This is a genomic window from Halopseudomonas sp. MFKK-1 (assembly GCF_027474385.1).
GTDB classification, from domain to species: Bacteria; Pseudomonadota; Gammaproteobacteria; order Pseudomonadales; family Pseudomonadaceae; genus Halopseudomonas; species Halopseudomonas aestusnigri.
The window spans coordinates 1893978-2005024 of sequence record NZ_CP114836.1; the positions used below are offsets into that span (position 1 = coordinate 1893978).

Consider the following 111047-nt stretch of genomic DNA (forward strand, 5'->3'; position numbering starts at 1 on the left):
CTGCGGGACCAGCAGCACGAAGATCAGGTCGACAGGTTGGCCATCGAGAGCGTCGAAATCGATTTTGCCGTCCAGCTGCAACAGGGCGCCTATGGCCTGGTGGCAGTCTTCCAGACGACAGTGAGGGATGGCAATGCCATTACCAAAACCGGTTGACCCCAGGCGTTCACGAGCGATCAGGTTTTCGTAGATGGCGTCAGGATCCAGGTTGGTGTGCTGGGCGACCAGCTTACCGATCAGCTCCAGCACACGTTTTTTGGATCCGCCCTGAACGCCGGCGAAGGTACGTTCAGGGGTCAGGATGTGGTCTATTTGCATGGTGATGCAGTGAAGGTCCGGTTATCGGTCGTTCGCGCCTTGCTGACGGTCGATGTGCTTTTCCTTGTGCTTGATCAATTGGCGATCCAGCTTGTCGGTCAGCAGGTCAATGGCGGCGTACATATCGGAGTGTTCTGCCAGGGCAACCACTTCACCACCGGCAATGTGCAGGGTGGCTTCAGCCTTCTGCCGGAGTTTCTCTACTTCCAGGGTGACCTGGACGTTGGTGATCTTGTCGAAATGCCGCTCCAGGCGGGACATTTTTTCGGTGACGTAGTCGCGCAGTGCGTCGGTGATATCGAGTTGGTGACCGCTAATGTTCAGTTGCATACGGCATCTCCTGATTGGCTTGTTGTTGCTGGGTGACGACCTGTCACCCGGTATTGCCACTTGCGTGATCCCTGAACTGGATCTGCTGCGTTGAACGGCTCATTCGAGCCTGTTTTCGCAGGTACTAGACCAGTCTCTTGCGTTCGCTCGAAGGCGCGATGTTGAGCGACTCGCGGTATTTCGCGATGGTCCGTCGGGCTACTTCAATGCCCTGTTCTTCAAGTAAACCAGCGATCTTGCTGTCGCTCAATGGTTTCTTTGGGTTTTCTGCTGCGACCAGCTTTTTGATCAGCGCGCGGATAGCGGTGGAGGAAAATTCCCCGCCTTCGCTGGTGCCGACGTGGCTGGAGAAAAAGTACTTCAGCTCGAAGATGCCGCGCGGCGTGTGCATGTATTTCTGGGTCGTAACCCGCGAAATAGTCGACTCGTGCATGCCGACGGCTTCGGCGATGTCATGCAGCACCAGTGGCTTCATCGCCTCTTCGCCGTGCTCAAGAAAGCCACGCTGGTGTTCGACGATCTGGGTGGCGACCTTCATCAGGGTCTCGTTGCGACTCTGCAGGCTCTTGATGAACCAGCGCGCCTCCTGCAGGTTGTTGCGCAGGTAGGTGTTGTCGTCACTGGAGTCGGCCCGTCGCACCATCGAGGCATAGTGGCCGTTGACGCGAACCTTGGGTACCGCTTCCTGGTTCAGTTCAACCAGCCAGCGATTGGCGTCGCGGCGCACAATCACATCCGGTATCACATACTCCGGCTCGCCCGAGGCGATTTCCGAGCCCGGGCGGGGGTTGAGCGTCTGAATCAGCGCAACCACGTCACGCAGCTGGTCTTCCTTGAGCTTGCTGCGGCGCATCAACTGGCTGAAATCGCGGCTGCCGAGCAGTTCCAGGTGATCGCGCACGACGCGGGTCGCCTGGTCCAGCATCGGGGTGTTCTCGGGCAGCTGACGAATCTGCAGCAGCAGGCACTCACGCAAATCCCGCGCGCCAACGCCTACCGGCTCGAATTGCTGGATGCGATGCAGCACCATTTCGACTTCATCGAGTTCGACTTCGAGCTCTGCGGGCAGGGAGGCCAGAATGTCATCCAGCGACTCTTCAAGGTAGCCGTCGGCGTTGATGCCGTCGATCAGCGCTGTGGCGATCTGATAATCGGTTTCCGACATCGGCAGCAGGTTCAGCTGCCATTCCAGATGACTCTGCAGGGTCTCGCCGGTGCCGGTACGCGAGGTGTAATCCCAGTCCTCGTCATCCTGGCTGGGCAGCGAACTGGCAGAGGTCTGGTAGACGTCTTCCCATTGGGTATCGACCGGCAGTTCACTGGGAATCTGTTCATTCCAGTTGCCTTCCTGGTCGTTTTGTCCGTGCTGCTCGATGGAGTCGAGGGAGACCGGCTCGGGCAGGGTTACCGCGGGGGCGTCATCGTCGCCGCTTTCCTGGGCGCTGCTGCCGTAGTCGTCATCGCCGTCGTCTGCCATTTCCAGCATCGGGTTGGCTTCCAGTGCCTCCTGCACCTCCTGCTGGAGGTCAAGGCTGGATAGCTGAAGCAGTCTGATGGCTTGCTGCAGCTGCGGTGTCATCGTCAGCTGCTGCCCCATCTTGAGGACGAGCGAGGGTTTCATTGTGTCGCGAAATACCTTGTGCGCTTGATCAAACCATGTGCCGGGCGAAGTCCGGACTCGTTCCCCGCTAGCATGCCTGAGTTACGGGTGCTTTTATAGCCGGAAGGCGTGGCCCAGGTACACATCTTTCACTGTCTGGTCCGCCAGCACGGTCTCGGCGTCGCCTTCAGCGATGATGTGGCCGTCGTTGACGATATAGGCCTTGTCGCAAATGTCCAGCGTCTCGCGAACGTTGTGGTCGGTGATCAGTACGCCGATGCCCTTGTCCTTGAGGTGCTGGATGATCTGCTTGATGTCGTTGACCGAAATCGGGTCTACCCCGGCAAAGGGCTCGTCCAGCAGAATGAAGCTGGGGTCGGTTGCCAGTGCGCGCGCAATCTCGGCGCGCCGGCGCTCACCACCGGACAGGCTCATGCCAAGACTGTCGCTGAGGTGGTGGATATGGAATTCACGCAGCAGCGATTCGAGTTTCCCCTCGCGCGCCTGACGGTTCAGGTCCTTGCGGGTTTCCAGAATCGCCATGATATTTTCGGCGACGGTCAGCTTGCGAAAGATCGAGGCTTCCTGCGGCAGGTAGCCGATGCCTTCGCGGGCCCGGCCGTGCATCGGCAGGCGGGTCACGTCCTTGCCGTTGACGGTGACCTGGCCTTCATCCGCCTTGACCAGGCCAACGATCATGTAGAAACAGGTAGTTTTGCCTGCGCCGTTCGGGCCGAGCAGGCCGACGACCTGGCCGCTATCGATGGATACGGACACATCACGGACGACCTTACGCGATTTGTAGGCCTTGGCCAGATGGCGCGCCTGTAATGTGGTCATGGCGTTGCCGGCTCTTCGCTTGGCGCTTCGGTATTGCGGCTGCGCGGCTGAATCACGATTTCGATACGCCCGGAGCCCGCGCCGCCGTTGGCGCCGCTGCTGCTGTTGCCGGCATCGACGACCTGACGCTGAATGTCGTAGCTGACATGCTCACCCTGGAAGGTATTGCCGGACTGTTCAAGAAACGCATTCCTGATCAGCACGATGGTCTCGCGGTCGGCGTGGTACTCGATGGTCTCGGCGCGCGCCTTCACCGGCGGTTTGTTGGCTTCCGGCGTTTGCTGATAGGTGGCCGGTCCGCCCTGGGTGATCATGGTATTGAGCTCACCATTGGCATTGGTGGTCAGGGTAACGCGGGCACCGGTGAGGCGCAGGGTGCCCTGGGTAATGACCACATCGCCGGTGTATACGGCGGTATTGCGCTTGTCGTCCAGCGTCGCGCTGTTGGCCTGAATGCGAATCGGCTGGCTGCTGTCGCTGGGCAGTGCCAGAACGTGGCTCACTGGACACACGGCCAGCGTCAGGGCAAGGAGGGATTTAACGCACCTCATATTGGCCTCGTACGGTGGACAGCAGCTTCAGGCTACCGTCGTTGAGAAATAGTTGCATGCCCTCGGCAGTGGTCACACTGCGAGCGGCTTCGATTCTAACCGGTTGATCGGTTTCCGCGTAGTCACGGGCGGGAAACAGGGTCAGGGCTGACGTGGTCAGCTGACGCGCGTCATCGGTGTTCTGTTTCAGCAGGACATCGGTCGTCAGGTCAACGCGGTCACCGCGCTGGGTAACGACACCCTGACGCGACTTCAGCAGCCACGGCGTCGGGTCCTCTCCCCGGTAGAACAGCAGCTCAGGGTCTTCCAGGTGAGTACTGCCGTCGTCTACCTGATGAACGGCATGGGAGGTCGTCAGCCGGTATGCAACCTTGCCCTGTTCATTGAGCATCAGGATGCGCGCGTTGTCGATATAGAAGTCGGGACGGTCGGTCTGAGTCTGCGGCTTGCCGGTGTTGAAGCTGGACGGATTGATGTTCCAGTAACCGACAGCCATCGCCAGCGCTGCCCCGGCAATGATCAGCAGGCCGACGACCAGATAGCGTGGTAGCGTCAGGTTCACAGGTAGGCTGCCTGTGCCTGGTCCAGGGTACCCTGGGCGCGCATGATCAGTTCGCAGAACTCGCGGGCTGCACCCGCGCCACCGGCGGCGCGGGTAACGCCATGGGCGTGGTCGCGCACAAAGGTGTCGGCAGTGGCGACCGCCATCCCCAGGCCGGCGCGGCGGATGACTGGCAGGTCCGGCAGGTCGTCGCCAAGGAAGGCAATCTCGTGCATTTCGACCGGGACGATCTCACGCAGCTCGGCCAGGGCGGTCAGTTTGTCCTCGCGGCCCTGAATAAGGTGCTTGATACCCAGGCTGGCGGCGCGGCGCTCGACCAGTGGCGATTTTCGGCCGCTGATGATGGCGACTTCGACGCCCGAGGCGATGAGCATCTTGATACCGTGGCCATCCAGCGTATTGAAGGACTTGAACTCGGTGCCGTCGGGCATGAAATACAGGCGGCCGTCGGTCAGGACGCCATCAACGTCGAAGATGGCGAGGCGAATGGCTTTTGCGCGTTCGATCAGCTTTTCCATATTCAAACTCAGACCACGCCCGCACGGAGCAGATCATGCATGTTGAGGGCGCCCACCGGCCGGCCTTCAGTGTCTACCACGAACAGACCATTGATGCGGGCGTCTTCCATGATTTTCAGGGCTTCGGCCGCGAGCATACCACTGCGCGCAGTCTTGCAGTGACGGGTCATTACGTCGCTGATGCTGGCACGCTGAAAATCGATGTTGTGATCCAGGCTGCGGCGCAGGTCGCCATCGGTGAAGATGCCGGCCAGCTTGCCATCGGCATCTATGACGCCGGTCAGGCCGAGGCCCTTGCGGGTCATTTCCAGCAACGCGTCACGCAGCGGCGCGTTGGGCTTGACCAGGGGCATGCTCCCACCCGCGTGCATGATGTCGTCAACCAGCAGCAGCAGGCGGCGCCCCAGACTGCCACCGGGGTGCGAGAAAGCGAAGTCCTCGGCACTGAAACCCCGCGCTTCGAGCAGCGCGATGGCCAGTGCGTCACCCATTACCAGCGCGGTGGTGGTGCTGGAGGTTGGCGCCAGGTTCAGCGGGCAGGCTTCCTGTTCGACGCCGGTATCCAGGTTGGCGACCGCGGCCAGTGCCAGCGTCGACTGGGGGTTGCCGGTCATGCTGATCAAGGGTGCGCCCAGGCGCTTGATCAGCGGCAGCAGGGTCACCACTTCGGCGGTGTTGCCTGAGTTGGACAGGGCGATAACCACATCCTCGGCGGTGATCATGCCCATGTCGCCATGGCTGGCCTCACCCGGATGGACAAAAAAGGCGGGTGTGCCGGTGCTGGCAAGGGTGGCAGCGAGCTTGCGGCCGACATGTCCGGACTTGCCCATGCCGGTGACAACCACGCGGCCGCGGCATTGCAGCAGGGTATCGCAGGCGATGGTGAAGGGTTCTGCCAGACGCTGCAGCAGAGAATCTACCGCGTCGCGTTCCATGCTGATGGTGCGCGAGGCGGATGCAATATAGTCAAAATCGGCCATGTGCTATTCGTCGGTAATCGCTGAACGCGCAAGTATAGCGGTTTGTCGGAGCTAACTCACCCGCCTTGACCAGCTTCGTCTCGGCGTTAACCCGTTCTGGGGAGGCTGCCCATTCCCGGCTTGGGCTGCCGTCGGGGAACTGGTATATTAGGCGGCTTCGTTTGCCCGAGGTCTGGGCATGATCCGCAAAGGCCCGAACAGCACTATGACCGACGTGTCAGATTACATCGTAGACCTTCAGGGCGTGACCTTCCGGCGCGGCCAGCGAGTCATCTTTGATGGTGTGGATATCCGTATTCCCCGCGGCAAGGTCACCGGCATCATGGGTCCGTCCGGGTGCGGCAAAACCACGCTGCTGCGCCTGATCGGCGCCCAGTTGCGACCCGAGAGCGGGTCGATCTGGGTGAATGGCCGCAATATTCCCGAGCTGGGGCGCGAGCAGTTGTTTGCCGCGCGTCAGGACATGGGCATGCTGTTCCAGAGCGGTGCGCTGTTTACCGACTTGAGCGTGTTCGAAAATGTCGCCTTTCCGCTGCGGGTGCATACCGAACTGCCGGAAGACATGATTCGTGACATTGTTCTGCTCAAGTTGCAGGCGGTTGGCTTGCGTGGTGCCCGCGACCTGATGCCGGATGAGTTGTCCGGCGGCATGAAACGCCGGGTTGCGCTGGCGCGTGCGATCGCCCTCGATCCGCAACTGATGATGTATGACGAGCCTTTCGTGGGCCAGGACCCGATTTCCATGGGTGTACTGGTGCGTCTGATTCGTCTGCTCAACGACGCGCTCGGGTTGTCCAGTATTGTGGTCTCGCACGATTTGGCCGAGACCGCCAGTATTGCCGACTACCTGTATGTGGTAGGTGACGGCCAGGTGCTCGGGCAGGGTACGCCGGATGAATTGATGAACTCCGACAACCCCCGTATTCGCCAATTCATGCAGGGAGAGCCTGATGGCCCGGTGCCGTTCCACTTCCCGGCCAGGGATTATCTGCAGGATCTGATACAAGCGGAGAAAGACGCGTGAGTGCAGTCGACAGGTTGGTTCTGCTCGGCAGAGCAGGGCTGGACACCATTACTGCCCTGGGTCGCTCCGGGCTGTTTCTCGTCAATGTGATGTTCGGGCGGGCGAGCTTTGGCAACGGCTGGGCGCTGCTGGTCAAGCAGCTGCATTCGGTTGGTGTGCTGTCGCTCGCCATTATTGTCGTGTCCGGCCTGTTTATTGGCATGGTACTGGCGCTGCAGGGCTACAACATTCTGGTCGGCTACGGTTCCGAGCAGGCGGTCGGCCAGATGGTGGCCCTGACGCTGTTGCGCGAGTTGGGGCCGGTGGTAACCGCGCTGCTGTTTGCCGGGCGGGCAGGTTCTGCTCTGACCGCCGAGATCGGTCTGATGAAAGCCACCGAGCAGTTGTCGAGCATGGAAATGATCGGCGTTGATCCGCTCAAGTACGTCATTGCTCCGCGTCTGTGGGCGGGCTTTATCTCCATGCCGCTGCTGGCGATGGTGTTCTGCGTGGTCGGGATATGGGGCGGCGCCATGGTGGCCGTTGACTGGCTGGGAGTCTATTCCGGCTCCTACTGGACGAACATGCAGAATTCGGTGCAGTTCGTCGACGATGTACTTAACGGCCTGATCAAGGCCGTGGTGTTTGCCTTCGTCGTCACCTGGATCGCAGTCTTCCAGGGATATGACTGCGAGCCCACATCCGAAGGCATCAGCCGTGCAACCACGCGCACCGTAGTGTATGCGTCGCTGGCCGTGCTGGGGCTGGACTTCATCCTCACTGCCCTGATGTTTTGATTAGCCAAGGAATCATCAAATGCGTATCCGTAACCTGGAATTGACTGTCGGCGTATTTATTCTGGCCGGCGTGCTGGCGCTGACCGTGCTGGCGCTGCGTGTGGCCGGGCTGACTCCGGGCAGCACGGGCAGCACCTACAGTGTGCATGCCTATTTCGACAACGTGGCGGGGCTTACGTCGCGCGCCAAGGTAACCATGTCCGGTGTGACCATTGGTCAGGTCACTGCCATTGAATTCGACAAGAATCGTTACAGTGCGCGGGTAGATATGGCCATCGACAGTGACGTTGATACCCTGCCTGCCGACAGCACCGCATCGATTCTGACTGCCGGCCTGCTGGGCGAGAAATACGTTGGTATTTCGGTGGGTGGCGAGGAAGACCTGTTGGTTGACGGCAGCGAAATCTATGACACCCAGTCTGCACTGGTGCTGGAGGAACTGATCGGCCGGTTCCTGCTCAATACAGTAAGCAAGGAAGACTGACTGCAGTCAGCCCCACAGGAGAATGTACATGCGCCCGATCATCAATGCCTTTGTTGCCCTCACGCTGCTGTTGCCGGCGCTTGCCTTGGCTTCCGCGACCCCACAACAGGTTGTCGAGGATACCTCGCGCAAGGTCATGGAGGTGCTTGACGCCAACCGTGAGACCTATCGCAACGACGTGGAAGCGTTCACCGTTGGTCTGAATGACGTGCTGGAGCCGGTTGTCGATTTTGACGGCATTGCGCGCAGCGTCATGACCGTGCGCTACAGCCGCGGTGCCAGCGACGCCCAGATGCAGCGCTTTATCGAGACATTCAAGCGCAGCATGGTGCAGTTCTACGGCAATGCGCTGCTGGACTTCCAGAGCGGTGAGATCACCGTGCTGCCGGCCAACAACCGTGAGCCGCGCCCTGACCGCGCCAGTGTCGACATGCAGGTCAAGGCCAATGATGGCCAGGTCTATACCGCCACCTACACCATGTCCGACATCAATGGCCAGTGGAAGGTGCGTAACGTCATCGTCGAGGGTATCAACATCGGCCTGCTGTTCCGTGATCAGTTTGCGCAGGCCATGAAGACCCACAACAACAACCTGGATGCGGTTATCGACAACTGGGGCAGTGTTGTCGCCAAGTCACGTGAAGTGGCCTCCCAAGAGGTGCAGCAGTGAGCAATGCCAGCTTGCAGGTCGATGCCGAGGGCGTTGTGCGCCTGGCTGGCGTAATCGATTTTGACTCTGCCGGATCTGTGCGCGACGGGCTGCAGCAGGCTGCAGCCGGGGGGCAGGGGCCGCTGGTGCTGGATATGTCCGGGGTGACGCAGGCCAACAGTGTTGGCCTGTCTTTGATTTTGCGCGCGGCAGAACATTGCCGGCAGCAGGGGCGCGAGTTGCGGTTACGCTCGGTTCCGGGCGTGCTGCAGAGTATCGCCCGGGTATGCGGGCTGGATGCCTGGCTGAGCGATGTTGAGCGAGCCCGAGACAATTAGCTTTCAGGCGTTCTGCTCCAGCAGGGCGCCGCAAGGAGTAATTTGCAATGCAATCAGATGAAGTAAAGGCGTTGATCGAATCACGCCTGGAAGATGCCCGGGTCGAGGTTGAAGGCGAGGGCTGCAACTTTCAGCTCAACGTGATCAGCGACACCCTCGCGGCATTGTCACCGGTCAAGCGTCAGCAGCAGATTTATGCGCTGCTCAACGACTATATCGCTGACGGCCGTATCCACGCCGTTACCATGAAGTTTTACACCCAGGAGGCCTGGGCGTCGCGCGCCTGAGGTCTGGAGTACGTACCACGTATGGACAAACTGATCATCACCGGCGGCAATCGCCTGGATGGGGAAATCCGGATTTCCGGGGCCAAGAACTCGGCCCTGCCGATCCTCGCTGCCACGCTGCTGGCGGATGAACCTGTCGTTATTTCCAACCTGCCGCACTTGCATGACATCACCACCATGATCGAACTGTTCGGTCGTATGGGTGTGCTGCCGGTTATCGATGAGCGCCTGGGTGTCGAAGTCGATCCGACTCGCATCACCTCGCTGGTCGCACCCTACGAGCTGGTCAAGACCATGCGTGCATCGATCCTGGTGCTCGGCCCTATGGTTGCGCACTTCGGGCGTGCTGAAGTGGCGCTGCCGGGTGGCTGCGCCATTGGTTCGCGTCCGGTTGACCTGCACATTCGCGGGCTGGAAGCGATGGGTGCGACGATCATCGTCGAAGATGGTTATATCAAGGCTACAGCCCCCGAGGGCGGTCTGCGTGGCGCGCACTTCCTGTTCGATACCGTGACCGTGACCGGGACCGAAAACATTCTGATGGCGGCTACCCTGGCCAAGGGCAAGACCGTCATCGAAAACGCCGCGCGTGAGCCTGAAGTGGTCGATCTGGCCGAATGTCTGATCGCCATGGGTGCGCAGATCACCGGTCATGGCACCGACACCATCACCGTCCACGGTGTCGAGCGTCTGCACGGCGCGCGTTATTCGGTGATGCCTGACCGCATTGAAACCGGTACCTTCCTGGTTGCCGCTGCTGCGACCCGCGGCCGGGTCAAGCTCAAAGACACCGACGCTTCGATCCTCGAGTCGGTGCTGCTCAAGCTGGAAGAGGCGGGGGCCCACATCGATACCGGCAAGAACTGGATCGAGCTGGACATGAAGGGTAACCGTCCGCGCGCAGTCAATCTGCGGACAGCGCCCTATCCGGCATTCCCGACCGACATGCAGGCGCAGTTTGTCGCCATGAATGCGGTTGCCGAAGGCACCGGTACCGTCATCGAGACGATTTTCGAGAACCGCTTCATGCACGTTCAGGAAATGAATCGCATGGGTGCGCGCATTCTGGTTGAGGGTAATACCGCGATCGTCACCGGGGTCGAGCGTCTGAAGGCTGCGCCGGTGATGGCGACCGACTTGCGTGCATCGGCCAGTCTGGTTATTGCCGGTCTGGTTGCCGACGGCGACACCCTGGTCGACCGGATCTACCACATTGATCGTGGTTACGAATGTATTGAAGAGAAGCTGCAGGCCCTGGGCGGTATCATTCGCCGGGTCCCGGCCTAACAGAGAGTTTTCATGAGCCAGAGTCTGACCATTGCCCTGTCCAAGGGACGTATTCTCGACGACACCCTGCCGCTGCTGAAAGCGGCGGGCATCGAACTGACCGAGGATCTGGAAAAAAGCCGAAAGCTGATCTTCCCGACCACCGATCCGAACGTGCGCCTGCTGATCGTGCGCGCGACCGACGTACCGACCTACGTTGAGCACGGTGCTGCCGATGTCGGCGTGGCGGGCAAGGACGTGTTGATGGAGTACGGCAGTCAGGGCCTGTATGAGCCGCTCGATCTGAAAATCGCCCGCTGCAAGCTGATGACCGCAGGCCCGGTCGGCGTGCCGGAGCCGACCGGTCGGCTCAAGGTCGCTACCAAGTTTGTCAATGTCGCGCGCCGTTACTATGCCGAGCAGGGCCGTCAGGTTGATGTGATCAAATTGTATGGCTCTATGGAGCTGGCGCCGCTTGTGGGGCTGGCGGACAAGATCATCGACGTGGTCGACACCGGCAACACGCTCAAGGCCAATGGTCTTGAGGCCCAGGAGTTGATTGCCACCATCAGTTCGCGCTTGATCGTCAACAAGGCTTCGATGAAGATGAAGCATGCCCGCATCAAGATGTTGATTGATCAACTGGCCGAGGCGGTAGAGCGCCGCAACGCCTGATCCGTTTTCGAGTAACCATTCCCTGAATCGCCAAAGGTATCGCTATGAGTACGCCGCTGAAAATCGCCCGTCTGAACGCCAACCAGAGCGATTTTGCCCAGCATCTGGATACCCTGCTGGCCTGGGAAGGCGTCTCCGACAAGGCGGTTAATGACCGGGTTGAGGAAATTATCGCAGCGGTGCGCTCCAGCGGTGATGCGGCGCTGGTCGAGTACACCGAACGCTTTGACGGCCTCTCGGCCGGCAATATGGCCGATCTGACCCTTGATCGCGCCCGCCTGGAGCTGGCGCTTGAACGCATTACTCCGGCGCAGCGCAGCGCGCTGGAAGTGGCCGCCGAGCGTGTGCGCAGTTACCACGAGCACCAGCGCCAGGACTCCTGGCGCTACACCGAAGCTGATGGCACCGTGCTTGGCCAAAAGATCACTCCGCTGGATCGGGTAGGGCTTTACGTCCCCGGTGGCAAGGCGTCCTATCCGTCCTCGGTCCTGATGAATGCCATTCCGGCCAAGGTTGCCGGTGTGCCGGAAGTCGTCATGGTAGTGCCCACGCCGCGCGGCGAGATTAACGAGCTGGTGCTGGCGGCGGCCTGTCTGGCCGGTGTCGACCACGTGTTCACCATTGGCGGTGCGCAGGCTGTCGCGGCGCTGGCCTATGGCACCGAGACTGTTCCTCAGGTCGATAAGATCGTCGGCCCCGGCAATATCTATGTCGCCACCGCCAAGCGTGCGGTGTTCGGTCAGGTCGGTATCGACATGATCGCCGGCCCCTCGGAGATTCTGGTGGTCTGCGACGGCCAGACCGATCCGGACTGGATCGCCATGGATCTGTTCTCGCAGGCCGAGCACGACGAGGATGCCCAGTCGATCCTGCTGTCGCCGGATGCTGACTTCCTGGATGCCGTTGAGGCCAGCCTGAATCGGCTGCTGGGAGAGTTGGAGCGTGATGCCATCGTGCGTGTTTCGCTGGAAAACCGTGGCGCACTGATCAAGGTCGATGACCTGGAGCAGGCCTGCGTGCTGGCCAATCGCATCGCCCCGGAGCACCTTGAGTTGTCGGTCGCGGACCCGGAAGCGCTGCTGCCGCAGATCCGTCACGCCGGTGCCATCTTCATGGGGCGCTTCACCCCCGAGGCGCTGGGCGATTACTGCGCCGGCCCCAACCACGTGCTGCCGACCTCCGGCACCGCGCGGTTCTCCTCACCGCTGGGCGTCTACGACTTCCAGAAGCGCTCGTCGATCATCTTCTGCTCGCCTGAAGGTGCCTCCGAGCTGGGTAAGACTGCATCCGTGCTGGCCCGTGGCGAAAGCCTGACAGCGCACGCGCGCAGCGCGGAATACCGCATTAAGAACTAGCGGCAAGCTTCAAGCTGCAAGCGACAAGCCGAGCTGTGCAGGCTCGGCTCGCCGGGGTTGGCTTGAAGCTTGCGGCTTGCCGCTTGTAGCTCAATCGAGGATTGCCCGTGAGTCGTTTCTGGAGCCCCTTCGTCAAGGACCTGGTGCCGTATGTGCCGGGTGAGCAGCCCAAGGTCGAAAACCTGGTCAAGCTCAATACCAATGAGAACCCCTATGGCCCGTCGCCACTGGTGGTGGATGCCATTCAGGCTGAGCTGAATGACAGTCTGCGTCTGTATCCGGCGCCGAATGCTGATGCCCTGAAAGACGAGATTGCCCGCTACTATGGCGTGCAGCCGTCTCAGGTGTTTGTCGGCAATGGTTCGGATGAGGTGCTGGCGCATGTATTTCATGGCCTGTTTCAGCACGGCAAGCCGGTGCTGTTCCCGGACATTACCTACAGTTTCTATCCGGTCTATTGTGGCCTGTACGGGATCGAGTCTGCGCCGCAACCGCTGCGCGAGGACTTCACCCTTGATCCGGCCGATTACCGTCAGGCCAATGGCGGCATCATTTTTCCCAACCCCAATGCGCCTACCGGGGTCGGTCTGCCGCTGGCTGAGATTGAGGTCATTCTGGCCGCCAACCCGGATTCGGTCGTGGTGGTGGATGAGGCCTACGTCGATTTCGGCGGCGCTACCGCAATCAGCCTGGTGGATCGCTATCCGAACCTGCTGGTAACCCAGACGCTTTCCAAGTCGCGCTCTCTGGCCGGGCTGCGGGTCGGTCTGGCTGTGGGGCATGCTGATCTGATCGAGGCGCTGGAGCGGATCAAGAACAGTTTCAACTCCTACCCGCTGGATCGTCTGGCGATTGTCGGGGCGGTTGCGGCATTCAAGGATCAGGCCTGGTTTGATCAGACCCGCAAGGCGGTGATGCGCAGCCGCGATGCGCTGAGTGCAGCGCTGACCAAGCGTGGGTTCGAGGTGCTGCCGTCACAGGCCAACTTCGTGTTCGCCCGCCACGGCAGCCGCGATGCTGCCGAGCTGGCCCAGGGGCTGCGTGAGCAGAAGGTGATCGTGCGTCACTTCAAGCTGCCGCGTATTGATCAGTTCCTGCGCATCACGATTGGAACTGAAGCGCAGAACGCCGCACTGCTGGAGGCTCTGGATACCCTGCTTTAGGTCCTGAACGACGGGCGAACCCCGACTTCCGCCGTGAAGCTCGCGGGTTCGCCGTTGCGCAGCACGTCGAGTCGAATGCTGTCGCCGGGCTTGGCGCGGGCCACCTGGTTCATCGCCTGACGGCCGCTGGTTGCCGGCTCGCCATCGATCTTCAGAATCACGTCGCCCGGCAGCAAGCCGGCATTCCACGCGGGGCCATTGCGGTACAGGCTGGCCACCACGATGCCCTGACTGACCTCCAGTCCGAACGACTCGGCCAGCTCCGGTGTCAGCGGCTGTACTTCTACCCCCAGCCAGCCGCGGATCACATGACCGTGCTGGATGATCGCCTGCATCACTTCAACCGCCAGCCTCACCGGAATGGCAAAACCGATACCCTGCGCTGCGCCCGATTGGGAGAAGATCGCTGTATTGATACCGATCAGGTTGCCTTCGGCGTCGACCAGTGCGCCACCGGAATTGCCCTGGTTGATGGCTGCATCGGTCTGGATAAAGTCTTCATAGGTGTTGAGGCCCAGCTGGTTGCGGCCGGTGGCACTGATGATGCCCATGGTGACCGTCTGGCCGAGACCGAAGGGGTTGCCGATGGCCATGACCACATCACCGATACGCTGCTCGTCACGGGAGTCGATGGTGATGGAGGGCAGGTTTGGCAGGTCGATCTTGAGTACCGCCAGATCGGTCTCAGGATCGGTGCCGATCAGGGTGGCAAGTGCTTCGCGACCGTCCTTGAGTGCAACCAGAATTTCGTCGGCGCCGGCGATCACGTGATTGTTGGTCAGCAGGTAGCCATCCGGGTTGAGGATCACCGCCGAGCCCAGACTGGACTGGCGGCGGGCCGGCGCGGGCAGGCTGTCGGCATAGTCGCGCAGTGAGCCGTCGGCACCGGGCTCGACTGCCTTGCTGGTATAGATATTGGCGACGGCAGGAGAGGCGCGCTCCACGCCGCGGCTGTAGGAAACCAGCCCCATGTTTGAGCGCTGCGCTGAAACCTCACGCAGGACGATGTCGTGGGCGGGCAGGCCGATCCATTGCGGGAATTGCTGAATGATCAGCAGGGCCAGCAGGATACCGCAGACAACCGGCCACCCCATCGAGCGTAACAGTGCGTTCATCAAACCCCTACCCGTCATCTGTGCAGGCCGTTACCGACCGGTGTGAGCGGCATTATACGGGCTCGTACCGGATTCTGCAGGGCATTGGTGACATCCTTGTAACCGTTCGGCGGACGCCGGACAATGTGGCCTTTTCCCGCTGACGCCACCGGAGGCACCATGGTTGATCGTGACGCGCTGATTCGCTACTGCAACGAGCTGCTTGATAGCGGCAGCTTTCAGGATTACTGCCCCAATGGGCTGCAGGTTGAGGGGCGTACCGAGATTCGTCGTATCGTCAGCGGCGTGACTGCCAGTCAGGCGCTGGTTGACGCCGCGGTAGAGGCCCGGGCGGATCTGCTGCTGGTGCATCACGGCTATTTCTGGCGTGGCGAGTCAGCCGCCGTTGTCGGTGTCAAACAGCGCAGGCTCAAGGCGTTGCTACAGAGCGACATCAATCTGGTGGCTTACCATCTGCCGCTGGATGTGCACGCCGAGCTGGGCAATAACGTTCAGCTGGCGCGGCTGATGGGCTGGCAGATCAGTGGCGGTCTGGAGCCGAACAACCCCCGATCGGTTGGGCTGACCGGCGAGCTGGCCGCGCCGTGCGCGGGCGAGGAGCTGGCCGCGTTGCTGGCGGCCCGACTGCAGCGTGAGCCGCTGTTTGTGGCCGGCCATGATCGGCCGGTCAAGCGCATTGCCTGGTGCACCGGCGCGGCGCAGGGCTATATCGACAAGGCCATCGCCCTTGGCGTCGATGCCTTTATCACCGGCGAAGTCTCCGAACCAACCGTACACGCCGCCCGCGAAAACGGCATCCACTTCTACGCCGCCGGCCATCACGCGACCGAGCGTTACGGCGCAAAGGCGTTGGGCGAACACCTGGCCGCGACGTTCGGGCTGGAGCATCGGTTTATCGATATTGATAATCCGGTGTAGGCAGCGCGAAGCGCGTAGCGCTGAGCTACAAGCTTCAAGCCGCAAGCTTCAAGCAAAACCCTCACGGTCGCGTAGCGCTGGGTTTCGGTTGTCGAGGGGCGAGGGTGAAAAGAACTTCAGGAAGCGCCGGACGACCCAGTCGCGGCACTCACCCTGATTACGCTTGCCGCTTGCCGCTTGCCGCTTGCCGCTTCCAGCCGCTTTTTTCATATCCATATAGCCGAAGGTTCTTGATCGGCTGCTTATTATAAGAAACTCCCTTTGCTACAATGCCTGCCAGTCGAATCGGGCCGTGCGGCCGCTAGCCATTCAACGTGAGTACACCATGCTGGAAAAACTGACCCATCTGAAGCAACTGGAAGCGGAAAGCATCCACATCATTCGTGAAGTGGCTGCCGAGTTCCAGAACCCGGTCATGCTCTATTCGATCGGTAAAGACTCCGCCGTGATGCTGCATCTGGCGCGCAAGGCGTTCTATCCTGGCCGTCTGCCGTTCCCGGTTTTGCACGTGGATACCGGCTGGAAATTCCAGGCGATGTACGAGTTCCGCGAAAAGATGGTCAAGGAAATGGACCTCGACCTGCTGGTGCATATGAACCCGGAAGGTGTTGCCCAAGGCGTTAATCCCTTCACCCACGGCAGTGCAGTGCATACCGACGTGATGAAAACCCAGGGTCTGAAGCAGGCGCTGGACAAGTACGGCTTCGACGCGGCCTTTGGTGGCGCGCGCCGTGACGAAGAGAAGTCCCGCGCCAAGGAGCGTGTGTACTCCTTCCGTGACAAGCACCACCGCTGGGACCCGAAGAACCAGCGCCCCGAGCTGTGGAACATCTACAACGGCAAGGTGCACAAGGGCGAAAGCATTCGCGTGTTCCCGCTGTCCAACTGGACCGAGCTGGACATCTGGCAATACATCTATCTGGAAAGCATTCCGATTGTGCCGCTGTACTTCGCCGCCGAGCGTCCGGTCGTTGAATACAACGGCTCGCTGATCATGGTCGACGACGACCGCATGCCGCTGGATGGCAAGACCCCGGAAATGAAGATGGTGCGTTTCCGCACTCTGGGTTGTTACCCGCTGACCGGCGCGGTCGAGTCCAGCGCCGCGACGCTGCCGGAGATCATTCAGGAAATGTTGCTGACCAAAACCTCCGAGCGCCAAGGCCGCGTCATTGACCATGACTCCGCTGGCTCGATGGAAGAGAAGAAGCGGCAGGGCTATTTCTAAAGCCGCAAGCTTCAAGCAGCAAGCGACAAGCTGAGCTGAGTCGCGTTGGAGGGCTGCTTGAGCAGGCAACATGGAGGTTGCTGATGGATTTCGAACGGCTTGAAGTGTGGCAGCGTGGAAAGGCGTTGTCTGTTGCCATGTACAGAGCGCTGGCAAACTGCCCCGATTACGGGTTTCGGAACCAGCTGACACGGGCCGCGCTGTCTATTCCCAGTAATATTGCCGAGGGGATGGAATGTGGAGGTAACGCCGAGAAGCGGTATTTTCTCAGCGTCGCCAAGGGCTCATGCGCTGAGGTGCGAACCCAGTTGATGGTGGGGCAGGAGATAGAGTTTCTGGAATTGACACTGGCCACACACTGGATCAGTGAGACCCGCGAGCTGTCGCGCATGCTGACAGGCTTGATTAACCGAATTACCGAATAGCTGCAGGGGCCGCTTGTCGCTTGCAGCTTGCAGCTTGGAGCTTTGATAGATGTCGCATCAATCCGATCTGATCAGCCAGGACATCCTGGCCTACCTGAGCCAGCACGAACGCAAGGAACTGCTGCGCTTTCTGACCTGCGGTAACGTCGACGACGGCAAGAGCACGCTGATTGGGCGTCTGCTGCACGACTCCAAGATGATCTATGAAGATCACATGGAAGCCATCACCCGTGACTCCAAGAAGTCTGGTACCACCGGTGAGGAAGTGGATCTGGCGCTGCTGGTTGATGGTCTGCAGGCCGAGCGTGAGCAGGGCATCACCATCGACGTTGCCTACCGCTACTTCTCCACCGCCAAGCGCAAGTTCATCATCGCCGACACCCCCGGCCATGAGCAGTACACCCGCAACATGGCGACCGGTGCCTCCACCTGTGATCTGGCGATCATTCTGATCGACGCCCGTTATGGTGTGCAGACCCAGACCAAGCGCCACAGTTTTATCGCATCCCTGCTGGGCATCAAGCACATCGTGGTTGCGGTTAACAAGATGGACCTGATGGACTTTGATCAGACCGTCTACGACAAGATTCGCGAAGATTATCTGCAGTTCGCCAGCGGGCTGGAACTGCTCGACGGTGACAAGGTGCAGTTTGTGCCGATGTCTGCTCTCAAGGGCGACAACGTTGTAAACCGCAGCGAGCGCAGCCCCTGGTACACCGGCCCGTCGCTGATGGAAATTCTCGAGACTGTCGAGATCGCCAGCGACCGCAACACCACCGATCTGCGTTTTCCGGTTCAGCTGGTCACCCGCCCGAACCTGAACTTCCGCGGCTTTGCCGGCACCATCGCCTCGGGTGTGGTGCGCAAGGGCGACGAGCTGACCGTTTTGCCGTCCGGTAAGGGCAGCCGCGTCAAATCCATCGTCACCTTTGATGGTGAGCTGGAAGAAGCCGGGCCAGGTCAGGCAGTCACCCTGACGCTGGAAGACGAAATCGATATCTCCCGTGGCGACATGCTGTGCCACGCCGACAATCGCCCGCTGATCGGTGATCAGTTTGAAGCGACCCTGGTGTGGATGGCCGAGCAGCCGATGCAGCCGGGCCGCAAGTACGACATCAAGCGCGCTACCAGCTACAGTCCGGCGTCCTTTACCCGCATTCAGCATCGTATCGACGTGAACACCATGGAGCAGCAGCCCGCTGCCCAGCTGGCGCTGAACGAGATTGGTCGGGTACAGGTTGCGCTGGAACGTCCGATTGCCTATGACGACTATCAGACCAACCACACCTCCGGTGCATTTATCGTCATCGACCGCATGACCAACGGCACAGTAGGCGCGGGCATGATCGTCGCCAAGGCGCAGGATGGCCAGAACACCACGGGTGGTCACCATGGCCGTCTGGCCCACGTAACGGCGACCGAACGGGCCGAGCGCTTTGGGCAGGAGCCGGTTACCGTCCTGTTCACCGGTCTGTCCGGTGCAGGCAAGAGCTCCATCGCCTACGCGCTGGAACGCAAGCTGTTTGACGCTGGCCGTGCCTGCTACGTGCTGGATGGCAAGGTCCTGCGTCAAGACCTGAGCAAGGGGCTGGCGATGGACGCTGCCGGCCGTGCCGAGAACCTGCACAAGGGTGCACGTATTGCGCGTCAGATGAATGAAGCGGGCCTGATTGCCATCGGTGCCTTCGTTGCGCCGACCGAGGAAAGCCGCGCCACCGCGCGTCACATCCTCGGCGACCGCTGCCTGCTGGTTCACCTGAACACCCCGCTGGAGGTCTGCCAGCAACGTGACCCGTCCGGTATCTACGCGGCCAACGTCGAAGGCACCATTCCCGGTGTGTCCTTCCCGTATGAAGCGCCGACCGATGCCGATCTGGTGCTCAACACCGCCGAGCTGGATCTGGACGGCTGCGTTGAACAGGTGGTTGGCCTGCTGCGTGAGCGCAAGCTGATCTGACCGGTTGTTGAAAGGGGCTCGCCATGACGCCAGCGGATATCGACTTTATGCGGCTGGCGCTCGCCGAAGCCCGGCTGGCTGCCGAACGGGGCGAAGTCCCGGTCGGCGCCGTGCTGGTTCAGGATGGCAAGGTGATCGGCCGGGGCTTCAACCAGCCGATCACCAGCCTTGACCCCAGCGCGCACGCCGAGATGGTTGCTATCCGCCAGGCCGCAACCGCCCTCCAGAACTACCGCCTGCCCGGCACCACCCTCTACGTCACCCTCGAACCCTGCACCATGTGCTCTGGTCTGCTGATCCACAGCCGCATCGCGCGCCTGGTTTACGGCGCCAGCGAACCCCGCGCCGGCGCCGTCGCCAGCCGCAGTCAGGTGCTGGATCAACCGTGGATGAACCACCGCATGCAAGTGGAGGGCGGGGTGTTGGCCGAGGAGTGTGGGGCGCTGTTGTCGGCGTTTTTCAGGGACAGGCGGAAGGCGTAGCCTTCCAGCTGCAAGCCACAAGCCGCAAGCCGCAAGCCACAAGCCACAAGCAAAACCCGTGCGGTGTTGAATCGCGCGGGTTTTTTTATGGTTCTTTGCGGCGTGGCGGTGCGCGCGAGGTGTTTCATCCCGTTCGTCGGCAACCTCCCTGTAGGGCGGACAAAGCCAAAGGCGTGTCCGCCGAGGCGGCATCAAGTCTGCATGAGGGTATGACGGCTCACTGCGCGGCGCAGGTGGTTTTGCTTTTAGCTTGAGGCTTGCCGCTTATAGCTTGCAGCTGTGTAGCGCTGCGCTACACCCCATCCGGCAACTGCTCGAGAATCCCCGGTGCGTGGTATTGCTCGGCGGGTTGCTGGCGGGATTCGGATTGGGGTTGGGTGACCCATTGCAGGATGTCGTAGTAGCGACGGATGTTCTGCACGTAGTGCACCGGTTCAGAGCCGCGGGCGTAGCCGTAGCGGGTCTTGCTGTACCACTGCTTCTTTTGCAGCAGTGGCAGAAAATCCTTCACATCAATCCAGCGGTTCGGGTCGCGGCCACCCTCGGCGGTGAGTTTGCGTGCGTCATCGAGGTGGCCAAGGCCGACGTTATAGGCTGCCAGCGCGAACCAGGTGCGGTCCGGCTCCGGAATGTCCGCGGGAATCTGGTCGCGTACCCAGATCAGGTAGCGGGCGCCGCCGTTGATGCTTTGCTGCGGATCAACCCGGTTGGTGACGCCGACAAACTTGGCGGTCGGCAGGGTCAGCATCATCAGGCCACGTACGCCGGTTGCCGAGCGGGCGTCCGGATCCCACAGCGACTCCTGGTAGCTCATGGCGGCCAGCAGCCGCCAGTCCAAACCGTTCTGATCGCCGGCCTGGCGCAGATAGGTCTCGTAGCGCGGCAGGCGGGTCTGCATGTGGGTGGCGAAGGCGCGGGCACCGACGTAATCGAGTACGTCCGAGTGGCCGTAGAAGCGCTCGATCAACTGGTCCAGCGTGCCGTCGTCCTTGATCGCGGCGAAGAAGCCATTAACCGCATCCAGCAGCGTGGTATCGGTATATTCGCGCAGCGCCCAGGCCATCGGCTGGCCATCACCGAGGTCAAAGGCCACGCTGACCGCCGGATAGAACGCCTGATTGACCACCAGTTCGTTGGAGTAGACCACCGCGCTGTCGATCTCGCCGTCGTTGACCATGCGCAGCAGGTCGACGACTTCCACGTTGTCGGATTCTTCGAAGGTCAGCTCCGGGTGGCTGGCCTGCAGCTCCCGTAACTGGTCAGCCAGGGTGCTGCCCTTGAGTACCATCAGGCGCTTGTCGTACAGATCTTCAATGCTGCGCGGTTTGCGACTGCCGCGGCGGTAGACGACCTGAGGGATGACGTCGAGATACGGCGTGGCAAACCGGACCTGTTCGCTGCGCGCCGGGTTGACCGTTAGCCCGGCTGCAGCCAGCTGCGGGCCGTCGGCATCAGCAAGCTGGTGGTAAAGGCTGTCCACGGTGTCGGCGGTCTGCATGTCCAGTGACACGCCCAGGCTGTCGGCAAAGCGCTTGGCCAGCTCATACTCAAGACCGGTATCACCGTTACGATCCTGGTAGTAGGTGGTAGGCGTATTGCGGGTGATCACCCGCAGTGAGCCAGCCTCCTGAATCTGCTCCAGTTGACTGCTTTGCTCACAGGCGGCCAGCAGAACAGCGCAGAGCGCGGTGGCCAGAGCCTTGAAACGGGGAGGGTGAAAGGCTGGTCGATGCATGGCGCCAGTATAGGCAAAAGCGCGGTGCGGCAATAGTCGCCAGTGCAATCGGCACGGCTGGTCGGCCTGCTGCGCACGGCATGGCCCAACCGGCCCGCTTGGGGTATCCTATGCGCCTCTTTTTTCCCACTGTTCGCATCCCGAGGCCGATACCGACATGCATATCCTGCGTGGAGCCCCAGCCCTTTCCGATTTTCGTCGTACCAAGTTGCTCGCCAGGCTGCAAGGCCGCCTTGCCGGAGTGACCGGGGTTTACGCCGAGTTCATGCATTTCGCCGAGCTGAGCAGCGAGCTGGACGAGCAATCCGCGCAGGTGCTTGATCGTCTGCTGCGCTACGGTCCGTCCGTGCCGGTTGAAGAGCCGGCCGGCGAGCTGGTGCTGGTAGTGCCGCGTTTTGGCACTATCTCTCCCTGGTCCAGCAAGGCGACCGATATCGCCCGCAACTGCGGTCTGAGTCAGGTGCTGCGTCTGGAGCGCGGTATCGCCTATTACGTCACTGGCCAGCTGTCTGCCGATGACCGCACGACGCTGAAAGCCGAGCTGCACGACCGCATGACCGAGCTGGCGCTGGACGATCTGCAGGCCGCTGCGCCGCTGTTTGCCCACACCGAGCCCAAGCCGTTCCAGCGTGTCGACATTCTGGCCGGTGGCCGTGCCGCCCTGGTTGAAGCCAACAGCAGCCTGGGTCTGGCACTGGCCGAAGACGAGATCGACTATCTGGTCGAGAGCTTCACCGGCCTTGGTCGCAACCCGAGCGACGTCGAGCTGATGATGTTCGCCCAGGCCAACTCCGAGCACTGCCGTCACAAGATCTTCAATGCCAGCTGGGATATCGACGGTCAGGCGCAGGACAAGAGCCTGTTCGGCATGATCAAGAACACCTATCAGATGCACAGCGAAGGCGTGCTGTCTGCCTATAAGGACAACGCCGCGGTAATCGAAGGTTTCACCGCTGGCCGTTTCTTCCCGGTGCCGGGCAGTAATGAGTACCGCGCTCACGAAGAGCCTGTACACATCCTGATGAAGGTGGAGACCCACAACCACCCGACCGCGATTGCCCCGTTCCCGGGCGCGTCTACCGGTTCCGGTGGCGAGATTCGTGACGAAGGTGCTACCGGTATCGGCGGCAAGCCGAAGGCCGGCCTGACCGGCTTTACCGTGTCCAACCTGCGTATCCCGGGCTTTGTTCAGCCGTGGGAAGAAGACAACGGCAAGCCCTCGCGCATCGTGACGCCGCTGCAGATCATGATCGAAGGCCCGCTCGGCGGCGCTGCGTTCAACAACGAATTCGGTCGTCCGAACCTGAACGGTTACTTCCGTACCTTCGAGACCACCATCGACTCGCCCCGTGGCCCGGAAACCCGTGGCTACCACAAGCCGATCATGATCGCTGGCGGCATGGGCAACATTCGTGCGACCCACGTCGAGAAGTCCGACATTCCGGTTGGCGCCAAGCTGATCGTGCTCGGTGGCCCGGCGATGCTGATCGGTCTGGGCGGCGGCGCGGCATCTTCCATGGCTACCGGTGCCAGCGCCGAGGACCTGGACTTTGCCTCCGTACAGCGTGAGAACCCGGAAATGGAGCGCCGCTGTCAAGAAGTCATCGACCGCTGCTGGCAGCTGGGCGACAAGAATCCGATCGCCTTTATCCACGACGTGGGCGCGGGTGGTTTGTCCAACGCCTTCCCGGAACTGGTCAACGACGGTGGCCGCGGCGGTCGCTTCGAGCTGCGCAATGTACCGAACGACGAGCCGGGCATGAGCCCGCTGGAAATCTGGTCCAACGAATCCCAGGAACGCTACGTGATGGCCGTGCCGAACGCCGATTTCGAGCGTTTCGAAGCCATCTGCCAGCGTGAGCGTTGCCCCTTCGCCGTGGTTGGTGAAGCGACTGAAGAGCAACTGCTGCTGCTCAACGACAGCCACTTCGACAACCAGCCGGTCGATATGCCGCTCTCGGTTCTGCTCGGCAAGCCGCCGCGCATGCACCGCAGCGTCGAGCGCGAAGCCGAGCAGGGCGACGACTTCAGCGCCAACGAGCTGAACCTGAGCGATGCCGCCGAGCGCGTACTGCGCCTGCCGGCTGTGGCCAGCAAACAGTTCCTGATCACCATCGGCGACCGCAGCATCACCGGTATGGTCACCCGCGACCAGATGGTCGGCCCCTGGCAGGTGCCGGTGGCTGACTGTGCCGTCACCTCCACCAGCTTCGACGTCAACACCGGTGAAGCCATGGCCATGGGTGAGCGCACGCCGCTGGCGCTGCTCAACGCCCCGGCCTCCGGGCGCATGGCGGTTGCCGAGACCGTGACCAACCTGGCTGCCGCGCGTATCGCCAAGCTGTCCGACATCAAACTGTCGGCCAACTGGATGTCTGCTGCCGGTCACCCGGGTGAAGACGCGCGCCTGTACGACACCGTCAAGGCAGTCGGCATGGAGCTGTGCCCCGAGCTGGGCATCACCATTCCGGTCGGCAAGGACTCCATGTCCATGAAGACCCGCTGGGATGAAGCCGGCAAGGAGAAGTCGGTTACCTCGCCGCTGTCGCTGATCGTTACCGGTTTTGCCCCGGTACAGGACGTGCGCGCCACCCTGACCCCGCAACTGCGTCTGGATCACGGCGCTACCGACCTGATCCTGATTGATCTGGGTCGTGGTCAGAACCGCTTGGGCGGTTCTGCACTGGCGCAGGTCTACAACAAAATCGGCCAGCAGGTACCGGATCTGGACGACGCCGAAGACCTCAAGGCCTTCTTTGCCGTGGTCCAGGGCCTGAACCAGGACGAGCTGCTGCTTGCCTACCACGACCGTTCCGATGGTGGCCTGTTTGCGACTCTGACCGAGATGGCGTTTGCTGCCCGCTGCGGCTTGAACATTAACCTCGACGTACTGGCGCAGGACGCTAGCGCGCTGGCCGAGGTGCTGTTCAACGAAGAGCTGGGTGCAGTCATTCAGGTCTCTCAGGACGACACCGAAGAAGTATTGGCGCAGCTGTCGGCAGCCGGTCTGGGCGATTGCAGCGCAGTGATCGGCCAACCGAGCAGCGAGCAGAGCATTCGCTTCGAGTTCAATGGCAAGCCGGTGCTGGAGAACACCCGTGCGGTCTGGCAACAGGCCTGGAGCGAAACCAGCTGGCAGATTCAGCGCCTGCGTGAAAACGCCGAGTGCGCCGATCAGGAATTCGAGAACATCGCCGACGACGCCAACCCGGGTCTGCACGCGCTGCTCAGCTTCGACATCAACGACGACGTTGCCGCACCGCTCATCAGCAATGGGGTGCGCCCGCGTGTCGCCATTCTGCGCGAGCAGGGTGTCAATGGTCAGGTCGAGATGGCGGCAGCCTTCAATCGCGCCGGTTTCAGCGCGGTCGACGTGCACATGAGCGACATCCTCAGCGGCCGCGTTGACCTGACCGACTTCCGCGGTCTGGTCGCCTGCGGCGGCTTCTCCTACGGCGACGTTCTCGGCGCCGGCGAGGGCTGGGCCAAGTCGATTCTGTTCAACAGCATCGCCCGTGAAGCCTTCACCGCGTTCTTTGCCCGCCCGGACACCTTCGCCCTTGGCGTGTGCAACGGCTGCCAGATGCTCTCCAACCTGCGTGAGCTGATCCCGGGCAGCGACCACTGGCCGCGCTTTGTGCGCAACCGTTCCGAGCAGTTCGAGGCGCGGGTTGCCATGGTTGAAGTCCAGCCCTCGCCGTCGATCTTCCTCAGTGGCATGGTTGGCAGCCGCCTGCCGATTGCCATCGCCCACGGTGAAGGTCACGCCGAGTTCGCCAGCAGCGCCGCCGTTGATGCCTGTGAAGCCGCCAACGCGGTTGCCCTGCGCTACGTCGACAACCGTGGCCGCATGACCGAGCGCTACCCGGCCAACCCGAACGGCTCGCCGCGCGGCATCACCGGCCTGACCACCCGCGACGGTCGCGTCACCATCATGATGCCGCACCCCGAACGCGTGTTCCGCGCGGTGCAGAACTCCTGGCATCCGGATGACTGGAGCGAGGATGGCGGCTGGATGCGCATGTTCCGCAACGCCCGTGTGTGGGTCGGCTAAACGACCGCTGCACTATCAACAGCCCCGGCCTCGTGCCGGGGTTGTTCGTTTAAACAGAGTTGTTTTGCCGTTGTGACTGCGGCCAGCTAAACCTGTGCCTTACCGCAGGGGCGCTGAATGCCGCGCCCGAGCGCGGTCTGACGGCCGCGCAGCGTTTCGGGGGATAGACAGCCCATTACGCCCTGCAATAGTCTTGAAGCAGGAAACGGATTGCCCGGCTAAGCCAAAGGCCTACCCGAGCGGACTTTGCACCCCGGCAAAGGCATTACCAAGGACATGGGTATAAATCTGCGTAGTACGCACATCGGCATGCCCCAGCAGCGTCTGCACCGCATTGACATGCAGATGGTGCCGCACGATGTTGCCCTCATCGTCAGCACACAACCCCTGCGAGGGGAACAGCCACTGCCACTCAAGCGACCGCGCCGCGTTAGGGTATTTACGCCGCAGCGCGCAGGGCAGGCTGGCATCGCACTGGTAAAACGCATCCTGCTTGCGCCAGGCACGCTGGATGCGCGCTCTGCGTGCACACAGTGGCTCAATCAGCGACGTCGGCAGCAGCGTCGTGCGGTCCTTGTCCCCTTTGCCGCTGCGCACCGTGATGATCTGGCGGTCGAAGTCGATGTCTTTGATACGCAGCCGACAGGCTTCAACAACACGCAGCCCCGAACCGTACATCAGCGACGCGATCAGCTTGTGAGGCTCCTGCAGCAGGGCGATGATCTGGGTTGTTTCACCGTGCGTCAGCACTGTCGGGATACGTGCAGGGCGCTTCGCCCGCACTGTGTCACCGATATCACCCAGTGGCCGATCAAGCACCTTCCCGTAAAGAAACACCAGAGCATTAAGTGCCTGATTCTGCGTAGCGGCAGCCACATGCCGGCTGACAGCCAGCCAGGTCAAAAAAGCGCTGACCTCGGCAGGCCCCATTTCCAGAGGGTGACGCATCTGGTGATAACGCAGGAAGTAGCGTATCCAGTACCAATAGGTCTTCTCGGTGCGAATGCTGTAGTGATTCACCCTGATGACGTTACGAAACTGTTCGCGCAGCCGCGGTTTGGCTGGTGTGGTGTCCATATCGCATCCATGCTGTATGTTTGTACAGTATTATTGGTTGCGCAAAAAGAGGAAGTCAAGCGAATACAGATGGTATGCGGCGACAACAATCTAACCAATTGTTTTAAAGAGAATTTTTAGTTGTTTGATAACCTGGGCGAGACGTTGTTATGAAGAAGTCACGAATATGCAGTCATAAAGCCGTCGGTCCACTCAACTGTTAAAGGGCTTATCGAATTATGGCGCGAAATCCAAATACAACATGGGAAATGCTTGATCATGCGATGACGCATTATCAAACGTTTATCTCAAATAAGCCTCTACGACTCTCGTTAAGTATTGTTGATTTGTTGCATGTAAGTAATTTTAAAGGCGGCAATGCTTCTATTACTGAGCCTGAGGCGACACTAGGCAGTAAATTGAAGAGTTATGAGGCGGTGCTTTCTGATATCGGTAAAAAGTTCAATGGCAAAACACTTGCTCAGCTAGATGAGCAAGAAACAGTTGAACTCATTAGCCTATGTAAAAAAGTTACTGATTTAACAAAGTTGAATACTACCAAAATAAGGGGTTTCGGCGCTTCATACGCTTCAGCGTTGTTGTCAGCGCACTTTATGAACCTTATCCCAGTTCTTGATCGGCGAATACTAAATGGTGCGTGCATTAAGGTTGAGTACGATAATCAAAAGCAAGTTAAAGATATCGCCCAGCACTACGGAGACCTGATAAAAGCGTGCCGGGCTGAACTGCAAAAAAGAAATGGTTTGACCCTGCGCTCTTTGGACAAAGAATGGTTTACAAAATCCCTTTAACAAGCGCAAGCACGCGGACAAACCTACGCTGCGCTTCGGTTTGCCGGTGTTGCGGGCGTTAGAGCAAGAGGCACGCTGTGGCCGAAATGAAAATTAAGAAGTTGTAATAATTATCGTCAGCGCTATAGCGGCAGTTTCAACGAGGTGTACCGTTTTTATTGAAAGTAATTTCAACTTAAAAGACACCTGGAAAGTGTTTGGGTTTATTATTTAATGACACGGAAGGTCGATGGTGGGTTGGGGTTTAGCTTGAAAAACTCCAAATGAAAATATAGGCGTTTGGATAAAGGGTAATCTGATGTTGGGTCAATTAGAATTAGATAAAAAAATGGATAACCATAAACGGTTGAGGAATAGGGTTGCGGAGTTAGAAGCGACTGTTGCTGATATTTTTCCGAGCTGTAATCTTGATGCCCTACTGGGAACGCTTAATACCTTTTTTAAAGATGGTGATAATGATGGGTATATCTATTATGTTGATGGCGTTACGGTCGATATTATCGAAATTATAGGCTTATTTGAGGGTGTGCTGATCGGTCTGGCTGGTGAAGTAAACTCGTCGAAGTATAAAGAAATGGTGCTGGACATTATTGGCTGGAATCTTGAGTACCATTACTTGACCAGTGATTCTGATGGGGCTCCTTTTAAAGAGCTTTTTGCATTCAATATAGTGGTCTTTATTCTCAATAACTGGAGGGAGATGGGCGGAGTTAATATAAATGAAGACATTATCTCGGTTGTAATTGAGTATGCCTTAAAGCACAAGCATGTTCTCTATGAAAAGAAAAAGCTGTTAGTTAAGTCGGATTCTTATGGGTTTGCAAATACTGATTCTTGGGATAAGGAGAAAGACAGTTATTCTTCTAATTTGCTATTAAGTCTTGGCATCTTTTCGGAGGAAAAGGATTTATTTGTTTTTAATAAACTAATTTCAAATAGCATTATAGATATGTTGGTGAGCGAGGTTGATGCTGCTGATGATAATCATTCTATAAGAGATCTAGAGAAGTCAAATTATCAAAAAGGGGTGGGGTATGAGGATGAGTGCATAGGCCTGTTTAGAGAGAGTGGGTGGACAGCTTTGGAAACCCCTAAAAGTGGAGACGCTGGGGCTGATATTATAGCTACTAAGCGGGGCCTGAAGGTTGCTGTGCAATGTAAAAACTGGAGCGGCAATGTTGGCACGACAGCTATCCAAGAAGTAATATCTGCGAAGGGTTATTATGATGCAGATTTTGCAATATTGCTTACTGAAACAAATATCACACGGCAGGCAGAAGTGGTGGCTGAAAAGCTCAAGGTCATTGTGATAAGAAAGTCGGATATACCCGAGCTTGAAGTTTTGATTGTAAAGAAGTTGATCTGATCTTACTTCTTTATGGAGTGTGGGGATGTCATCATGTTGGTAGTCATATTTGAAACGGCAACAGACTTTCAGTACATCGAAATATGAAAAAACAATAGAAACAGCGATTTTTTTTGCACAAGGCACCGCTCTAACAAGGCATTCCATCGGACAAGCCGCTGAATGCGGCGTTATACAGACAATTTGTCGTTCAAAATTTATACATATCACCTACTTATCTGACACCCGCCCCACCGGCTGGTGAATTTATCCACCTTAGCGCGCGGGTGCACCATGGCCGTTACGCTTCATCTTGTTGCTGCACTCTGGGCGTTGCTCGCCGGGGGCTTTCAGTTGCTGACCCGCAAGGGGACGCGGTTGCATAGGGTTGTGGGCTGGTCGTGGATGACGGCGATGGTGATTGTGGCCGTGTCTTCGTTCTGGCTGACCGGCTTTATGGATGTGTTCCATGGTTACAGCCCTATCCATCTGCTGTCGGTCTGGGTGCTGGTGTGTGTGGCTGTCTCGGTGTATTCGGCCCGAGCCGGCCATATCAGGCGGCACCGCGCCTTTGCGGTCGGTGCCTTTATCGGCGTTATCGGAGCCGGGCTGGGTGCATTGGCGCCGGGGCGGCTGATTTATCAGTGGCTGGTCGGTTGATCTGTGAGCCTTCGCCGACTAGCGCCGGCTCACTGCGTTGGCGACAGGCTTTCCCTTGCGATGCAGGCGCGCAGGTCGTCGAGAGCGAGTGGTCTGGCGAACAGGTAGCCCTGGAAATGGTCGCAGCCGCAGGTGATCAGGCACTGCAGCTGCTCCTCGGTTTCAACGCCTTCTGCCAGCACGGTCATGCCGTAGTTCTGGCCGATGGCAATGATGTTCTGCACCATGGCCAGGGCGGTCTTGTCGTCGGTGACGTGATCGACAAAGCTTTTGTCGATCTTGACCTCGTGAAACGGCAGCGAGCGCAGGGTGCTCAGCGAGGAATAGCCGGTACCAAAGTCATCGAGTGACATCCGCACGCCGGCGTCCTTGGCGCGGGTCAGGACGTGGTGGATCTGCTCGATGTCTTCAATCAGTAGATTTTCCGTGACTTCGATACATATCTGCTCAAAGCCCAGCAGGCTGCTGTCGATCCGTTCCAGCAGCTGATCGATAAAGCCGTTTTCCATCAACTGCCGGGCGGAGACGTTGATCGACAGGCTGAAGGTCTTGCCGGTTTGCTGTTGCAGCCCTGCGATGTCGGCCAGCGCCCGGTCAATGATGTGGTAACCAAGGGTGGTGATCAGCCCAGAGTGCTCGGCAATCGGGATGAAGGCGTCCGGCGGCACACTGCCCAGAACCGGGCTTTGCCAGCGTACCAGTGCTTCCACTCCATACATGCGGCCATGCTGGTCAACCTGAGGCTGATAGACCAGGAAGATCTCGCCGCGGGTTTCGGCGCCACGCAGATGTTGTTCGATCCTGACCCGGTACAGGTATTGCTCTTCCAGATCGGTACGGAAGAAGCGCAGGGTGTTGCGCTCCTTCTTGGCCTCATACATGGCCACATCCGCCGCGCGCAGCAGCTCGTCGAGGGTGGTGCCATGCTCCGGGTAGCGCGCCACACCGATACTGCAGCCGGGGGAGAAGGTCATATTGGAGAAGGCAATATTGGCGCAAATGGCGTTAATTTGCCGGCCAACCCGCTCCTCGGCGGCGGTACTGTCGGCATGGGTGGCAATCAACAGCACAAACTCGTCACCGCCGTGCCGCACCAGCAGGGTGTCTTCACGCAGGGCCTGCTCGAAGCGGCGTGCCAGCTCTACCAGGATCTGATCACCAATGCTGTGGCCGAAATGGTCGTTGATGCCCTTGAAGTGGTCGAGGTCGATGAACAGCAGTGAGAAGTTCTGTTTTCCTGTCTGCCACTGGTCAAAGGCCTCCAGCAGAAAGTTGCGATTGGGCAGGCCGGTCAGGGTGTCGTGATCGGCCTGATATTGCAGCTGCTGGCGGCGGTGTTGCTGCTCCCGGTCGATAAAGCGAAACAGGTAGAACATGCTGATCAGAAACGCCGCGGCCAACGCAATATAAAGCGTTGCAGTCTTGAGGAATTGATTGATCAGATAGCCTTCTTCAACTTCAGACAGCAGCCAGAATTCGTACCGGGGGTTGTAGAGTGCGACGCCACGGACGTGCTCTCTGTCCGAATTGGTATCCCATCTGAAGGTGATGGTGGCCTGACGCTCTGAGGGATGCTCAGGTTCGCGCTGGCCCTGTTGAAGGGCCTGCATGAGCTGCCGATACTGCGTTTCCGGCAGGGGCTGGACGAAGAAGTCAGCGATCAGCTCCCCGTTAGTCGCGTACTGGATATAGCGATCACGGGTGCGAAGAATGGTGATGCGGTTATGTGGACCGAGGACGGCCGCATGGGCGAAATGACCGCTGTCCGCCTGGATTTTCAGTGCGCCGGTCATGATGCCCAGCAACTTCCCGTCAGTATCGCGAATGGCCTTTCTGGCCGGGATTACCAGTCTGGGAGCGTTGTAGGTTCGCCCGAGGACCATTTTGTCGCTTTCGATGGCGTATACGAAGGAGTCTTTCGATTCGGGCTGTTGCAGCAGGTTTGGCGGGTCGGGCCTGACCAGATTGGAGGTTGTGTCCAGCACCGTACCGTCTCTGGATACCAGGGCGAAGCCGGCAAAAAAAGCCGGATTGATATTCATCAGCCGGTCCAGCTCGGATCGGATATCGGCGCTGCCTGCACGCTGGCGTAGGAGGATGTCCTGACCAATCAGGGTGATGATGGTTTCCTGCTGCTCCAGCAGCGATGAAAAGCTGCCGAACCACTGCTTGACCAGGCTGCGTTGGGAGGCCTCGGTCTGCGCAGTCAGATACTGCCAGTGGACATACGTGAGGCCGGCCAGCGCAATGACCGCAGTAGCACACAGCAGCTTATAGAGCAGCCAGATGTTGCGCCTGATAGACAGCGGTCTGAATCCCATTCAGCTTCTCTTTGTATTGGGCGGCGTGTTGCTCGGTGACGACGTGATGGTACGGATGCTCCCAGCATAGGCGCCATACGGCGTTCAGGCTGTGGATAACTTCAATACTAGTTAATTTATAGGCAGAGCTCGCTTCCGGGTGGACAGCGATATACGCGCCTGTCGCCGCGTGCAATGCCACATCTTTTTTATGGTCTTTACCGCCAAATGGCATTAGGCCATGTTGGCGTGCGACTGGCAATGGGGGCTGGTCGGGCTGGGGGAGAGGCGGGGTTGGCAGGCAGCCCGAATAGTCTCATTCGGGCGGGGGGGCGCGATCTGGTGGCTGACCGCGGTGCTGTCAGTTGGCGAACTTGTCTTTCATCAGATAGGCGAATGCGGTGTTGAAGGCGGGTTCCTGATAGGCCTTCAGCCCGGTTTCAGAGAACAGGACCGGAATGGGGTTGCGCTTGATCGACTCCTTGATATCGGTTGGTGACATGATCACCACGTCCAGATCGGCAATCAGCTCGATCGCGGCTTCCAGTTTGAAGCCCACGGCACCGCCGGCAAACTTGCCCTTCATCGGCCGCTGGCGGATAACGACCTTGTCGACCTTGTAGTCGTGCATCAGCTTGGCAAAGGTCTGCTGAAAATGGCGCAGCGCGCCGGTGCTGTTGCTGTCGGTCAGGCTGATCCGGCGTGCGCGGAAATCAGGCAGCTGGAACAGCTCGTCATCGAGTGCCAGCAGGCAGACATTGGCATCGTTACTGTTGAGGTCAACACCACACACTTTCATAAAAAATCCAATCCCGTTCGTTCGGCGCAGTATAGCGCAGTGACAGTCCCGACTGCGCGTGCAGGTGTGAGCCGGTTCCCACACTATTCTTAGAGTCCTTGCCCGCTGCATCGATGCCATTAGGCTGGGGCGCTTTGATCGATCTCGGCGCTGGCGCGCTGCTGGCCTTGGCCCGAACAGGGAGGTTTCTGTGCGCATATGGATACGCCGAGCGTTGCTCTTTTGTGCCTTGCTGCACCTGCCGGCGAGCGCCGACAGCGGTTTGATGCTGGCCGAGGTTTATCGTGGTGAAGGGACGGTTGCGGACTACTGGGTCAGCGAGAAGCTCGACGGCGTTCGCGCGCGCTGGGACGGTCGGCAGTTGCTGAGTCGTGGCGGTTACCGCATCAATGCGCCGGCGGAGTTCATCCTCGGTTGGCCGGTACTGCCGATGGATGGTGAGTTGTGGCTCGGACGTGGGCGGTTTGATGAGGTCAGTGCACTGGCTCGCCGCCAGCAGGCGAGCGTCGCTGACTGGCAGGGGGTGCGCTTTATGGTGTTTGACCTGCCCGAGCACGGCGGTGACTTCAGCGCCCGGGTGCTGGCGATGCGCGAGCTGGCCGGTTTGCAGCTCGCTTCACTGCAGCCGGTGGCGCAGCAGCGGCTGGGAAGCGCCGACGAACTGGATGCGCTGCTTGAGCGTACGGTGGCTGGTGGCGGCGAGGGGTTGATGCTCCACCACGCCAGCGCGCGCTACCGCGCCGGGCGTCATCCGTTGTTGCTCAAATACAAGCCGTTCGAGGATGCCGAGGCACGGGTTGTCGGTTATACCGCTGGCCTCGGCAAATACCGGGGGCAGGTGGGCGCTCTGCTGGTCGAAGATGGGGCCGGGCGGCGATTTCGGCTGGGTAGCGGCCTGAGTGATGCGCAGCGCCAGTCTCCACCGGCCATTGGTACGCTGGTGACCTATCGCTTTAATGGCCTGACCTCTGGCGGTCTGCCGCGTTTTGCCCGCTTTCTGCGGGTCAGGACGGATGCCGGGTTGAATGAGCCTGCCGCAACCCCCTGACCGGGTGTGATGCCGTGCGCACGTCAGTGCTGGTTATCGGGCGCATGCTCTTGCCGTGAACCCGACGCTGATAGCGCGGTCTATCCGACCACCGCCTCCGCCCCGGAGGTACTGGCTTCGTATTGCAAAAGGTGTGTCGTATTGAACGGACGTGTTCTGTTTCTGGGTCTGATTATGCTGGCGCTGGCCGGTTGCAGTCATCTGGGCGGCGGCAAGCTCGGAGGCGCGGCCGAGACCGGGCAGGCGTCTTATTACGCGGACAAGTTCGAGCAGCGCAAGACCGCCAATGGCGAGCGCTATCGTCACGATGCGCTGACCGCAGCCCATCGCACCTTACCCTTCGGCACCCGGGTGCAGGTGACCAATCTGGATAACGGCCGATCGGTTGTGGTGCGCATCAATGACCGAGGCCCCTTCGTTCGTGGCCGGGTGATTGACCTGTCGAAGTCGGCGTTTACCCGCATCGGCCAGGTGTCGAGCGGGCTGTTGCCGGTGAAAGTGGTCGTGCTGAGCCTGCCTCCACGCTAGGCCGTCCGGCCTCGGGATGCCCTAGCTCTGCAGCGGGCGTGGGTGGGGCATGTGCAGGGACGCGACAGGTCGCGTCCGCAATGGGGGCGGCAGGTGCACGACGCCCTGGCCGGGTCGCTGGCTTAGTCGAGGACGACTGCGTGGCCATCCTTGGGATCGATACGCCCGCCGACCAGATCCTCTACCAGTGTCTTTGCCTGCTCCAGACCGGCGTGCTCGATGACGTTCAGCCACGGTGCAGACGGGTTCTGTACTCGCTCGATAAACGCCAGCTGGGCGGCGTTGAAGCGGCGGGTCACTTCTGCCGCGCCCCAGTCGGCGTTACGCTTCTTGATCTGGTAGGGCGCAAAGTACGGCTGCGGTGCGGGGCCGTGCACAGGCGTTTCGGCGGCGCTGAGGTGTTCGTGGTTCTGTGCTGATCCTGCGTAGCAGTCGTAGACCAGGCTGTCCTTGAAGTGCTCGTGAATGCGGTTGCGCAGCGCCACGTTGCCTGAGAAGTCGACATACAGCGTGGGGATGCTGGCATCGAGTTGTTCAACGTCTTCGTAGGCGACAGCCTGCTGGTAGCAGCCGAGCTGGGCGACGAAGTCGGTGTTGCCGCCGGAGGTCAGGCCAATCAGCGCCACGCTGTCGTTCTGCTCCAGGCAGAAGGCGGTGCCGTAGGCGGTCTTGCTGGAGGCGCTGGAGACGATGATCTGGCGGGCGCCGAAGAAGTTGTTGTCTTCCAGGAAGTCGGCCAGCATGAACGAGGTGATAAACAGCGGGCGCAGCAGCATCTGATAGTTCTCATCAGCGGCGCGGTAGGCGGCATCGGTGCTGATGCGCTGGTACTGGTTATAGGCCGACGTCAGCTCCAGACGGTGCGGGATGCCGTCGTAAAAGCCGCGTTCGGAAACACGTACCGGATTCATGACCACGTGCGACGCAATCGGCCAGTAGCCGTAGAAGCGTTCACCCACCGCCAGACCCTCAACTGTACTCTCGACGATCTCGGCAAAGCCCCAGGCCGGCATGTGGAACCACTCGGCCGCACCGGTGGGGAAAAAGTCCCAGTAGCGCAGGTGCGGGGTTTCGCCGAAGGCGGCGTAGGTAATGTTGTTGGTGGTCAGCGCCAGGCGGCTGATGCGCAGCAGTGCTTCGCCCGGCTTCAGCTCCGGCATCGGCTGGGTGACGACGCGAACCTGATTAAGGTCCTTCTTGTTATTTTGCAGTTGGCTGATCACAGTCATGGGCGCTCCTGAAAAGGGGTGATTCGACAGTAGGATGACTGTAGCCTGTCAGCGTGTTTACCGGGTTCGGATTCCATGACCAGCAAGAACAGCCCCGCTCAGTCTCGCAACAAGCCGCTCAAGCGCCCGACCCAGGGGCGCGCCAAGATGACGGTGCAGGCGATTTTCGATACCTATGTTCGGATTTGGCAGCGCGATGGCTGGGAGCGCGTGACGACCCGCGCGGTGGCGCTGGAGGCCGGGGTCGCGGTGGGCACCCTGTACGATTACTTTCCCAGCAAGCAGGCGCTGCACTCGGGGTATGTGCGCCACTGCATCGAGCGCCTGTTGCAGGCAATTGAGCAGCAGGCCATCGAGCCCGTCGGGCTGGTGTGGCAGGAGCGTGTCGGTCGGCTGGTGCGATTGCTTGGCGGCGTGGCTGGTGAGGCGGCCTGGTTTCATCCGCAGATGCTGGAGCTGGAGCCGGTGATTGCCGAGCAGAAGCACCAGCAGCGTGCCTATGCCGAGTTGATGAATATCTGGCAGCGGGTGCTGGAGGCCTGCCCGGACCTGCCGGTCAAGCCTTCGGTGTCACGCCTTGAGGCGCTGCATCTGATGGTCTGGGGCGCTCGGCGCTATGCCCTGTTGACGCAGTTGCCGGGTGAGCGGCTGGCGGAGCTGGTCGCCGAGCAGGAACAGGTGTGCCTGCTGGCGCTGGCATCGCTCAGCGCCGGCTCGGAATGACGTCCAGATAGTCGCGCTGGATGGCGGTTTCCAGTGCGTTGGCGGCGCTGACCAGCTCTTCGTAGGTCAGCCGGAGTTTGCGCAGCCTCTCAACCTGCTCATCGGAAGGCGCGCATCCGCCGGCTTTGCCTGCGATATCAAGCAGGCCGCACAGATAGTCCTTGCGGGCCTGGGCGACCATGTTGAGCATGGGGGTCAGCGCATCCAGACTGAGCTGCGGAATAGCCGGGTTGATGATATTGCGGTTGACTTCGCGGCGCTGCTTTTCCAGCTCAAGCAGCAGGCGGTTGCTGTCGATTGTCATGGCGTCGTGATCCTTGTTGGCGGACTTTTTTGTGATTCTAATGTGCCACTATTTGATGGCCGGGTGCTAGAGGACAATAGCATGTACAAGTTATGTTTCTTTGTGCCTGCCAGCCATGTCGAGCAGGTCAAGCAGGCAGTCTTTGCCGCGGGTGCCGGCCGGCTTGGCAATTATGACAGCTGCAGCTGGCAGGTGCTGGGGCAGGGGCAGTTCAGGCCGCTTGCGGGAAGTGAGCCCTATCTCGGCCAGACCGGCGTCGTTGAGCAGGTATCAGAGTACCGCGTGGAAACCCTGTGCGCCGGTGATTGTATCGAGGCGGTCATCGAGGCGCTGCGCCAGGCTCACCCCTACGAGGAGCCGGCGTTTGACGTCTGGCGTCTGGAGGCCCATCTGATGCAGCGGCGCTAGTTGCTGTTCAGGGCACGATCTCGACCAGCGTACCGTCGGGCACCAGCTCCCATAGTTCGCGCATTTCAGCGTTGCCGAGGGCGATGCAGCCGTTGGTCCAGTCCAGGCCCTTGAAGAACCACTCCGGGTATTGCTCGTCGATTGGCGTGCCATGAATCATGATCATGCTGCCGGGGTCGTCTATACCGGCCTCAAAGGCTGCCATGCGGTCCTTGAGGTTGGGGTAGTCCAGGTGCAGGCTGAGATTGTATTGCGGGCTCTCGTGGCGCCAGTCGATCGTATAGATGCCCTCCGGCGTGCGCTGGTCGCCCTGCTGGCGCTTGGGGCCCACCGGCTGGCGGCCAAGGGAGATGTGGTATTCATGCAGCACGCGGCCGTCGCTGATGATCTGCAGGCTGCGCTCGGCCTTCCTGATCAGTATCCGGTCGATCGGTGGCTGGCCGGCCCAGGCGCAGGAGGCAGCCAGCAGAATGCAGCCGAGGAACAGGGTGCTCAGCTTCATCGGCGGTGCTGTCCCGGGCGGTAGAGGATGTCGCGGATGCGTACCGGAAAGGCCTGCTCCTGGCGGTCAAGGAAGTACTGCTTGAGGGTCTTGCCCACGGTCGGAAAGGCCAGTTCGTCCCAGGGAATCTCGTGCTCGTGGAACAGGCGCACTTCCAGGCTTTCTTCGCCGGCGCTGAACTCCAGATCGGCCAGCTCGCCGCGGAAGAACATGTAGACCTGATTGATATGCGGCAGGTTGAACAGCATATACAACTCTTGTTGCTGAAGTCTGGCGCGGGCCTCTTCCCAGGTTTCGCGCAGGGCTGCCTCTTCGGTGGTTTCGCCGTTTTCCATGAAGCCTGCGGGCAGGGTCCAGAAACCGCGACGCGGCTCGATGGCGCGGCGACAGAGCAGTACCTGCTGGCCGTGCACCGCGAGACAGCCGGCGACGATGCGCGGGTTCTGGTAATGGATGGTCTGGCAATGGTCGCAGACGAACCGTGAACGGGTGTCCCCGTCGGGGACGCGTGCGGTGACGCCTTGACCGCACTCGCTACAGAACTTCATGACTGGCTTCCGGCTGGCTGCTGGGTAATTGGGCTCTATCTTGCTGATCGTGCGGCCTGCGGGCAAGAGCGCAGGTGGAGAAATCAGCTTGTCGATCAGCTACCTATCGCATGGTATTCACGCCATGGTGCGGCTGGTTCTGCCCTGGTGATCATGCCATCATTGACGAAATAAACGAGGATGTATGCATGCTAGACGAAATGCGCATGCGGGTGATGCAGCACACCCCTCGACAGATAACAGCGCCCGGACTGCCCGAGGCTGGTGTGCTGATTGCAATCACCTCGCAACCGCAGCCGGAAATTATTCTGACCCTGCGTTCGCAGCGCCTGTCGACCCATTCAGGCGAAGTTGCCTTCCCCGGCGGACGGCGTGACCCGGGCGATGTGGACCTGTGCTATACCGCTTTGCGCGAGGCGCATGAGGAAATCGGCCTGCTGCCGGAGCTGGTGGATGTGGTCGGCCCCATGGACTCGCTGGTCTCGCGTTTTGGAATCAAGGTCACGCCCTATGTCGGGGTTGTGCCCGACCAGTTCGAGATCATTCCCAACGCCAGTGAAATTGAAGAGGTGTTTCGCGTGCCGGTCGAGTTCTTTATGTCTGATCCGCGCGAAATGACCCACCGTATCGACTATGAAGGGCGTAGCTGGTACGTCCCCAGCTACCGTTTCAACGGCTTCAAGATCTGGGGGCTGACGGCGCTGATGCTGGTTGAATTGATGAATACCGGCTTTGACGCGGGTATCACCTTGCATACGCCCTACGACGGGCACAACAAGAATTAGGAGCACGAAGCATGAAGTACAGCCTGGGCAAGGATCGGGTAGAAATGGCGGCTGACGCCTGGATTGCCGACACCGCAGCGGTCATCGGCAAGGTCAAGCTGGAGGCTGGCGCCAACGTCTGGTTTGGTGCGGTGATTCGCGGTGATGTCGAGCAGATTACCGTCGGCGAACACAGCAATGTGCAGGACGGCGCGGTAATGCATGCCGACAGTGGCGTGCCGCTGACCCTCGGCAAAGGCATCACAGTCGGCCATAATGCGATGCTGCACGGGTGCACGGTCGGTGATTACAGCCTGATCGGCATCAACGCGGTGGTGCTCAATGGCGCGAAGATCGGTAAACACTGCATCATCGGCGCCAACAGCCTGATTCCTGAAGGCAAGGAGATCCCGGACGGTTCACTGGTCATGGGCTCCCCCGGCAAGGTGGTCAAGACGCTGAGCGATCAGCAGAAGAAGATGCTGGAACTGAGCGCCGCCCATTACGTGCAGAACGCCAAACGCTTCCGTGACGAACTCAAGATACAGGAAGACTGATGACCCGCTCTGCCCCCGTTCGCTCGCCTTGTGTCAGCATTTGTGCGCTGGACGATAACGACATCTGCACCGGGTGTCAGCGCACCGGCATGGAAATAGCCCGCTGGGGCCGGATGACCGACGAGCAGCGTCTTGAGGTGCTGGCGCGCTGCGACGAGCGTGCGCGCGGGCAGGGGCTGTGGATCGGCACGGCGACTCAATCAACTATCCAAGGTAGACAGGCATGACGGTAATCGGGACCCCCTACGCAGAAAGCGCGACGCGGGTATTGCTGCTGGGCTCGGGCGAACTGGGCAAGGAAGTGGCCATCGAGCTGCAGCGGCTGGGCTGTGAGGTTATCGCGGTAGACCGCTATCAGCACGCCCCGGCGATGCAGGTCGCGCACCGCAGCCATGTGGTCAGCATGCTGGACGGTCAGGCGCTGCGCGAGGTTATCGAAGCCGAGCAGCCCGACTACATCGTGCCGGAAATTGAAGCCATTGCGACCGCGACGCTGGTCGAGCTGGAAGCGGAAGGCTACAACGTCGTGCCGACCGCCGAGGCAGCGCGCCTGACCATGGATCGCGAGGGCATCCGCCGTCTGGCTGCGGAAACGCTGGGCCTGCCGACCTCTGCCTACCGGTTCGCGGACACGCTGGATGAATACCGTGCCGCGGTCGCTGCCATTGGCATGCCCTGCGTAGTCAAGCCGGTGATGAGTTCATCGGGCAAGGGGCAGAGTCTGGTGCGCGAGCAGGCCGATATCGACAAGGCCTGGGAGTATGCCCAGTCCGGCGGTCGTGCCGGTCAGGGTCGGGTGATCGTCGAGGGGTTTGTCGACTTTGATTATGAAATTACCTTGCTGACCGTGCGGCACATTGATGGCACCTCCTTCTGCGAGCCTATCGGCCACCGTCAGGAGGCCGGCGATTACCGCGAGTCCTGGCAGCCGCAGGTGATGAGCGAAGGGGCGCTGGCTGAGGCCAAACGGGTTGCCTCAACCATCACCGAGGCGCTTGGTGGCCGTGGTGTGTTTGGGGTCGAGCTGTTCGTCAAGGGCGATCAGGTGTGGTTCAGCGAAGTCTCTCCGCGCCCGCACGACACCGGGCTGGTAACCCTGATTTCGCAGGACCTGTCCGAGTTTGCATTGCATGCGCGGGCCATTCTCGGGCTGCCGGTTCCGGTGATTCGTCAGTTCGGCCCATCGGCATCCGCCGTCGTGCTGGTGCAGGGGCAATCAGCCAATGTCAGCTTCGGTAATCTGGGCGCGGCACTCAAGGAACCGGACACCCAGCTGCGGCTGTTCGGCAAGCCCGAGGTTGATGGGCAGCGTCGTATGGGTGTCGCGCTGGCGCGTGACGAGTCCATTGAGGCGGCTGTTGCCAAGGCGATGCGTGCGGCATCGGCGGTTGAGGTCACGCTCTGAGTCGGTGGTGGTATCTGGCGGCACCGGCCTTGCCGCTGTTGCTGCCTCAGGCAATGTGGGTCAAGCGCACGGCGCTGCGCCTGCCGGACGCGCAGCAGCCCTGGCAGGGGCTGGTGGCGGCGCCGGATGGCGCTCGGGAAAGGCCGCTGCGGTTGTTGCTGGTTGGCGAGTCCACCGTTGCCGGCGTCGGGGTCGAGTGTCAGCAGCAGGCCCTTGTCGGGCAGTTGGCCAGTCAGTTGGCTGAACAGCTTGGGCGCCCGGTGCAGTGGCAGGCGGCCGGTCGTAACGGCGCGGTGGCCGGAGACTGTCTGCAAGACCTGCTGCCTGCGGTTACCGGGCAGCAGTGGGACCTGGCGCTGATCGTGCTGGGCGTCAACGATACCACCCACCTCACTCCACGGCCGCGCTGGCGGCGTAATCTGCGGGGCCTGATCGAGCAGCTGCAAGTCTGTTCGGGGCGGGTGATGCTGACCGGCGTGCCGCCGCTGGGGCATTTCCGGGCGTTGCCCCAGCCGCTGCGCGGCTGGTTCGGGTTGCGCGCCGGGCTGATGGACGCCGATCTTCAGGCTGTCGCCCGGGACTCGGGCGCCCACTACCTGTCACTGGATCTGCCATTCGAGCCGGTTTATCTGGCCCGCGACGGCTATCACCCATCGGCGGCCGGGTATCGGCAGTGGGCGGCGGGTATCGTCCGTCAGCTGGCGCCGTCGGTGGTCTGATCCGCTTCGTCTGAGGGGCGCGGGTCGACCTGGTTCAAGGCCCGATCCCATATCCGAACGCTTTTCACCATGTTGTCCTTGGTCTGCAGAATCTCCATCCGGTAGTGGCCGGTGGTCAGGCAGACCGAGGTTTCCGGAATGGTTTCCAGCTGCTCGGTGATCACGCCGTTGAGGGTCTTGGGGCCGTCGGCAGGCAGCTTCCAGTGCAGGTGACGGTTGATGTCGCGAATCGACGCGCTGCCATCGATCACATAGGTACCATCGGCCTGCGGATGGATGTCCTGGCTCAGACTGAGCATCTCGGTGGTGAAGTCGCCGACAATTTCTTCCAGGATGTCTTCCAGCGTCACCAGGCCGATGACGTCGCCGTACTCGTCGACGACGATGGCAATCCGGCGCTTCTGTTTCTGAAAGTTGAACAGCTGGGTGTGCAGCGGTGTGCTTTCCGGGATGAAGTAGGGCTCCTTGCAGGCGCCGATCAGGGCTTCCTTGGTCAGTTCGCCGCGGCTCAGCAGGCGCGCGATCGAGCGCATGTGGACGATGCCGGTGACGTTGTTGATATCGCCCTGGTAGACCGGCAGCCGGGTGTAGTGACAGCTGCGCAGCTGGTGATTGATCGCGGCCATGTCGCTGTCCAGATCAATACCGACAGCCTCGTTGCGCGGGATCATGATGTCGTTGACCGTCATCTTCTCCAGATCAAGGATGCCCAGCAGCATGTTCTGGCGACTGCGGGTAATGCCGAGCCCGGCTTCACGCACCACCGTGCGCAGCTCCTCGGTGGTCAGCTGATCGCCATCCTTGCTGTGCGGGTTGACCCCGAGCATGCGCAAAAGCAGGTTGCTGATGGCGCTGCACACCCACACCACCGGATAGAGCAGGCGCTGCAGGCCGGACAGGATCACGCTGGCCGGGAAGGCAATCAGCTCCGGGCGCAGGGCTGCCAGGGTCTTGGGTGTGATCTCGCCGAAGATCAGCACGACCACGGTCAGGATCATGGTGGCAATCGCGATACCGGCTTCGCCCCAGACGTCCACCGCGATCACGGTGGCGATCGAGGCGGCGAGGATGTTGACGATATTGTTACCGACCAGAATGGTGCCGAGCAGTCGGTCGGGGCGCTCCAGCAGACGGGAGGCGCGGCGCGCCGCTCGGTGGCCTTCCTTGCTCAGGTGCTTCAGCCGGTAGCGGTTGAGGCTCATCATGCTGGTTTCGGAGCTGGAGAAGAACGCTGACAGCACGATCAGCACCACCAGCAGAATCAGCAGCAGGCCAGTATGGGATTCGTTCAAGGGCTAGCCTCAGGCAGGTCGTAGTATGGGTCAGGCGGCCAGCAGCAGTTCGCGTACCAGCTTGCTGCCGAAATAGGCCAGCATCAGCAACAGGAAGCCCGCCAGTGTCCAGCGGATCGCATTGCTGCCGCGCCAGCCGCGGAAGTGCCGGCCCCACAGCAGAATGCCGAACACCACCCAGGCCAGGCAGGACAGCAGAGTCTTGTGGGCCACATGCTGGGCGAACATATTCTCCAGGAAGACAAAACCTGAGATCAGCGCCAGCGTCAGCAGCACTTCACCGCACAGCAGAAACTGGAACAGCAGCTGTTCCATGGTCTGCAGCGGCGGGAAGGTGCGAATGAAACGGGTAGGGTGCTTGTGCTTGAGCTGATAGTCCTGAACAGCCAGCAGGGTGGCCTGGAAGGCGGCAATGGTAAAAATGCCGTAGGCCAGCACCGACAGCAGAATATGCACCAGCAAGCCGTCCTGGTCGGTTGCCAGTGTCGTGCCCTGTTCGGGGAAGAAGCCCGCCAGCAGGGCGGTGATCAGTGCCAGCGGATAAAGCCCCAGCAGCAGACTGGTGACTGGCGCGCGGAAACTCGACACCAGCGTGACCGCAACTACCAGCCAGGAAATCAGCGAGCCGATATTGAACAGGCCCAGGGCAAAGCCCTGCGGTGTGGTGAGCTGAATATACAGACTGACGGCGTGGGCCAGCAGGGCAACCAGCCCGATGGCGCGCAACAGACTGGCGTTGACGGCCAGACGTTTGCCGAGGCAGTGCATCTGATACAGGATGCCGCTGATATAGAAACCGGCGGCCAGCAGACTGGGGGCGAGGGCTGTCATACGTCCTTGCGAGCGATTATCAACAAAGCCGCAGTGTGGCATAAGCCGCGTCCGGGTGAAAGCGTCTGCCGGTGCTTCCCTATCCTGTGCCGGGTGCGCGGGGTATACTGCGCCGCTGAAATGGCGGCCGGGCTGAAAACGGGCCCGCCCTGGGAGAAAGCACATGTTCGAGAATCTTACCGAGCGCCTGTCGCACAGTCTGCGCGGTGTGACAGGTCAGGCCAAGCTGACTGAAGACAACATCAAGGACACCCTGCGCGAAGTGCGCATGGCGCTGCTGGAGGCTGATGTCGCGCTGCCGGTAGTCAAGACCTTCGTTGACCAGGTGCGTGAGCGCGCGGTCGGCACCGAAGTGTCGCGCAGCCTGTCGCCGGGGCAGGTCTTCGTCAAGATCGTCAAGTCCGAGCTGGAAGCGGTCATGGGGCAGTCCGAAGGGCTGAACCTGGCGGTCAGCCCGCCAGCGGTGATCCTGATGGCCGGTCTGCAGGGTGCGGGTAAGACCACCAGTGTGGCCAAACTGGCCAAGACGCTGCGTGAACGCGAGAAGAAGAAGGTCATGGTGGTCAGCGCCGACGTCTACCGTCCGGCGGCGATCAAACAGCTGGAAACGCTGGCAGCCGACGTACAGGTCGAGTTCTTCCCGTCCTCGGCTGATCAGCAGCCGGTGGCGATTGTCGAAGCGGCGATGCGTGAGGCGAAGAACCGCTTCATGGATGTGCTGATCGTCGATACCGCCGGTCGTCTGCACGTCGACGGCGAGATGATGGCCGAGATCAAGCAGGTGCACGCGGCAGCCAAGCCGGCGGAAACCCTGTTTGTGGTCGACGCCATGACCGGTCAGGATGCGGCCAACACCGCTCAGGCCTTCAACGAGGCCCTGCCGCTGACCGGGGTGATCCTGACCAAGGTCGACGGTGACGCCCGTGGCGGTGCGGCGCTGTCGGTGCGTCATATCACCGGCAAGCCGATCAAGTTCCTTGGTATGGGCGAGAAGATCGATGCCCTGGAAGTCTTCCACCCTGACCGGGTCGCCTCGCGCATCCTCGGTATGGGCGACGTGCTCAGCCTGATTGAACAGGCCGAGCAGAAGATCGACAAGGACAAGGCCGAGAAGCTTGCCAAGAAGCTGAAGAAGGGCAAGGGCTTCGATCTTGAGGACTTCCGTGATCAGCTGCAGCAGATGAACGCCATGGGCGGTCTCGGCTCGATGATGGAAAAGCTGCCGATGATGGGTGGCAAGATCAGTGCGGCGCAGATGGAAACAGCGCAGACCGAAGCGGCCAAGCAGTTCAAGCGTATGGAGGCGATCATCAACTCGATGACGCCCGCCGAGCGCCGCAATCCGGACCTCATCAGCGGCTCGCGCAAGCGTCGCATCGCGGCGGGCTCGGGTACCCAGATTCAGGACATCGGACGCCTGCTCAAGCAACACAAGCAGATGCAGAAGATGATGAAGAAGGTCACCGGCAAGGGCGGCATGGCCAAGCTGATGCGCGGTATGGGTGGCATGGGTGGCGGCGGCATGCTGCCCCCGGGTGGCGGGATGCCCCGCTTCTGAGGACTGCTCTGCACGCCGTTTTGCGGCGTGGGAGCAGGCGGCTGACCGGCGGTGCCGGTCGCTGCGGAAAAAAGAGTTTTCATTGGTCGGGATATTCCGTAGAATACGCGACCTTTCGGGCTATAGGTGTATGCGCTTTCAGCTGCACGCCCGCAAACGATTAAGTAGCGATACTCAAACACAGGAAACAATGTCGACATGGTAACCATTCGTCTTGCTCGTGGTGGCTCCAAGAAGCGCCCCTTCTATCATCTGACCGTCACCAACAGCCGCAATGCTCGCGATGGCCGTTTTGTTGAGCGGGTAGGCTTCTTCAACCCGGTAGCTACTGGCGGTGAAGTGCGTCTGTCCGTGAACGATGAGCGCGTTCAATACTGGCTGAGCCAGGGTGCGCAGCCGTCTGATCGCGTTGCAGCTCTGCTGAAGGAAGCTGGTCAGGCTGCTGCCTGATATGGCCAATACTCCTGAGCCGGCCGGGGCCCATCGGGTTGTACTCGGCAAGATCGTTTCGGTTCATGGGGTGCGTGGGGCGGTAAAGGTCTATTCCCATACCGACCCGCTGGACAACGTGCTCGACTATGCCGAGTGGTCCCTTAACCGGGGCTCCGAGCAGCGTACGGTGTCCGTCCTCGGTGGGCGCGTCCAGGGACGCGTGCTGGTGGTCAACCTCAAGGGGATCGACGACCGCAACAAGGCCGAGGAACTGGTCGATTTCGAGATCAGCATTGCGTCCGACGCATTGCCCGAGCTTGAAGATGGCGATTTTTACTGGCATCAGCTGGAAGGCCTTCAGGTTGTAAACCAGGAAGGGCAGCTGCTCGGCAAGGTGGATCACCTGCTTGAGACCGGCTCCAACGATGTCATGGTGGTCAAGCCCTGCGCAGGCAGTGTTGATCAGCGTGAACGTCTGTTGCCTTATTTGCCGGGCCAGTTTGTAATCAAGGTCGATCTGGAGACGCAAGTCATGCAGGTTGACTGGGATGCGGAGTTCTGACCGGTGTGGGCCGGTGTAGTTACCCTGTTTCCCGAGATGTTCACGGCGCTGACCGAGTCCGGTGTTACCGGCAGGGCGGTCAAGCGGGGCCAGTTGGAAGTCGCTTTCAGCAACCCGCGTGAACACGCACATGACCGTCATCGCACGGTGGATGATCGCCCCTTCGGCGGTGGTCCCGGCATGTTGATGAAGGTTGAGCCGCTGCTGGAGGCGATTGACGCCATCCGCCAGCAGGCTCCCTCCACCCCGCGGGTGATTTACCTGTCTCCGCAGGGGCAGCCTCTGACGCAGAAACGCGTCGAACAGCTGGCGCAGCTGGACAGCCTTGTGCTGTTATGCGGGCGCTACGAGGGCATCGACGAGCGCATCATTGATCGCTGCGTAGATGAGGAAATCTCCATTGGCGACTACGTGTTGTCCGGTGGCGAACTGGGAGCCATGGTGCTCCTGGACGCGGTGACCCGCTTGATTCCCGGTGTATTGGGGCATGCGGATTCCGCGGTAGAAGATTCCTTTTCGGCGGGATGGCTCGATTGCCCACATTACACCCGGCCGGAAGAGTTTGATGGGCAGCGCGTTCCGGAGGTGCTGCTCAGCGGTAACCATGAACTGATCCGGCGCTGGCGCCTCAAACAGTCTTTGGGTCGTACCTGGCAACGTCGGCCAGAGTTGCTCGAAGAGCTGGAGTTGAGCAAAGAACAGCAACAGCTGTTGGCGGAATATATCCGCGAGCAGGCAACCGATAACCATTGATACAGGTCCGACGGCCTGTGCAGGAGAAGCAAGATGTCCAATATTATTGCCCAGCTTGAAGCTGAACAGATGTCCAAGGAAATCCCCGCGTTCGCACCGGGTGATACCGTAATCGTCCAGGTCAAGGTTAAGGAAGGCGATCGCTCCCGTCTGCAGGCCTTCGAAGGCGTGGTTATCGGCAAGCGTAACCGTGGTCTGAACTCGGCTTTCACCGTTCGCAAGATCTCCAGCGGTGTTGGCGTTGAGCGTACGTTCCAGACCTACTCTCCGCTGATCGACAGCATCTCTGTCAAGCGTCGCGGTGACGTTCGCAAGGCCAAGCTGTACTACCTGCGTGCTCTGTCTGGTAAGGCAGCTCGCATCAAGGAAAAGCTGTCCTGATCGGACAACTGACCAACAAAAAAGCAGCCTGAGGGCTGCTTTTTTGTGCCTGAGTGTTTTTAATCGACGAATCGCCCGTCCACTCGAGTCAAATCCATGCCTGATGTTGCGCCGATGCCGGTCAGTGACGCGGATCAGCAGCTGATCGATCAATTCCTTGACAGCCTGTGGCTGGAAAAGGGGTTGTCGAAGCACACCTGCAGCGCCTATCGCACCGATCTGCGTACGCTGGCCGGTTGGCTGGGGCAGCGTCGCAGCCGGCTGCTGCAGCTGTCGCGCGCCGATCTGATGGCGCACCTGGGCTGGCGGCTTGGCGCCGGCTATCAGGCGCGTTCCAGTGCCCGGCTGCTGTCCTGTGTGCGAAGTTTCTACCGCTACTTGCTGCGTCAGCAGTTGATCGCCGACGACCCGACCCGGGATGTTGCCATGCCGAAGATCGGCAGGCCGCTGCCCAAGTCGCTCAGTGAGGCCGACGTTGAGCGCCTGCTGTCCGCACCGGACAGCGAAGACACTCTGGGGTTGCGGGACCGTTGCATGCTGGAAGTGCTGTATGCCACCGGATTGCGGGTCAGTGAGCTGGTCGGCTTGCGGCTCGATCAGTTGAACCTGCGTCAGGGTGTGGTGCGGGTGACTGGCAAGGGCAGCAAGGAACGTCTGGTCCCTTTGGGGGAAGAGGCGATGCGCTGGCTGGAGCAATATCTTGATACGGCACGTGCGGCACTATTGGCAGGCAAGCCGAGTGATGTACTGTTTCCCAGCAGGCTGGGGCAGATGATGACGCGTCAGACATTCTGGCACAGGGTCAAGCTGCATGCCCTTGCGGCCGGCATTCGCAGCGAGCTGTCTCCGCACACCCTGCGCCACGCCTTTGCTACCCATCTGCTCAATCACGGGGCGGACTTGCGGGTAGTGCAGATGCTGCTGGGGCACAGTGATCTGTCGACAACCCAGATCTATACCCATATTGCCCGGCAGCGCCTGCATGATCTGCATGCCCAGCATCATCCCCGAGGGTGACAGCATCCGGGTTGCGCCGAACATCCCGCAGGGCGCGTGGAATTGGTCAGTGCTTCCTTTATTCGTGGTAAGCTTTGCGGTCTTCAAAAGGAGTGGACTATGCGACTGAAAATCGGCCTGGCCGCCATACTGGCCCTGGCGGCGACACAGGTCATGGCGAATCCGGATCAGGCTATTCGGGACGCTCTGAAGACAATGAATTTCAATGTGCCGGTCAAGACGGTGAGCGAGTCTCCCGTGGCCGGTCTATACAGCGTTGAGCTGGAAAGCGGTCGAGTGCTCTACGCCTCGGCGGACGGCAAGTACTTTGTCCAGGGCTCGCTGATCGAGGTCAACGACGGCAAGCCACGTAACCTTACCTCCATCGCCGAAGCGCGTAACATCGGCGCGGTCATCAACGGGCTGCCGCAGCAGGAGCTGATCGTGTTTGCGCCCGAGCAGCCCAAGACCCATATCACGGTATTTACCGATGTGGATTGCGGTTACTGCCGCAAGCTGCACAACGAGGTGCAGCAGCTCAATGATCTGGGTATCGAGGTGCGCTATGCTGCCTTCCCGCGCGGCGGAATGCAGTCCCGTGCTGCCAGTGTCATGCAGTCGGTCTGGTGTTCGGACGACCGCAAGGCGGCGCTGACGGCTGCCAAGCAGGGTGACGAGGTCGCGCCAGCCAGCTGTGAGAATCCTGTTGAGCGCCAGTTCGAGCTGGGTCAGCAGGTGGGTGTGCAGGGTACACCGGCCATTTTCATGGCCAACGGGGTGTTGATCCCGGGGTATCAGCCGGCGGCGCAGCTGGCCGCTATCGCGCTGGAGAATCAGTAACAGCCGTGCCGACGGGCAGATCGTCGGCGCGTTTTCATGTAATCGACTAACAACCAGGTAGGGACCAAAGTTTGAAACCGGTCAAAGTAGGTATTTGTGGATTGGGCACCGTCGGCGGTGGCACCTTCAATGTTCTGCAGCGCAACGCGACGGAAATTGCCCGGCGTGCTGGGCGCGGCATTGAGGTCGCCCAGATTGCAACCCGGCACCCCAACCCGGCCTGCAACCTGGGCATGACCCCGGTGACCGACGACGTTTTCGAGCTGGTCAACAATCCCGAGATCGACATCATCGTCGAGCTGATCGGCGGCTACACCCTGGCCAAGGATGTGGTACTCAAGGCGATCGAGAACGGCAAACACGTGGTGACTGCCAACAAGGCGCTGATTGCCGTGCACGGCAACGAGATCTTCGCTGCTGCCAGCGCCAAGGGCGTGATGGTTGCGTTCGAGGCCTCGGTTGCCGGCGGTATCCCGATTATCAAGGCGCTGCGTGAAGGTTTGGCCGCCAACCGCATTGACTGGGTTGCCGGTATCATCAACGGCACTGGCAACTTCATCCTGACTGAAATGCGCGACAAGGGGCGTACCTTCGAGGACGTTCTGGCTGAAGCGCAGGCGCTGGGTTATGCCGAGGCTGATCCGACCTTCGACGTCGAGGGTATTGATGCCGCGCACAAGCTGACCATTCTGGCCTCCATTGCCTTTGGTATCCCGCTGCAGTTCGACAAGGCCTACACCGAAGGGATCACCAAGCTGACCACTGCCGACGTAAATTACGCCGAAGCGCTGGGCTACCGTATCAAGCATCTGGGCGTGGCGCGCCGCACTGAAAACGGCGTCGAGTTGCGCGTGCACCCGACCCTGATCCCGGCTGATCGCCTGATCGCCAACGTCAATGGCGTGATGAACGCTGTCATGGTTCACGGTGATGCTGTTGGTTCGACGCTGTACTACGGCGCCGGCGCCGGCGCCGAGCCGACTGCTTCCGCCGTTGTTGCCGACATCATCGACGTGGTCCGCACCCTGACCACCGACCCGACCAACCGCGTTCCACACCTGGCGTTCCAGGCTGATGCGCTGTCGGATCTGCCGGTTCTGCCGGTTGACGAGGTCGAAACCGCCTACTACCTGCGCCTGCACGCGCAGGACCGCCCGGGCGTGCTGGCCAAGGTCGCGACCATCCTGTCCGAGCGTGGCATCAACATCGAATCGATCATGCAGAAGGACGTGGAAGAGCAGGACGGCTTGGTGCCGATGATTCTGCTGACTCACCGCGTACGCGAGCAGAACATGAACGATGCGATTGCCGCGCTGGAGTCGCTCGAGGATATCGCCGGCCCGCTGATGCGGATCCGCGTGGAACAACTGGACTAATCCAGCGGCAAGCGACAAGCGGCAAGCGGCAAGCAACCCAGGTGGTGCTTGCGGCTTGTTGCTTGCGGCTTGCAGCTCAAACCGAAGGTTTGCCGATATGCGTTATATCAGTACCCGTGGCCAGGCTCCGGCCCTGAATTTCGAAGACGTGCTGCTGGCCGGTCTGGCCTCTGACGGCGGTCTGTATGTGCCAGAGAACCTGCCGCGTTTCACCCAGGAGCAGATCGCATCCTGGGGCGGTCTGCCGTACCACGAGCTGGCGTTCAACGTGATGCGCCCGTTCGTCACTGGCAGCATTCCGGACGCCGATTTCAAACAGATTCTGCAGGACACCTACGGCGTCTTTGAGCACAAGGCAGTTGCCCCGCTGCGTCAGCTGGACAGCAACGAGTGGGTGATGGAGCTGTTCCACGGCCCGACCCTGGCGTTCAAGGACTTTGCCCTGCAGCTGCTGGGCCGTTTGCTCGACTATTTCCTGGTCAAGCGTGGCGAGCGCGTGGTGATCATGGGCGCCACCTCTGGTGATACCGGTTCGGCGGCTATTGAGGGATGCAAAGCCTGCGAGAACGTCGACATCTTCATCATGCACCCGCACAACCGGGTGTCCGAGGTGCAGCGTCGCCAGATGACCAGCATCCTTGGCGACAACATCCACAACATCGCCATCGAAGGCAACTTCGACGACTGTCAGGAGATGGTCAAGGCCAGTTTCGCCGACCAGGGTTTCCTCAAGGGCACCCGTCTGGTCGCGGTTAACTCGATCAACTGGGCGCGCATCATGGCGCAGATCGTCTACTACTTTCACGCTGCCCTGCAGCTGGGTGGTCCGGCGCGCTCGATGGCGTTCTCGGTGCCGACCGGCAACTTCGGCGACATCTTCGCCGGTTACCTGGCGCGCAATATGGGCCTGCCGATCAGCCAGTTGATCGTTGCTACCAATCGCAACGACATCCTGCACCGCTTCATGAGCGGCAATCACTACGACAAGGACACCCTGCACCCGTCGCTGTCGCCGTCGATGGACATCATGGTGTCGTCCAACTTCGAGCGCCTGCTGTTCGATCTGCACGGTCGTAACGGTGCGCTGGTAGCCAAGCTGATGGATGACTTCAAGGTCAGTGGCAAACTGTCTGTTGAAGATGATCGCTGGACCGAGGCGCGCAAGCTGTTTGATTCGCTGGCGGTTGACGACGAAGGCACCTGTGCAACCATCGCCGAGGTATTCGCGCAGTGCGGCGAAGTGCTGGACCCGCACACCGCCATCGGCGTGCGTGCAGCCCGCGAATGTCGTCGCTCGCTGTCGACGCCGATGATCACCCTTGGGACTGCGCACCCGGTCAAGTTCCCGGATGCGGTCCGTCAGGCTGGCGTTGGCGAAGCATTGCACCTGCCGGCGCATCTGAGCGATCTGTTCGAGCGCGAAGAGCGTTGCACCGTGTTGCCGAACAGTCTGGCTGACGTGCAGGCCTTTGTTGCCGCGCACGGCAATCGCGGCAAGCCGCTCTAAGCTGAGCTGCTGACACAACAACGGCGCCCCTGGGCGCCGTTGTTGTTTGTGCGTTACTCGACCCGGCTCAGGGTCACATCAATATTGCCGCGGGTGGCGTTGGAGTAGGGGCAGACCTGATGGGCGCGCTCAATCAGCTGCTCGGCTTGCTCTGCAGGCATGCCCGGCAGGCTGATGCGCAGTTCGACTTCAATGCCGAAGCCCTGCGGAATCTGACCGATACCGACCACCCCCTCAACCGACGCATCAGCCGGCATGGGCAGCTTGTCGCGGCCTGCGACAAACTTCATCGCACCAATGAAACAGGCCGAATAGCCTGCAGCAAACAGCTGCTCCGGGTTGGTGCCCTGACCACCTGCGCCGCCCAACTCCCTTGGCGTAGTCAATTCGATATCCAGTACACCGTCGGAGGAAATGGCACGACCGTCACGGCCACCGGTAGCTTCTGCAGAAGCGCGATAGATAACCTGTTCAATGGACATAAGGAGTCTCCGGTAATGAAAATATAGATTGCATGCAATTAAGTTTTGCATGCTAACACAATGTAGATTGTGTGCAATGTTATTTTTGGCCGGTTTGTCCTCCGCCATATCGTGAAACATCCTCACCTGCTTTGTTGTAGGTGTGTTTTTTCATTTCTGGCATGCTGATTCACTTTGAAGTTGTCGGAGGCTCCTCCTGTGCTGCGCTCTGTCCTTGCTGTTTGCCTGCTGCTGCTGATGTCTCTGGCGCGTGCCGAGACCGCTGTGCCGGTGCGGGTTGCGACCACTACGCTGCAGCCGCTGGTGGAGGTGGTGCCGGTCAGCGGCAGTGTCTCCACGGCGCGGGTGGCTACGTTGTCTGCGGAAGTGGAGGGACGGGTTTCCGGGCTGCCGGTGGAGGAGGGCCAGCGGATTGAGAAGGGCGCGCTGTTGATGACGCTGGATGACGAGCTTGTACAGCGTGATCTGGATCGCGACCGGGCCGAGGTTGCGCGTCTGGGCAGCACGCTTGATGACGCGCAGCGGCGGCTCAGCGAGGCCAGTACGCTGGCAGAGCGCCGCAGTATTGCCGCCAGCGAGGTGCGCGGCCTGGAAGCCGCCGTTGCGCAGGCCGATGCGGCGTTGGCGGGGGCGCGTGCCGGCCTGCAACGGCGAGAGGCGCTGGCGCGCCGGCACCGGCTGGAGGCTCCCTTCAGTGGCGTGATCAGTCGACGCCTGACTGAGCTGGGCGAGTGGGTCGAGCCCGGGACCGGGGTGCTGGAGTTGATCACCCTGCAGCAGCTTCGCGCCGACCTTCAGGTGCCGCAGCGCTTCTATGCCCGTGCCGAGCCAGGCAGTCGGGTCGAGTTGCAGTTCGAGGGTCACCCCGGAGAAGATTTTGTGTTGCCGGTAACCGCGCGCATCCCGTTAAGCAGTCAGCAGGCGCGCACCTTTTTGCTGCGTATTGCTCTGCCCGACGATATTGCTGGCCTGATTCCCGGGATGTCGGTTCAGGGCGAGCTGTTGCTGGATCAGCAGCAACAGGGCGTCGTAGTCTCCCGCGATGCGCTGCTTAGGCAGGTTGACGGCCGCGTGGCTGTTTGGCGGGCCGTCAACGAAGCAGGCCAGTGGCGGGCCCGGGAGCAGCAGGTCCGGTCCGGACTGGCATTTGACGGGGTGGTCGAGGTGCGAGAGGGCCTGGAGGCCGGAGAGCTGGTAGTCGTTGAAGGTAACGAGAGCCTGCGCGAAGGGCAGTTGCTCAACCTGCTCAACCACGAGGCCGACTGACATGTTCCAGGCCATTACTCGCCACGGCATTCTGGTGACCGTCGCGCTGCTGATTCTCTGCGTGCTGGGTACCATGGCGGCGCTGCGGATTCCCGTGCAGATGATTCCGGACCTGGAAACCCGCACGGTGACTGTTGAAACCCGGTGGCCCGGTGCGACGCCGCAGGATATCGAGAAGGAAATTCTGGTCGAGCAGGAAGAGTTTTTGCGTAACCTGCCCAATCTCGAGCGAATAACGTCGGTTGCCGGGACCGGCTGGGCCGAGATCGAACTGGACTTTCCCTTTGGCGTTGATCTGAACGAGACGCTGATACGCGTCAACAATGCCCTCACGCAGGTGTCGGGTTACCCCGAGAATGTGGATCAGCCGTCGGTCAACGCGACGTCCTTCTCTGCCAATGCTTTCATGTACCTGGCGGTATCACCGCTGGAGGGTAATCCGCGTAACCTGGATATGGATATGGTGCGCGATTACATCGAAGACAACGTGCGTCCGAGACTATCGGCGGTCAACGGTGTCGCCCAGGTGGATGTGCGTGGTGGTGCGGCCCGTCAGGTACAGGTTCGCCTGTACCCCGAACGGCTGGCGTTGCACGGTCTGACGCCTGCCGCGGTGCGTGACGCGCTGCGGTCGCGAAACCGGGATGTTTCCGGTGGCGAGATTGATAGCGGCAAGCGACGGTTTTTGCTGCGTACCGTCGGCCGTTTCGAGAGCCTGGACGATATTCGCCAACTGGTGGTTGAGCGACGGGGAGACAGCCTGATTCGTCTGCAGGATCTGGCCGATGTCACGCTTGATCACGCGCGTATTGTTCAGCGCAGCTACGTCAATGGCGCCCCCGTTGTCAGTCTGGCTGTCAGGCGAGAAAGCGGCTCCAATGTGATTGCCATCAAGCAGGCCATGCTCGCCGAGATGGCGCTGGTCAATCAGGAGTTGCTTAACCCGCAGGGTATGCAGATCAGGCTGAATTCCGATGACGTGGTCTATGTCCGTGACTCGGTGGTCAATGTCTGGAAAAACCTGATCCTTGGCGCTTTGCTGGCGTCGGTGATCATGTATCTGTTTCTGCGTTCCTGGCGGGTAACGCTGATTGGCGTCATGGGGATTCCGATCTGCACCATTGCCGCCTTTCTTGGCCTGATGCTGACCGGGCGTACGATCAACGTGATTTCCCTGGCCGGAGTCGCCTTCGCCATTGGCATGACGCTGGACAACAGTATTGTGGTGCTGGAGAGCATTGAACTGGAGCGCCGGCGCGGCCTGGATCGGCTGCGTGCTGCGGTAGCCGGGGTAAGCAGGGTCTGGCCCGCGATTCTGGCCTCGACACTGACGACGGTCATGGTGTTTCTGCCGGTGATGTTTATCCGTGAAGAGGCAGGGCAGCTGTATTCGGACATTGCCATTGCCATTACCTCGGCGATTCTGGTTTCCATGCTGGTTGCAATAACTGCCGTGCCTGCAGCCTGTGCGAGGCTGCGCGGCGGCGAGTTGGAGCCCGCCAGCGAACAGGGCCGGCTGGCCAGCCGCTGTGCTGATCTGGTGGGCTGGCTGCTGGCCAGCGCCCGGCGCCGCTTGCTTTGCGCCGCGGTAGTTATGGGGGGCAGCCTGCTGATTGTGCTGACGCTGACGCCGCCAGCCGAGTATCTGCCTGAAGGCGAGGAGGCCAAGACCTTCGCCATGATGAACGCGCCGCCCGGCTATAACCTGGCCAGCATGCAACAGATTGCGGATCAGGTTCAGGCGCACTTTCTGCCCTTTACCCAGGCCGCCGCGGCTGAGGACGCTGATAGTCCGGTGCCCCCAATCGCCATGCTGATGGTGAACGTTTCGACTGAAGGGTTGTGGATGATTGGTGTGCCTGCGGACCCGGCAGACATTGATGCGCTGATGCGTGCACTGGTCGAGCATTTTCGTACGTACCCGGGTATGCGCGCGTTCGCCACCCGGGGCTCGATTATCAGCAGCAATAACGGTGGTACGCGCAGCATCAACCTGGATATTTCCGGTCCGGATCTCGCCAGTCTCTACGAAGTGGCTCGTCTGGCCTACGACCGGGCTGGTGAAATCTTCGAGGATCCGTCGGTTCAGACCCAGCCCTCCAACCTCAGCCTGGCGCAGCCTCTGCTGCAGATTTATCCGGACTGGGAGCGCGCCGCCGAGCTGGGACTGGACGCCGAGCAAATGGGGTTTGCGGTGTCGGCCCTGACCAATGGCAGTTATGTCGGCGATTACTTTCAGGACGACGACAAGGTCGACATCTACTTCTACAACGCGATGGCTCTGCAGCCCGACCTGCAGACCCTGCGCGGTCTTACCTTATACACACCGAGCGGCCAGGTGCTGCCTCTGTCCTCGCTTGCGCGTATCGAAGAGGAGGTCGACACCAGCGTGGTGCGCCGGGTAGACGGCCGTCGCACCCTGACGCTGAATATCATCCCGCCGCGTTCTGTCCCTCTGGAGGCGGGAGTCGAGCAGGTGCGTACCGAGCTGGTCGAGTATCTGCGAGCCCAAGGGCAGGTACCGTTGGGGGTTAGCCTGTCGATCTCGGGTGCCGCCGACCAGCTGGATGCCACCCGCGAGTCGCTGGGCAGCAACTACCTGGCGGCGTTGTTGATTGTCTTTCTGCTGCTGGTGGCGATCTTCCGCCATTGGGGTTACCCGTTATTGATCATGGTCAGCATTCCGCTGGGCATGGCTGGCGGGCTGGCCGGGCTGGCGCTGCTGAATCTGGCCGGTTCCGCATTGGCAGCAGCGGGGCTGGGTGGCTTCAGTCAGCCGCTGGACATGATCACCATGCTGGGCTTTCTGATTCTGATGGGTACGGTCGTGAACAATCCGATCCTGATTGTGGATCGCGCCATCGATAATCTTGATCATCAGGGCATGACGCCGGTCGAGGCCGTTCGTGAGGCGGTTGAGGCGCGCCTGCGACCAATTGCCATTTCAACCTTGACCACCCTCTGCGGGATTGCGCCGCTGGTATTTCTGCCTGGCGCCGGTACCGAGCTCTATCGTGGTGTCGGTGTGATTGTCATGGCGGGCATACTCGGTGCCACCCTGGTTACCCTGACCCTGTTGCCAGTGATGCTGCATGGGGTGCTGAGCAGGCGCGTGAGGCAGCAGCCGTTGACCTGAAACCGCTATACTCCCCGCCCATCTGGCCTGTGTGGAGCGGTGATGCCTTATCTTGTTGCGGTAACCCTGTTATGGGCGGTTTCCTTCAGCCTCATCGGCGAGTATCTGGCCGGGCAGGTCGACAGCTATTTTGCCGTGCTGACGCGGGCCATGCTGGCCGGGCTGCTGTTTCTCCCGCTGCTGCGTATTCGATTGTTGCCGCGCCCGGTGGTGCCGGGGCTGCTGGTGGTTGGTGCGTTGCAGTTCGGTGTCACCTATATTTGCCTGTACCAGTCCTTCGAGTACATCTCTGTGCCCGAGGTGCTGCTGTTCACCATTTTTACGCCACTGCACGTGGCGCTGATTGATGATCTGCTGAACCGGCGTTTCAGTCTGGGGCCTCTGGTCGCCGCCGCGATTGCGGTGCTTGGTGCCGGAATCATGCGCTACGACGGGCTCAGCGACAGCTTTATCCGCGGCTTTCTGATTCTGCAGCTGGCCAACTTTACCTTCGCCGCCGGGCAGGTAGGCTATGCTCATCTGGTGCGTCGTTATGAGTTGACCTCAACCCAGCAGTGGCGCGGATTTGGCCTGTTCTTTATTGGCGCGCTGATGGTCATGCTGCCGGCCTGGCTGCTGCTCGGCAACCCGGAGCGCCTGCCGCACACCGCGCTGCAGTGGTCGGTGCTGGCCTGGCTGGGGCTGGTCGCTTCCGGACTTGGCTTTCTGTTCTGGAACCGGGGTGCAGCTCAGGTGGACGCCGGCACCCTGGGCATCATGAACAATGCGCTGGTGCCGGCGGGGCTGCTGGTCAATCTGCTGATCTGGAATCACGATGCTGACCTGCTGCGACTTGCAGCGGGCTCCGCGGTGATCGGGCTGTCGCTCTGGGTTAACGCCCGCTGGTCGCGCTGGTTCGGTTCTCGACCAGCACGGCCCTGACGACGATCAGGTCGGCCCGACAGGCATCGCAGCCAGTGAGGCCCTTGCTGGCGATTTCGCTCATCAGTCCCACTGGGATTTGGCGTAGCTGAACACCGGCAGCGACAGTTTCCAGCGAATCGCTGACATTCTCAGCAACAGGCCCACGCTGAAGGCAGCCAGCAGGTTGACGCTTTCGTTGACACCCTGATGTCGCAGGGCGAGATAGAGCAGAGCGACGACCAGCGAGACGCTGGCGTAGAGTTCATGACGCAACACCTGGGGCATTCTATTGCACATGATGTCGCGGATAATACCGCCGAAGATACCGGTGATGATGCCGGCCATAACCACCACTACTGTGTCGTAGCCCAGTCTCAGCGCGACATTGCAGCCAATGACGGTGAAGGCGACAAGGCCGATGGCGTCGAGCACCAGAAAAAGCTGGTGGAGGTGACGCATGAAGCGCGCCAGCACTATGGTTGCCAGGCCACCGGTGATGGTGATGTAGATGTAAAGGGGATGCTGGGTCCAGGTGATCGGGAAGTTGCCGAGCAGAATGTCCCGGACGGTACCACCACCCAGGGCGGTTAAAAAGGCGATAACGGCGACACCGAAAAAGTCCATGTTGCGTCTGCCCGCGGCAAGGGCTCCGGACATGGCTTCGGCGGTGATGGCGATGATATAGACAGAGGTCAGCACACAGTTCTCCTGCGTTTGCGTAGCCTCTCCCCCTGTCCTTGATACCTGAGAGTTTACAGGGTCATACCCTGCTTGCCCCTTCGGTGGGCTGCCATGCAGCCTCTCTCCAGACGGCGTTAATCGTGTCCACAGTGCCTGTGCCTGAGCGTTTATGGGAGTTTGCGCCTTCGGCGGGGCTGAGCCCTCTCTCCTGCGGGGTGGCGATTGTACATCCGGAATGGCGGCGGGTCTTGTGTCTTTGTGTGACTCCGATCGATTGGAAGCCAGGCGCAGGGTTATCGTCTGTGCCGGTCGGATTGCAGAGTGCTGGCTGGCTGGCCGGGCGGCCATGCGCGACTCGGTGCAGTCGCAACCGGGCTCAGATCGGCCCGGCGAAGGTGTCGCAGGCGGTGATGTCGCCGCTGTCGAAGCCGCGCTTGAACCATTTCACCCGCTGCGCCGAGGTGCCATGGGTGAAGCTGTCCGGCACCACATCCTGACCCGCCTGGCGCTGCAGGCGGTCATCGCCGATGGCACTGGCGGCGGTCAGGGCTTCATCCAGATCATCCGGGTCCAGCAGCTGGCGTTCGCGGTTGGCAGCGTGGCCCCAGAGGCCGGCAAAGCAATCGGCCTGCAGCTCCTGACGAACTGACAGCGCATTTACCTCGGCCTGGCTGCGGCCGGCGCCTGCCTGACGCACCTTCTGGCTGATGCCCAGCAGGGTTTGCACGTGGTGGCCCACTTCATGGGCGATGACGTAGGCCTGAGCGAAGTCGCCGGGGGCGCCGAGCTGCTGTTTCATGTCGTTGAAGAACGCCAGATCCAGATAGACCTGCTGATCGCCCGGGCAGTAAAACGGGCCAACAGCCGAACTGGCGCTGCCGCAGGCGGACTGCACGCGGTTGGAAAACAGCACCAGCTTGGGCTCCTGATACTGCCGGCCGATGCGCTGGAAAACCTGATGCCACGTGGTCTCGGTGTCGGCCAGCACCACGCTGACGAATTCGGTCAGCTCCTGCTCGGCGGGGGAGAGCGGTTGCTGGCCCTGTTGCGTCACCGGCTGGCCGCCACCGAGCAGCAGGGGCAGCAGGTCGATACCGAGCATCTTGCCGCCGATGATGGCGACTGCGCCAATGGCGAGAATCCAGCGGCCGCCGCGGGTGCCGATCAGCATGGGAATCAAGCGCAGCAGCAGCGCACCGCCGGCACCGGCGCTGGAGATGCTATCGCCTCTGCGGTCTTCGATATTGCTGCTTCGCCGTCTGCCTCGCCAATCCATCAGGGTCTCCTTGAATAACAGCTTACCGGATCAGCAGCGGAACCCGCCGCGACCGAATGTCCGTATAAACAGCCGGATAATACGGCGTTTGCAGTGATGCTTGCGCTGTTCCAGTCGAGCGGCCAGCGCATCTCTGTCTGTCGAGGCGGGGGAGCGCTGGAGCTGTGCTTCCAGGTTGCAAAGATCCTGCAGCTCGCCCAGTCGCTCACCCAGGCGCGTCAGCAGTGTCATCTGGCGATCGGCCGGCAGGCGCGCATCGTGCAGTTGTTCGCGCTGATACAGCGCGTATTTGATCCATTTGCGACAGCGGTGATAAAGCGCATCCTGATCACTGTTGCAGGCGCTGCGAGCAAGTTTGCGCGCGCGTTTGATGGTGCGCTGCAGGCCAATCTGCCAATGGTCGGCTGCGCCAGTGGCCGAATGGGGCCAGTCGGCCAGAACGGCGGCGAAGGCAGCGATCAGATGCTCGCTGTCGGTGCTGCTCGGCGCACGGGCATGTGATGCCTGCAGCAGCCGGCTGTTGAGTGCGGGGCTCAGCGGTGTGTCCAGCGTGCTGGCAAGTTGTTTGATCAGTTGCTGCTGTACGTGCAGATCGCGGCTGCCGGCCAGCGTTTTGGCGATCTGTCTGAGCTGCTGGTCCAACTGGCGCAACCGTTGGTGCCCTGCATACGGGCGGTACAGCTGCAGCAGCGCCCTCAAGCGCTTGCAGCAGACGCGTAACTGGTGAACTGCGTCGGCATCCGGTGCAGCTCCGTTGACGATTGGCAGCAGGGCGGCACGCACGCGGTTGCGGGCGGCTTGATAGAGCGGGTCAGCATCGGGTGTCAGAGCCATCAGTCGAGTGTAGGCCAGCGGCGCAGGGGCGAAAAGAGGGTGCTAGCCGAAAGCGGCAATGATGCTGTCTGCCAGTTCAGCCCGGCAGGCCAGCCCCAACTGGCGATGACGCAGCGTCTCGGGTACCAGTCCGCGCAGGGAGTGGCTGTCGATGGCCGGGCTAAGCAGGTCGATGTCGTCGCTGACCGCCATAACGGTTGCCCCCTGGCGGTGCTGCACCAGGCTCAGGGCCAGGTCTTCGGTATCCACCTGCAGGCTGGCATGGTCGGTCAACTCGGGCAGGCGCTCCAGAAAGGCGCTGCGCAGTTCGCAGTCGAGCCGGTCGATCCATGGATATTGGGTAGCCTGTTCCAGCTCAAGAGGCTGATTGAGGGACCAGCCGCGGGGCAGCAGCAGCCGGTACTCCTGTTCCAGCAGCGCAATAAAGTGGTAGCCGGCCGGCACCTGCCGTTCACTCAGCAGCCAGAGGTCTGCACTTTGAGCAGGCTGGCTGCGTACCTGCAGGCGATAGTCCGTGAGTCTGCCGGCGGTCAGCTGCAGCAGGTAGCCGCTGTCGCGACTGGCCAGGCTGGCGTTGATACCGACCGACAGGGTGGGGCGCTCGACGCGCTTGAAGCGTTTCTCCATTTCGCCGGCGCTGCCAAGCAGGCGCGCGGCCTCCTGATAGAAGGCCTCACCCTCGGGCGTGAGCGTCACGCCTCTCTTGCTGCGGCTGAACAGCCGCAGGGCAAACTCCTGTTCCAGCTGGGCTACGGCGTTGGAGATGGAAGGCTGGGCGACATGGCAGCGCTCGGCCGCCGCGGTCAGGCTGCCAGCTTCGGCAGCGGCGCAGAAGTAGCGCAGACTGCGCAGATCCATGGTTATTCCTCGAAGGCTGGAAACCGCGCCAGGCCAGCCGCAACGAACTCGTCGTGGGCCGGAATGATCAACAGCTCCGGATCGCGTTGATGCAGCTCATGCACGCGTTTGAGCTGCTGGCTATTGCGCTCGCGGTCGCTGTCGACGTGGGATAGCCATTGCACGAATACCGGCCGTGGCTTGTTCCGTTCAACGCCTCGTTCGGTCCAGCTGGTATCGCCGATCAGAAACAGGCGCTTGCCTGAGGGCAGATTGACGAACAGCCCGGCCTGGCCGGCGGTATGGCCGCTCAGATCGACCAGAATCAGCTGACCGTCGCCAAACAGGTCGAGGCTTTGTTCAAAGCCTTGGTAGGGCGTGTTGTCCAGTTCGATCTGTTGCCACTCGCGTTGGCCCTCCAGTTGCTCGGCCAAAAAGGCTGGCGGCTCGCCGTGGTCGCGGGCTTCTTCCAGTGCGCCGGGCAGCACTTTTACTGGAATGCCGGGGAAGTCCGGCAACCCGCCGAGGTGATCCCAGTGCAGGTGGCTGGGCAGAATGAAGTCGATATCGTCAGCGCTGTAGCCGGCCGCTTCCAGCTGGTCGCGAGCCGGGTTCAGCTGCTCGTAGGCCAGCAGCGTGCGGTTGATCCAGTTGTTACGGGCAAAGGCCTCGGCGGTCTGACGGCCCAGCCCGGTGTCGAACAGAAAGCGGCCTTTGGGGTGTTCGATCAGCACCGCGGCATGCACCAGATGGCGCTCGGTGGTCCAGCGTCCGCCACTGACCACCATCGCCTCGGCGGCGCCGCTGGACACGGCGGTGGGTATCACCGAAAGGCGCAGGTGTTCGACAGCCGGGGCGGCAAACAGCAGGCTGCTGCAAGCGAGCAAAATGGGGGCTACAAGAGGGGCAAGGCGCTTCATGGGATGGCTCCGATGGGGTGAGAACCCACTGTGGCATCCGCTGAAGAATAGATTAAATATTCTTTATTGTTAGTTAAGGGATAAAAAAGTTATGGAAGGGCGACCGGTGTCGCCCTTCCTGATAGCGCTGCCTATTCGCTAGCGCTGGCGTTGCCCCGCAGTCTGGCGAGTACGCTGTTGGCGTCGGTCTTGCCGGTAGCAATACCGGCGCGTTGCAGGCGCTGGTCGAGTGCACTGCCGTCGTCCTCGTCCTGCAATTGCTGGAGGGCGGCGCCGACATCGCTGGCGTTGTCCTGACGTTGACGAATGCGCTCCAGAGAACTGGCCAGATCGCCCATGTGGGCCTGCAGGCCACGGGTCTGCTGACCGAGATTACCCAGCAGGCGCTCGGCGCTGCGGTTCGCCCGTGCCAGCTGCAGTTCGCGGCGATACTGCTGGTGCATCTGCGCCGCGCGGCGCAGTTGTTCGCGCAGACTGGTTTCCTGCCGCTGCAGCTGCTCGGCCTGCTGGCGCTGTTGCTGCAACTGGTTCTCCTGCGCGGCGATCCACTCGGCCAGCTCGTAGGCCAGGCCGGCTTCATCTCGCGCCAGTGCCTGCCGCGCCTGTTCTTCGCGCTGGGCCAGGTCGGTGCTGAGCTGCTCGTTGCTGCGCTGCAGTTGCTTGATGGTCGCCATCAGCCCGGCCAGCTCGCGCTTGGCCAGCAGCATGGCGTGCTCGGTGTCGCGCAGTTCCTGCTCCATGATGCGCAGGGCGTTGGCGTCGACCAGCTGTTCAAGCGGTTCATGGGCGCTGGCGCGGAACAGGGTGCCTACCTTTCTCCAGAGTGTCATGACGGTTACTCCGTATATTCTTTCAGCAGTTGCTGGGCGCGGGCTTCAGACAGGCGGTTGTGAATGCGCTTGCCTTCGTGTTCATCCCGCATGGTTTTCGACAGGGTGATGGTGGTGCTGACCAGAAATAGCGCACAGACCGACATGTAGCCCTTGACCAGCAGGTCGGTGGGCGCGAATACCACGCCGGCGCCGGTTGCCAGCAGGGCAATCGCGAATGACGCCTTGACGAAGAAAATCCAGCCTGAGGAGTTACTGTTGATCTCGGTATCCATGGTGTTGCCTCCAGAACGTGGGGTGCGCAGGGGTTGTGGCTGCGTCTGGAGCGGACTGTGCACGGGTGCACTCGGCGATGCCAGCGCGACCGAAAAGGTTGCGCAGAGGGGCGCTTAAGGTATTACATGGCGATACTTCTTGGTGGCCGGGCTCGGCCAGACTGGTAAAGGTATTGTCATATGGCGCAGACCGCAGCGATTGTCGCGGCATTGAAAGGTGCGCTGAAAGAACGTGGAATCACCTATCAGCAGGTTGCCGAGGCGCTTGAGTTGTCGGAGGCGAGCGTCAAGCGTCTGTTCTCCGAGCGGCAGTTTTCACTGCAGCGGCTGGATCAGATCTGTGCGCTGCTGGGGCTGGAGATCACCGATCTGGTCCGCCGGCTGGATCAGGCCCAGCACATTGATGCGCTGACTGCCGAGCAGGAGCAGGAACTGGTGGGCGATGACCGCCTGCTGCTGGTGGCGATCTGCGCGCTGAATCGCTGGAGTCTGGCGCAGATGCTCGATACCTATCAGCTCAGTGAGGTGGAAGCGGTGGGCCGCCTGGCGCGGCTGGATCGGATGGGGCTGATTGAACTGCTGCCGGGCAACCGTATCAAGCCGCTGATCAGTCATGATTTTCGCTGGCAGCAGGGCGGGCCGATCCAGCGCTTCTTCGAGCAGCAGGTGCAAAGTGATTTCTTCCAGTGTCACTTCAACCGCCCGGGCGAGCTGCGCCTGTTCCTCAGCGGGATGCTATCGCCGCAATCCACCGAGCAGATGCACCAGAAGCTGCAGCGTCTGGCCCAGGCGTTTCGGCATAGCCACCAGGAAGACCTGGTGCTGCCGCTGGAGCAGCGCTTTGGCGTCAGCATGATCATGGCGATTCGGCCTTGGGAGGTGGCGGCGTTTCAGCGCTTGCGCCGACCCGATGCGCTCAAGTTTTATCCGGGGCATCCGCGGGAGGTTCGTGCATGAGCCTGCGTCGACTGTTGGGGGATCGATTGTATCTGCTGCAATTGTGGCGTGACCGCTTCGAACTGCGTGATCTGCACTCAGGCGAGGTGATCAGTGAACCGCCGGTGGTCGTGCTGGGTGATCAGGCTGGCAAGGTGGTGTTTGTCGCGGCGGGCCACGAGGCGCTGAGCATGGCGCTCGAAGAGGGCATGCGTCGGGTCAGCGTCACCGACCATCCTCGGGTGCTGATTGGCGACTTCGCACTGGCTGAAAAGTACCTCCAGTGGTTACTGCGCAAGGCCGGTGGCCGGAGTTCGCCGCGTCTGGTGATGCAGCAGCGCGACTGCCTGGAGGGCGGCCTGACCGAGGTCGAGTTGCGGGTGTTGCGTGAACTGGCGCTGGGCGCCGGCGCTCGTGAGGTGCTGGTTGTGGAAGGTGCGCAGCAGCTGAGCCTGGAGCAGGTTGAACAGGCGTTTGCCGATCAGCGCAAGGGCACAGGCAAGCGGGCGTCGTCACTGATGAGCGGGGTGGTGACGCTGGTGGTGCTGGCTGCGTTTGCAGCTGCAGTCTTGCTGCGTAACGGGGGCAACTGACGGGCGCCCGCAGGCGCCCGCTGCGGGATCAGAACTCGGCGTTGTGGTAGATGTTCTGCACGTCGTCGAGGTCGTTCAGCATATCGGTGAACTTCTCGAACAGTGCAACATCGTCGCCGCTGATTTCGGTGGTGGTCTGCGGCACGAACTGGATCAGGTCAGCCTCGAAATCGAGCTCACCGAAGGTATCGATCAACGCCTGTTTGGCCTTGAAGTATTCGGTATGCGGGGCGAATACGGTGATTACGCCGTCTTCGTTTTCGATGTCGGTGACGTCGACGTCGGCCATCATCAGGGCTTCCAGCGTGGCTTCCTCGTCGCCACCCTTGAAGGCCAGGATCGCGCAGTGATCGAACATGTGGCTGACGCTGCCTTCGGTGCCGATCTTGCTCTTGGTCTTGGTGAAGCAGTTGCGCACGTCGGCGAAGGTGCGGTTCGGGTTGTCGGTCAGGCAATCGACGATCACCATGCAGTTACCGGGGCCGAAGCCTTCATAGCGGGCCTTTGCGAAGTCCTCGCCACCGCCGCCCTTGGCCTTGTCGATCGCCTTGTCGATAACGTGGCCGGGGACCTGGTCCTTCTTGGCGCGATCAATCAGACCACGCAGCGCCAGGTTGCCATCGGGGTCGACGCCGCCGGACTTGGCGGTAACGTAGATCTCCCGCGCGTACTTGCTGTAGAGCTTGGTTTTGGCGTCGGCCGTTTTGGCCATGGATTCCTTGCGGTTCTGATAAGCGCGACCCATGTGCGAGTGTCCTGTCGAAATTTCGAAAAACAGCGATTCTACTCGCAGTTGGCGACGGATATCCACGCTTGCGGTGTCCTCTGCTGACGAACTGAAGCGCTGCCGGGCCAACGGGGCCTATCGGGCGTATGATGGGCTTTTTGCCGGAGGAGGGGGGAGCGTGATTTCCAGATTGCCATCCTGGATTGAGGCGGGTGCCTTTACCCTTGCGTTGATGGCCGGCGTGGTCAACGCGGTCGGTCTGCTGGGTTTCAGCCATCAGGCGGTGTCGCACCTGACCGGCACCTCGACGCTGCTTGGGGTTGGTCTGACGCACCTGCAGTCTGCCGAAGTGCTGCATCTGTTGCTGGTGCTGCTCAGTTTTGTGTTGGGGGCGGCGTTCAGCGGGTTGTTTATCGGCAGCAGTGCGCTGGAGCATGGCCGTCGCTATGGCGTTGCGCTGCTGGTGGAAGCGCTGTTGCTGGTGCTGGCGATGTTCGCTCTGCAGGGCAGCAGTCTGGCTGGGCACTATCTGGCGTCGGCCGCCTGTGGGCTGCAGAACGCGATGGTTACTACCTACAGTGGAGCCATCATTCGCACCACCCACGTTTCAGGCATCTTCACTGATCTGGGCGTCATGCTGGGTGCGCGTCTGCGCGGGGTGCCTATGGACCGGCGCAAGGCAACCCTGTTTCTGCTGTTGATTGGCGGTTTTATTCTGGGCGGTACGATCGGCGCGCTGGGCTTTGACCAGTGGCAGTTCAGGGCGCTGTTGGTGCCGGCGGGGATGGCTGTGGTACTGGCGCTGGTGTATCAGGGGGCAGTGCTACGGCGGCAGTAGGCAAGCCTGGTCGAGCGGATATGATGTCCTACTGCAAGTTGTCCAGGGTAATGACAATCTCGCCGTCCATGTCCATGGGTGGCCGGATCGAATATCGGTCCCCGTCTTCGTCCTGTGCGGTCAGCTCCTCCAGCTGTCTATTTCCTGTCGGGCTTTGCAACAGGATACTGGCGCCGTCCGGGAGTACGTCGTTGCCCAGAATGTCGTCTGAGGGGCAGGAATCGCCTCGGTAAAGAACGTAGACGAACTGGATCTGATATCCCGTGTTGTTGGTGATTTTGATGGGGGCGTCTGCGGCGGCCGCTTTACCGCTTAGGAGCAGCACGAGCACAAGCATGCGGCAGAGTGTTCTGATCATGGGGGTGTCCAGGGCAGTGAGGTTATCGGGTGTCTACATCCAGGGGAGACACTGGGCCTCTCCCAGCAGCTGAGGTTGTTGACCTGGAGACAGGGCGGTCGGGGACCGCCCCGCGCTGACATCAGTCCATATCATCCAGAGTGAATACGACGTCGTGACGGGCGACGTCCAGATCCCAGATGGTATAGGTGTCGCCGTCTTCATCCTTGGCACGGATGTCAAAGATCGATGATTTGGCGTTACGCAGATTGACGCGCACGGTATGCCCATTGGGCAGAATGTCGTCATCCAGCACATCCTCTTCCCATGAGTCGGACTTGGCATGGCTGACATACAGGTAGTAGATGTCATAGCCGGTGTTGTTGGTTACCTCTACGTAGCCGTCAAAGCCAGCGGCCGCGTGACCACTGAACAAAAACAGAACGGCAAACAGTGCCAAGGCTTTCTTGATCATTTCTCTCTCCCTGAATGCGCCTTTGTGGCAGACGCAAAAGCTGGTCGGTCAAACCGAAAAAAGATACGGCAACGGCCTCGCGGCGACTCGGCCTACCGCAACAGTGGTAGATCGGGGCAGCTTGTCCGAACGGGTCGCCAGTGCATGGCTGGCTGATTAGAAGCATATCGCCATCTGCTTTTATGGCAAGTACCTGAATCGGGGTATTTCTCCGATCAGCTGTGGGAAGCCGCCTGGACGCCATCGTGGCGTTATTCTGGCGGCTTAGCCCAGAGTCGTCCCTCGAAGCAAGGAGCGAATGCCTTGCAATGGGTATCTGAAAGGTGGGTCCGCGAACGGGCGCTGCAGTTCCGCTGCTGTGCCCGCCCTCGCCGAGTTGGCAGTCAGGGCGGGTGGGTGGGACGGTTACTCGACGGTGATGGTGATGCGCTCGGAGGCGACCGAGGGTGACAGGGGAACGTGATTGTGGTCACCGACCACCAGTTGCAGGGTGTGCTTGCCCGGGGGCAGCTCGAGGCTGGTCTGGGTTTGGCCGCCGCCAAAGTGACGATGATGCTCGTCGGCTGGAATGGGTTGCCCGGCGGCGGGCAATTGCTCGGTATCGATCAGCAGGTGATGGTGGCCGGTCGCGGCGCGCTCGACGCCGGCAGGAGCAACGCCCATGCCATCAAGCCCGAATTGCACGGTGACCGGTGAGCTGACGGTCGCGCCATCAGTCGGCGAAATGAAGTAAACGCTGGCACCCTCCGGCGCAGCCGTCTCGGCCATGGCCAGGGTAGCGGCGCTGGCGAGCAGCAAACCGGCGAGCGTGGGGAGTATCCGTTGCATGTGTTGCCTCCTCGGGTTGGGGTCTGGCAGGGCGTGGAAAGCTCACCCTGCAACTCTCTCTAGACTGCCCGGTGCGGTTACGGTTCCTCGATTGGCGCAAGTTTGCTTCTCGCCCCAATCCTACCTACCCTGTGAAGACATACGTTCCTGCCGGGAAATCGTCATTGTGGCTTCGCCGGTGCTTCTGCGCAGCCTGCTGCGTATCGGATTTACTCAGCCAGCCAAGTGCTCGGCACCTGGCTTCATACATCGCGGAATCCCCCACAGGAGGCCACATGTCTGCTTTATCCCGTCTCGTCGAATCCCGTCTGTTCCGCCAGCAGTGTCTGGTAGGTGGTCAATGGGTTGCTGCCAGTGATGGTGCGACGATCGAGGTGGATAATCCCGCCAGCGGCGAGATTATTGGCAGCGTACCCAGCCTGAGCGAGGCGCAGCTCACCGAGTGTATCGCCCAGGCCGACCAGGCCTTTGCCGAGTGGCGCAAGACCACCGCGCTGGAACGTGCTGACCTGTTGATGCGCTGGTACGACCTGATGCTCAGGCACCGCGAGGACATTGCCAGCCTGATGACGCTGGAGCAGGGCAAGCCGCTGGTGGAGTCCCGTGGTGAGGTGGACTACGCGGCGTCCTTCATTCGCTGGTTTGCCGAGGAAGCACGCCGTGTTTACGGCGAGACCATTCCCGGTGCCAAGCCCGGGCAGCATATCGTCGTGACCCGTCAGCCGATTGGGGTGACGGCGGCCATCACGCCCTGGAACTTCCCGGCGGCAATGATTACCCGTAAGGCCGGTGCCGCGCTGGCAGCGGGCTGCCCGATGATCGTCAAACCGGCCAGTGCCACGCCGTTCACCGCGTTGGCGCTCGGTGTGCTGGCGGAGGAAGCGGGCATTCCGGCGGGTGTGTTTAACGTGGTGACCGGCAAGGCGTCGATGATCAGTGAGGTGCTGACCGGCAGCGAGACGGTGCGCAAGCTGAGTTTTACCGGCTCGACCAGTGTCGGCAGTCAGTTGATGGCGCAGTGCGCCGAGCACGTGCAGAAAGTGTCACTGGAGCTGGGTGGCAATGCGCCCTTTATCGTGTTTGACGATGCCGATCTGGATCGTGCGGTCGAGGGGGCAATGGTCTGCAAGTTCCGCAACACCGGGCAGACCTGCGTCTGCGCCAACCGTTTTCTGGTCCAGAGCGGCATTCATGACCAGTTTGTCGAGAAACTCGCCGAGGCGATGGGCAAGCTCAAGCTGGGTGACGGATTTGAAGAAGGCGTGACCCAGTCCGCGCTGATCAATCGGGCCGCGGTGAAAAAGGTACAGGAACACTTTGACGATGCATTGGCCAAAGGTGCTGAGCATGTTGCCGGCGCCTCACCTGGCGAGGCCAAAGGCAACTACGTTGAGCCCGTGCTGGTGACCGGTGTGACCCCGGACATGCAGGTCTGCGCCGATGAAACCTTCGGCCCGCTGGCCGCGGTGATGCGTTTTGACACCGAGGAGCAGGCCATCGCACTGGCCAACGATACGCCCTACGGGCTGGCTGCCTATTTCTATAGCACCAACATCCACCGCGTCTGGCGTGTTGCCGATGCGCTGGAGGCCGGCATTATCGGCATCAACGAAGGCGCGGTGTCCAACGCGGCGGCACCCTTTGGTGGCGTCAAGGCCAGCGGGCTGGGCCGTGAGGGCTCGCGGCACGGGCTGGATGAGTACACCGAGATCAAATACCTGTGCATGGGCGGGGCCTGACAGATGACCGAGCCAAGGCGCATCGCCCTGATGCCCGGCGATGGTATCGGCCCGGAGGTAATGGCGGCCGCGGCCGAGGTGCTTGCCGCGCTTGATCGCCAGACCCCGCTCGGTCTGACCTGGGACTGGCTGGACTGGCCGTCGACCGATTGGCACCGCCAGCACGGCGAGATGATGCCCGCCGATGCCCTGACCCGGGTGCAAGCCTATGACGCGCTGCTGATGGGCGCATTGGGCGATCCGGGGCCGCTGACTGATGCCGAACGATACTGCCTGCCCGACAGCGTCTCGCTGGCACCGCTGCTGCAGTTTCGCAAGGGGCTGGACCTGTGGGCCTGCGAGCGGCCGGCGCGCTTGTTGCCTGGCGCACCGCAGTATCTGGCTGATCCCCGCGCGGCCGAGGTGGACATGCTGGTGATTCGCGAGAACAGTGAAGGCGAGTACGTCAATCAGGGCGGCAGTCTGCACCGCGGCAGCGCCGATGAGGTGGCGACGCAACTGGAAGTGTTTACCCGCCGGGCCACAGAGCGGCTGATTCGCCATGCCTTTGCCCGTGCCCGTGAGCGGTTGGCTGCACGGGGGCAGGGCAGTCGCGACTTCCATTGCGCGAATAGGGGACGGGCGGCGGCGCAGGTGTGCCTGATCACCAAGCGCAACGCCCAGCCGTTTTGGGGCGATCTGTACACCGAGGTGTTTGCCGAGGTTGCCGCCGAGTTCCCCGAGATAGGCGTTCATCACGAACTGGTCGACGCCGCCTGCATGAAGTTCGTGCAGTGCCCGTGGACCTTCGACGTGGTCGTGGCGAGCAACTTGCATGGAGACATTCTGACGGATCTGGCCGCCGTGCTTTCGGGCGGACTGGGGCTGGCGCCGTCGTGCAATATCAATCCGGACAGCCGGGCGATGCCCGCGCTGTTCGAACCCACACATGGCAGCGCGCCGGATATCGCCGGCCAGGGGCTCGCAAACCCTGCTGCCATGCTGCTCACCACAGCACTGATGCTGGATTGGGTGGGCTGCGCACAGGCTGCTGAACGGCTGCGTCTGGCGGTTGCCAAGGATCTGGCGACCACTGCAGGCCAACAGCGGACCTGTCGGGATGTGACTGCTGGCGTGATTGCCGCGCTGCACTGATCCCGCTCGCGTGTCAGGACGCGCTCTGCGTGTCGCTGGCCGATCAGATACGGGCTCCGGCCCGCCGAAAGGACAGGAGAGATGGCTATGCACCATTTGTCACCGCTACTCAAGCAGGCCAGCCAGGTCTGTGTCGATCACGGCGAAGGCAGCTGGCTGGTTGATACCGACGGCCGCCGCTATCTGGACTTTACCTCCGGCATTGGTGTGACCAGCACCGGCCATTGTCATCCGACCGTGGTGGCGGCGGCGCAGGCGCAGGTCGGCCGCGTGATTCACGCCCAGTACACCACGGTGGCGCATCGGCCGATGCTGGAACTGACCGATGCGCTGGCCGAGCGCATGCCTGAGGGCATCGACTCGGTGGCGTTCAGCAACTCCGGCTCCGAGTCGGTCGAGGCGGCCCTGCGCCTGGCGCGGCAGGCCACCGGACGGGCCAATATCATCGTGTTTGACGGCGGCTTTCACGGTCGCACCATGGCCGCCGCCTCGCTGACCACTTCTGGCACCAAGGTGCGTACCGGTTTTCATCCGATGATGGCCGGGGTCGAGGTGTCGCCCTTCCCGCATGCCTATCGCTATGGCTGGACCGAGGAAGAGGCTACCGCGTTTGCCCTGCGCGAGCTGGACCACATTCTGAAAACCCGCACTGCGCCCAGCGACACCGCCGCCATGCTGATCGAGCCGGTGCAGGGCGAATTTGGTTACTACCCGGCCAACAAGGCCTTTATGCAGGGGCTGGCCGAACGCTGCCGGCAGCACGGCATTTTGCTGATCTGCGACGAGATTCAGGCCGGCTATGGGCGCACCGGACGGTTCTGGAGCCACAGTCACTTTGACGTCACCCCGGATATCGTGATCACCGCCAAGGGTCTGGCCAGCGGCTTCCCGCTGTCGGCCATTGCCGCTTCCGAAGCCCTGATGAGCAAGGGCCTGGCCGGTTCACAGGGCGGCACCTATGGCGCCAACGCGGTGGCCTGTGCGGCGGCGCTGGCGACGCTGGAGGTGATCGACAGTGAGCAGCTGGTCGAGAACGCCGCCCGCCAGGGCGAGCTGCTGAATGAGCGCCTGCACGGGCTGAAAGAACGCTTCCCGATGATCGACACCCTGCGCGGCAAGGGGCTGATGCTGGGGATGGAAATCGCCGATGACTTCCGCACCCCGCGCGGTGATCTGGCCGCTCGGCTGACCAGCGCGGCGGAAGCGCAGGGGCTGTTGCTGCTGCGCTGCGGCACCGAGGGGCAGATCGTTCGCTGGCTGCCGCCGCTGACGGTCAGCAGTGCGGAAGTTGACGAGGCGGTAGCCCGCTTCACCCGGGCACTAGAGCAGGTGGCGGCATGACCCGCGTGCTGGTGCTGGTCGCACCCGGCGAAGCGCCGCTGCCGGGGCTGGATGATCTGCCGACCACGGTAGAGCTGCGCACGGTCAGCAGCGAGTCTGATCTGCGCACGCATTTGCCGCAGACCGATGTGCTGGTGGTGACGGATTTTCGCACCGACCTGCTCGAACGCTGCTGGCCGGACGAGCATCGCATTCGCTGGGTCCACGCCACCAGTGCCGGTGTTGATGCGTTGATGTTCCCGGCGCTGTGGGACAGCGATGTGCTGCTGACCAACGCGCGCGGCGTGTTTGATCTGGGCATTGCCGAGTATGTGCTGGGTGCGGTGCTGATGCACGCCAAGTACAGCCTCGGCAATCTGGCGCTGCAACGCCAGCAGCGCTGGCAGCATCGCGAGACCGCGCTGGTGGCCCAGCAGCGGGCGCTGGTGATCGGCGCCGGGTCCATCGGCAGCGAGGTGGCGCGGCTGCTGTCGGCGCTGGATATCGAGGTGATCGGCATCGCCCGGACCGCCCGCAGCGCCGAACACTTCAGCCGCGTACTGGCCAGTGAACAACTGGATGGAGCGTTGCCCGAGGCTGACGTTGTGGTGATTACCGCACCGCTGACCGACGCCACGCGAGGCTTGATCAACCGCGACCGGTTGGCGCGCATGCGCTCCAATGCGCTGCTGGTCAACGTCGGCCGCGGTGCCATCGTGGTGACCGACGATCTGGTCGCGGCCCTGCAAGCCGGTCAGTTGGGGGGCGCCGTGCTGGATGTCGTGGACCCCGAGCCGCTGCCGGAAGGCCATCCGTTGTGGGATCTGCCCAATGTGATGCTGTCTGCGCACATGGCGGGCGACTTTATCGGCTGGCGCCGTGCGCTGGGCGAGCAGTTCATGGCCAACCTGCAGCGCTGGCTGGCCGATGAGCCCCTGCTCAATATCGTGAACAGGGGGAAATAGCGCCCGGCAATAAGGCGAAGTCCGGGCTCTCTGGCACTGAGGAGGCGAATATGTCCAACGACATTCTGGCAATGACGGCAACCCAGCTGCGTGCGCATTTTGTTGATCGACAGCTGTCACCGGTCGAGGTGGCCAATTGTCTGCTTGATCAGATTGAGCGTGTTGATGGGCAAACCAACGGCTTCTGTCTGGTAGACCGGGAGACCAGTGTGGCACTGGCACGTGCAGCGGAGCAGCGCTATGTCGATGGGTGCCCCAGCGGGCTGCTGGACGGCGTACCGGTGGCGGTCAAGGATGTTTTCCTGACGCCGATGTGGCCGACCCTGAAAGGCTCGCACACGGTCGACCCGCAAAGCACTCTCGGCAAGACTGGCGCCTGTACCGCGGCGCTGGCGCGCCACAACTATGTGCCGATCGGCAAGACCACAACGCCGGAGCTCGGCTGGAAAGGGGTGACCGACAACCCGGTTGACGGGGTCACCAACAACCCCTGGAATCCGGACAAAACCGCCGGCGGCTCCAGCGGCGGCAGCGGGGTGGCGGTTGCCCTGGGCATGGCGCCGTTGGCGCTGGGGACCGACGCCGGCGGCTCGATTCGGATTCCTGCCTCCTTCTGCGGCATTGTCGGTCTCAAACCCTCCTTTGGTGAAGTACCGCACTGGCCCTCCAGCCCTTTTGGCACCCTGGCCCATGCCGGGCCGATGACCTGGACGGTTGAAGACTGTGCGCTGATGATGAATGTGCTGGCCGAGCCCGATTACCGCGATACCCACGCTGTGCCGCGCCGCAATATCGACTATCTGGCTGAGTTGCGCAGCGGGGTAAAGGGTCTGAAGATCGCCTACAGCCCCAACCTGGGCTATGTGGATGTTGATCCCGAGGTGGAAGCAGCCGTGGCCGAGGCGGCCCGCGTGATGGCCGAGCTGGGGGCCGAGGTAGTGCGGGTTGACCCCGGTTTCAGTGATCCGCTGGCTGCCTTTGGTCATCTGTTTTACGGCGGAGCGGCCAATGCCATTCGTGACCTGGGGCCGAAGAAACGGGCGGTGATGGATCCGGAACTGGTCAAGGTATCGGAAAAGGCCGCGCGCCTGAGCATGCTGGACTACATGGGGGCGGTGAACGAGTCGATGGCGCTGCGCGAGCGCATGGCGACCTTCCATCAGAAGTACGACCTGTTGCTCACCCCGACCCTGCCACTGACCGCCTTCAAGACCGGGCGCGAGGTGCCGGAGGACTGGCCAAGCACCCGCTGGCCGACCTGGACCCCCTTTACCTATCCGTTCAACATGACCGGTCAGCCGGCCATCTCCGTGCCCTGCGGCTTTGACAGTCAGGGGCTGCCGATTGGTCTGCAACTGGTGGGCGCGCGCTTCAATGATGCTCTGGTGCTGCGCGCGGGGTACGCGTATCAGCAGGCCGCTCCGTTGACCGACCGCCGCCCGGCGCTCTTTACCACCGTCGAGGAGTAATGCCATGCCGCTGGGAAACTCCGATATTGATCTGTATGAATCCGAAGATCCGATCTGGAATCCGGCGCTGCTGACCATTCCCATTCCGGGGATTCGCAAGATGGTCAATCTGGCCGCCAACATGGAGGATGTGATCCATCTGTCCATCGGTCAGCCGGATCTGCCGGCGCCGGATGTGGTGGTTGAAGCGTCGGTCGAGGCGCTGCGCGCCGGGCAGACCGGCTACACCATGGACGCCGGCCTGCCGGAGCTGCTGGAATCGCTGGCGGAGTACTACAGCGAGCGCTACCAGCGGCCGTTGACGCCGGACAACATCATGGTCACCACCGGCGCGACCGAGGCGCTCTATCTGGCGCTGACAGCGGTTGCAGCCCCAGGCCGTCACTTTATCGTGCCGGATCCGGCGTTCATGCTCTATGCACCGCTGATTCGCATGAACGGCGGCGAGGTGACCGAGATATCAACGCGTGCCGAGAATCATCACCAGCTTGATCCGCAGGAGGTGATCGATGCCATCGAGCCGCATACCTACGCGATCATCCTTAACTCGCCGAGCAACCCGACCGGCACGCTGTATCCGCGCGAGACGCTGGAGGCGATTCTGGAAGAGGCAGCCTACCGTGGTATCCATGTCATCAGCGATGAGGTGTACGACCACCTGATCTATGACGGGCGAGAATACCCGTCGGTGCTGTCGTGCTGCAGCGATCTGGATCACGTGATGGTAGTCAGCAGTTTTTCCAAGACCTACAGCATGGCCGGTATGCGCATCGGCTGGCTGATCGGCAGCCAGGCGGCAATCAAGAAGTTGCGGCGCTATCACATGTTCACCACCACGGTCGCCAATACCCCGTTCCAGTGGGCGGGGGTGGCTGCGCTGCGCAGCGGCGGTGCCTTCATCGAGCAGATGCTCAGCGAGTACACCCGCCGTCGCGACCGGCTGGTCGAGCTGGTGGAACAGACGCCGCACCTGACCGGCTACAAGCCCGAGGGCGCGTTTTATCTGTTTCCGTCGCTGCCGGAGGGGGTCAACGGCACCAACGTGGCGTTGCGGTTGCTGAAGGAAACCGGGGTCTGCACCATTCCCGGCGAGACCTTCGGAAACAGCTGCAGCAATGCCTTGCGGCTGAGCTATTCCACCTCGCTGGAGCGGATCGAGCAGGCATTCGAGCGGATTATTCCGTGGATGGAGAAGCAGGATTTTGATTAGAGATGGGGCCTTTATGGTTGGCAGTTCCCCAGCGCTTGCGCGCTGACCCTTTTGGCGTCTCTTGATCGCTTAATGCGCTGATATTGAGTCAGCCTTTCGCCTTCACGGCGAGCCAAGGGGGGCCGCTTGCCCGGCCCCCCTTGGCGATCCCCCCGGGCACCCGACTACGCGGCCCTTCGGGTTCGCTGCGTTGCTCGGCCTGGCGGGGAGCGGCAGAACTCGTCGCGTTGCTCCTCAGACATGCTGCCGCTCTTTTTCCCGTCAGCCCTGCGCTACTCGCCCGCGTAAACGGGACTGGATTCTGTGCACACTCCGCCGTTGTTGATCGCTCCCACGCTTCGCGTGGTAGCGCCGACCCGGACGCTCTGCGTCCGGTCACTCAGACGGTACAGCAAGTGCGTCGCGCCGCTCATTACGCCCCGCTAAATCGCGCCGCGCGCACGCAGCTCGGCAATTTGCTGTTCGCTGTATCCGAGCGTGCCAAGGATGGCATCGGTATGCTCACCCAGCGCCGGCCCGGTCCATTCGGCGCTGCCGGGTGTTTCGGACAGTTTGGGCACGATGCCAGGCATCTTGAACGGTTTGCCGTCGGGCAGGGTGGCGTTGAGGAACATTTCGCGGGCCAGGTACTGCGGGTCGGTGAACATGTCGGCGGCTGAATAGATCTTGCTGGCGGGGACTTCGGCCTGTTCCAGCACCTGCAATACCTGCTCCTGTGGCAGGCTGGCGGCCCAGCGGTCAATCAGCGTGTACAGCTCGTCGCGTCTGGCGTCACGGCCGGCATTGTCGGCCAGGGTCGGGTCGGCGGCCAGATCATCACGGCCAATGGCGCGCATGAAACGCTGGAAGATGGCATCGCCGTTGGCGCCAATCTGCACGGCCTTGCCGTCGCTGCAGGTGTGGATGGAGGAGGGGGTGATGCCGGGCATGATGTTGCCGGTGCGCTCGCGCACGAAGCCCATTACATCGAATTCGGGCACCATGCTTTCCATCATCGAGAAGACGGCTTCGTAGAGCGCGACGTCGACAATCTGGCCCTTGCCCTGATTGACCTCCCGGTGCCGCAACGCCATCAGCGCGCCAATCACGCCCCAGAGCGCGGCGATGGAGTCACCGATGGAAATGCCGGTACGCACCGGCGGACGGTCCTCGAAACCGGTGATATAGCGCAGCCCGCCCATGGATTCGCCAACGGCGCCAAATCCGGGCTGGTCCTTTTGCGGGCCGGTCTGACCAAAGCCGGACAGCCGCACCATCACCAGCCCCGGGTTGAGTGCATGCAGGGTATCCCAGCCCAGCCCGAGCTTTTCCAGCGTGCCTGGGCGAAAGTTCTCGATCAGGATGTCGGCATCGCCGAGCAGCCGTTTGAGCACATCGATGGCGTCGGGATCTTTCAGGTTGAGGGTCAGCGATTGCTTGTTGCGGGCCTGCACAAACCACCACAGTGAGGTGCCCTCGTAGAGCTTGCGCCACTTGCGCAATGGATCGCCGCCATTGGGCGACTCGACCTTGATGACCTCGGCGCCGAACTCGGCGCAGATGCGAGCGGCGAAAGGGCCGGCGATCAGGGTGCCGAGTTCGATGACCTTGAGGCCGGCGAGGGGTTTGGCGGCGTTCATGCGGGCTCCGGATGCGGTGGCTGGGCCGCCAGTGTAGGGCAAAGGCGGCGGCCGCGGAACGCTGCTCAGTGCTTGATCGCCTCTGCAAACTGGCCGATGGCATCGACCACCCGCTGCGCCTCGTCGCGGATCTCCAGCATCACCTCGCCGGCCCGGTTGGCCAGCACCACGCCCTGTTCCGACTTGCTGCGGCTGCCGGCCATGCCGTCGACCGCGCGATGGGCCAGCTCCATGTTCTGCTGCACCACCTCGTTGATCTCCAGGGTGGCCTGGGCGGTGCGCGCGGCGAGGTTGCGCACTTCGTCGGCGACCACGGCGAAACCGCGCCCCTGCTCGCCTGCGCGGGCGGCCTCGATGGCGGCGTTCAGGGCCAGCAGGTTGGTCTGGTCGGCGATGCCGCGAATGACCTGAACGATGCTGTTGATACGCTCGGACTGGCTGTTCAGCGCATTGATTTGTTCGGACACATTGTCCAGATCGCCAGCGATAGAGCGCACTACATCGATCGCTTCCTGCACGGTTGCCGCGCCGTCGCGCGCACTGCCATCGGTTTCAGCGGCGATCTCGAAGGCGAGTTTGGCCGCGGCGGACTCGGCATCGCGGCGCTCGATCTGGGCGGTAATGTCACTGGCGAACTTGACGAAGCCGTAGAGCCTGCCGTTGGCGTCGTAGAGCGGGTTGTAGGTGGCGCGCAACCAGATGATCTGGCCGCTGCGGGTTATGCGCTGGAAGATGTCCGAGAGAAACTCACCCCGGTTCAGGTGCTGCCAGGCCTGCTCGTACTGTCTGCTGCTGGCGACTTCGGGGCTGCAGAACATCCGGTGGTGCTTGCCCTTGATCTCGTCCAGGCGGTACCCCATGGTGCGCAGGAAGTTGTCATTGGCGGTGACGATCTCGCCGTCCCGGGTGAATTCAATCACCGCCATTGACCGATTGATGGCATTAAGCAGACTCTGGTGTTGCTGTTCGGCCTGTACTTCCCGGGTGATATCAAAGGCCAGTTTCACTACCTTCGATACCCGGCCGTTAGCGCCAATGACCGGGATGTAGCTCGCCTCCAGCCAAACCTGTTTGCCGTCTTTGGCTATGCGATCAAAACGGTCACTGAAACTCTCGCCGCTGGCCAGACGCTGCCAGAAGCGGCGATATTCGTTACTGTTGACCAGTTCCGGTGCGCAGAACAGGCTGTGCCTGCGGCCACGCACTTCCTCAAGCTGATAGCCGACAACGTTCAGGAACGCAGTGTTGGCATCGAGAATCTCGCCCTCTGGCGTGAATTCGATCCAGGCGATGTTCTTGCGGATTGCATTGAGGATGTGCGACTGGGTTGCGAGCAGTTGCTGACTTCGTTGAAGCTCTGCTTTGAGACGTGCTCCGAACATGACAACCTCTTGGTGGCGCGGATAGATGAGCGTGCTTGCAGGGTATAACTGAATCGGCCGACATGCGTCGGACTTGAACCAATACTCCGGCGTCTGGCCGTTTTTTTTTTACGCGCCTCAGGCCTGTGCTCGGCGCTGTGCATCGAATTGATCAGGAGGATGAATTGGCTAGCAGTCTGCTTGTGTTACTGGATGATATTGCAACAGTGCTGGATGACGTCTCGGTCATGACCAAGGTTGCCGCCAAGAAGACCGCGGGCGTGCTGGGTGACGATCTGGCGCTTAACGCCCAGCAGGTTGCCGGTGTGCGGGCCGAACGGGAGCTGCCGGTGGTATGGGCCGTAGCCAAGGGCTCGTTTCGCAATAAGCTGATTCTGGTGCCGGCGGCGCTGCTGATCAGCGCGATTGCCCCCTGGGCTATCACGCCGCTATTGATGCTGGGCGGGGCATTTCTCTGTTACGAGGGCGCAGAAAAGCTGGCGCACCGGTTTCTGCATGACACCGAGGCCGAGCACCGGCAGACGCTGCAGGCGCTGCAGGACGAGCAGGTGGATCTGGTTGAACGGGAAAAAGCCAAGATTGCTGGCGCGGTGCGCACCGACTTTATCCTCTCCGCCGAGATTATCGCCATCACGTTGGGTACGGTAGCCGACGCCGATTTCGTCAGACAGTTGGTTGTACTGGCGGGGATTGCGGTGGTAATGACCATCGGTGTCTACGGGCTGGTTGCCGGTATTGTCAAACTGGATGACGGCGGGCTGGCGCTGACCCGCAAGGACAGCCCGCTGCTGCAGCGACTCGGGCAGGGCGTCCTCGATATGGCGCCCTGGCTGATGAAAACGCTATCGGTCGTGGGGACGGCTGCGATGTTTATGGTCGGCGGGGGTATCCTGACGCACGGCCTGTCGGTAGTGCATCACTGGATCGAGGACAGCGCCGAGCGGGCGGCGGAGCTGCCCTACATCGGCACCGTGCTGGATGGGCTGCTGCCAACCCTGCTCAATGCCGGTTTCGGGGTGGCCGCCGGTGCCCTGCTGGTGGGAGTGATTACGCTGGCTGGCCGTCTTCGGCGCTGAATCTGGTATCAGGGCGTCAGGGTGTGGGCGTGGGTATTGAGGTCCTCGCCCAGCCGGTACTGGTTGTTGCCGCTGCGTTTGGCGCTGTACATGGCCAGGTCGGCGGCATGGATCAGCTTGTCCATGGTGGCGGCATGATCGGGGAACAGGGCAACGCCCAGACTGGCACCAATACGGTAGTCGCGCCCTTGCAGGGTGATCACCGGCGCGAGACTGGCAAACAGTTTCTCGCTGATCTGGTGGGCCTCGTCAGTTACCCGGCTGCCGCGAGATAACTCCTCAAGCAGGACGACAAACTCGTCCCCGCCCAGTCTGGCGACCATATCAGAGCTGCGCACCGCGCTGCGCAGACGCTGGGCAACCGTCAGTAACACCTCGTCGCCACTGGCGTGGCCGAGCTGGTCGTTGATTGCCTTGAACTGGTTCAGGTCGATAAACACCAGAGCCAGACGCGTTTGCCGGGCTCTGGCCCTGGTCAGGGCTTCAAACAGTCGCTGCTCCAGCATCAGCCGGTTGGGCAGGCCGGTCAGCGGGTCCTGGTGGGCGCGCTGTTCCAGTTCCCGAACCGAGCGCTTTTCTTCGGTGATATCGCGTACGACACCCATCATCTTGACCGGCTGCCCGTGTTCGTTCTTGACCACGTTGCCGGTTTCCCGAACCCAGTGCACGCTGCCATCCGGCCAGATGACCCGGTACTCCTCGTCGTGGTTTTCGCCGGTGTCGATACAGCGCTGTTCGCCGGCCTTGACCCGCTCGCGGTCCTCCGGGTGCACGCTGTCGCAGAACAGGCTGTAGGAAGGCGTCACTTCGCCCGGTTGATAGCCAAACATGCCGTAGATGGCTTCCGACCAGTACAGTCGATCGGTACCGATATCCCAATCCCAGGTGCCGATGCGGGCGAAGTACTGGCTGCGCTTGAAGCGCTCCATGGCCTCGCTGCCGGCTTGCTGCTCTGCCGTCGGGTGCAGCAGCAGTATCCGCTGGCGACCGATATCGGGCAGCCGGGTCAAGTCCTGCTGAGTCTGCTGGTCGCCTCTGCGCAGCAGTGTCTCCATGCGCTGCATCGGCGCCGGCAGCGTATCGAGCATCGGTAGCCAGCGGGTTATCGGTTGGCCGGTCGGGTCGGTTTTCTCAGCGGGGTCGAGCAGGCGTGCGGCGGCAGGATTGTGCCAGCGTACCCGCTGGCGGCGGTCCAGGATCAGCAGACCGTTGGGGGACAGGTCCAGCAACCGGCGAAAGGTCCTTGCGCGCCGGTGCTCGCGCCAGAGCGCCGCACCGGTCAGCAGGACAATGATCGCAAGCGTGACAAGGAGTAGGAGCATCATCGGCTGTCGTGGCTTAGGGGAGCATCAAGTATACCCTCGGCAGCATCGCTGGCCAGTTTTTATGGCGTTTTGCCATATTGTGCTGCACACGGCATTGGCGGGGTGAATACGCTACACTGCGTGCCCGTTTTTCTGATGGACACATTTGCGATGGCCCTGCAGGCAACCCCTTACAAGGTTCAGCTGAATATCACCGACACCGACCTGGGTGTGTACGAGAACGTGCGCATGACCGTTGCCCGTCACCCGTCGGAGACCGAAGAGCGGCTGGCGGTTCGCCTGTTGGCCTACGCCCTCTGGTACCACGAGCGTCTGACGTTCGGTCGCGGGCTGTCGGATGTTGATGAACCGGCGCTGTGGCTGAAAACCCTGGATGACCGGGTCGAACACTGGATTGAGGTTGGTCAACCCGATGCCGATCGCATGACCTGGTGTTCGCGCCGTGCCGAGAAGGTATCGGTGCTGGTGTATGGCAATACTCGGGTATGGATCAGCAAGCAGCTGTCTGCTGTCGCGTCGCTGGCCAACCTGAATGTGGCGGCCCTGCCCGAGGAGCCTCTGCAGGCGCTGTCTACCGATTTGCCGCGCAGCATCGACTGGGGTGTGATGATCAGCGATGGCGTACTGTACGTCAGCGATGGCGATCTGCAGCACGAGCTGCCGATCGAATGGTTGCAGGGCGAGCGTTGAGCCGATGCAGATAGAAACTCGCCCCTTGCCGCCTGCGCTGCCCGCTCTGGGCAGTCTGCCGCCGCTGCTTACACGCCTGTATGCCGCCCGCGGCGTGCTGAACGAGGCAGAGCTGGACCGGAGGTTGCAGGCTCTGTTGCCGTTTAACGGCCTGCTCGGTATTGATCGGGCGGTCGCGGTGCTGGAGCAGGCGCTGCGTTCGCGCCAGTCGATCCTGATTGTGGGTGACTTCGACGCCGACGGCGCCACGGCCAGCAGCGTTGCCGTGCTGGCGTTGCGCATGCTGGGTGCGGCGCAGGTCGACTATCTGGTGCCCAACCGCTTCGAGTACGGCTATGGTCTGACGCCGGAAATTGTTGAAGTAGCGCTGACCCGCTCGCCGCAGGTTCTGGTTACAGTCGACAACGGCATCTCCAGCATCGACGGCGTTGCTGCCGCCAAGGCGGCCGGGTTGCAGGTCGTGGTGACGGATCATCACTTGCCCGGCGAACAGCTGCCGGCAGCCGATGCCATCGTCAATCCGAGCCAGCCCGGTTGTGGCTTTGTCAGTAAGGCGATGGCCGGCGTCGGGGTGATTTTTTACGTCATGCTGGCGCTGCGGGCGGCGCTGCGTGACAGTGGCTGGTTTGCCGAAACCGGGCGAGCGGAGCCGAACCTGGCCGAACTGCTGGATCTGGTGGCGCTTGGTACGGTGGCGGATGTGGTGCCGCTGGATGCCAATAACCGCATTCTGGTGCATCAGGGGCTGGCGCGCATTCGTGCCGGGCGCTGCCGCCCGGGGATTCGCGCGCTGCTGGAGGTGGCCGGGCGCCCGCGCGAGCGGCTGGTATCGACCGATCTCGGCTTTATTGTTGGCCCGCGTCTGAACGCGGCCGGTCGGCTGGACGACATGAGTCTGGGTATCGAATGCCTGCTGACTGACAGCGAGTCGCTGGCGCTGGATATGGCTCGTGAACTGGACGCACTCAACCGTGACCGCAAGGCAATCGAGCGCGACATGCAGCAGCAGGCGCTGAAGACCCTGGAAAGCATGCAGCTGGACGAAACTGCGCTGCCGTTCGGGCTGTGTCTGTACGACCCGGAATGGCATCAGGGGGTGATCGGCATTCTGGCCTCGCGCCTGAAAGACCGCTTTCATCGCCCGGTAATCGCCTTTGCCGATGCAGGAGATGGTATGGTCAAGGGCTCGGCGCGTTCGGTTAACGGGCTGCATATCCGTGATGCACTGGACGCGGTCGCGGCGCGTCACCCCGAGCTGATCAGCAAGTTTGGTGGTCACGCCATGGCGGCCGGATTGTCACTGCGTGAGCCGGATTTTCCGGCCTTTGCCGCGGCCTTTGATGCTGAAGTGCGACGTCAGCTGCAGGCTGAGGATCTGACCGGGCGGCTGCTCTCCGATGGCGAGCTGCAGTCCAGTGATCTGTCGATGGATATCGCCGCCTCCCTGCGCGAAGCCGGGCCCTGGGGGCAGCATTTCCCCGAGCCGCTGTTTCATGGCGAGTTTCAGGTGCTGCAGCAACGGCTGGTCGGCGAACGGCACCTCAAGCTGGTATTGCGTGTGCCGGGCACTGCGCAGCCTCTTGATGCGATTGCCTTCAACATTGACCCGCAGTGCTGGCCCAATGCATCCGTCAGTCGGGTGCTGCTGGCCTACACGCTGGATATCAACGAATTTCGCGGGCGTCAGAGCCTGCAGCTGATGGTTCGTCATCTCGAACCGGTCAGCGACGTCTAGATTGACGTATTCAGGGGATTGACCTGCCGGGCGCTTTTGGTTTTCATGCAGTGATACAGAGATCACAAATGCATCACCATTCTTTTTGCCCGAGGATAAGTCGGGCGCGCTTGGGGGCAAGGACGTGCCGGACCTGAAGCAGCAATTGCTGAATATGCAGCGTCACCTTGGGCTGAACCCCAATGAGGTGAGGCAACGGCTGCGCCTGCTGCTGATTAATGACACCGGGTTCGACTGCCTGGGCGCCCACCTGCCGACGCTCGATCATTTGCATGCGGAATGTATCGAGGCGCTGCTCCAGCATCTGGAACAGTTTGACGAGCCGGCCAGGTTGCTTTCCCATCCCGGCCGCCTGACTGCGCTGAAGGGGCAGCAGCAAACCTACTTCCGGCAACTGCTGCGTGGCCCGTATGACCTGCAGTACGTGCGTCTGCGCCTGCTGGTGGGGCTGACCCATGAGCGCCTGGGCGTGGATCTCAAGTGGTATCTGGCGGCCTTTCACTTCTATCTTGATTTCATGCATCGGGCCATCAACCGTCAGTGGCGTGATGAACCGAAGCTGGCCGAACAGCTCTATGGCTGTCTGCTGAAGGTTGCCTTCTTTGATCTCAGTCTGACCGTCGATACCTACTCCAGTGCCGGCAAGATGGCGCTGCAGGCGAGTGAGGATCGCTATGCCCGCGCTGTTCAGGGCGCCAGTGACGGGCTCTGGGAGTGGCATGTCGAGGACGATCGGCTGCATGTATCGGAGCGCTGGCTGGCCATGCTCGGGCTCGACGCGGGGCGTGCTCCACGTACCCTGGTTGACTGGGCGGCCTTGATTCCCGAGCTGCAGCGCGGCGGGTTCCTTGCGGCGGTACAGTCGCACCTTGATGGTCGTCAGCCGTATCTGCATGTCGAGTGCGAAATGCGTGACAGCTGGGGGCGCCTGCTCTGGGTAATGATCCGTGGCGTAGCGGCCACCGATCTGCACGGCGAGCACCTGCTGGCCGGGTCGCTGACCGATATCAGCCAGCGCAAGCAGACCGAGCAGGAGCTGGCGCACATGGTGTTGCATGACGAGTTGACCGGGTTGCCCAACCGGCAGCAGGTCAGCCAGCTGCTGACCCAGGCGCTGCAGCGTCAGGCCAAGCCGGGGGCACGTCATGCGGCGGTGCTGTTTATCGACCTGGATCGCTTCAAACTGATCAATGACAGCCTTGGACACCAGGTCGGTGATCAGGTGCTGATTCAGGTCGCCAAGCGGATTGAGCGCTGCCTGCGCCCGGGCGATCACCTGGCGCGCTTTGGTGGTGATGAATTTGTGGTGTTGCTGGATGACATGGCCGTGGCCGGCGATGCGGAAGTGGTGGCGAAGCGCATCATGCACGCATTGCAGTACCCGATCATCGCGGCCTCTCGGCGCTTGTCGGTCAGCGTCAGTATCGGCGTGGCTCCTCTCAAGGGCCATGGTGGCCAGCAGGATGTGCTGCGCGAGGCGGATCTTGCCCTGTATCGGGCCAAGGCGTTCGGCAAGTCGCAGCTGGCGCTCTACAGCGAGGCGCTGCAGGAAGAGGTGAATCAGCGCCTGAATCTTGAAAACGCACTCAGCGAGGCACTGGCGCAGCGTCAGTTCGAGCTGTTCTATCAGCCCATCGTGCAGGTTTCCGCCGGACGTGCCCATGCTGTCGGTGTTGAAGCATTGCTGCGCTGGCGGCAGGGCGCGCGGCTGGTGTCTCCGGACGAATTTATTCCGGTTCTGGAAGAGTCGGGCGAGATTGTCGAGGTGGGTGAATGGGTCCTGCAACAGGCCTGTGCCCAGGTGCGTCAGTGGCAGCAACAAGGGCTCAGCACCCTGCGCTGCTCGGTCAACCTGTCCAGCCGGCAGTTGCAGGAACAGGGCTTTCCCAATCGGGTGGCGCAAATCCTGCGGGAAACCGGGTTGCCGCCGTCCAGCCTGGTGCTGGAAATCACCGAGAGCCTGCTGATGCGCGACGTCCCCGATACCCTGGCCGCCCTGCGGGAGCTGGAGAGCATGGGGATCCGCATTGCGCTGGATGACTTTGGTACCGGCTTCTCTTCGCTCGGGTATCTGCATCGCTACCCGTTGCACATTATCAAGGTCGACAAGAGCTTTATTACCCGGGCGCCTGACGATGAGCGCCTCAAGGCGATCAGCCGCGCCATCATCGGCCTGGGGCGAGGGCTGGATATGGACGTCATCGCCGAAGGGATCGAGACCCCGGAGCAGATGGATTTTCTGCACAACGAGGGCTGCAACTTCGTGCAGGGCTTCTGGTTCAGTCGGCCGCAGTCGGCGCTGGATATCTATCCGGTTCTGGAGCGGCTGTCGCTCAAGCCGCCTGCCGTCAACGCGGCTGATCATCAGGCTGCTATAGTGCTGTAACGTTCAGCGTATCGAGTGGGGGTCTCATGCGTCACGGGGTGCTTGCGTTCATTGCCGGATTTCTTGCGGTATTCAGCTTTCATCAGCCTGCACTGGCGCTGCTGCATGCCGCCGGGGTGGTGCCTTTCCCTGCGTTTTCCCTCGAGCCGGTTGCGCCACTGGCAGTGCCCTCTGTGGTGTCCTCGGCATTCTGGGGTGGTATCTGGGGGATTGTTCTGGTGCTGGCGCTGGCGCGCATGGGCAAGCCGCTGGTCTGGCTCAAGGCGGCCCTGTTTGGCGGGATCGTGCTGACTCTGGTTGCCCTGTTGCTGGTATTTCCACTCAAGGGCTATGGTCTGGACTGGCAGCTGTTCGCGCCGCGCTTCGCCATCGGATTCATCCTCAATGCGCTCTGGGGCCTGGGCACGCTGGTTTATCTGCGGGCCTTTGCTCAGCGGGCATGACGGCTGCACGCGGCGACTGAATTCCGCTACAATGGCGGCTTTTTCCTGCCGGGATTCGTCACCATGGAAATCAATCCGATTCTGAACACCATCAAAGACCTGAGAAGCCGCTCTGAAACCATCAGGGGGTATCTTTGACTACGATCACAAGCGTGATCGTCTGACCGAAGTAGAGCGTGAGCTGGAAGATCCCGGTGTCTGGAACGACCCGGAGCGCGCCCAGAACCTGGGGCGTGAACGCGCTGCACTGGCGCAGATCGTTGAAACCCTGGATGAAATGAGCAGCGGCCTGGCGGATGCCGGCGAATTGCTGGAAATGGCCGCCGAAGAGGGCGACCAGGGCGCGGTGGATGATGTGGTGAGCGAGTTGCAGCGTCTGCAAGAGTCGCTTGAGAAGCTCGAATTCCGCCGCATGTTCAGTGGTGAGATGGACGCCAACAACTGCTACCTGGATATTCAGGCCGGTTCCGGTGGGACCGAAGCGCAGGACTGGGCCAACATTCTGCTGCGCATGTACCTGCGCTGGGCCGATCAGCATGGCTTCGATGCCGAAATCGTTGAACTGTCCGAGGGCGAAGTCGCCGGCATCAAGAGTGCGACCGTTCACGTACGCGGTGAATACGCCTTTGGTTGGCTGCGTACCGAGATTGGCGTGCATCGACTGGTGCGCAAGAGCCCGTTCGACTCCGGCAACCGTCGTCATACGTCGTTCTCTGCGGTTTTTGCTGCACCCGAGATCGACGACGATATCGAAATCGATATCAACCCGGCGGATCTGCGGGTGGATACCTATCGCTCGTCCGGGGCGGGTGGTCAGCACGTTAACACCACCGACTCGGCGGTACGGATTACCCATATCCCGACCAACACCGTGGTCAGCTGCCAGAATCAGCGTTCGCAGCACGCCAACAAGGACCACGCAATGAAGATGTTGCGGGCCAAGTTGTACGAACTGGAAATGATGAAACGTACCGAGGCTGCGCAGGCGCTGGAAGACACCAAGTCCGACATCGGCTGGGGCCACCAGATTCGCTCCTATGTGCTCGACCAGTCGCGCATCAAGGATTTGCGCACCGGTATCGAGAACAGCAACTGCAACGCGGTACTTGACGGCGATCTCGACGAGTTTATCGAGGCCAGCCTGAAACAGGGCCTGTAAGCCGAGCGCCGCACGGCAATCCGCCGAGGCCCGCGCTGCGGGCCGCTAACCGAATTGATTTTTCCGGGATTTCACTGACATGACCGACCAGCCGCAAGACCTGCAAGCCCATCACGAGGAAGAGAATCAGCTGATCGCCCAGCGCAAGGCCAAACTGGCCGCTGCTCGCGAACAGGGTATCGCCTTCCCCAACGACTTCCGCCGCGACAGCCTGTGCGCCGACCTGCAGAAGGCCTACGAGGGCAAGAGCAAGGAAGAGCTGGAAGCAGCGGCAATCCCGGTCAAGATCGCCGGACGCATCATGCTCAACCGCGGCGCCTTTATGGTGCTGCAGGACAGTTCCGGCCGTCTGCAGGTCTATGTTGACCGCAAGGGGCTGCCGGCCGAGACCCTGGAAGCGATCAAGACCTGGGATCTGGGTGACATCATCGCCGCTGAAGGCACTCTGGCGCGCTCCGGCAAGGGCGATCTCTATGTACATATGAAGGACGTGCGTCTGCTGACCAAGTCACTGCGCCCGCTGCCGGACAAGCACCACGGTCTGACCGATACCGAGCAGCGCTACCGTCAGCGCTACGTTGACCTGATTGTCAACGAGGAAGCGCGTCATACCTTCCGCGTGCGTTCACAGGTGATCGCGCATATCCGTCGGTTCCTCAACGACCGCGGCTTCCTGGAAGTCGAAACTCCGATGCTGCAGACCATTCCGGGTGGCGCGGCGGCCAAGCCATTTGAGACCCATCACAACGCCCTGGACATGCCGATGTTCCTGCGCATCGCGCCGGAACTGTACCTCAAGCGTCTGGTAGTTGGCGGCTTCGAGAAGGTGTTCGAGATCAACCGCAACTTCCGCAATGAAGGTGTCTCGACCCGTCATAACCCCGAGTTCACCATGCTCGAGTTCTATCAGGCCTACGCAGACTACCGCGACAACATGGACCTGACCGAAGAGCTGTTCCGCGAGCTGGCGCAGGCGGTGCTCGGCACCACCGACGTGCCCTACGGAGACAAGGTCTTCCACTTCGGCGAGCCCTTCGTGCGTCTGTCGGTGTATGACTCCATTCTCAAGTACAACCCGGAGATAACCGCCGACGATCTCAATGACGTCGAAAAAGCCCGCGCCATCGCCAAGAAGGCCGGCGCCAAGGTGCTTGGTCACGAGGGGCTGGGCAAGCTGCAGGTAATGATTTTCGAGGAGCTGGTCGAGCACAAGCTGGAGCAGCCGCACTTCATCACCGAATACCCGTTCGAAGTCTCGCCGCTGGCGCGCCGCAATGACGACAACCCGAACGTCACCGATCGTTTCGAGCTGTTTATCGGTGGCCGCGAGATCGCCAACGCCTACTCGGAGCTTAACGACGCCGAAGACCAGGCCGAACGCTTCCTCGCCCAGGTGGCCGAAAAGGACGCCGGTGATGATGAGGCCATGCACTACGACGCCGACTTCGTGCGCGCGCTGGAATACGGCATGCCGCCGACCGCCGGTGAAGGGATCGGTATCGACCGCCTGGTCATGCTGCTGACCAACTCGCCGTCGATCCGCGACGTCATCCTGTTCCCGCACATGCGGCCAGAAACGGTATAGGCGGCTTCGCCGCCAGCTGCAAGCTTCAAGCGGCAAGTAGTTCGTGCTGTCCAGGACTATGATGAGCATCAGATTGTCCGCGTAGTCCGCGAGATTGCGTGAATGCACGGACAGCTTGTAGCTTGTAGCTTGCGGCTTAAGGCTTGAAGCTGCGACCAAAGGGAGCCACCCCCGTGAAACAGAGTGAGCAGTATCAGCTGGTCATCCGCAGTCTGTCTGATCGGATTGTCGAGGCGCAGGCGCCGATTCGGGTGCTGGATGCCATCAAGTGGGACGACAGTATCCGTGACACCTTCCTCAAGAAGCGCTGCAAGGCGCTGCCTGATGTCAATGCGGACTATTACGCCCAGCGTCCGCTGAGCTTTGATCCGGCTGAACGGCGGCAGATTTTTCAGGATATCGAGCGTGATATCACTCGCCAGCTGGGCAGCTTCAACCCGGTTGGCCAGATCATGCGGCGCATGTGCCGGGAATACCGCATGGTCATCCGCATGCTGGAGGCACGCGGTACCCAGGATTTTGGACTGATCTCGCAGGAGCTCTATGGCGCGGCATCGGACGCTTTTCACGCCGGCGATCCGACCTTGACCGACCTGGGCATCATGCTCAGCGAGTCGCTGAAGAACATTGCCCGTACCGAACTGGCGCGCGACCCGAAAACCATCGCGGCACCCGACGCGGTGCAGATTCTGCAGGCACGCATGAACGAGGCGTTCCCGGACGACCAGGCGGTGCGCGTGTTCGAGTCCGACGGTATCGTCGCTGATGCCGCCGCGGGTGCCGACTACATCAAGATCCGCAGCGATGCGATGTTCAACCAGCGTGACCTGAACATTCTGGCTGTGCACGAGGGGATGGTGCATGTGGCGACCAGTCTCAACGGCCAGCACCAGCCGATCTGTACCTTCCTGGCCAAGGGGCCGCCGTCGTCCACGGTGACCCAGGAAGGTCTGGCCATTCTGATGGAGGTCCTGACGTTCAACTCCTATCCGGCACGCCTGCGCAAGCTGACCGACCGTACCCGGGCGATTCAGATTGCCGAGACCGGTGGTGATTTTCTTGATGTCTTTCAGTTCTATCGGGACGAAGGCTATTCCCGTGACGACAGCTACAACAATACCAGTCGTGTATTCCGTGGCTCGGCCAGCAACGGTCTGCCGTTCACCAAGGATCTGGTTTATCTGAAGGGATTTATCCTGACCTACAACTATATCCAGCTGGCGGTGCGCAAGGGCAAACTGCAGCAGATTCCGCTGTTGTTCTGCGGCAAGACCACGCTGGAGGATATGCGTACCCTGGGGCAACTGGTGGACGAAGGGCTGGTTGTGCCGCCGCGCTACCTGCCGGCGCCCTTTGCCGACCTCAACGCCCTGAGCGCCTGGATGTGCTTTTCGGGGTTTTTGAACAACCTCAGTCTGGATCGAGTCGAAGCCGACTACGCCAACATTCTGTAATTGGAGCAACCGATGTCGCAAGCGCAGGAAATCAACAAGCTGCCGATCATTCTCACGGCCATTATCACCGTGATTGCCACGGTCGCCGTGCTGCATTTGTACGGCTATCTGAATATCGTCAACCCGGAGGAAGGGCTGGAGCTTGCCGACTATCGGGTGGTAACGGTCGGTTCGGAGGAGGCGGGCAGTCTGCGCCGTAATCCGGCCAAGCACGAGGCCGAATGTGTCGACGGCATTCTGGTGCTGCACGCCAGCAATATGAACGGCCTTTCCGGGGTGCTCAGGGATAGCCGTGATCGCGTGGTCCGCTGCGTCAATCAGGCGGTACCGCTGGCGGAGTAACCCATGACGGAACGGGCAGTGCAGTTGAAGCCAGACTGGCTTGATGCCCTTCAGGGCGAGTTCGCGCAGCCCTACATGCAGCAGCTGCGCGATTTTCTGCAGGCCGAAAAGGCGGCGGGCAAGGCGATCTTTCCGCCGGGTGCGCTGATCTTCAATGCGCTCAATTCAACGCCGCTGGACAAGGTACGGGTGGTGATTATCGGGCAGGACCCGTATCACGGCCCCGGGCAGGCGCACGGTTTGAGCTTCTCGGTGCCGCCGGGCGTGCGTACGCCGCCGTCGCTGCAGAATATCTTCAAGGAAATCAATCGCGATCTTGGCCTGCCAATACCGCAGCATGGCTGCCTGCAGTCATGGGCAGAGCAGGGCGTGTTGCTGCTCAATGCAGTGCTGACGGTCGAGCAGGGGCACGCCGGGTCGCACGCTAGGCGGGGTTGGGAACGTTTCACCTCGAGGGTGATCGAACTCGTCAATGAGCGCTGCGAACACTGTGTCTTTCTGCTGTGGGGCAGCTACGCCCAGCGCAAGGGTGAGCAGATTGATCGAACCCGGCACTGTGTGCTGACCTCGGTGCACCCTTCGCCGCTGTCCGCCCATCGTGGCTTCATCGGCAACGGCCACTTTTCCGCAGCGAACGACTATCTTGTCAGTAACGGACTGGCACCCATCGACTGGAGCTTGCCAGACCCTCCCCGGTAACTTGCCTGACGACTGCTGGAGATTGTCATGGAACATGCTCTGCAACCCTATACCGCGCTGGTGCCGCGCACCGACAAGCTGGTGGTACAAAAGGCCGGCCATACGGCGCTGGTCACCATCGACAACCCGCCGGCCAATACCTGGGATTCCGATACCCTGCACGGGCTGCCGGACCTGCTCAGGCATCTGAACAATGACCCGGATATCTATGCGCTGGTGCTGACCGGGCGCGGCGAGCGTTTCTTTTCGGCGGGCGCCGACCTGAAGATGTTTGCCGATGGCAATCCTGCCCGCGCCCGGGAGATGGCGCGGTTGTTCGGCCTGGCATTTGAGGCGCTGCGCGACTTTTCCGGGGTCACCATTGCTGCCATCAACGGTTACGCGATGGGGGGTGGGCTGGAGTGCGCTCTGGCCTGCGATATTCGCATCGCCGAGCGGCAGGCGCAGATGGCGCTGCCGGAGGCGGGCGTCGGCTTGCTGCCCTGCGCGGGAGGCACTCAGGCGCTCTCCTGGCTGGTTGGAGAGGGCTGGGCCAAGCGCATGATCCTGTGCGGCGAGCGGGTCGATGGAGTGCGTGCCGAGCGCATCGGTCTGGTCGAGGAATGTGTTGAGCAGGGGCAGGCACTGGGCGTGGCGTTGCACCTGGCGGCGCAGGTTGCACGGCAGAGTCCGGCGGCTGTGCGTTACTGCAAGGAACTGATTCAAGGGGGCAGAGATCAGCCGATCAATACCCTGCTGGCGCGTGAGCGCGAGCGCTTCGTCGATCTGTTCGAGCTGGAGGATACGGTAGAGGGCGTAAATGCCTTTCTGGAGAAGCGACCGCCGCAGTGGACGCGGCGGTAACCGGAGGCTCGCACTGCTGCTGGCTCAGGCCAGCAGCTGCATGGCGGCTTCCATTTCGGCTGACAGGTCTTCGTCTTCCTGCTCGCCTGCCGGATCCAGCCCCAGCTTGGCGAAGGAGGGGATCGTGCTCCAGTCCATCAGTGCATAGGGATGCTGAGTGCCTGCCAGTGACTGCAGCATGGCGACCTGAACAATGTCGGCGTAATCGACGCTGGACGAGTTGCGCTGAAAGTCCAGGTGCCCCGAGGGCACGTGACGCAGTGGTGCCGGAAAGTCCCAGGCCTGCAGGATGCGATCCCCGAGAACCGGATGGATGCGGTCAATGACCAGATTGAGACTGATGGAGTCGCGCAGCAACTGCGAGTTTTCCTCGGCATACGACAGAATCGGCAGCACGCCAATCTGGTGCACCAGGCCGGCAAGCGTGGCCTGGTCGGGCTTGAGTTTGGTGTAGTGACGGCAGAGAACGTGGCTGATGCCTGCCACTTCGGTACTGCGGGTCCAGACCTCACGCATCTTGCGATCAATGACGTCGGAGGTCGCCTGGAACATTTGTGACATCGCCAAACCGGTTGCCAGGTTGGCGGTGTAGGTAATGCCCATGCGGTTGACTGCCATGGCCAGATCAGTGATTTCCTGACGACTGCGCAGCAGCGGGCTGTTGACGACCTTGATCAGTCGGGCGCTGAGGGCCGCGTCGTTGCTGATTTCCTTCACCAGGTGGGGAATGCTGACATCCGGATCCTCAGCTGCCTCGCGTACTCGCAGGGCGACTTCCGGCAGTGTGGGCAGCACCAGTTGGTCTTTCTCGATGGCCTGTATCAGCTCGTCCTGGACGCGCTGGGCAAGATCTGTCATCTCGTGTCCCTTGTTTCTCTGTTATTCGGCTTCTGCGCTGGTGAGTTCGCGTTCATAGGGCAGGTCGGCAAGGCTGATCAGTGGTCCGTCGCTATCGCCTGCACTCAATGTGGTCAATTGTGCCGCATCTTTCTGAACAACAGCCAGCATTTCAATGGCCTTATGGCTGCGGGCGGCCATGACGACCTCTCCAACCGCCTTGCCGCTCTCGCGGTCGACGATCTCGGTACCGGGCGAGGGCGGTGCTTCTCCGGCCATCAGCAGACGGTACATGCGGCGTTTCAGCTTGCCCAGGTACTGCATGCGCGCCACGATTTCCTGACCGGTATAGCAGCCCTTGCGGAAACTTACACCGCCGAGCTGCTGAAGGTTGAGCATTTGCGGGATAAAGTGCTCCCGGGTTTCGTCGCTGACCTGGCCGACCCCGCTGCGAATGCGCTGCAGCTGCCATTGGTTCAGGCTGACCGGATCGGCATGCTGGCACAGGGTGTCCAGCAGATACTCGGCTTGCTCGGTCGGCACCCACAGGACGCAGGCGCCGCCAGGCAGGCCGATGGCAAACAGGTCATCCTTGTGCGCCACCGTGCCATTGGCTGGCATGTCGAGGCCACAGCTCTGCAGGGCCGCATCGGCGGCTTCGCCCCAGATACCGAAGCCGACCCGGTTGTCACTCTGGTCGCTCAGTTCGCATTTGTAGAAGACGGCGTACTTGCCGAGATCGGCGAGCTGTGCGGCGATCAACTGGCGATCAAGGCCCAGCATGACGCCCTGATCCGTTCGCCACAGGTAAAAACTCGACTGCATTCTGCCCTTGGGGTTACAGCGAGCACCCAGGGTGGCAGTGGTGCCGGTGACGGATTTCAGGTCGCAGGTGAGCTGGCCCTGGAGAAACTTGTCGGTATCGACGCCTTCAACGGCGATAATGCCTTCGTGGCTCAGCATGCTGATGCAGGTGGCGCAGTCTGCCCGGTCGTCAGTAAAACGAGCGGCGAGGTCGGGTAGTTGAGTCATGCCTGTCGTTGTTCCAATGGTTCAGGTGGTACATCATAGGGGCCATGGCAGGTGCTTGTCAGGCGTTGCCTGACGTTATAATGCGGTTTTTACCGAGCAGTTCAATCCTCACTGTGGAGTTGCCGATGTCGGCCGATATAGAAATGAAGCGCTTGTTCTGGCATAGCCGTCGCGGCATGCTGGAGCTGGATGTATTGCTGGTGCCCTTCCTGCAGGAAGCGTATCCGACGCTGGAGGCAGCCGATAAGCAGCGTTATCAGAAGCTGCTGGAATGTGAGGATCAGGATATGTTCGGCTGGTTCATGCAGCGCAGCAAGCCGGAGGACCCGGATTTGCAGCGCATCGTGGAGATGATTCTCGATCGTGTACAGCCCGACTGAATACCTTTTGCTGCGTCGCCAGCCTTCACGCTGGCTGGCGCTGGCCCTGATGTTGATGGGCTTGCTGGCCTGTGTCGGTGTGTTGCAAAGCGCGCTGCCCCTTTGGCCGAGTCTGCTTTGTCTGTTGCTGGTCGCCTGTTACTGCAGCTGGGTCTGGCCGCGTCAGATCAGCCTGAGTCACCCGCACTCGGTAACCGGTCTGCGCTTTGACAGCGACGGTTGGCACATTCTGCGGCGTGATGGCTCGGAGGTCACTGCCCGGCTGCTTGGCGATACCTATGTAAGTGCCATGCTGACGGTCGTTCGGTTGCGTGAGCAGGGGCGCTGGTGCCCGGTGTCGGTCGTGTTGCCGGCCGACGCAGCCTCCGAGGAAAGCCTGCGGCGGTTGCGTCTGCGGCTGCGTTTCAGTCGCCAGCGCTGGGCGGCTGCAGAATAGTATCCTGCGCTTCGTCCAGCTGCGCCGGAAAGTCCAGCGTGTAATGCAAGCCGCGGCTTTCACGGCGCAGCATGGCCGAACGGATGATCAGGTCGGCCACCAGGGCCAGGTTGCGCAGCTCAAGCAGATCGCGGCTGACCCGGTAGTTGCTGTAGAACTCGTGAATTTCGGCGCGCAGCATGTCGACCCGGTGTTTGGCCCGCTGCAGGCGCTTGGATGTCCGTACGATCCCCACGTAGTCCCACATAAAGCGCCGCAGCTCATCCCAGTTGTGCGAAATGATGACGTCCTCGTCCGAGTCGGTCACCTGGCTCTCGTCCCAGTTGGGCAGGTTCTGCGGCATGGCGATGCGGTCGAGCTGCTCCAGAATGTCACGACTGGCGGCGCGGCCGTAGACGATGCACTCGAGCAGCGAGTTGCTGGCCATGCGGTTGGCGCCGTGCAGGCCGGTAAAGCTGGTTTCACCGATGGCGTAAAGCTGATCGATGTCGGTTCTGCCGCTGCTGTCGACCATCACGCCGCCGCAGGTGTAGTGCGCTGCGGGGACCACCGGAATCGGTTCCCTGGTGATGTCGATACCGAAGGCCAGGCAGCGCTCGTGCACGGTCGGGAAGTGGCTGCGGATGAAGTCGGCCGGCTTGTGGGTGATATCCAGATAGACGCAATCGAGCCCCAGACGCTTCATCTCGTGGTCAATCGCCCGGGCCACGATGTCACGCGGTGCCAGTTCGGCGCGCTCATCGAAGCGCGGCATGAAACGCTCACCGTTGGGCAGACGCAGTAGCGCCCCTTCACCTCGCAATGCCTCGGTAACCAGAAAGCTTTTGGCCTTGGGGTGATACAGGCAGGTTGGGTGGAACTGATTGAATTCCATATTGGCTACCCGGCAGCCGGCCCGCCAGGCCATGGCAATGCCATCGCCCGAGGCGCTGTCGGGGTTGCTGGTGTACAGATACACCTTGCTGGCGCCGCCGGTAGCCAGCACGGTGAAGCGTGCTGCAACGGTTTCGACGTGGCCCGTCGAGCGGTTCAGGATATAGGCGCCGAGGCATTGATTGCCGTCGCGGCCGAGCTTCTGGGTGGTGATCAGGTCGACTGCAACGCGGTTGTCGAGCAGTTCGATGTTGTCGTGCTGCTGGGCGCGCTGCAGCAGCGTATTGAAAATCGCGGCGCCGGTGGCGTCGGCTGCATGGATTATGCGTCGGTGGCTGTGGCCGCCTTCGCGGGTCAGGTGAAAATCGTCACTTTCGCTGCCGTCCTCGCGTCGTTCGCGGGTGAAGGGGACGCCCTGTTCAACCAGCCAGCCGATCGCATCGCGGCTGTCGCCAACGATCTGGCGCACGGCATCTTCATGGCACAAGCCGCCGCCGGCGATCAGGGTATCCTGAACATGTGCATCGACCGTGTCGGTGTCGTCAAGCACGGCAGCAACGCCGCCTTGCGCCCAGAACGTGGAGCCTTCCGACAGCTGCCCCTTGCTGAGCACGGCGACACGCAGGTCGCTTGCCAGGTGCAGTGCCAAAGTCAGGCCGGCAGCGCCGCTGCCGATGACCAGTACATCGTATTGCCGTTGTTGAGTCATTGCGTTCTTTGCGCTCAATGCTTGCGTCGAGGTGGCCTAGTATATAGAAGGCGAGTCGCTCACAATACTGCCACCCATGGGGGAGTGCCTGGGACATCACTGCGGTTGATATGAGTGATGGCTTATTGCATTCAAGGGGGAACTTTTTAACATCGCCCGTGCTCCTAGTCCTGAACCTGAGTGAGGGGAGAACTTTTGGTTACATCTTGTGTCTACGATAACAACGCTGATCGCGGACTCCGAAGAGTGGCAAGTCAATGACGGGGCAGAGCGATCAACAGCTGGTTGAGCGTGTTCAGAAGGGCGACAAGCGTGCCTTCGACCTGCTGGTTCTCAAGTACCAGCACAAGATTCTCGCGCTGGTGACCCGTTTCGTGCATGACAGTCACGAAGCGCAGGATGTGGCTCAGGAGGCCTTTATCAAGGCGTACCGTGCGCTGCCGAATTTTCGCGGCGACAGTGCCTTCTACACCTGGCTGTATCGCATCGCGATCAATACGGCGAAAAATTATCTGGTGGCACGCAATCGCCGCCCGCCGGACAGCGATATAGCCGCAGATGAGGCGGAGTATTACGACGGCGACAGCATTCTCAAGGATATTCACTCGCCCGAGCGCGACATGTTGCGCGACGAAATCGAGCAAGTAGTGAACCGAACGCTGCAACAGTTGCCTGATGATTTAAGAACGGCTTTGACCCTGCGCGAGTTCGAAGGGTTGAGCTATGAAGACATTGCCAATGTGATGGACTGTCCGGTAGGCACAGTTCGATCCCGGATCTTCCGGGCGCGGGAGGCAATCGACAAAGCCCTGAAACCGCTGCTTGAAGCCTAGGTAGCAGGGTGGGGTGCAACGCAGTGAGCCCGATGGGCCAACAGCAGAGGTAAAGCAATGAGAAGCGAAGTCTTGCAGGAGTCTCTTTCCGCGCTTATGGATAACGAGGCTGACGAGCTGGAAGTGCGCCGTGTTCTCCAGGCCGCTGAGCAGGACCCGGCACTGCGTAGTACCTGGTCGCGCTATCAGGTGGCACGTGCGGTGATGCACAAGGAGCCTTGGCAGGGGGCTGTTGATCTGTCTGCAGGTATTGCTGCCGCGCTGCGCGACGAGCCAGAGCTGCAGATGGCGCCGGCGCCAGCCGATGTCAAACCGGTCTCCACTATCTGGCGCAACCTGGGCCGTGTTGCAGTGGCCGCTTCGGTGACCCTGGCGGTGCTGGTCGGTGTGCGCATGGTCAACCAGGGCGATGCGCCCGGCGGTGCTCAGATGACGGCCGGCACCATGACCGCGCCGTCGATGCTGCAGGCCAACCCGGCAGCGCGTTCCGGTGCGGTGCTGGCAGGGTACTCGCAGGCCGGAAACGCCGGTGCAGAGCCTCTTGCGCCTGCTCAAGCGCCGTCTGCGTGGCACGAACAGCGCATCGGTCGCTATCTGCGTGAGCATGCCGAATCCAGTGCGCAGATGGCGAGTCCGCAGCTCATTCCTTATGCCCGTGCAGCCAGCATGGAAGGTCGCTAGTGGTCGGTTGTCGATGCTCGCTGAGCGGCCTGACCCTGGCCGCTCTGCTGATCTCGCCGCTGGTTCAGGCACGCGATGCCGGCCAGTGGCTGCAGGGAATGGTCGATGCATCAGGGCAGCAAAGTTATTCGGGGTCGTTTGTCTACGAGCGCTCCGGCAGTTTCAGCACCCACCATATCTGGCATCGCGCCGATGGTGATGGCGTCACCGAGCGCATGTTGCGCGCCGACGGCGAGCCGCAGGAATGGGTGCGACGTGACGGACAGATTCAATGCGCCAGCTCCTTCGCCGCAGTGTCGGGCTGGCGCGGTGAGGCACCTGCGACGCTGAATCCGGCTCAGCTGCAACGCTGGTATGCACTGGAGGTGCTGGGCACCACCCGGGTTGCGGATCGCCCGGTTACGGTGATCGCCATGAAGCCCCGTGACGCGTTTCGTTATGCCTATGAGCTGTATCTGGATGACCAGACCGGCATGCTGCTCAAGTCCCTGCTCATTAACGAGCGCAATGTGCTGCTCGAGCGCTTCCAGTTTACCGATGTGCAGTTTGCCGAGTTGACGGACGAGCAGCTCGAACCGGGAGCGAGTTGTCTGACGCTGGCCGAGCACCCGCTTGAAAAGCGTGTGGATACCTCCGGCTGGGTGCCTGGCTGGATTCCGCCGGGTTTTGTTGCCGGCGAGCCGGTAGTTCGCACACTGGCGGTCAATGAACCGCAGGTCATGAGTCAGGCCTTCAGCGATGGCCTGGCTCGATTTACCCTGTTTGTCGAGCCTTTGGGTGATGGGGCCCTGGCGGAAGATTTGCTTGCTCAGCTGGGGCCGACCGTGGCTGTCAGTCGTCGATTGCAGTTCGAGGGTGTGGGGTATCTGGCAACCATCGTCGGTGAAATTCCCCCGGCAACCGCCGAGCGTATCGCCGCGTCCTTTCCCTTTGCGACTGCGGAGATGGCCCAGTGATTGAAGAGCGCGGGCGAGTCCTCAGTGTTGAAGAGGGGGCGGTGTGGGTTGAAACGGTGCGCAGCAGCACCTGTGGCAACTGCGCCGCCAAGGCCGGTTGCGGCCAGGCATTGCTCGCACGGGTTGGCAGCGGTGCCAGGCGCGGATTTATCCGTGCCCTGACCGATCGCAGTTGGCAAATAGGTGATGAAGTCTTTATCGGTATTCCCGAGGACGCCGTCGTGCGCGGCGCGCTCTGGGTTTATCTGACTCCACTGCTCGGATTGTTTGCTGCCGCTTTGCTGGCGCAGGCGCTGGGGGCAGCGGAGCCGATGGTGATCTTGGCTGCGGTATCCGGTCTGATCGCCGGTTTTGCAGTGGTTCGTTGGCACGGCCAGCGAGCCCAGCGTGACCCGCAGCTGATGCCGCAGGTGTTGCGTTCTGCCGGGCAGGCGATGCCCCTCGTCCAGGAGGGACGGCTGAACGGCTGATGTCTTGCAAGATGGTCCTTGAGTACAGGTGAGGAGAATTCAGGCTTATGTTGTCTGTTCGACGTTGGGTCCTCGCAACTGCGAGCGTGCTGGTCCTGGGGTGGCAATCACTGGCAGTTGCCGCGGATTTGCCGGACTTTACCGAACTGGTGGAGGAGGCCTCCCCGGCTATCGTCAATATCAGTACCCGTCAGAAGGTATCCAGCCAACCGGTTGCAGGCATGCAGGGTATGCCTGATCTGGAGGGCATGCCGCCGATGTTTCGTGAATTCTTTGAGCGCAGCTTCCCGCAGGCCCCGGCGCCACGCGAGCGAGAGGCTCCCCAGTCGCTCGGCTCGGGCTTCATTATTTCCCGTGATGGCTACGTGCTGACCAATAATCATGTGGTGGCCGACGCCGACGAGATTTTCGTCCGGCTGTCTGATCGTCGGGAAATGCAGGCGGAGCTGGTCGGCGCTGATCCGCGTTCTGACCTCGCGTTGCTGAAAATTGATGCCGGTGACGACCTGCCGGTAGTCAAGATCGGCAAGTCGGCGGACCTCAAGCCGGGCGAGTGGGTGCTGGCGATTGGTTCGCCGTTCGGCTTCGACTACTCGGTAACCGCCGGTATCGTCAGTGCCAAGGGGCGCAGCCTGCCGAACGAAAACTATGTTCCCTTTATCCAGACTGACGTAGCGATCAATCCGGGTAACTCCGGTGGTCCGCTGTTCAACCTGGACGGCGAAGTGGTGGGCATCAACTCCCAGATCTTCACTCGCTCCGGTGGCTTCATGGGGCTTTCGTTCGCTATCCCGATGGACGTGGCAATGGACGTGGTCGAGCAGATCAAGGATAGCGGCAGTGTCCAGCGTGGCTGGCTGGGTGTCGTCATTCAGGAGGTCAACAAGGATCTGGCCGAGTCGTTCGATCTGCCCAAGCCGGCCGGCGCCCTGGTGGCCCAGATCATGCCGGGCGGTCCTGCCGACAAGGGTGGTTTGAAAGTTGGCGATGTCATCCTCGAATTCAATGGTCACGAAGTGGTGCGCTCGTCCGACCTGCCCCATGCGGTAGGCCGCGTTCGTCCCGGAACCGACGCAACGCTGGTGGTGATGCGTGACAAGCAGCGCAAGACGCTGACCATGGAGATTGGCACGCTGCCGGATGATGATGCGGTCGCGGCAGCGGGTACCAATGAGCAGGCGCCGAGCGCAGCGTCCAACCGTCTTGGCGTGACGGTCGTCGAGTTGACTGATGACCAGAAGAAGAACCTGGATATTCACTCCGGTGTTGTGGTCCGTGAGGTGAGCCGGGGGCCGGGTGCGATGGTCGGGCTGCGGCCCGGCGATATCATCACCAACCTGGACAATCGTTCGGTGGATTCGGTGGAAACCTTCACGCGTATTGCCCGTGATCTGCCGGACAATCGCTCTATCTCCATGCGGGTGATTCGTCAGGGCCGCGCCAGTTACATCACCTTCCGCCTGGCGGAGTAAGTCGTCGCCACAGGCTTCCGGTCATCAGCGGTCTTGAGATGGCGATGACCGGGGGCTGCAGCGATGGCGACATGGCTGCTAATCAGGTAAACTCGCGGGCTGTTTTGGGGAGTCGCCTCCCCGTCTCGCCATGTCTGGCAACCCTGTCTGGATGATCCGCGCTGTGAGTGACCTTAGCCTGATTCGTAATTTTTCCATCATTGCCCATATCGACCACGGCAAGTCGACGCTGGCCGACCGCTTTATCCAGATCTGCGGTGGCCTGAGCGAGCGTGAAATGGAAGCGCAGGTACTCGACTCCATGGATCTGGAGCGCGAGCGTGGTATCACCATCAAGGCACACAGCGTCACGCTGTATTACACCGCCAAAGACGGCAAGACCTACCAGCTGAACTTTATTGATACCCCAGGTCACGTCGACTTTCACTACGAAGTCAGCCGCTCGCTCGCTGCCTGCGAGGGCGCGCTGTTGGTGGTGGACGCTGCGCAGGGTGTGGAGGCGCAGTCGGTAGCCAACTGCTACACCGCTATCGAGCAGGGCCTTGAGGTCATGCCGGTGTTGAACAAGATCGACCTGCCCCAGGCCGAGCCGGAGCGGGTCAAGGCCGAGATTGAAAGCGTAATCGGCATTGACGCGACAGATGCGGTTGCCTGCTCGGCCAAGAGCGGCATCGGTGTCGAGGATGTGCTCGAAGCGCTGATTCACTCCATTCCTGCGCCTGAAGGCGAGATCGAGGCGCCGCTGCAGGCGCTGATCATTGATTCCTGGTTCGACAACTACCTTGGCGTGGTGTCGCTGGTGCGCGTCAAGCATGGCCGGATCAAGAAGGGTGACAAGGTGCTGGTCAAGTCGACCGGCAAGACCCATCTGGTCGACAGCGTCGGCGTGTTCAACCCCAAGCATACCGAAACTGTTGACCTGAAGGCCGGTGAAGTAGGCTTCATTATCGCCGGTATCAAGGACATTCATGGTGCGCCGGTGGGCGATACCCTGACCCTGTCCAATACCCCGGATGTTGATCCGCTGCCGGGCTTCCAGAAGGTCAAGCCGCAGGTTTATGCCGGCCTGTTTCCGGTCAGTTCTGATGATTTCGAGGATTTTCGCGAGGCGCTGCAGAAGCTGACGCTGAACGATGCTGCGCTGCAGTTCGAGCCGGAAAGCTCCGAGGCACTGGGTTTTGGCTTCCGTATCGGCTTCCTCGGCATGCTGCACATGGAGATCATCCAGGAGCGCCTGGAGCGCGAGTACGATCTGGATCTGATTACCACCGCCCCGACCGTAGTGTTCGAGGTGGAGAAGAAGGGTGGTGAGGTTATCTACGTTGATAACCCGTCGCTGCTGCCCGACCCCTCGATGATCGAGGAAATGCGCGAGCCGATCGTGCGTGCCAACATTCTGGTGCCACAGGATCACCTCGGCAGCGTGATCACGCTCTGTATCGACAAGCGTGGCGTGCAGCACGACATGGTCTTTCTCGGTACCCAGGTTCAGGTTGTCTATGATCTGCCGATGAATGAGGTGGTACTCGATTTCTTCGACCGGCTGAAGTCGGTCAGCCGCGGCTATGCTTCTCTGGACTACAGCTTCGACCGCTTCCAGCCGGCCAAGCTGGTGCGTCTTGACGTGCTGATCAATGGCGAGAAGGTCGACGCGCTGGCGTTGATCGTGCACCGTGACAACGCGGCCTTCAAGGGACGCCAGTTGGTCGAGAAGATGAAAGACCTGATTCCGCGACAAATGTTCGATGTGGCGATTCAGGCTGCCATTGGTGGCCAGATCGTCGCCCGCTCAACCGTCAAGGCGTTACGCAAGAACGTACTTGCCAAGTGCTATGGTGGTGATGCCAGCCGGAAGAAAAAACTGCTTGAAAAGCAGAAGGCCGGCAAGAAGCGCATGAAGCAGGTGGGTAGTGTGGAGATTCCGCAGGATGCGTTCCTGGCGGTACTCAAAGTCGACAACTAGAGACGGTAAGCGCGAACGATGATGCATATCAACTTTCCACTGGTGCTGGTGATTGCGGTTGCCGTCAGTGGGTTTCTGGCCCTGCTTGATCGTATCGTGCTCGCGCCACGTCGTCGTCGCGCGATTGCCACCTATGAAGCCCAGGTCGATGTTGCCGACCCTCAGACCATAGCTCGGCTGGACAAGGAGCCGCTGCTGGTCGAATACGGCAAGTCGTTCTTTCCTGTGCTGGCGGTAGTGCTGATCCTGCGTTCCTTCCTGGTTGAGCCGTTCCAGATTCCCTCCGGCTCAATGAAGCCGACATTGGACGTAGGCGACTTTATCCTCGTCAACAAGTTTGCCTACGGTATTCGCCTGCCGGTGATCGACACCAAGGTCATCCCGATTGGCGAGCCGCAGCGTGGTGATGTCATGGTATTCCGTTACCCCAACGACCCTGCCATCAACTACATCAAGCGTGTTGTCGGCTTGCCTGGCGATCATATCCGCTATGCTGGAAAGCAGCTGTATATCAACGGTCAGAAGATTGAACACGAACTGGTTGAGATCGTGCCGGATGACGAAGTGCCGGACGGTCATCCGCTGCAGGCAGTGGCAAAGGCGGCTATCTTCAATGAGCAGCTCGGTGAGGTGAGTCATCAGATCCGCCAGAAGCAGCTGTCGCAGACGCCCAGACCGAACGAGTGGGTGGTGCCCGAAGGGCACTATTTCATGATGGGCGATAACCGCGACAACTCCAACGACAGCCGTTACTGGCAGTCTGCGGATATGCCCAGGGAGTTGTGGGGAATGGTTCCCGACAACTATATTGTGGGTAAGGCCTTCGCGGTCTGGATGCATTGGCCGGAACCGAAACTGAGCAATCTGCCCAGTTTTTCGAGCGTCGCTCTGATCCATTGAGTGCGCCGAACAGGATATAACATCAACGACGGATTACGAGGTTCTCATGCGCCACTCACAGCAAGGGGCATCCTTCTTCGGCTGGCTGGCCGTTATTGCGCTGATTGTCTTCGGCATGATCATTGCCATGAAGCTGACCCCGATCTACATGGATCATTACTCGCTGCGCAATATCATTACCACGGTCAATGAAGATCCGACCATCAAGATCAACTCGCTGCGTGACTTGAACAGCTACATTGACAAGGGCATGCAGCTCAACGGCATTCGCGACATCGACGCGAAGGAAGCCATCAAGGTGACGCAGAGCGGCCAGAACGCCTACACCCTGGTGCTCAAGTACGAAGTGCGAGCGCCGTTGCTGAATACAGTGGATCTGCTGGTCCACTTCGACGAAACATTCATTATCAGACCGCTAAAGTGAGCAACAAGCTAGACCGACTAGAGCGCAGGATAGGCTACCAATTCAAGGACCAGGACCTGCTGGTGCTGGCCTTGACCCACCGCAGTCTCGGTGGGCGCAACAATGAACGCCTGGAGTTTCTGGGTGATTCGATTCTCAATTTTGTTGCCGCCGAGATGCTGTTCCAACATTTTCCCCAGGCCCGAGAAGGCCAGCTTTCGCGGCTGCGTGCACGCCTGGTCAAGGGTGTAACCCTGGCCGAGCTGGCCAAGGGCTTTGAGCTGGGCGAGTACCTGCGCCTGGGTTCCGGTGAGCTGAAGAGCGGAGGCTTTCGCCGCGAATCGATCCTGGCGGATGCAACCGAGGCGATTATCGGTGCCATTTATCTGGATGCCGGGCTCGAACCGGTCCGCGAGCGGATTCTGCACTGGCTGGGCGAGCATATTGCGACCCTGACGCTGGTCGACAACAACAAGGATCCGAAAACACGGCTGCAGGAGTTCCTGCAATCGCGTCAAAGCGAGCTGCCGCGTTACGAAGTGATCGAGAGCAGTGGTGAAGCCCACTGCAGAACATTCAAGGTGGACTGTCAGGTCGCATTGCTGGCCGAACGCACCTACGGCGTTGGCAGTAGCCGCCGCCTTGCAGAACAACAGGCAGCCCAGCAGGCGTTGATCGCCCTGGGTGTGGAGCGAGCCGATGACTGATGCTGTTTCCCGCTGCGGTTACGTAGCCATTGTCGGCCGGCCGAATGTCGGCAAGTCGACCCTGCTGAACCATATTCTCGGCCAGAAGCTGGCCATCACCTCGCGCAAGCCGCAGACAACCCGTCATACGCTGCTCGGTATCAAGACCGAGGGAGCGGTGCAGGCGATTTATGTCGATACCCCCGGCTTGCACAAGGAAAACGAGAAAGCCCTCAACCGCTTTATGAACAAGAGCGCCAGTCAGGCCCTGCGTGATGTTGACGTTGTCCTGTTTGTGGTTGACCGGCTGCGCTGGACCGATGAAGACCAGATGGTGCTGGAGCGGGTGCAGTATCTGACCTGTCCCGTGCTGATCGTGGTCAACAAGCTCGATCGGATGGACGACAAGAACGAGCTGTTGCCGCATCTGGAATGGTTGACCAAGCAGTTGCCCAGCGCCGAAGTTGTCCCGGTGTCTGCATTGCAGGGGCGCAATATCGACCGTCTGGAGTCGCTGATTGCCGAACGGCTGCCGGAGAGTGAGCACTTCTACCCGGAAGATCAACTGACCGACAAGAGCTCGCGTTTTCTGGCTGCCGAGCTGGTACGTGAAAAGGTCATGCGTCAACTGGGCGCCGAGATTCCCTATCAGGTTGCGGTTGAAATCGAACAGTTCAAGCAGGAAGGGCGCATTCTGCATATTCACGCGCTGATTCTGGTCGAGCGTGAAGGGCAGAAGAAAATCATCATTGGTGACGGCGGTGAGCGGTTGAAGAAGATCGGTCAGGAAGCGCGCCTCGACATGCAGAAGCTGTTTGGCAGCAAGATCATGCTCAACCTCTGGGTCAAGGTGCGTCGCGGCTGGTCTGATGATGAGCGCGCCCTCGGTTCGCTGGGTTATCGCTTCGACGACTGACCTGCATGCGCGAGCACCTGCAGCCTGCCTACGTCCTGCACAGCAGGCCCTACCGTGACACCAGTGCACTGGTAGACCTGCTCAGCCTGCAGGGCGGGCTGCAGCGGGTTGTCTGGCGCGGGGCGCGGGGTAGCGGTCGCGGTGTTCGCCCTCAACCCTTCGTGCCGCTGCTGGTCAGCTGGCACGGCCGCGGTGACCTGAAATCCCTGCAGCAGGCTGAAGTGGCCGGTGCTCATGCACGACTGCAAGGGCAGGCGCTGTTCAGCGGTATGTACCTCAATGAATTGCTGGTTCGTCTGCTGTCACCGGGTGACGCTCAGACGCTGCTGTTTGCCGGCTATCAGTCGGCGCTGGAGCGGCTGGCGTCGTCGCCGTCTTCGGTTGAACCGATTCTGCGTGAATTCGAGTGGCGTCTGCTGGAACTGCTGGGTTACGGTTTCAGTCTGACCGAGGACGCCGATCAGCAGCCGGTGCTGCCTGATACCCTGTACCGCTGGAGTCCGGATCTGGGTTTGTATCCGGTGGTCGATACCACTTCAAGTGGTCTGTCCGGGCGAGGGTTGCTGGCGATGGCCGCGCTGGACTGGACCAGCGTCGACGCGCTGCCGGTTGCCAAGCGGCTGATGCGCCAGGTGCTGGCTGTTCACCTGGGCGATCGTCCGCTGGTCAGTCGCCAATTATTTGCCGCGGGTCGCACGGGCGAGCCGCGCTGAGTCAAGGGCGGATCGCCGCCCGGCATAGTCAACGGAGAATCTTGCATGAGCCAGTCTGATCGCGTGCTGTTGGGCGTCAACATCGACCACGTCGCTACCCTGCGTCAGGCCCGTGGTACCCGTTACCCGGATCCGGTTCAGGCGGCTATTGAAGCCGAGCAGGCCGGGGCAGATGGCATTACCGTGCATCTGCGTGAAGATCGTCGTCATATCCAGGAGCGTGATATTCACCTGCTGGCACAGGTGCTGCAGACGCGAATGAATTTCGAGATGGCGGTTACCGATGAGATGGTCGCCTTTGCCGAGCAGATTCGTCCGGCACATGTCTGTCTGGTCCCGGAGCGTCGTGAAGAACTCACTACCGAGGGTGGGCTGGACGTCTGTGGTAACGAGGCGCGCGTTCAGGCGGCCATCGAGCGGCTGGCCGCGGCTGGCAGTGAAGTGTCGCTGTTTATCGACCCGGACCGGCGCCAGATTGAGGCGGCCAAGCGGCTGGGTGCGCCGGTGATTGAGCTGCACACGGGCCACTATGCCGATACCGAGGGGGCCGAGCAGCAGCAGGCGCTGGAGCGTATCCGCGAGTCCGTCACCTACGCCCGCAAGCTTGGTCTGGTGGTCAACGCCGGGCACGGTCTGCATTATCATAACGTTCAGGCAATCGCTGCGATTCCCGGAATCCATGAGCTGAACATCGGCCACGCGATTATTGCCCGCGCCCTGTTTTCCGGTCTGGCCGGTGCGGTGCGTGACATGCGCCAGCTGATCATGGAAGCGTCTGGCCGATGATCCGGGGTATCGGCACCGACCTGGTGCTGGTGTCGCGGATTGAGGCGGCGCTGGGGCGCCAGGGCGAGCGTTTTGCCCGGCGTATCCTGACGCCGGACGAGTTCGCCCGCTTTGCCGGTCACGGTCAGCCGGCTCGCTTTCTGGCCAAACGCTTCGCGGCCAAGGAAGCCATCATGAAAGCGCTCGGGACCGGGTTGGCCGGAGGGCTGTCCTGGCAGCACATGCAGATTGACCGTGATCCGCTGGGCGCCCCGGTCGTTGTGCTGAGCGGGGCCGCAGCCCAGCGAGTGGCGGACGGCGGCGGCGGGCGCATGCTGCTTTCGCTCAGCGACGAGCGGGAGCAGGCGCTGGCGTTTGCCCTCTGGTCACAGGACTGACAGGCTGCCCTGCAGGCGGTCTACAGCTTCCAGCAGCCGTTCTATTTCCTCGCCGCAGGGCGCCTTTTCCTTCAGCCGTGTTTCGGCTTGCAGACAGCGTCTTCGCAGCTCGGGTACGCCGCAGTAGCGGGTTGCTCCGTGCAGGCGGTGCACCGTCTCCAGCAGCGCGTCGGTGTTGCCGGCCCGGTAGCTTTGCTCTATTTGCTCGCGGTCGCCGGGCAGGCTCTGCATCAGCATATCCAGCATCTCCTGCGCCAGATCTGCCTTGCCAGCCGCGAGCCGCAACCCTTCGTCGTGATCCAGTATGCGCGGTTCGCTGTCGGCAGGTTGCTCCGGCTGCTCCTCCAGCTTCGGTGCAGCGCCGGGTGACAGGTCGTGACCGGTCCATTTCAAGATACTGTCACGCAATTGCTCGGGGTTGATCGGTTTGCTCAGGTAGTCATTCATGCCGCATTTGAGCAGTTTGCGTCTTTCATCTGCGAGCGCGTGGGCGGTCAGTGCGACGACCGGCGTGGCCGACTGCTGGCTGATCTCTTCGCGAATACGCAGTTCCTCGGTTGTCTGGCGTCCGTCCATTCCGGGCATTTGGACATCCATGAAAATCAGATCAAAGCGCTGTTCATCGAGGATATCGAGGGCGTTTTCTCCGCTGGTGGCGGTACGCACCCGGGTGCCCATTTCCTGCAGAAAGGTTTCGACCAGTTTGAGGTTGGCCGGGTTATCGTCGACGCAGAGAATGCTGACGCTGTCCGGATTGCTGCGTCGCTCGGACAGCAGTGGTGTCGACGACTCCGCCGCCACGCCCGCGCGGGGTGACAGCAGACGGGTAAGGGTGCGATACAGCTTGCGCAGGCACAGTGGACGGGAGAGCACCGCGCAGTGTGCCGGCGGCAGTTGATCCAGCAAGTCCGGTTGCGCGACCGTGTCTACCAGCAGAATACTCTGGCACTGCCCGGCGGCGGCCCAGCGCTGGGCTGCCTGAACGCTTTCGGTCCACTCGGAGTCATTGTTGCCGCTGCTGATCAGGGCGAGCTGTATGGTCTGACCGTTGGCTGTGTTCAGGTCGCTATCTAGCTCGCTGAGTGAGGCGTACAGGCGGGCCTGCAGGCCAAGCCCCTCGAGTGAGTGGAGCAGAGCTTGCCGGGTCAGGTCTAGGGGTTCGTAAACAGCGACCTCAATGCCGGAAAATGGTCGCACGGGAAGGTCGTCGCTGGCCTGGCTGGATTTGTTCAGGGTGATCGTCAACCAGAACTCGGAGCCTTCCCCGGGTCTGCTATTCAGGCCGATGTCACCCTGCATTTCTTCGACCAGGCGCTTGGTGATGACCAGCCCCAGGCCGGTACCGCCGGTCTGCCTGGTCAGCGAGTTGTCGACCTGACTGAAGGCCCGGAACAGCGACTTCTGCTGCGCCTCGGAAAGGCCAACGCCGGTGTCAGAGACGCTGATGCGCAAGGTCGCCTCGCTGTCGTTTTCCTCTTCCAGCATAACCCGCAGGCAAACCGACCCGACGTGGGTGAACTTGATCGCGTTACTCAGCAGGTTGGACAGAATCTGTTTCAGGCGCAGTGCATCGCCTTTGAGGCCCAACGGGACGTCACTGTAGATCAGGCTGACCAGCTCGATCTGCTTCTGGTGGGCGGCCGGTGCGAGCATGGTCAGCGCTTCTTCGATCTGATCACGCAGGTTGAATGGCATGCTCTCCAGGGTCAGCTTGCCGGCTTCAATCTTGGAGAAGTCCAGAATTTCGTTGATGATCGCCAGCAGGTTGCTGGCCGACTTGCTGATGGTGTCCAGGTATTCGCTCTGGCGCGTTGTCATCTCGGTGCGCTGCAGCAGGTTGCTGAAACCGATAATCCCGTTAAGCGGTGTGCGCAGCTCGTGACTCATGTTGGCGAGAAATTCGGACTTGATCCGGCTGGCTTCCTGCGCCGCCTTGCGCGCCATATCGAGCTCGATATTCTGAACTTCGATGGTCTCCAGCGTCTGGCGCAGGTCCTCGGTGGCCTGCTCGACGTTCTGTTGCAGCTCGCCCTGCGCGCTCTGCAGCGCCTGGGCCATGGTATTGATGCCCTCGACCAGATCGTCCAGCTCGCGCGCACCCTGCTTCGGCAGGCGCACATCAAGCTGGCCCCTGCTGATTCGGGCGATGGCCTGGTTGATGTCGGCAATCGGTTCGAGGATACGACGGCCCATGGTGCTGACCATCAGGCTGGTGATCAGCAGGCCAAGCAGAACCAGTACCAGGGTGCTGAGCAGGGTCTGGTAAGTACGCAGCTGGGTATTGCCGTGGCTGAGTTCGACTTCCAGCCAGCCGATCAGCGCATCCGGCTCAAGATCGGTGCGGGTGCTGTCTGACAGCAGCTCGGGGCTGGCCTGCAGCGGCAGGACGAATCGGGTACTGCGCTCACCGCTGCGGATCTGCAGGCCGGTACCCGCCGCCAGCGGGGTTTCCGGTACTGGCTGATCGGCGATGAACATCTGCGGGCCGCTGTGTTCGAGTGGATGGTGATCAGCGTCATACAGCGCTACCGCGCGCACATCCTGATAATTCAGAGTGCTTGCCAGAGCGCTGCGCAGCCGCTCCGGCTGTCCGGCCAGCAAGGCCTCGGTGGCTGGTCTTTGCAGGTGTTCGGCGGTGAGCTGCCCGCGCTCGAGCAATTGCTGCTGCAGGTCACCAAGGTGCTGCCAGCTGAAATAGGCGCCAACAGCCGTGGCCAGAATCCCCGCGGGGATCAGGGTCATCAGCAGCAGCCTTGCCTTGATACCGATCTCGTTCATTAGCTATATCCACTTCGCCGTTGCCGGTATCATAGGCCGACTTGTTAAAAAGCACAGCTTCGACGACCCGGGTATCCGGGTCAACCGGCCCCCGAGGTAGAGTCATGAGTTACCCAACCATTGCCGACTGCATCGGCAACACCCCGCTGGTTCGCCTGCAACGCCTGCCCGGCAATACCAGTAATACCATCCTGGTCAAACTCGAAGGTAACAACCCGGCCGGTTCAGTCAA

General features: G+C 61.2%; 114 protein-coding genes and 1 riboswitch (2 of these 115 cut by a window edge). Of the genes, 76 read left to right on the forward strand and 38 right to left on the reverse strand.

The annotated features are described in order from the left end of the window. From ptsN to O5O48_RS08875, 8 genes are all read right to left on the reverse strand, one after another. Nucleotides 1–318, reverse strand: partial view of a PTS IIA-like nitrogen regulatory protein PtsN gene (gene ptsN / locus O5O48_RS08840; protein WP_088273237.1) — the 5' portion only. 141 nt of this gene lie to the left of the window's left edge; 318 of the gene's 459 nt are visible here — the first part of the coding sequence; it begins with the start codon at nt 316–318; its stop codon lies off the left edge, out of view. Nucleotides 319–339: 21 nt separating this feature from the next. Beyond that, complete coding sequence (gene hpf / locus O5O48_RS08845) at nt 340–648, reverse strand: ribosome hibernation-promoting factor, HPF/YfiA family (protein WP_088273238.1); 309 nt, start codon at nt 646–648, stop codon at nt 340–342. A 124-nt stretch (nt 649–772) separates the two neighbouring features. Beyond that, nucleotides 773–2269 (reverse strand): RNA polymerase factor sigma-54, encoded by a 1497-nt coding sequence (locus tag O5O48_RS08850; RefSeq protein ID WP_269688647.1) that lies wholly within the window; start codon nt 2267–2269, stop codon nt 773–775. Between the two features lie 93 nt (nt 2270–2362). Continuing rightward, entirely contained in the window at nt 2363–3088 is a 726-nt protein-coding gene (lptB, locus tag O5O48_RS08855) for an LPS export ABC transporter ATP-binding protein (RefSeq protein ID WP_088273240.1), read from the reverse strand. After that, nucleotides 3085–3591: a lipopolysaccharide transport periplasmic protein LptA gene (lptA, locus tag O5O48_RS08860; RefSeq protein WP_235005694.1), complete on the reverse strand. Its 507-nt coding sequence runs from the start codon at nt 3589–3591 to the stop codon at nt 3085–3087. The genes lptB and lptA overlap by 4 nt, the downstream gene beginning before the upstream one ends. A 34-nt stretch (nt 3592–3625) precedes the next feature. Beyond that, nucleotides 3626–4201 (reverse strand): LPS export ABC transporter periplasmic protein LptC, encoded by a 576-nt coding sequence (gene lptC / locus O5O48_RS08865; protein ID WP_088273242.1) that lies wholly within the window; start codon nt 4199–4201, stop codon nt 3626–3628. Further along, on the reverse strand, nt 4198–4719 hold the full coding sequence (locus tag O5O48_RS08870; RefSeq protein ID WP_269688648.1) for a KdsC family phosphatase: 522 nt from the start codon (nt 4717–4719) through the stop codon (nt 4198–4200). Before O5O48_RS08870 ends, lptC begins: the two co-directional genes overlap by 4 nt. A gap of 8 nt (nt 4720–4727) precedes the next feature. Then, nucleotides 4728–5699: a KpsF/GutQ family sugar-phosphate isomerase gene (locus O5O48_RS08875; protein ID WP_088273244.1), complete on the reverse strand. Its 972-nt coding sequence runs from the start codon at nt 5697–5699 to the stop codon at nt 4728–4730. A 205-nt stretch (nt 5700–5904) separates the two neighbouring features. On the opposite strand from O5O48_RS08875, the gene O5O48_RS08880 reads away from it, so the two are divergent. From O5O48_RS08880 to hisC, 10 genes are all read left to right on the forward strand, one after another. Continuing rightward, the gene (locus O5O48_RS08880) at nt 5905–6723 is read left to right on the forward strand and encodes an ATP-binding cassette domain-containing protein (protein ID WP_088273893.1); all 819 of its coding nucleotides are present in this window, start codon (nt 5905–5907) and stop codon (nt 6721–6723) included. Further along, the gene (mlaE, locus tag O5O48_RS08885; protein WP_088273245.1) at nt 6720–7499 is read left to right on the forward strand and encodes a lipid asymmetry maintenance ABC transporter permease subunit MlaE; all 780 of its coding nucleotides are present in this window, start codon (nt 6720–6722) and stop codon (nt 7497–7499) included. The genes O5O48_RS08880 and mlaE overlap by 4 nt, the downstream gene beginning before the upstream one ends. Before the next feature lie 19 nt (nt 7500–7518). Further along, entirely contained in the window at nt 7519–7983 is a 465-nt protein-coding gene (gene mlaD / locus O5O48_RS08890) for an outer membrane lipid asymmetry maintenance protein MlaD (RefSeq protein ID WP_088273246.1), read from the forward strand. 28 nt (nt 7984–8011) lie between these two features. Next, on the forward strand, nt 8012–8653 hold the full coding sequence (locus O5O48_RS08895; protein WP_228247572.1) for an MlaC/ttg2D family ABC transporter substrate-binding protein: 642 nt from the start codon (nt 8012–8014) through the stop codon (nt 8651–8653). Continuing rightward, nucleotides 8650–8970: an STAS domain-containing protein gene (locus O5O48_RS08900; protein ID WP_269688649.1), complete on the forward strand. Its 321-nt coding sequence runs from the start codon at nt 8650–8652 to the stop codon at nt 8968–8970. The genes O5O48_RS08895 and O5O48_RS08900 overlap by 4 nt, the downstream gene beginning before the upstream one ends. 47 nt (nt 8971–9017) lie before the next feature. Further along, complete coding sequence (locus tag O5O48_RS08905; RefSeq protein ID WP_228247570.1) at nt 9018–9257, forward strand: BolA family protein; 240 nt, start codon at nt 9018–9020, stop codon at nt 9255–9257. Nucleotides 9258–9278: 21 nt separating this feature from the next. After that, nucleotides 9279–10544 carry a UDP-N-acetylglucosamine 1-carboxyvinyltransferase gene (gene murA, locus O5O48_RS08910; protein WP_228247569.1) on the forward strand — a complete coding sequence of 422 codons (1266 nt, stop codon included), beginning with the start codon at nt 9279–9281 and terminating at the stop codon, nt 10542–10544. A gap of 12 nt (nt 10545–10556) precedes the next feature. Further along, nucleotides 10557–11198, forward strand: a complete 642-nt coding sequence (gene hisG, locus O5O48_RS08915) for an ATP phosphoribosyltransferase (protein WP_088273251.1) — start codon at nt 10557–10559, stop codon at nt 11196–11198. A 44-nt stretch (nt 11199–11242) separates the two neighbouring features. Further along, the gene (gene hisD / locus O5O48_RS08920; protein WP_228247568.1) at nt 11243–12553 is read left to right on the forward strand and encodes a histidinol dehydrogenase; all 1311 of its coding nucleotides are present in this window, start codon (nt 11243–11245) and stop codon (nt 12551–12553) included. A 107-nt stretch (nt 12554–12660) separates the two neighbouring features. Further along, nucleotides 12661–13716, forward strand: a complete 1056-nt coding sequence (gene hisC / locus O5O48_RS08925) for a histidinol-phosphate transaminase (protein WP_269688650.1) — start codon at nt 12661–12663, stop codon at nt 13714–13716. On the opposite strand, the gene O5O48_RS08930 is transcribed toward hisC, so the two are convergent. Continuing rightward, complete coding sequence (locus O5O48_RS08930; RefSeq protein ID WP_269688651.1) at nt 13713–14831, reverse strand: S1C family serine protease; 1119 nt, start codon at nt 14829–14831, stop codon at nt 13713–13715. The two genes, hisC and O5O48_RS08930, sit on opposite strands and share 4 nt — an antisense overlap. A 159-nt stretch (nt 14832–14990) precedes the next feature. On the opposite strand from O5O48_RS08930, the gene O5O48_RS08935 reads away from it, so the two are divergent. The 5 genes from O5O48_RS08935 (at nt 14991) to tadA (ending at nt 19841) form a co-directional block, all read left to right on the forward strand. After that, the gene (locus O5O48_RS08935; RefSeq protein WP_332367353.1) at nt 14991–15749 is read left to right on the forward strand and encodes a Nif3-like dinuclear metal center hexameric protein; all 759 of its coding nucleotides are present in this window, start codon (nt 14991–14993) and stop codon (nt 15747–15749) included. A gap of 325 nt (nt 15750–16074) precedes the next feature. Next, a complete protein-coding gene (gene cysD, locus O5O48_RS08940; RefSeq protein WP_088273256.1) occupies nt 16075–16977 on the forward strand; it encodes a sulfate adenylyltransferase subunit CysD in 903 nt (300 codons plus the stop codon). A gap of 83 nt (nt 16978–17060) precedes the next feature. Next, entirely contained in the window at nt 17061–17402 is a 342-nt protein-coding gene (locus tag O5O48_RS08945; protein WP_269688652.1) for a four helix bundle protein, read from the forward strand. Nucleotides 17403–17451: 49 nt separating this feature from the next. Beyond that, nucleotides 17452–19359, forward strand: a complete 1908-nt coding sequence (gene cysN / locus O5O48_RS08950) for a sulfate adenylyltransferase subunit CysN (RefSeq protein WP_269688653.1) — start codon at nt 17452–17454, stop codon at nt 19357–19359. Between the two features lie 23 nt (nt 19360–19382). Next, the gene (gene tadA / locus O5O48_RS08955; RefSeq protein ID WP_269688654.1) at nt 19383–19841 is read left to right on the forward strand and encodes a tRNA adenosine(34) deaminase TadA; all 459 of its coding nucleotides are present in this window, start codon (nt 19383–19385) and stop codon (nt 19839–19841) included. Nucleotides 19842–20133: 292 nt separating this feature from the next. Here tadA and mltF read toward each other — a convergent pair whose 3' ends face one another. Then, a complete protein-coding gene (gene mltF, locus O5O48_RS08960) occupies nt 20134–21576 on the reverse strand; it encodes a membrane-bound lytic murein transglycosylase MltF (RefSeq protein WP_088273895.1) in 1443 nt (480 codons plus the stop codon). Between the two features lie 157 nt (nt 21577–21733). Between mltF and purL the strand changes: the two genes are divergently transcribed. Continuing rightward, on the forward strand, nt 21734–25630 hold the full coding sequence (gene purL / locus O5O48_RS08965; RefSeq protein ID WP_269688655.1) for a phosphoribosylformylglycinamidine synthase: 3897 nt from the start codon (nt 21734–21736) through the stop codon (nt 25628–25630). 231 nt (nt 25631–25861) lie between these two features. Here purL and O5O48_RS08970 read toward each other — a convergent pair whose 3' ends face one another. After that, a complete protein-coding gene (locus O5O48_RS08970; RefSeq protein WP_269688656.1) occupies nt 25862–26707 on the reverse strand; it encodes an integron integrase in 846 nt (281 codons plus the stop codon). 218 nt (nt 26708–26925) lie between these two features. On the opposite strand from O5O48_RS08970, the gene O5O48_RS08975 reads away from it, so the two are divergent. The 3 genes from O5O48_RS08975 to O5O48_RS08985 all read left to right on the forward strand — a co-directional run bounded on the left by O5O48_RS08975 (nt 26926) and on the right by O5O48_RS08985 (nt 29503). Beyond that, on the forward strand, nt 26926–27498 hold the full coding sequence (locus O5O48_RS08975) for a hypothetical protein (RefSeq protein WP_269686801.1): 573 nt from the start codon (nt 26926–26928) through the stop codon (nt 27496–27498). Nucleotides 27499–27796: 298 nt separating this feature from the next. Next, nucleotides 27797–28864, forward strand: a complete 1068-nt coding sequence (locus O5O48_RS08980) for a restriction endonuclease (RefSeq protein ID WP_269686802.1) — start codon at nt 27797–27799, stop codon at nt 28862–28864. 273 nt (nt 28865–29137) lie between these two features. Next, the gene (locus O5O48_RS08985) at nt 29138–29503 is read left to right on the forward strand and encodes a DUF2306 domain-containing protein (protein ID WP_269686803.1); all 366 of its coding nucleotides are present in this window, start codon (nt 29138–29140) and stop codon (nt 29501–29503) included. A gap of 29 nt (nt 29504–29532) precedes the next feature. On the opposite strand, the gene O5O48_RS08990 is transcribed toward O5O48_RS08985, so the two are convergent. Both O5O48_RS08990 and O5O48_RS08995 read right to left on the reverse strand, forming a co-directional pair. After that, on the reverse strand, nt 29533–31824 hold the full coding sequence (locus O5O48_RS08990) for a bifunctional diguanylate cyclase/phosphodiesterase (protein ID WP_269686804.1): 2292 nt from the start codon (nt 31822–31824) through the stop codon (nt 29533–29535). A 340-nt stretch (nt 31825–32164) separates the two neighbouring features. Beyond that, nucleotides 32165–32602 (reverse strand): DUF3010 family protein, encoded by a 438-nt coding sequence (locus O5O48_RS08995; RefSeq protein ID WP_228245064.1) that lies wholly within the window; start codon nt 32600–32602, stop codon nt 32165–32167. A 190-nt stretch (nt 32603–32792) separates the two neighbouring features. On the opposite strand from O5O48_RS08995, the gene O5O48_RS09000 reads away from it, so the two are divergent. Both O5O48_RS09000 and O5O48_RS09005 read left to right on the forward strand, forming a co-directional pair. Further along, nucleotides 32793–33650, forward strand: a complete 858-nt coding sequence (locus O5O48_RS09000) for a DNA ligase (RefSeq protein WP_269686805.1) — start codon at nt 32793–32795, stop codon at nt 33648–33650. 174 nt (nt 33651–33824) lie between these two features. Next, nucleotides 33825–34178: a septal ring lytic transglycosylase RlpA family protein gene (locus tag O5O48_RS09005; protein ID WP_228245344.1), complete on the forward strand. Its 354-nt coding sequence runs from the start codon at nt 33825–33827 to the stop codon at nt 34176–34178. A 122-nt stretch (nt 34179–34300) separates the two neighbouring features. On the opposite strand, the gene O5O48_RS09010 is transcribed toward O5O48_RS09005, so the two are convergent. Beyond that, nucleotides 34301–35407: a DUF2855 family protein gene (locus tag O5O48_RS09010; protein WP_269686806.1), complete on the reverse strand. Its 1107-nt coding sequence runs from the start codon at nt 35405–35407 to the stop codon at nt 34301–34303. 75 nt (nt 35408–35482) lie between these two features. Here O5O48_RS09010 and O5O48_RS09015 point away from each other — a divergent pair, with 75 nt between their 5' ends. Then, nucleotides 35483–36130, forward strand: coding sequence for a TetR/AcrR family transcriptional regulator (locus O5O48_RS09015; protein WP_269686807.1), 648 nt, complete (start codon nt 35483–35485; stop codon nt 36128–36130). Here O5O48_RS09015 and O5O48_RS09020 read toward each other — a convergent pair. Beyond that, the gene (locus tag O5O48_RS09020; RefSeq protein WP_269686808.1) at nt 36111–36434 is read right to left on the reverse strand and encodes a hypothetical protein; all 324 of its coding nucleotides are present in this window, start codon (nt 36432–36434) and stop codon (nt 36111–36113) included. The genes O5O48_RS09015 and O5O48_RS09020 overlap by 20 nt on opposite strands. A gap of 81 nt (nt 36435–36515) precedes the next feature. Here O5O48_RS09020 and O5O48_RS09025 point away from each other — a divergent pair, with 81 nt between their 5' ends. Continuing rightward, nucleotides 36516–36842 carry a Nif3-like dinuclear metal center hexameric protein gene (locus O5O48_RS09025; RefSeq protein WP_088273271.1) on the forward strand — a complete coding sequence of 109 codons (327 nt, stop codon included), beginning with the start codon at nt 36516–36518 and terminating at the stop codon, nt 36840–36842. A gap of 7 nt (nt 36843–36849) precedes the next feature. On the opposite strand, the gene O5O48_RS09030 is transcribed toward O5O48_RS09025, so the two are convergent. Next, the gene (locus O5O48_RS09030) at nt 36850–37344 is read right to left on the reverse strand and encodes a L,D-transpeptidase family protein (RefSeq protein ID WP_269686809.1); all 495 of its coding nucleotides are present in this window, start codon (nt 37342–37344) and stop codon (nt 36850–36852) included. Then, complete coding sequence (locus O5O48_RS09035) at nt 37341–37892, reverse strand: NUDIX hydrolase (protein ID WP_088273273.1); 552 nt, start codon at nt 37890–37892, stop codon at nt 37341–37343. Before O5O48_RS09035 ends, O5O48_RS09030 begins: the two co-directional genes overlap by 4 nt. A 188-nt stretch (nt 37893–38080) precedes the next feature. Here O5O48_RS09035 and O5O48_RS09040 point away from each other — a divergent pair, with 188 nt between their 5' ends. Genes O5O48_RS09040 through O5O48_RS09060 form a run of 5 tightly spaced genes read left to right on the forward strand, consistent with a single transcriptional unit; the run spans nt 38081 to nt 41337 of the window. After that, on the forward strand, nt 38081–38677 hold the full coding sequence (locus O5O48_RS09040; RefSeq protein ID WP_228245072.1) for an NUDIX hydrolase: 597 nt from the start codon (nt 38081–38083) through the stop codon (nt 38675–38677). A gap of 11 nt (nt 38678–38688) precedes the next feature. Further along, nucleotides 38689–39213 carry a gamma carbonic anhydrase family protein gene (locus O5O48_RS09045; protein ID WP_088273275.1) on the forward strand — a complete coding sequence of 175 codons (525 nt, stop codon included), beginning with the start codon at nt 38689–38691 and terminating at the stop codon, nt 39211–39213. Next, nucleotides 39213–39440: a DUF1289 domain-containing protein gene (locus O5O48_RS09050; protein ID WP_269686810.1), complete on the forward strand. Its 228-nt coding sequence runs from the start codon at nt 39213–39215 to the stop codon at nt 39438–39440. Before O5O48_RS09045 ends, O5O48_RS09050 begins: the two co-directional genes overlap by 1 nt. Then, nucleotides 39437–40618, forward strand: coding sequence for a formate-dependent phosphoribosylglycinamide formyltransferase (gene purT, locus O5O48_RS09055; protein WP_269686811.1), 1182 nt, complete (start codon nt 39437–39439; stop codon nt 40616–40618). The genes O5O48_RS09050 and purT overlap by 4 nt, the downstream gene beginning before the upstream one ends. A 29-nt stretch (nt 40619–40647) precedes the next feature. Beyond that, nucleotides 40648–41337: an SGNH/GDSL hydrolase family protein gene (locus tag O5O48_RS09060; RefSeq protein WP_373314998.1), complete on the forward strand. Its 690-nt coding sequence runs from the start codon at nt 40648–40650 to the stop codon at nt 41335–41337. Here the strand turns inward: O5O48_RS09060 and O5O48_RS09065 are convergent. Both O5O48_RS09065 and O5O48_RS09070 read right to left on the reverse strand, forming a co-directional pair. Beyond that, the gene (locus O5O48_RS09065; protein WP_228245076.1) at nt 41313–42629 is read right to left on the reverse strand and encodes an HlyC/CorC family transporter; all 1317 of its coding nucleotides are present in this window, start codon (nt 42627–42629) and stop codon (nt 41313–41315) included. The genes O5O48_RS09060 and O5O48_RS09065 overlap by 25 nt on opposite strands. A gap of 30 nt (nt 42630–42659) precedes the next feature. Then, complete coding sequence (locus O5O48_RS09070; protein WP_373314997.1) at nt 42660–43460, reverse strand: cytochrome C assembly family protein; 801 nt, start codon at nt 43458–43460, stop codon at nt 42660–42662. A 163-nt stretch (nt 43461–43623) separates the two neighbouring features. On the opposite strand from O5O48_RS09070, the gene ffh reads away from it, so the two are divergent. From ffh to thrC, 9 genes are all read left to right on the forward strand, one after another. Next, nucleotides 43624–45018: a signal recognition particle protein gene (ffh, locus tag O5O48_RS09075; RefSeq protein ID WP_269686812.1), complete on the forward strand. Its 1395-nt coding sequence runs from the start codon at nt 43624–43626 to the stop codon at nt 45016–45018. A gap of 198 nt (nt 45019–45216) precedes the next feature. Beyond that, nucleotides 45217–45468: a 30S ribosomal protein S16 gene (gene rpsP, locus O5O48_RS09080; RefSeq protein ID WP_088273282.1), complete on the forward strand. Its 252-nt coding sequence runs from the start codon at nt 45217–45219 to the stop codon at nt 45466–45468. A gap of 1 nt (nt 45469) precedes the next feature. Beyond that, complete coding sequence (gene rimM, locus O5O48_RS09085; protein ID WP_228245077.1) at nt 45470–46012, forward strand: ribosome maturation factor RimM; 543 nt, start codon at nt 45470–45472, stop codon at nt 46010–46012. Nucleotides 46013–46048: 36 nt separating this feature from the next. After that, nucleotides 46049–46765 carry a tRNA (guanosine(37)-N1)-methyltransferase TrmD gene (gene trmD / locus O5O48_RS09090; RefSeq protein ID WP_233049894.1) on the forward strand — a complete coding sequence of 239 codons (717 nt, stop codon included), beginning with the start codon at nt 46049–46051 and terminating at the stop codon, nt 46763–46765. Between the two features lie 33 nt (nt 46766–46798). Continuing rightward, entirely contained in the window at nt 46799–47146 is a 348-nt protein-coding gene (rplS, locus tag O5O48_RS09095; RefSeq protein ID WP_088273285.1) for a 50S ribosomal protein L19, read from the forward strand. A 96-nt stretch (nt 47147–47242) separates the two neighbouring features. Further along, a complete protein-coding gene (xerD, locus tag O5O48_RS09100; protein ID WP_434006940.1) occupies nt 47243–48163 on the forward strand; it encodes a site-specific tyrosine recombinase XerD in 921 nt (306 codons plus the stop codon). A gap of 99 nt (nt 48164–48262) precedes the next feature. After that, complete coding sequence (dsbC, locus tag O5O48_RS09105) at nt 48263–48982, forward strand: bifunctional protein-disulfide isomerase/oxidoreductase DsbC (RefSeq protein WP_269686813.1); 720 nt, start codon at nt 48263–48265, stop codon at nt 48980–48982. A gap of 71 nt (nt 48983–49053) precedes the next feature. Next, nucleotides 49054–50358: a homoserine dehydrogenase gene (locus tag O5O48_RS09110; protein ID WP_228245080.1), complete on the forward strand. Its 1305-nt coding sequence runs from the start codon at nt 49054–49056 to the stop codon at nt 50356–50358. 97 nt (nt 50359–50455) lie between these two features. Next, a complete protein-coding gene (gene thrC, locus O5O48_RS09115; RefSeq protein ID WP_269686814.1) occupies nt 50456–51865 on the forward strand; it encodes a threonine synthase in 1410 nt (469 codons plus the stop codon). Between the two features lie 53 nt (nt 51866–51918). Here thrC and O5O48_RS09120 read toward each other — a convergent pair whose 3' ends face one another. After that, the gene (locus tag O5O48_RS09120; protein ID WP_228245082.1) at nt 51919–52347 is read right to left on the reverse strand and encodes an organic hydroperoxide resistance protein; all 429 of its coding nucleotides are present in this window, start codon (nt 52345–52347) and stop codon (nt 51919–51921) included. A gap of 198 nt (nt 52348–52545) precedes the next feature. Here O5O48_RS09120 and O5O48_RS09125 point away from each other — a divergent pair, with 198 nt between their 5' ends. Genes O5O48_RS09125 through O5O48_RS09135 form a run of 3 tightly spaced genes read left to right on the forward strand, consistent with a single transcriptional unit; the run spans nt 52546 to nt 57670 of the window. Then, complete coding sequence (locus O5O48_RS09125; RefSeq protein WP_228245083.1) at nt 52546–53613, forward strand: efflux RND transporter periplasmic adaptor subunit; 1068 nt, start codon at nt 52546–52548, stop codon at nt 53611–53613. Nucleotide 53614: 1 nt separating this feature from the next. After that, a complete protein-coding gene (locus O5O48_RS09130; RefSeq protein WP_269686815.1) occupies nt 53615–56749 on the forward strand; it encodes an efflux RND transporter permease subunit in 3135 nt (1044 codons plus the stop codon). A gap of 42 nt (nt 56750–56791) precedes the next feature. Then, a complete protein-coding gene (locus O5O48_RS09135; RefSeq protein ID WP_228245085.1) occupies nt 56792–57670 on the forward strand; it encodes a carboxylate/amino acid/amine transporter in 879 nt (292 codons plus the stop codon). A 63-nt stretch (nt 57671–57733) separates the two neighbouring features. Here the strand turns inward: O5O48_RS09135 and O5O48_RS09140 are convergent, their stop codons facing one another. The 7 genes from O5O48_RS09140 to O5O48_RS09170 form a co-directional block, all read right to left on the reverse strand. Beyond that, on the reverse strand, nt 57734–58351 hold the full coding sequence (locus tag O5O48_RS09140) for a trimeric intracellular cation channel family protein (RefSeq protein ID WP_096003102.1): 618 nt from the start codon (nt 58349–58351) through the stop codon (nt 57734–57736). 22 nt (nt 58352–58373) lie between these two features. Then, nucleotides 58374–58471, reverse strand: a riboswitch (glycine riboswitch). A 238-nt stretch (nt 58472–58709) separates the two neighbouring features. Then, nucleotides 58710–59609, reverse strand: coding sequence for a KPN_02809 family neutral zinc metallopeptidase (gene ypfJ / locus O5O48_RS09145; protein WP_269686816.1), 900 nt, complete (start codon nt 59607–59609; stop codon nt 58710–58712). Between the two features lie 30 nt (nt 59610–59639). Then, on the reverse strand, nt 59640–60443 hold the full coding sequence (locus O5O48_RS09150; RefSeq protein ID WP_088273296.1) for a CHAD domain-containing protein: 804 nt from the start codon (nt 60441–60443) through the stop codon (nt 59640–59642). Between the two features lie 42 nt (nt 60444–60485). Then, complete coding sequence (locus tag O5O48_RS09155; RefSeq protein ID WP_269686817.1) at nt 60486–61301, reverse strand: LysR family transcriptional regulator; 816 nt, start codon at nt 61299–61301, stop codon at nt 60486–60488. Between the two features lie 2 nt (nt 61302–61303). Then, the gene (locus O5O48_RS09160) at nt 61304–62200 is read right to left on the reverse strand and encodes an MBL fold metallo-hydrolase (RefSeq protein ID WP_269686818.1); all 897 of its coding nucleotides are present in this window, start codon (nt 62198–62200) and stop codon (nt 61304–61306) included. Between the two features lie 131 nt (nt 62201–62331). Then, entirely contained in the window at nt 62332–63030 is a 699-nt protein-coding gene (locus O5O48_RS09165) for a PspA/IM30 family protein (protein WP_269686819.1), read from the reverse strand. Nucleotides 63031–63035: 5 nt separating this feature from the next. After that, nucleotides 63036–63305 carry a YiaA/YiaB family inner membrane protein gene (locus O5O48_RS09170; protein ID WP_088273300.1) on the reverse strand — a complete coding sequence of 90 codons (270 nt, stop codon included), beginning with the start codon at nt 63303–63305 and terminating at the stop codon, nt 63036–63038. Between the two features lie 180 nt (nt 63306–63485). On the opposite strand from O5O48_RS09170, the gene O5O48_RS09175 reads away from it, so the two are divergent. Continuing rightward, complete coding sequence (locus O5O48_RS09175; RefSeq protein ID WP_269686820.1) at nt 63486–64262, forward strand: helix-turn-helix domain-containing protein; 777 nt, start codon at nt 63486–63488, stop codon at nt 64260–64262. Continuing rightward, complete coding sequence (locus O5O48_RS09180) at nt 64259–64834, forward strand: rod shape-determining protein (protein ID WP_269686821.1); 576 nt, start codon at nt 64259–64261, stop codon at nt 64832–64834. Before O5O48_RS09175 ends, O5O48_RS09180 begins: the two co-directional genes overlap by 4 nt. 28 nt (nt 64835–64862) lie before the next feature. On the opposite strand, the gene O5O48_RS09185 is transcribed toward O5O48_RS09180, so the two are convergent. Beyond that, nucleotides 64863–65579 (reverse strand): YebC/PmpR family DNA-binding transcriptional regulator, encoded by a 717-nt coding sequence (locus O5O48_RS09185; RefSeq protein ID WP_269686822.1) that lies wholly within the window; start codon nt 65577–65579, stop codon nt 64863–64865. Between the two features lie 160 nt (nt 65580–65739). Between O5O48_RS09185 and O5O48_RS09190 the strand changes: the two genes are divergently transcribed. Next, nucleotides 65740–66399, forward strand: coding sequence for a YoaK family protein (locus O5O48_RS09190; protein WP_269686823.1), 660 nt, complete (start codon nt 65740–65742; stop codon nt 66397–66399). Nucleotides 66400–66427: 28 nt separating this feature from the next. Here the strand turns inward: O5O48_RS09190 and O5O48_RS09195 are convergent, their stop codons facing one another. The 3 genes from O5O48_RS09195 to O5O48_RS09205 form a co-directional block, all read right to left on the reverse strand. Next, a complete protein-coding gene (locus O5O48_RS09195; RefSeq protein ID WP_228245094.1) occupies nt 66428–66757 on the reverse strand; it encodes a hypothetical protein in 330 nt (109 codons plus the stop codon). 121 nt (nt 66758–66878) lie between these two features. Continuing rightward, entirely contained in the window at nt 66879–67211 is a 333-nt protein-coding gene (locus O5O48_RS09200; RefSeq protein WP_088273305.1) for a hypothetical protein, read from the reverse strand. Between the two features lie 405 nt (nt 67212–67616). Beyond that, nucleotides 67617–68039: a DUF4399 domain-containing protein gene (locus O5O48_RS09205; RefSeq protein WP_269686824.1), complete on the reverse strand. Its 423-nt coding sequence runs from the start codon at nt 68037–68039 to the stop codon at nt 67617–67619. Between the two features lie 275 nt (nt 68040–68314). Here O5O48_RS09205 and O5O48_RS09210 point away from each other — a divergent pair, with 275 nt between their 5' ends. From O5O48_RS09210 to O5O48_RS09235, 6 genes are all read left to right on the forward strand, one after another. Continuing rightward, nucleotides 68315–69778, forward strand: a complete 1464-nt coding sequence (locus O5O48_RS09210) for an NAD-dependent succinate-semialdehyde dehydrogenase (protein WP_269686825.1) — start codon at nt 68315–68317, stop codon at nt 69776–69778. A gap of 3 nt (nt 69779–69781) precedes the next feature. Beyond that, nucleotides 69782–70912 carry an isocitrate/isopropylmalate dehydrogenase family protein gene (locus O5O48_RS09215; protein ID WP_269686826.1) on the forward strand — a complete coding sequence of 377 codons (1131 nt, stop codon included), beginning with the start codon at nt 69782–69784 and terminating at the stop codon, nt 70910–70912. Between the two features lie 87 nt (nt 70913–70999). Continuing rightward, entirely contained in the window at nt 71000–72253 is a 1254-nt protein-coding gene (locus tag O5O48_RS09220; protein ID WP_269686827.1) for an aspartate aminotransferase family protein, read from the forward strand. Next, nucleotides 72250–73197 carry a D-2-hydroxyacid dehydrogenase gene (locus tag O5O48_RS09225; RefSeq protein WP_269686828.1) on the forward strand — a complete coding sequence of 316 codons (948 nt, stop codon included), beginning with the start codon at nt 72250–72252 and terminating at the stop codon, nt 73195–73197. The genes O5O48_RS09220 and O5O48_RS09225 overlap by 4 nt, the downstream gene beginning before the upstream one ends. Nucleotides 73198–73247: 50 nt before the next feature. Then, a complete protein-coding gene (locus O5O48_RS09230) occupies nt 73248–74666 on the forward strand; it encodes an amidase (RefSeq protein WP_269686829.1) in 1419 nt (472 codons plus the stop codon). 4 nt (nt 74667–74670) lie between these two features. After that, on the forward strand, nt 74671–75876 hold the full coding sequence (locus tag O5O48_RS09235) for a pyridoxal phosphate-dependent aminotransferase (protein WP_228245101.1): 1206 nt from the start codon (nt 74671–74673) through the stop codon (nt 75874–75876). Between the two features lie 422 nt (nt 75877–76298). Here the strand turns inward: O5O48_RS09235 and O5O48_RS09240 are convergent, their stop codons facing one another. Both O5O48_RS09240 and O5O48_RS09245 read right to left on the reverse strand, forming a co-directional pair. After that, complete coding sequence (locus O5O48_RS09240; protein WP_269686830.1) at nt 76299–77495, reverse strand: CaiB/BaiF CoA transferase family protein; 1197 nt, start codon at nt 77493–77495, stop codon at nt 76299–76301. 65 nt (nt 77496–77560) lie between these two features. Then, nucleotides 77561–78877: a methyl-accepting chemotaxis protein gene (locus O5O48_RS09245; protein WP_269686831.1), complete on the reverse strand. Its 1317-nt coding sequence runs from the start codon at nt 78875–78877 to the stop codon at nt 77561–77563. A 164-nt stretch (nt 78878–79041) separates the two neighbouring features. Between O5O48_RS09245 and O5O48_RS09250 the strand changes: the two genes are divergently transcribed. Beyond that, nucleotides 79042–79953 carry a DUF808 domain-containing protein gene (locus O5O48_RS09250; protein WP_269686832.1) on the forward strand — a complete coding sequence of 304 codons (912 nt, stop codon included), beginning with the start codon at nt 79042–79044 and terminating at the stop codon, nt 79951–79953. Nucleotides 79954–79961: 8 nt separating this feature from the next. On the opposite strand, the gene O5O48_RS09255 is transcribed toward O5O48_RS09250, so the two are convergent. Next, nucleotides 79962–81278 (reverse strand): diguanylate cyclase domain-containing protein, encoded by a 1317-nt coding sequence (locus tag O5O48_RS09255; RefSeq protein WP_269686833.1) that lies wholly within the window; start codon nt 81276–81278, stop codon nt 79962–79964. 150 nt (nt 81279–81428) lie between these two features. On the opposite strand from O5O48_RS09255, the gene O5O48_RS09260 reads away from it, so the two are divergent. From O5O48_RS09260 to O5O48_RS09305, 10 genes are all read left to right on the forward strand, one after another. Then, the gene (locus O5O48_RS09260) at nt 81429–81968 is read left to right on the forward strand and encodes a YaeQ family protein (RefSeq protein WP_228245350.1); all 540 of its coding nucleotides are present in this window, start codon (nt 81429–81431) and stop codon (nt 81966–81968) included. A gap of 4 nt (nt 81969–81972) precedes the next feature. Further along, the gene (recJ, locus tag O5O48_RS09265) at nt 81973–83703 is read left to right on the forward strand and encodes a single-stranded-DNA-specific exonuclease RecJ (RefSeq protein ID WP_269686834.1); all 1731 of its coding nucleotides are present in this window, start codon (nt 81973–81975) and stop codon (nt 83701–83703) included. A 124-nt stretch (nt 83704–83827) separates the two neighbouring features. Beyond that, entirely contained in the window at nt 83828–86089 is a 2262-nt protein-coding gene (locus O5O48_RS09270; protein ID WP_269686835.1) for a putative bifunctional diguanylate cyclase/phosphodiesterase, read from the forward strand. A gap of 26 nt (nt 86090–86115) precedes the next feature. Continuing rightward, entirely contained in the window at nt 86116–86532 is a 417-nt protein-coding gene (locus tag O5O48_RS09275) for a hypothetical protein (protein WP_088273324.1), read from the forward strand. Nucleotides 86533–86595: 63 nt separating this feature from the next. Further along, a protein-coding gene (gene prfB / locus O5O48_RS09280) for a peptide chain release factor 2 (protein ID WP_228245108.1) occupies nt 86596–87691 on the forward strand; the annotation gives its coding sequence in 2 pieces (ribosomal slippage) (nt 86596–86667 and nt 86669–87691; 1095 coding nt in all). Nucleotides 87692–87770: 79 nt separating this feature from the next. Further along, the gene (gene lysS / locus O5O48_RS09285) at nt 87771–89276 is read left to right on the forward strand and encodes a lysine--tRNA ligase (RefSeq protein ID WP_269686836.1); all 1506 of its coding nucleotides are present in this window, start codon (nt 87771–87773) and stop codon (nt 89274–89276) included. Nucleotides 89277–89449: 173 nt separating this feature from the next. Then, a complete protein-coding gene (locus tag O5O48_RS09290) occupies nt 89450–90730 on the forward strand; it encodes a flavohemoglobin expression-modulating QEGLA motif protein (protein WP_228245110.1) in 1281 nt (426 codons plus the stop codon). Nucleotides 90731–90742: 12 nt separating this feature from the next. Further along, nucleotides 90743–91072, forward strand: a complete 330-nt coding sequence (locus O5O48_RS09295; RefSeq protein WP_228245111.1) for a hypothetical protein — start codon at nt 90743–90745, stop codon at nt 91070–91072. 3 nt (nt 91073–91075) lie between these two features. Continuing rightward, complete coding sequence (ung, locus tag O5O48_RS09300) at nt 91076–91771, forward strand: uracil-DNA glycosylase (protein ID WP_269686837.1); 696 nt, start codon at nt 91076–91078, stop codon at nt 91769–91771. A gap of 27 nt (nt 91772–91798) precedes the next feature. Beyond that, the gene (locus O5O48_RS09305) at nt 91799–92614 is read left to right on the forward strand and encodes an enoyl-CoA hydratase (RefSeq protein WP_269686838.1); all 816 of its coding nucleotides are present in this window, start codon (nt 91799–91801) and stop codon (nt 92612–92614) included. Nucleotides 92615–92638: 24 nt separating this feature from the next. Here O5O48_RS09305 and O5O48_RS09310 read toward each other — a convergent pair whose 3' ends face one another. Together O5O48_RS09310 and ygfZ are read right to left on the reverse strand one after the other, a co-directional pair. Further along, nucleotides 92639–93472, reverse strand: coding sequence for an HDOD domain-containing protein (locus tag O5O48_RS09310; RefSeq protein WP_269686839.1), 834 nt, complete (start codon nt 93470–93472; stop codon nt 92639–92641). A gap of 21 nt (nt 93473–93493) precedes the next feature. After that, the gene (gene ygfZ, locus O5O48_RS09315; protein WP_228245353.1) at nt 93494–94414 is read right to left on the reverse strand and encodes a CAF17-like 4Fe-4S cluster assembly/insertion protein YgfZ; all 921 of its coding nucleotides are present in this window, start codon (nt 94412–94414) and stop codon (nt 93494–93496) included. 194 nt (nt 94415–94608) lie between these two features. Here ygfZ and O5O48_RS09320 point away from each other — a divergent pair, with 194 nt between their 5' ends. Both O5O48_RS09320 and O5O48_RS09325 read left to right on the forward strand, forming a co-directional pair. After that, nucleotides 94609–94863 (forward strand): FAD assembly factor SdhE, encoded by a 255-nt coding sequence (locus tag O5O48_RS09320; RefSeq protein ID WP_088273335.1) that lies wholly within the window; start codon nt 94609–94611, stop codon nt 94861–94863. Further along, nucleotides 94847–95299, forward strand: a complete 453-nt coding sequence (locus O5O48_RS09325; protein ID WP_088273337.1) for a hypothetical protein — start codon at nt 94847–94849, stop codon at nt 95297–95299. The genes O5O48_RS09320 and O5O48_RS09325 overlap by 17 nt, the downstream gene beginning before the upstream one ends. Here O5O48_RS09325 and nadB read toward each other — a convergent pair. Continuing rightward, nucleotides 95268–96881: an L-aspartate oxidase gene (nadB, locus tag O5O48_RS09330; RefSeq protein ID WP_269686840.1), complete on the reverse strand. Its 1614-nt coding sequence runs from the start codon at nt 96879–96881 to the stop codon at nt 95268–95270. The genes O5O48_RS09325 and nadB overlap by 32 nt on opposite strands. Nucleotides 96882–97138: 257 nt before the next feature. On the opposite strand from nadB, the gene rpoE reads away from it, so the two are divergent. The 13 genes from rpoE (at nt 97139) to acpS (ending at nt 108037) form a co-directional block, all read left to right on the forward strand. Further along, entirely contained in the window at nt 97139–97714 is a 576-nt protein-coding gene (gene rpoE / locus O5O48_RS09335) for an RNA polymerase sigma factor RpoE (protein ID WP_088273341.1), read from the forward strand. 57 nt (nt 97715–97771) lie between these two features. Then, nucleotides 97772–98395 carry a sigma-E factor negative regulatory protein gene (locus tag O5O48_RS09340; RefSeq protein WP_088273343.1) on the forward strand — a complete coding sequence of 208 codons (624 nt, stop codon included), beginning with the start codon at nt 97772–97774 and terminating at the stop codon, nt 98393–98395. Continuing rightward, nucleotides 98395–99351, forward strand: a complete 957-nt coding sequence (locus O5O48_RS09345; protein ID WP_269686841.1) for a MucB/RseB C-terminal domain-containing protein — start codon at nt 98395–98397, stop codon at nt 99349–99351. The genes O5O48_RS09340 and O5O48_RS09345 overlap by 1 nt, the downstream gene beginning before the upstream one ends. After that, a complete protein-coding gene (locus tag O5O48_RS09350; RefSeq protein ID WP_228245118.1) occupies nt 99348–99821 on the forward strand; it encodes a SoxR reducing system RseC family protein in 474 nt (157 codons plus the stop codon). Before O5O48_RS09345 ends, O5O48_RS09350 begins: the two co-directional genes overlap by 4 nt. Before the next feature lie 47 nt (nt 99822–99868). Beyond that, entirely contained in the window at nt 99869–101293 is a 1425-nt protein-coding gene (locus O5O48_RS09355; RefSeq protein WP_269686842.1) for a DegQ family serine endoprotease, read from the forward strand. A gap of 163 nt (nt 101294–101456) precedes the next feature. Next, entirely contained in the window at nt 101457–103256 is a 1800-nt protein-coding gene (gene lepA / locus O5O48_RS09360; protein ID WP_088273899.1) for a translation elongation factor 4, read from the forward strand. A 21-nt stretch (nt 103257–103277) separates the two neighbouring features. Next, nucleotides 103278–104156 carry a signal peptidase I gene (gene lepB / locus O5O48_RS09365; RefSeq protein ID WP_088273900.1) on the forward strand — a complete coding sequence of 293 codons (879 nt, stop codon included), beginning with the start codon at nt 103278–103280 and terminating at the stop codon, nt 104154–104156. 46 nt (nt 104157–104202) lie between these two features. After that, nucleotides 104203–104580, forward strand: a complete 378-nt coding sequence (locus O5O48_RS09370; RefSeq protein ID WP_088273348.1) for a DUF4845 domain-containing protein — start codon at nt 104203–104205, stop codon at nt 104578–104580. Next, complete coding sequence (gene rnc, locus O5O48_RS09375; protein WP_088273350.1) at nt 104577–105266, forward strand: ribonuclease III; 690 nt, start codon at nt 104577–104579, stop codon at nt 105264–105266. Before O5O48_RS09370 ends, rnc begins: the two co-directional genes overlap by 4 nt. Beyond that, nucleotides 105259–106161: a GTPase Era gene (gene era, locus O5O48_RS09380; protein WP_269686843.1), complete on the forward strand. Its 903-nt coding sequence runs from the start codon at nt 105259–105261 to the stop codon at nt 106159–106161. The genes rnc and era overlap by 8 nt, the downstream gene beginning before the upstream one ends. Nucleotides 106162–106166: 5 nt before the next feature. Beyond that, nucleotides 106167–106874, forward strand: coding sequence for a DNA repair protein RecO (gene recO / locus O5O48_RS09385; protein WP_269686844.1), 708 nt, complete (start codon nt 106167–106169; stop codon nt 106872–106874). 45 nt (nt 106875–106919) lie between these two features. Beyond that, nucleotides 106920–107660: a pyridoxine 5'-phosphate synthase gene (gene pdxJ / locus O5O48_RS09390; protein WP_228245123.1), complete on the forward strand. Its 741-nt coding sequence runs from the start codon at nt 106920–106922 to the stop codon at nt 107658–107660. After that, on the forward strand, nt 107657–108037 hold the full coding sequence (gene acpS, locus O5O48_RS09395; RefSeq protein WP_269686845.1) for a holo-ACP synthase: 381 nt from the start codon (nt 107657–107659) through the stop codon (nt 108035–108037). Before pdxJ ends, acpS begins: the two co-directional genes overlap by 4 nt. Here acpS and O5O48_RS09400 read toward each other — a convergent pair. Beyond that, the gene (locus O5O48_RS09400; protein WP_269686846.1) at nt 108026–110815 is read right to left on the reverse strand and encodes a response regulator; all 2790 of its coding nucleotides are present in this window, start codon (nt 110813–110815) and stop codon (nt 108026–108028) included. The genes acpS and O5O48_RS09400 overlap by 12 nt on opposite strands. A 104-nt stretch (nt 110816–110919) precedes the next feature. On the opposite strand from O5O48_RS09400, the gene cysM reads away from it, so the two are divergent. Next, nucleotides 110920–111047, forward strand: partial view of a cysteine synthase CysM gene (cysM, locus tag O5O48_RS09405; RefSeq protein ID WP_269686847.1) — the 5' end (the start) only. Its footprint extends 769 nt past the window's final position; 128 of the gene's 897 nt are visible here — the first part of the coding sequence; it begins with the start codon at nt 110920–110922; its stop codon lies beyond the right edge, outside the window.

Bases quoted from the DNA above. Each gene is read 5' to 3' on its own strand.
- hpf (WP_088273238.1), bottom strand. From the start codon at position 648: ATGCAACTGAACATTAGCGGTCACCAACTCGATATCACCGACGCACTG.
- O5O48_RS08850 (WP_269688647.1), bottom strand. From the start codon at position 2,269: ATGAAACCCTCGCTCGTCCTCAAGATGGGGCAGCAGCTGACGATGACA.
- lptB (WP_088273240.1), bottom strand. From the start codon at position 3,088: ATGACCACATTACAGGCGCGCCATCTGGCCAAGGCCTACAAATCGCGT.
- O5O48_RS08870 (WP_269688648.1), bottom strand. From the start codon at position 4,719: ATGGAAAAGCTGATCGAACGCGCAAAAGCCATTCGCCTCGCCATCTTC.
- O5O48_RS08875 (WP_088273244.1), bottom strand. From the start codon at position 5,699: ATGGCCGATTTTGACTATATTGCATCCGCCTCGCGCACCATCAGCATG.
- O5O48_RS08880 (WP_088273893.1), top strand. From the start codon at position 5,905: ATGACCGACGTGTCAGATTACATCGTAGACCTTCAGGGCGTGACCTTC.
- mlaD (WP_088273246.1), top strand. From the start codon at position 7,519: ATGCGTATCCGTAACCTGGAATTGACTGTCGGCGTATTTATTCTGGCC.
- O5O48_RS08895 (WP_228247572.1), top strand. From the start codon at position 8,012: ATGCGCCCGATCATCAATGCCTTTGTTGCCCTCACGCTGCTGTTGCCG.
- O5O48_RS08905 (WP_228247570.1), top strand. From the start codon at position 9,018: ATGCAATCAGATGAAGTAAAGGCGTTGATCGAATCACGCCTGGAAGAT.
- murA (WP_228247569.1), top strand. From the start codon at position 9,279: ATGGACAAACTGATCATCACCGGCGGCAATCGCCTGGATGGGGAAATC.
- hisG (WP_088273251.1), top strand. From the start codon at position 10,557: ATGAGCCAGAGTCTGACCATTGCCCTGTCCAAGGGACGTATTCTCGAC.
- hisD (WP_228247568.1), top strand. From the start codon at position 11,243: ATGAGTACGCCGCTGAAAATCGCCCGTCTGAACGCCAACCAGAGCGAT.
- O5O48_RS08930 (WP_269688651.1), bottom strand. From the start codon at position 14,831: ATGAACGCACTGTTACGCTCGATGGGGTGGCCGGTTGTCTGCGGTATC.
- O5O48_RS08935 (WP_332367353.1), top strand. From the start codon at position 14,991: ATGGTTGATCGTGACGCGCTGATTCGCTACTGCAACGAGCTGCTTGAT.
- cysD (WP_088273256.1), top strand. From the start codon at position 16,075: ATGCTGGAAAAACTGACCCATCTGAAGCAACTGGAAGCGGAAAGCATC.
- O5O48_RS08945 (WP_269688652.1), top strand. From the start codon at position 17,061: ATGGATTTCGAACGGCTTGAAGTGTGGCAGCGTGGAAAGGCGTTGTCT.
- cysN (WP_269688653.1), top strand. From the start codon at position 17,452: ATGTCGCATCAATCCGATCTGATCAGCCAGGACATCCTGGCCTACCTG.
- tadA (WP_269688654.1), top strand. From the start codon at position 19,383: ATGACGCCAGCGGATATCGACTTTATGCGGCTGGCGCTCGCCGAAGCC.
- mltF (WP_088273895.1), bottom strand. From the start codon at position 21,576: ATGCATCGACCAGCCTTTCACCCTCCCCGTTTCAAGGCTCTGGCCACC.
- purL (WP_269688655.1), top strand. From the start codon at position 21,734: ATGCATATCCTGCGTGGAGCCCCAGCCCTTTCCGATTTTCGTCGTACC.
- O5O48_RS08970 (WP_269688656.1), bottom strand. From the start codon at position 26,707: ATGGACACCACACCAGCCAAACCGCGGCTGCGCGAACAGTTTCGTAAC.
- O5O48_RS08975 (WP_269686801.1), top strand. From the start codon at position 26,926: ATGGCGCGAAATCCAAATACAACATGGGAAATGCTTGATCATGCGATG.
- O5O48_RS08980 (WP_269686802.1), top strand. From the start codon at position 27,797: ATGTTGGGTCAATTAGAATTAGATAAAAAAATGGATAACCATAAACGG.
- O5O48_RS08985 (WP_269686803.1), top strand. From the start codon at position 29,138: ATGGCCGTTACGCTTCATCTTGTTGCTGCACTCTGGGCGTTGCTCGCC.
- O5O48_RS08990 (WP_269686804.1), bottom strand. From the start codon at position 31,824: ATGGGATTCAGACCGCTGTCTATCAGGCGCAACATCTGGCTGCTCTAT.
- O5O48_RS08995 (WP_228245064.1), bottom strand. From the start codon at position 32,602: ATGAAAGTGTGTGGTGTTGACCTCAACAGTAACGATGCCAATGTCTGC.
- O5O48_RS09005 (WP_228245344.1), top strand. From the start codon at position 33,825: ATGCTGGCGCTGGCCGGTTGCAGTCATCTGGGCGGCGGCAAGCTCGGA.
- O5O48_RS09010 (WP_269686806.1), bottom strand. From the start codon at position 35,407: ATGACTGTGATCAGCCAACTGCAAAATAACAAGAAGGACCTTAATCAG.
- O5O48_RS09015 (WP_269686807.1), top strand. From the start codon at position 35,483: ATGACCAGCAAGAACAGCCCCGCTCAGTCTCGCAACAAGCCGCTCAAG.
- O5O48_RS09020 (WP_269686808.1), bottom strand. From the start codon at position 36,434: ATGACAATCGACAGCAACCGCCTGCTGCTTGAGCTGGAAAAGCAGCGC.
- O5O48_RS09025 (WP_088273271.1), top strand. From the start codon at position 36,516: ATGTACAAGTTATGTTTCTTTGTGCCTGCCAGCCATGTCGAGCAGGTC.
- O5O48_RS09030 (WP_269686809.1), bottom strand. From the start codon at position 37,344: ATGAAGCTGAGCACCCTGTTCCTCGGCTGCATTCTGCTGGCTGCCTCC.
- O5O48_RS09035 (WP_088273273.1), bottom strand. From the start codon at position 37,892: ATGAAGTTCTGTAGCGAGTGCGGTCAAGGCGTCACCGCACGCGTCCCC.
- O5O48_RS09040 (WP_228245072.1), top strand. From the start codon at position 38,081: ATGCTAGACGAAATGCGCATGCGGGTGATGCAGCACACCCCTCGACAG.
- O5O48_RS09045 (WP_088273275.1), top strand. From the start codon at position 38,689: ATGAAGTACAGCCTGGGCAAGGATCGGGTAGAAATGGCGGCTGACGCC.
- O5O48_RS09050 (WP_269686810.1), top strand. From the start codon at position 39,213: ATGACCCGCTCTGCCCCCGTTCGCTCGCCTTGTGTCAGCATTTGTGCG.
- purT (WP_269686811.1), top strand. From the start codon at position 39,437: ATGACGGTAATCGGGACCCCCTACGCAGAAAGCGCGACGCGGGTATTG.
- O5O48_RS09070 (WP_373314997.1), bottom strand. From the start codon at position 43,460: ATGACAGCCCTCGCCCCCAGTCTGCTGGCCGCCGGTTTCTATATCAGC.
- ffh (WP_269686812.1), top strand. From the start codon at position 43,624: ATGTTCGAGAATCTTACCGAGCGCCTGTCGCACAGTCTGCGCGGTGTG.
- rpsP (WP_088273282.1), top strand. From the start codon at position 45,217: ATGGTAACCATTCGTCTTGCTCGTGGTGGCTCCAAGAAGCGCCCCTTC.
- rimM (WP_228245077.1), top strand. From the start codon at position 45,470: ATGGCCAATACTCCTGAGCCGGCCGGGGCCCATCGGGTTGTACTCGGC.
- trmD (WP_233049894.1), top strand. From the start codon at position 46,049: ATGTTCACGGCGCTGACCGAGTCCGGTGTTACCGGCAGGGCGGTCAAG.
- rplS (WP_088273285.1), top strand. From the start codon at position 46,799: ATGTCCAATATTATTGCCCAGCTTGAAGCTGAACAGATGTCCAAGGAA.
- xerD (WP_434006940.1), top strand. From the start codon at position 47,243: ATGCCTGATGTTGCGCCGATGCCGGTCAGTGACGCGGATCAGCAGCTG.
- dsbC (WP_269686813.1), top strand. From the start codon at position 48,263: ATGCGACTGAAAATCGGCCTGGCCGCCATACTGGCCCTGGCGGCGACA.
- thrC (WP_269686814.1), top strand. From the start codon at position 50,456: ATGCGTTATATCAGTACCCGTGGCCAGGCTCCGGCCCTGAATTTCGAA.
- O5O48_RS09120 (WP_228245082.1), bottom strand. From the start codon at position 52,347: ATGTCCATTGAACAGGTTATCTATCGCGCTTCTGCAGAAGCTACCGGT.
- O5O48_RS09130 (WP_269686815.1), top strand. From the start codon at position 53,615: ATGTTCCAGGCCATTACTCGCCACGGCATTCTGGTGACCGTCGCGCTG.
- O5O48_RS09135 (WP_228245085.1), top strand. From the start codon at position 56,792: ATGCCTTATCTTGTTGCGGTAACCCTGTTATGGGCGGTTTCCTTCAGC.
- ypfJ (WP_269686816.1), bottom strand. From the start codon at position 59,609: ATGGATTGGCGAGGCAGACGGCGAAGCAGCAATATCGAAGACCGCAGA.
- O5O48_RS09150 (WP_088273296.1), bottom strand. From the start codon at position 60,443: ATGGCTCTGACACCCGATGCTGACCCGCTCTATCAAGCCGCCCGCAAC.
- O5O48_RS09155 (WP_269686817.1), bottom strand. From the start codon at position 61,301: ATGGATCTGCGCAGTCTGCGCTACTTCTGCGCCGCTGCCGAAGCTGGC.
- O5O48_RS09160 (WP_269686818.1), bottom strand. From the start codon at position 62,200: ATGAAGCGCCTTGCCCCTCTTGTAGCCCCCATTTTGCTCGCTTGCAGC.
- O5O48_RS09165 (WP_269686819.1), bottom strand. From the start codon at position 63,030: ATGACACTCTGGAGAAAGGTAGGCACCCTGTTCCGCGCCAGCGCCCAT.
- O5O48_RS09170 (WP_088273300.1), bottom strand. From the start codon at position 63,305: ATGGATACCGAGATCAACAGTAACTCCTCAGGCTGGATTTTCTTCGTC.
- O5O48_RS09175 (WP_269686820.1), top strand. From the start codon at position 63,486: ATGGCGCAGACCGCAGCGATTGTCGCGGCATTGAAAGGTGCGCTGAAA.
- O5O48_RS09180 (WP_269686821.1), top strand. From the start codon at position 64,259: ATGAGCCTGCGTCGACTGTTGGGGGATCGATTGTATCTGCTGCAATTG.
- O5O48_RS09185 (WP_269686822.1), bottom strand. From the start codon at position 65,579: ATGGGTCGCGCTTATCAGAACCGCAAGGAATCCATGGCCAAAACGGCC.
- O5O48_RS09195 (WP_228245094.1), bottom strand. From the start codon at position 66,757: ATGATCAGAACACTCTGCCGCATGCTTGTGCTCGTGCTGCTCCTAAGC.
- O5O48_RS09200 (WP_088273305.1), bottom strand. From the start codon at position 67,211: ATGATCAAGAAAGCCTTGGCACTGTTTGCCGTTCTGTTTTTGTTCAGT.
- O5O48_RS09205 (WP_269686824.1), bottom strand. From the start codon at position 68,039: ATGCAACGGATACTCCCCACGCTCGCCGGTTTGCTGCTCGCCAGCGCC.
- O5O48_RS09210 (WP_269686825.1), top strand. From the start codon at position 68,315: ATGTCTGCTTTATCCCGTCTCGTCGAATCCCGTCTGTTCCGCCAGCAG.
- O5O48_RS09215 (WP_269686826.1), top strand. From the start codon at position 69,782: ATGACCGAGCCAAGGCGCATCGCCCTGATGCCCGGCGATGGTATCGGC.
- O5O48_RS09220 (WP_269686827.1), top strand. From the start codon at position 71,000: ATGCACCATTTGTCACCGCTACTCAAGCAGGCCAGCCAGGTCTGTGTC.
- O5O48_RS09225 (WP_269686828.1), top strand. From the start codon at position 72,250: ATGACCCGCGTGCTGGTGCTGGTCGCACCCGGCGAAGCGCCGCTGCCG.
- O5O48_RS09230 (WP_269686829.1), top strand. From the start codon at position 73,248: ATGTCCAACGACATTCTGGCAATGACGGCAACCCAGCTGCGTGCGCAT.
- O5O48_RS09235 (WP_228245101.1), top strand. From the start codon at position 74,671: ATGCCGCTGGGAAACTCCGATATTGATCTGTATGAATCCGAAGATCCG.
- O5O48_RS09240 (WP_269686830.1), bottom strand. From the start codon at position 77,495: ATGAACGCCGCCAAACCCCTCGCCGGCCTCAAGGTCATCGAACTCGGC.
- O5O48_RS09245 (WP_269686831.1), bottom strand. From the start codon at position 78,877: ATGTTCGGAGCACGTCTCAAAGCAGAGCTTCAACGAAGTCAGCAACTG.
- O5O48_RS09255 (WP_269686833.1), bottom strand. From the start codon at position 81,278: ATGATGCTCCTACTCCTTGTCACGCTTGCGATCATTGTCCTGCTGACC.
- O5O48_RS09260 (WP_228245350.1), top strand. From the start codon at position 81,429: ATGGCCCTGCAGGCAACCCCTTACAAGGTTCAGCTGAATATCACCGAC.
- recJ (WP_269686834.1), top strand. From the start codon at position 81,973: ATGCAGATAGAAACTCGCCCCTTGCCGCCTGCGCTGCCCGCTCTGGGC.
- O5O48_RS09275 (WP_088273324.1), top strand. From the start codon at position 86,116: ATGCGTCACGGGGTGCTTGCGTTCATTGCCGGATTTCTTGCGGTATTC.
- lysS (WP_269686836.1), top strand. From the start codon at position 87,771: ATGACCGACCAGCCGCAAGACCTGCAAGCCCATCACGAGGAAGAGAAT.
- O5O48_RS09295 (WP_228245111.1), top strand. From the start codon at position 90,743: ATGTCGCAAGCGCAGGAAATCAACAAGCTGCCGATCATTCTCACGGCC.
- ung (WP_269686837.1), top strand. From the start codon at position 91,076: ATGACGGAACGGGCAGTGCAGTTGAAGCCAGACTGGCTTGATGCCCTT.
- O5O48_RS09305 (WP_269686838.1), top strand. From the start codon at position 91,799: ATGGAACATGCTCTGCAACCCTATACCGCGCTGGTGCCGCGCACCGAC.
- O5O48_RS09310 (WP_269686839.1), bottom strand. From the start codon at position 93,472: ATGACAGATCTTGCCCAGCGCGTCCAGGACGAGCTGATACAGGCCATC.
- ygfZ (WP_228245353.1), bottom strand. From the start codon at position 94,414: ATGCTGAGCCACGAAGGCATTATCGCCGTTGAAGGCGTCGATACCGAC.
- O5O48_RS09320 (WP_088273335.1), top strand. From the start codon at position 94,609: ATGTCGGCCGATATAGAAATGAAGCGCTTGTTCTGGCATAGCCGTCGC.
- nadB (WP_269686840.1), bottom strand. From the start codon at position 96,881: ATGACTCAACAACGGCAATACGATGTACTGGTCATCGGCAGCGGCGCT.
- rpoE (WP_088273341.1), top strand. From the start codon at position 97,139: ATGACGGGGCAGAGCGATCAACAGCTGGTTGAGCGTGTTCAGAAGGGC.
- O5O48_RS09340 (WP_088273343.1), top strand. From the start codon at position 97,772: ATGAGAAGCGAAGTCTTGCAGGAGTCTCTTTCCGCGCTTATGGATAAC.
- O5O48_RS09355 (WP_269686842.1), top strand. From the start codon at position 99,869: ATGTTGTCTGTTCGACGTTGGGTCCTCGCAACTGCGAGCGTGCTGGTC.
- lepB (WP_088273900.1), top strand. From the start codon at position 103,278: ATGCATATCAACTTTCCACTGGTGCTGGTGATTGCGGTTGCCGTCAGT.
- O5O48_RS09370 (WP_088273348.1), top strand. From the start codon at position 104,203: ATGCGCCACTCACAGCAAGGGGCATCCTTCTTCGGCTGGCTGGCCGTT.
- era (WP_269686843.1), top strand. From the start codon at position 105,259: ATGACTGATGCTGTTTCCCGCTGCGGTTACGTAGCCATTGTCGGCCGG.
- recO (WP_269686844.1), top strand. From the start codon at position 106,167: ATGCGCGAGCACCTGCAGCCTGCCTACGTCCTGCACAGCAGGCCCTAC.
- pdxJ (WP_228245123.1), top strand. From the start codon at position 106,920: ATGAGCCAGTCTGATCGCGTGCTGTTGGGCGTCAACATCGACCACGTC.
- acpS (WP_269686845.1), top strand. From the start codon at position 107,657: ATGATCCGGGGTATCGGCACCGACCTGGTGCTGGTGTCGCGGATTGAG.
- O5O48_RS09400 (WP_269686846.1), bottom strand. From the start codon at position 110,815: ATGAACGAGATCGGTATCAAGGCAAGGCTGCTGCTGATGACCCTGATC.